Source organism: Rhizobium mayense (genome assembly GCF_030272705.1).
Classification (GTDB): domain Bacteria; phylum Pseudomonadota; class Alphaproteobacteria; order Rhizobiales; family Rhizobiaceae; genus Rhizobium; species Rhizobium mayense.
Genome location: NZ_JARFYM010000013.1, coordinates 55,475 through 155,500, shown reverse-complemented (window position 1 = coordinate 155,500; position 100,026 = coordinate 55,475). Strand labels below are relative to the sequence as shown.

The 100,026-nt window shown below is 60.7% G+C and carries 91 protein-coding genes and 2 pseudogenes (1 of these 93 running past the window's edge); 45 read left to right on the top strand and 48 right to left on the bottom strand.

The window, feature by feature from the left end; genetic code table 11:
- A pseudogene (locus PY649_RS17840) lies at window positions 1-133 on the top strand (IS630 family transposase); the annotation flags it as partial.
- A gap of 92 nt (window positions 134-225) precedes the next feature.
- On the opposite strand, the gene PY649_RS17835 reads toward PY649_RS17840, so the two are convergent.
- The 3 genes and pseudogenes from PY649_RS17835 to PY649_RS17825 form a co-directional block, all read right to left on the bottom strand.
- Entirely contained in the window at window positions 226-768 is a 543-nt protein-coding gene (locus PY649_RS17835) for a carboxymuconolactone decarboxylase family protein (protein WP_285869928.1), read from the bottom strand.
- Between the two features lie 13 nt (window positions 769-781).
- A complete protein-coding gene (locus PY649_RS17830; protein WP_285869927.1) occupies window positions 782-2,128 on the bottom strand; it encodes an LLM class flavin-dependent oxidoreductase in 1,347 nt (448 codons plus the stop codon).
- Between the two features lie 140 nt (window positions 2,129-2,268).
- Window positions 2,269-2,847: pseudogene (locus PY649_RS17825) on the bottom strand (LysR family transcriptional regulator).
- 124 nt (window positions 2,848-2,971) lie between these two features.
- Here PY649_RS17825 and PY649_RS17820 point away from each other — a divergent pair.
- The 3 genes from PY649_RS17820 (at window position 2,972) to PY649_RS17810 (ending at window position 6,090) form a co-directional block, all read left to right on the top strand.
- Complete coding sequence (locus PY649_RS17820) at window positions 2,972-3,712, top strand: SDR family oxidoreductase (protein WP_285869924.1); 741 nt, start codon at window positions 2,972-2,974, stop codon at window positions 3,710-3,712.
- 104 nt (window positions 3,713-3,816) lie between these two features.
- Window positions 3,817-4,719 (top strand): SDR family oxidoreductase, encoded by a 903-nt coding sequence (locus PY649_RS17815; RefSeq protein ID WP_285869923.1) that lies wholly within the window; start codon window positions 3,817-3,819, stop codon window positions 4,717-4,719.
- A 159-nt stretch (window positions 4,720-4,878) separates the two neighbouring features.
- Complete coding sequence (locus tag PY649_RS17810; protein ID WP_285869922.1) at window positions 4,879-6,090, top strand: adenylate/guanylate cyclase domain-containing protein; 1,212 nt, start codon at window positions 4,879-4,881, stop codon at window positions 6,088-6,090.
- Window positions 6,091-6,096: 6 nt separating this feature from the next.
- Here the strand turns inward: PY649_RS17810 and PY649_RS17805 are convergent, their stop codons facing one another.
- Genes PY649_RS17805 through PY649_RS17770 form a run of 8 tightly spaced genes read right to left on the bottom strand, consistent with a single transcriptional unit; the run spans window position 6,097 to window position 15,234 of the window.
- On the bottom strand, window positions 6,097-8,064 hold the full coding sequence (locus tag PY649_RS17805) for a 3-hydroxyacyl-CoA dehydrogenase NAD-binding domain-containing protein (RefSeq protein WP_285869921.1): 1,968 nt from the start codon (window positions 8,062-8,064) through the stop codon (window positions 6,097-6,099).
- Between the two features lie 12 nt (window positions 8,065-8,076).
- Window positions 8,077-8,472: a RidA family protein gene (locus PY649_RS17800; RefSeq protein ID WP_285869920.1), complete on the bottom strand. Its 396-nt coding sequence runs from the start codon at window positions 8,470-8,472 to the stop codon at window positions 8,077-8,079.
- Window positions 8,450-8,881: an acyl-CoA thioesterase gene (locus tag PY649_RS17795; protein ID WP_285869919.1), complete on the bottom strand. Its 432-nt coding sequence runs from the start codon at window positions 8,879-8,881 to the stop codon at window positions 8,450-8,452. The genes PY649_RS17800 and PY649_RS17795 overlap by 23 nt, the downstream gene beginning before the upstream one ends.
- Before the next feature lie 8 nt (window positions 8,882-8,889).
- Window positions 8,890-10,071 (bottom strand): acyl-CoA dehydrogenase, encoded by a 1,182-nt coding sequence (locus PY649_RS17790; RefSeq protein WP_285869918.1) that lies wholly within the window; start codon window positions 10,069-10,071, stop codon window positions 8,890-8,892.
- 14 nt (window positions 10,072-10,085) lie between these two features.
- Complete coding sequence (locus PY649_RS17785) at window positions 10,086-11,267, bottom strand: acyl-CoA dehydrogenase family protein (RefSeq protein ID WP_285869917.1); 1,182 nt, start codon at window positions 11,265-11,267, stop codon at window positions 10,086-10,088.
- A gap of 4 nt (window positions 11,268-11,271) precedes the next feature.
- Window positions 11,272-12,123 carry an enoyl-CoA hydratase family protein gene (locus PY649_RS17780; RefSeq protein ID WP_285869916.1) on the bottom strand — a complete coding sequence of 284 codons (852 nt, stop codon included), beginning with the start codon at window positions 12,121-12,123 and terminating at the stop codon, window positions 11,272-11,274.
- The gene (locus PY649_RS17775) at window positions 12,120-12,908 is read right to left on the bottom strand and encodes an SDR family NAD(P)-dependent oxidoreductase (protein ID WP_285869915.1); all 789 of its coding nucleotides are present in this window, start codon (window positions 12,906-12,908) and stop codon (window positions 12,120-12,122) included. Before PY649_RS17775 ends, PY649_RS17780 begins: the two co-directional genes overlap by 4 nt.
- A 7-nt stretch (window positions 12,909-12,915) precedes the next feature.
- Entirely contained in the window at window positions 12,916-15,234 is a 2,319-nt protein-coding gene (locus PY649_RS17770; RefSeq protein ID WP_285869914.1) for a bifunctional salicylyl-CoA 5-hydroxylase/oxidoreductase, read from the bottom strand.
- 302 nt (window positions 15,235-15,536) lie between these two features.
- On the opposite strand from PY649_RS17770, the gene PY649_RS17765 reads away from it, so the two are divergent.
- Complete coding sequence (locus PY649_RS17765; protein ID WP_285869913.1) at window positions 15,537-17,150, top strand: AMP-binding protein; 1,614 nt, start codon at window positions 15,537-15,539, stop codon at window positions 17,148-17,150.
- A 33-nt stretch (window positions 17,151-17,183) separates the two neighbouring features.
- On the opposite strand, the gene PY649_RS17760 is transcribed toward PY649_RS17765, so the two are convergent.
- The 6 genes from PY649_RS17760 to PY649_RS17735 form a co-directional block, all read right to left on the bottom strand.
- A complete protein-coding gene (locus PY649_RS17760; RefSeq protein ID WP_285869912.1) occupies window positions 17,184-17,747 on the bottom strand; it encodes a VOC family protein in 564 nt (187 codons plus the stop codon).
- Between the two features lie 91 nt (window positions 17,748-17,838).
- Window positions 17,839-18,693, bottom strand: coding sequence for an ATP-binding cassette domain-containing protein (locus PY649_RS17755; protein WP_285869911.1), 855 nt, complete (start codon window positions 18,691-18,693; stop codon window positions 17,839-17,841).
- On the bottom strand, window positions 18,690-19,562 hold the full coding sequence (locus PY649_RS17750) for an ABC transporter ATP-binding protein (RefSeq protein WP_285869910.1): 873 nt from the start codon (window positions 19,560-19,562) through the stop codon (window positions 18,690-18,692). Before PY649_RS17750 ends, PY649_RS17755 begins: the two co-directional genes overlap by 4 nt.
- Complete coding sequence (locus tag PY649_RS17745) at window positions 19,559-20,449, bottom strand: ABC transporter permease (RefSeq protein WP_285869909.1); 891 nt, start codon at window positions 20,447-20,449, stop codon at window positions 19,559-19,561. Before PY649_RS17745 ends, PY649_RS17750 begins: the two co-directional genes overlap by 4 nt.
- Entirely contained in the window at window positions 20,442-21,449 is a 1,008-nt protein-coding gene (locus PY649_RS17740) for an ABC transporter permease (RefSeq protein ID WP_285869908.1), read from the bottom strand. The genes PY649_RS17745 and PY649_RS17740 overlap by 8 nt, the downstream gene beginning before the upstream one ends.
- Window positions 21,450-21,676: 227 nt before the next feature.
- The gene (locus PY649_RS17735) at window positions 21,677-23,212 is read right to left on the bottom strand and encodes an ABC transporter substrate-binding protein (protein WP_285869907.1); all 1,536 of its coding nucleotides are present in this window, start codon (window positions 23,210-23,212) and stop codon (window positions 21,677-21,679) included.
- Window positions 23,213-23,590: 378 nt separating this feature from the next.
- Between PY649_RS17735 and PY649_RS17730 the strand changes: the two genes are divergently transcribed.
- From PY649_RS17730 to PY649_RS17715, 4 genes are all read left to right on the top strand, one after another.
- A complete protein-coding gene (locus PY649_RS17730; RefSeq protein WP_285869906.1) occupies window positions 23,591-25,744 on the top strand; it encodes an indolepyruvate ferredoxin oxidoreductase subunit alpha in 2,154 nt (717 codons plus the stop codon).
- Between the two features lie 9 nt (window positions 25,745-25,753).
- Complete coding sequence (locus PY649_RS17725; protein ID WP_285869905.1) at window positions 25,754-27,313, top strand: indolepyruvate oxidoreductase subunit beta family protein; 1,560 nt, start codon at window positions 25,754-25,756, stop codon at window positions 27,311-27,313.
- A gap of 68 nt (window positions 27,314-27,381) precedes the next feature.
- Complete coding sequence (locus tag PY649_RS17720) at window positions 27,382-27,657, top strand: type II toxin-antitoxin system ParD family antitoxin (RefSeq protein WP_285869904.1); 276 nt, start codon at window positions 27,382-27,384, stop codon at window positions 27,655-27,657.
- A complete protein-coding gene (locus tag PY649_RS17715; RefSeq protein ID WP_285869903.1) occupies window positions 27,647-27,952 on the top strand; it encodes a type II toxin-antitoxin system RelE/ParE family toxin in 306 nt (101 codons plus the stop codon). Before PY649_RS17720 ends, PY649_RS17715 begins: the two co-directional genes overlap by 11 nt.
- A gap of 20 nt (window positions 27,953-27,972) precedes the next feature.
- Here the strand turns inward: PY649_RS17715 and PY649_RS17710 are convergent, their stop codons facing one another.
- The 3 genes from PY649_RS17710 to PY649_RS17700 form a co-directional block, all read right to left on the bottom strand.
- The gene (locus PY649_RS17710) at window positions 27,973-28,482 is read right to left on the bottom strand and encodes a MarR family winged helix-turn-helix transcriptional regulator (RefSeq protein ID WP_285869902.1); all 510 of its coding nucleotides are present in this window, start codon (window positions 28,480-28,482) and stop codon (window positions 27,973-27,975) included.
- Between the two features lie 27 nt (window positions 28,483-28,509).
- Window positions 28,510-30,099: a phytoene desaturase family protein gene (locus PY649_RS17705; RefSeq protein WP_285869901.1), complete on the bottom strand. Its 1,590-nt coding sequence runs from the start codon at window positions 30,097-30,099 to the stop codon at window positions 28,510-28,512.
- Window positions 30,100-30,170: 71 nt separating this feature from the next.
- Window positions 30,171-30,953 (bottom strand): cyclase family protein, encoded by a 783-nt coding sequence (locus PY649_RS17700; protein WP_285869900.1) that lies wholly within the window; start codon window positions 30,951-30,953, stop codon window positions 30,171-30,173.
- Window positions 30,954-31,351: 398 nt separating this feature from the next.
- Here PY649_RS17700 and PY649_RS17695 point away from each other — a divergent pair, with 398 nt between their 5' ends.
- Together PY649_RS17695 and PY649_RS17690 are read left to right on the top strand one after the other, a co-directional pair.
- The gene (locus tag PY649_RS17695; protein WP_285869899.1) at window positions 31,352-32,920 is read left to right on the top strand and encodes a phytoene desaturase family protein; all 1,569 of its coding nucleotides are present in this window, start codon (window positions 31,352-31,354) and stop codon (window positions 32,918-32,920) included.
- Between the two features lie 97 nt (window positions 32,921-33,017).
- The gene (locus PY649_RS17690; RefSeq protein WP_285869898.1) at window positions 33,018-33,533 is read left to right on the top strand and encodes a MarR family winged helix-turn-helix transcriptional regulator; all 516 of its coding nucleotides are present in this window, start codon (window positions 33,018-33,020) and stop codon (window positions 33,531-33,533) included.
- A 100-nt stretch (window positions 33,534-33,633) separates the two neighbouring features.
- Here PY649_RS17690 and PY649_RS17685 read toward each other — a convergent pair whose 3' ends face one another.
- The 6 genes from PY649_RS17685 to PY649_RS17660 form a co-directional block, all read right to left on the bottom strand.
- Window positions 33,634-34,308 (bottom strand): amino acid ABC transporter permease, encoded by a 675-nt coding sequence (locus PY649_RS17685; RefSeq protein WP_285869896.1) that lies wholly within the window; start codon window positions 34,306-34,308, stop codon window positions 33,634-33,636.
- A gap of 100 nt (window positions 34,309-34,408) precedes the next feature.
- On the bottom strand, window positions 34,409-35,206 hold the full coding sequence (locus PY649_RS17680) for an ABC transporter substrate-binding protein (RefSeq protein WP_285869894.1): 798 nt from the start codon (window positions 35,204-35,206) through the stop codon (window positions 34,409-34,411).
- 79 nt (window positions 35,207-35,285) lie between these two features.
- Window positions 35,286-36,494 carry a pyridoxal phosphate-dependent aminotransferase gene (locus PY649_RS17675; protein ID WP_285869892.1) on the bottom strand — a complete coding sequence of 403 codons (1,209 nt, stop codon included), beginning with the start codon at window positions 36,492-36,494 and terminating at the stop codon, window positions 35,286-35,288.
- A gap of 209 nt (window positions 36,495-36,703) precedes the next feature.
- A complete protein-coding gene (locus PY649_RS17670) occupies window positions 36,704-37,183 on the bottom strand; it encodes a DoxX family protein (protein WP_285869890.1) in 480 nt (159 codons plus the stop codon).
- A gap of 72 nt (window positions 37,184-37,255) precedes the next feature.
- A complete protein-coding gene (locus PY649_RS17665; RefSeq protein ID WP_285869888.1) occupies window positions 37,256-37,732 on the bottom strand; it encodes a tetratricopeptide repeat protein in 477 nt (158 codons plus the stop codon).
- 19 nt (window positions 37,733-37,751) lie between these two features.
- A complete protein-coding gene (locus PY649_RS17660; protein ID WP_285869887.1) occupies window positions 37,752-38,729 on the bottom strand; it encodes an MBL fold metallo-hydrolase in 978 nt (325 codons plus the stop codon).
- Window positions 38,730-39,077: 348 nt separating this feature from the next.
- Between PY649_RS17660 and PY649_RS17655 the strand changes: the two genes are divergently transcribed.
- Together PY649_RS17655 and PY649_RS17650 are read left to right on the top strand one after the other, a co-directional pair.
- Window positions 39,078-39,860 (top strand): sigma-70 family RNA polymerase sigma factor, encoded by a 783-nt coding sequence (locus tag PY649_RS17655; protein WP_285869885.1) that lies wholly within the window; start codon window positions 39,078-39,080, stop codon window positions 39,858-39,860.
- Window positions 39,860-40,663, top strand: a complete 804-nt coding sequence (locus tag PY649_RS17650; RefSeq protein ID WP_285869883.1) for an anti-sigma factor family protein — start codon at window positions 39,860-39,862, stop codon at window positions 40,661-40,663. Before PY649_RS17655 ends, PY649_RS17650 begins: the two co-directional genes overlap by 1 nt.
- 10 nt (window positions 40,664-40,673) lie before the next feature.
- Here the strand turns inward: PY649_RS17650 and PY649_RS17645 are convergent, their stop codons facing one another.
- From PY649_RS17645 to PY649_RS17630, 4 genes are all read right to left on the bottom strand, one after another.
- Window positions 40,674-41,444, bottom strand: coding sequence for an HpcH/HpaI aldolase family protein (locus PY649_RS17645; RefSeq protein ID WP_285869882.1), 771 nt, complete (start codon window positions 41,442-41,444; stop codon window positions 40,674-40,676).
- A 177-nt stretch (window positions 41,445-41,621) separates the two neighbouring features.
- Window positions 41,622-42,902, bottom strand: coding sequence for a cysteine desulfurase-like protein (locus PY649_RS17640; RefSeq protein ID WP_285869881.1), 1,281 nt, complete (start codon window positions 42,900-42,902; stop codon window positions 41,622-41,624).
- 102 nt (window positions 42,903-43,004) lie between these two features.
- Window positions 43,005-43,733, bottom strand: coding sequence for a GntR family transcriptional regulator (locus tag PY649_RS17635; RefSeq protein ID WP_285869880.1), 729 nt, complete (start codon window positions 43,731-43,733; stop codon window positions 43,005-43,007).
- Window positions 43,734-43,830: 97 nt separating this feature from the next.
- The gene (locus PY649_RS17630) at window positions 43,831-44,793 is read right to left on the bottom strand and encodes a DMT family transporter (RefSeq protein ID WP_285869879.1); all 963 of its coding nucleotides are present in this window, start codon (window positions 44,791-44,793) and stop codon (window positions 43,831-43,833) included.
- A 122-nt stretch (window positions 44,794-44,915) separates the two neighbouring features.
- Here PY649_RS17630 and PY649_RS17625 point away from each other — a divergent pair, with 122 nt between their 5' ends.
- Window positions 44,916-45,677: an AraC family transcriptional regulator gene (locus tag PY649_RS17625; RefSeq protein WP_285869878.1), complete on the top strand. Its 762-nt coding sequence runs from the start codon at window positions 44,916-44,918 to the stop codon at window positions 45,675-45,677.
- Between the two features lie 5 nt (window positions 45,678-45,682).
- Here PY649_RS17625 and PY649_RS17620 read toward each other — a convergent pair whose 3' ends face one another.
- A complete protein-coding gene (locus PY649_RS17620; protein ID WP_285869877.1) occupies window positions 45,683-46,567 on the bottom strand; it encodes a sigma-70 family RNA polymerase sigma factor in 885 nt (294 codons plus the stop codon).
- 139 nt (window positions 46,568-46,706) lie between these two features.
- On the opposite strand from PY649_RS17620, the gene PY649_RS17615 reads away from it, so the two are divergent.
- Window positions 46,707-47,165, top strand: coding sequence for a carboxymuconolactone decarboxylase family protein (locus PY649_RS17615; RefSeq protein ID WP_285869876.1), 459 nt, complete (start codon window positions 46,707-46,709; stop codon window positions 47,163-47,165).
- A gap of 49 nt (window positions 47,166-47,214) precedes the next feature.
- On the opposite strand, the gene PY649_RS17610 is transcribed toward PY649_RS17615, so the two are convergent.
- Entirely contained in the window at window positions 47,215-48,126 is a 912-nt protein-coding gene (locus tag PY649_RS17610) for a LysR family transcriptional regulator (RefSeq protein WP_285869875.1), read from the bottom strand.
- 233 nt (window positions 48,127-48,359) lie between these two features.
- Between PY649_RS17610 and PY649_RS17605 the strand changes: the two genes are divergently transcribed.
- The 7 genes from PY649_RS17605 to PY649_RS17575 all read left to right on the top strand — a co-directional run bounded on the left by PY649_RS17605 (window position 48,360) and on the right by PY649_RS17575 (window position 59,656).
- Window positions 48,360-49,172 (top strand): alpha/beta hydrolase fold domain-containing protein, encoded by an 813-nt coding sequence (locus tag PY649_RS17605; RefSeq protein WP_285869874.1) that lies wholly within the window; start codon window positions 48,360-48,362, stop codon window positions 49,170-49,172.
- 79 nt (window positions 49,173-49,251) lie between these two features.
- Window positions 49,252-50,442: an efflux RND transporter periplasmic adaptor subunit gene (locus PY649_RS17600; protein WP_285869873.1), complete on the top strand. Its 1,191-nt coding sequence runs from the start codon at window positions 49,252-49,254 to the stop codon at window positions 50,440-50,442.
- Between the two features lie 119 nt (window positions 50,443-50,561).
- The gene (locus PY649_RS17595) at window positions 50,562-53,759 is read left to right on the top strand and encodes an efflux RND transporter permease subunit (protein ID WP_285869872.1); all 3,198 of its coding nucleotides are present in this window, start codon (window positions 50,562-50,564) and stop codon (window positions 53,757-53,759) included.
- Between the two features lie 258 nt (window positions 53,760-54,017).
- A complete protein-coding gene (denD, locus tag PY649_RS17590) occupies window positions 54,018-55,004 on the top strand; it encodes a D-erythronate dehydrogenase (protein ID WP_285869871.1) in 987 nt (328 codons plus the stop codon).
- Window positions 55,001-55,885: an NAD(P)-dependent oxidoreductase gene (locus PY649_RS17585; protein WP_285869870.1), complete on the top strand. Its 885-nt coding sequence runs from the start codon at window positions 55,001-55,003 to the stop codon at window positions 55,883-55,885. The genes denD and PY649_RS17585 overlap by 4 nt, the downstream gene beginning before the upstream one ends.
- 7 nt (window positions 55,886-55,892) lie before the next feature.
- Window positions 55,893-57,677, top strand: a complete 1,785-nt coding sequence (locus PY649_RS17580) for an IlvD/Edd family dehydratase (protein WP_285869936.1) — start codon at window positions 55,893-55,895, stop codon at window positions 57,675-57,677.
- A 101-nt stretch (window positions 57,678-57,778) separates the two neighbouring features.
- Window positions 57,779-59,656: a putative bifunctional diguanylate cyclase/phosphodiesterase gene (locus PY649_RS17575; RefSeq protein WP_285869869.1), complete on the top strand. Its 1,878-nt coding sequence runs from the start codon at window positions 57,779-57,781 to the stop codon at window positions 59,654-59,656.
- On the opposite strand, the gene PY649_RS17570 is transcribed toward PY649_RS17575, so the two are convergent.
- A complete protein-coding gene (locus PY649_RS17570; protein WP_285869868.1) occupies window positions 59,619-60,641 on the bottom strand; it encodes a YeiH family protein in 1,023 nt (340 codons plus the stop codon). The two genes, PY649_RS17575 and PY649_RS17570, sit on opposite strands and share 38 nt — an antisense overlap.
- Before the next feature lie 115 nt (window positions 60,642-60,756).
- Between PY649_RS17570 and PY649_RS17565 the strand changes: the two genes are divergently transcribed.
- Window positions 60,757-61,638, top strand: a complete 882-nt coding sequence (locus PY649_RS17565; RefSeq protein ID WP_285869867.1) for a LysR substrate-binding domain-containing protein — start codon at window positions 60,757-60,759, stop codon at window positions 61,636-61,638.
- 102 nt (window positions 61,639-61,740) lie between these two features.
- Here the strand turns inward: PY649_RS17565 and PY649_RS17560 are convergent, their stop codons facing one another.
- Complete coding sequence (locus PY649_RS17560) at window positions 61,741-62,550, bottom strand: DeoR/GlpR family DNA-binding transcription regulator (protein WP_285869866.1); 810 nt, start codon at window positions 62,548-62,550, stop codon at window positions 61,741-61,743.
- 333 nt (window positions 62,551-62,883) lie between these two features.
- Between PY649_RS17560 and PY649_RS17555 the strand changes: the two genes are divergently transcribed.
- From PY649_RS17555 to PY649_RS17520, 8 genes are all read left to right on the top strand, one after another.
- On the top strand, window positions 62,884-63,762 hold the full coding sequence (locus PY649_RS17555; protein ID WP_285869865.1) for a phosphotransferase: 879 nt from the start codon (window positions 62,884-62,886) through the stop codon (window positions 63,760-63,762).
- A 9-nt stretch (window positions 63,763-63,771) separates the two neighbouring features.
- Complete coding sequence (locus tag PY649_RS17550) at window positions 63,772-66,219, top strand: GcvT family protein (RefSeq protein ID WP_285869864.1); 2,448 nt, start codon at window positions 63,772-63,774, stop codon at window positions 66,217-66,219.
- A gap of 495 nt (window positions 66,220-66,714) precedes the next feature.
- The gene (locus PY649_RS17545) at window positions 66,715-68,898 is read left to right on the top strand and encodes an arylsulfatase (protein ID WP_285869863.1); all 2,184 of its coding nucleotides are present in this window, start codon (window positions 66,715-66,717) and stop codon (window positions 68,896-68,898) included.
- Window positions 68,895-69,203, top strand: a complete 309-nt coding sequence (locus tag PY649_RS17540) for a hypothetical protein (RefSeq protein WP_285869862.1) — start codon at window positions 68,895-68,897, stop codon at window positions 69,201-69,203. The genes PY649_RS17545 and PY649_RS17540 overlap by 4 nt, the downstream gene beginning before the upstream one ends.
- A gap of 302 nt (window positions 69,204-69,505) precedes the next feature.
- Window positions 69,506-69,721 (top strand): tautomerase family protein, encoded by a 216-nt coding sequence (locus PY649_RS17535; RefSeq protein WP_285869861.1) that lies wholly within the window; start codon window positions 69,506-69,508, stop codon window positions 69,719-69,721.
- 230 nt (window positions 69,722-69,951) lie between these two features.
- Window positions 69,952-70,650 (top strand): uracil-DNA glycosylase, encoded by a 699-nt coding sequence (gene ung / locus PY649_RS17530; RefSeq protein ID WP_285869860.1) that lies wholly within the window; start codon window positions 69,952-69,954, stop codon window positions 70,648-70,650.
- Window positions 70,651-70,794: 144 nt separating this feature from the next.
- Window positions 70,795-71,727: a VOC family protein gene (locus PY649_RS17525; RefSeq protein WP_285869859.1), complete on the top strand. Its 933-nt coding sequence runs from the start codon at window positions 70,795-70,797 to the stop codon at window positions 71,725-71,727.
- A gap of 14 nt (window positions 71,728-71,741) precedes the next feature.
- Window positions 71,742-72,353 carry an alpha/beta hydrolase gene (locus PY649_RS17520; protein WP_285869858.1) on the top strand — a complete coding sequence of 204 codons (612 nt, stop codon included), beginning with the start codon at window positions 71,742-71,744 and terminating at the stop codon, window positions 72,351-72,353.
- 51 nt (window positions 72,354-72,404) lie between these two features.
- On the opposite strand, the gene PY649_RS17515 is transcribed toward PY649_RS17520, so the two are convergent.
- Window positions 72,405-73,034 (bottom strand): hypothetical protein, encoded by a 630-nt coding sequence (locus tag PY649_RS17515; RefSeq protein ID WP_285869857.1) that lies wholly within the window; start codon window positions 73,032-73,034, stop codon window positions 72,405-72,407.
- Between the two features lie 49 nt (window positions 73,035-73,083).
- Here PY649_RS17515 and PY649_RS17510 point away from each other — a divergent pair, with 49 nt between their 5' ends.
- A complete protein-coding gene (locus tag PY649_RS17510) occupies window positions 73,084-73,980 on the top strand; it encodes a DMT family transporter (protein WP_285869856.1) in 897 nt (298 codons plus the stop codon).
- Between the two features lie 61 nt (window positions 73,981-74,041).
- Entirely contained in the window at window positions 74,042-74,431 is a 390-nt protein-coding gene (locus PY649_RS17505; RefSeq protein WP_285869855.1) for a RidA family protein, read from the top strand.
- A gap of 43 nt (window positions 74,432-74,474) precedes the next feature.
- Here PY649_RS17505 and PY649_RS17500 read toward each other — a convergent pair whose 3' ends face one another.
- From PY649_RS17500 to PY649_RS17475, 6 genes are all read right to left on the bottom strand, one after another.
- Window positions 74,475-75,056, bottom strand: a complete 582-nt coding sequence (locus PY649_RS17500) for an NAD(P)H-dependent oxidoreductase (protein ID WP_285869854.1) — start codon at window positions 75,054-75,056, stop codon at window positions 74,475-74,477.
- Entirely contained in the window at window positions 75,053-76,462 is a 1,410-nt protein-coding gene (locus PY649_RS17495; protein WP_285869853.1) for an FAD-binding oxidoreductase, read from the bottom strand. Before PY649_RS17495 ends, PY649_RS17500 begins: the two co-directional genes overlap by 4 nt.
- 1 nt (window position 76,463) lies before the next feature.
- Complete coding sequence (locus PY649_RS17490) at window positions 76,464-77,777, bottom strand: cytosine deaminase (RefSeq protein WP_285869852.1); 1,314 nt, start codon at window positions 77,775-77,777, stop codon at window positions 76,464-76,466.
- Window positions 77,777-78,643, bottom strand: coding sequence for an ABC transporter permease (locus tag PY649_RS17485; RefSeq protein ID WP_285869851.1), 867 nt, complete (start codon window positions 78,641-78,643; stop codon window positions 77,777-77,779). The genes PY649_RS17490 and PY649_RS17485 overlap by 1 nt, the downstream gene beginning before the upstream one ends.
- Window positions 78,643-79,467: an ABC transporter ATP-binding protein gene (locus PY649_RS17480; RefSeq protein ID WP_285869850.1), complete on the bottom strand. Its 825-nt coding sequence runs from the start codon at window positions 79,465-79,467 to the stop codon at window positions 78,643-78,645. The genes PY649_RS17485 and PY649_RS17480 overlap by 1 nt, the downstream gene beginning before the upstream one ends.
- Window positions 79,468-79,706: 239 nt before the next feature.
- The gene (locus PY649_RS17475; RefSeq protein ID WP_285869849.1) at window positions 79,707-80,723 is read right to left on the bottom strand and encodes an ABC transporter substrate-binding protein; all 1,017 of its coding nucleotides are present in this window, start codon (window positions 80,721-80,723) and stop codon (window positions 79,707-79,709) included.
- 184 nt (window positions 80,724-80,907) lie between these two features.
- Here PY649_RS17475 and PY649_RS17470 point away from each other — a divergent pair, with 184 nt between their 5' ends.
- On the top strand, window positions 80,908-81,876 hold the full coding sequence (locus PY649_RS17470; RefSeq protein ID WP_285869848.1) for a LysR family transcriptional regulator: 969 nt from the start codon (window positions 80,908-80,910) through the stop codon (window positions 81,874-81,876).
- Here the strand turns inward: PY649_RS17470 and PY649_RS17465 are convergent.
- From PY649_RS17465 to PY649_RS17455, 3 genes are all read right to left on the bottom strand, one after another.
- A complete protein-coding gene (locus tag PY649_RS17465) occupies window positions 81,864-82,661 on the bottom strand; it encodes a creatininase family protein (RefSeq protein ID WP_285869847.1) in 798 nt (265 codons plus the stop codon). The genes PY649_RS17470 and PY649_RS17465 overlap by 13 nt on opposite strands.
- 180 nt (window positions 82,662-82,841) lie before the next feature.
- Window positions 82,842-83,711 carry an oxidoreductase gene (locus tag PY649_RS17460; protein WP_285869846.1) on the bottom strand — a complete coding sequence of 290 codons (870 nt, stop codon included), beginning with the start codon at window positions 83,709-83,711 and terminating at the stop codon, window positions 82,842-82,844.
- Between the two features lie 53 nt (window positions 83,712-83,764).
- Window positions 83,765-84,337 (bottom strand): TetR/AcrR family transcriptional regulator, encoded by a 573-nt coding sequence (locus PY649_RS17455; RefSeq protein ID WP_285869845.1) that lies wholly within the window; start codon window positions 84,335-84,337, stop codon window positions 83,765-83,767.
- Window positions 84,338-84,590: 253 nt separating this feature from the next.
- On the opposite strand from PY649_RS17455, the gene PY649_RS17450 reads away from it, so the two are divergent.
- A complete protein-coding gene (locus PY649_RS17450) occupies window positions 84,591-85,121 on the top strand; it encodes a flavin reductase (protein WP_432761371.1) in 531 nt (176 codons plus the stop codon).
- Between the two features lie 10 nt (window positions 85,122-85,131).
- On the opposite strand, the gene PY649_RS17445 is transcribed toward PY649_RS17450, so the two are convergent.
- Both PY649_RS17445 and PY649_RS17440 read right to left on the bottom strand, forming a co-directional pair.
- Window positions 85,132-86,136 carry an NAD-dependent epimerase gene (locus tag PY649_RS17445; protein ID WP_285869843.1) on the bottom strand — a complete coding sequence of 335 codons (1,005 nt, stop codon included), beginning with the start codon at window positions 86,134-86,136 and terminating at the stop codon, window positions 85,132-85,134.
- 14 nt (window positions 86,137-86,150) lie between these two features.
- Window positions 86,151-87,473, bottom strand: a complete 1,323-nt coding sequence (locus tag PY649_RS17440) for a UDP-glucose dehydrogenase family protein (RefSeq protein WP_285869842.1) — start codon at window positions 87,471-87,473, stop codon at window positions 86,151-86,153.
- 255 nt (window positions 87,474-87,728) lie between these two features.
- On the opposite strand from PY649_RS17440, the gene PY649_RS17435 reads away from it, so the two are divergent.
- The 4 genes from PY649_RS17435 to PY649_RS17420 all read left to right on the top strand — a co-directional run bounded on the left by PY649_RS17435 (window position 87,729) and on the right by PY649_RS17420 (window position 94,034).
- Entirely contained in the window at window positions 87,729-89,036 is a 1,308-nt protein-coding gene (locus PY649_RS17435; RefSeq protein ID WP_285869841.1) for an amidohydrolase family protein, read from the top strand.
- Between the two features lie 106 nt (window positions 89,037-89,142).
- Window positions 89,143-89,997 (top strand): GNAT family N-acetyltransferase, encoded by an 855-nt coding sequence (locus PY649_RS17430; RefSeq protein ID WP_285869840.1) that lies wholly within the window; start codon window positions 89,143-89,145, stop codon window positions 89,995-89,997.
- A gap of 313 nt (window positions 89,998-90,310) precedes the next feature.
- Window positions 90,311-91,606 (top strand): adenylosuccinate synthase, encoded by a 1,296-nt coding sequence (locus PY649_RS17425; RefSeq protein ID WP_285869839.1) that lies wholly within the window; start codon window positions 90,311-90,313, stop codon window positions 91,604-91,606.
- 61 nt (window positions 91,607-91,667) lie between these two features.
- Entirely contained in the window at window positions 91,668-94,034 is a 2,367-nt protein-coding gene (locus PY649_RS17420; RefSeq protein WP_285869838.1) for a hypothetical protein, read from the top strand.
- A 90-nt stretch (window positions 94,035-94,124) separates the two neighbouring features.
- Here the strand turns inward: PY649_RS17420 and rpoH are convergent, their stop codons facing one another.
- Window positions 94,125-95,033, bottom strand: coding sequence for an RNA polymerase sigma factor RpoH (rpoH, locus tag PY649_RS17415; protein WP_285869837.1), 909 nt, complete (start codon window positions 95,031-95,033; stop codon window positions 94,125-94,127).
- 490 nt (window positions 95,034-95,523) lie between these two features.
- On the opposite strand from rpoH, the gene PY649_RS17410 reads away from it, so the two are divergent.
- The 4 genes from PY649_RS17410 to PY649_RS17395 all read left to right on the top strand — a co-directional run bounded on the left by PY649_RS17410 (window position 95,524) and on the right by PY649_RS17395 (window position 98,170).
- Window positions 95,524-96,405 carry an NmrA family NAD(P)-binding protein gene (locus PY649_RS17410; protein ID WP_285869836.1) on the top strand — a complete coding sequence of 294 codons (882 nt, stop codon included), beginning with the start codon at window positions 95,524-95,526 and terminating at the stop codon, window positions 96,403-96,405.
- Window positions 96,406-96,435: 30 nt separating this feature from the next.
- The gene (locus tag PY649_RS17405; protein ID WP_285869835.1) at window positions 96,436-96,810 is read left to right on the top strand and encodes a hypothetical protein; all 375 of its coding nucleotides are present in this window, start codon (window positions 96,436-96,438) and stop codon (window positions 96,808-96,810) included.
- Window positions 96,811-96,880: 70 nt separating this feature from the next.
- Window positions 96,881-97,597, top strand: a complete 717-nt coding sequence (locus PY649_RS17400) for an SDR family oxidoreductase (protein WP_285869834.1) — start codon at window positions 96,881-96,883, stop codon at window positions 97,595-97,597.
- A 111-nt stretch (window positions 97,598-97,708) separates the two neighbouring features.
- Window positions 97,709-98,170 (top strand): MarR family winged helix-turn-helix transcriptional regulator, encoded by a 462-nt coding sequence (locus PY649_RS17395; protein ID WP_285869833.1) that lies wholly within the window; start codon window positions 97,709-97,711, stop codon window positions 98,168-98,170.
- Window positions 98,171-98,246: 76 nt separating this feature from the next.
- Here PY649_RS17395 and PY649_RS17390 read toward each other — a convergent pair whose 3' ends face one another.
- Window positions 98,247-99,272, bottom strand: coding sequence for an RluA family pseudouridine synthase (locus PY649_RS17390; RefSeq protein ID WP_285869832.1), 1,026 nt, complete (start codon window positions 99,270-99,272; stop codon window positions 98,247-98,249).
- A gap of 50 nt (window positions 99,273-99,322) precedes the next feature.
- Between PY649_RS17390 and PY649_RS17385 the strand changes: the two genes are divergently transcribed.
- Both PY649_RS17385 and PY649_RS17380 read left to right on the top strand, forming a co-directional pair.
- Window positions 99,323-99,700: a hypothetical protein gene (locus PY649_RS17385; RefSeq protein ID WP_285869831.1), complete on the top strand. Its 378-nt coding sequence runs from the start codon at window positions 99,323-99,325 to the stop codon at window positions 99,698-99,700.
- 10 nt (window positions 99,701-99,710) lie between these two features.
- Window positions 99,711-100,026, top strand: partial view of a TrmH family RNA methyltransferase gene (locus PY649_RS17380; protein ID WP_285869830.1) — the 5' portion only. The gene runs 515 nt beyond the window's last position; 316 of the gene's 831 nt are visible here — the first part of the coding sequence; its start codon is at window positions 99,711-99,713; its stop codon lies off the right edge, out of view.

Below are 100,026 nucleotides of genomic sequence, written 5' to 3'. Positions count from 1 at the left end.
TTGGATGCGAAAAGCGCAAATGCGCACCATCGAAGACACCTGGCGATATCTCGGCTCACTCGTCCAGACCATCGGTCCAGACGAGTGCACCAATTATCTCGTCAATGCTGGATATGCTTCAAACAAAACATGAAGCGCTCTAAGGTAGTTCCCTCTCCCCGCGAGCGGGGAGAGGGTTAGCGTGAGGGGCTCTTCGCAAAACCTAACCGAGGTGCTTTGCTACATTCACTTCGCCGGCATTTCAAAGCCTTCCAGATACGGCCCAAGCTCCGGATCGACATCGACCTTTACCACATTGTTGTAGACCGCCGTGGCGATCATGATGCCAGCGAAAGCCACGAGATTGGCGAGTGTTGGTTCGTCGTAACGCGCCTTCAACCGATCCCACAGTTTTTCGGGCACGGCATTGGAATCCCTGACGATGGCCTTGCCGAAATCGATCAGCAGCGCCTCGTCCTCCGTGGGTACGATGGTTTCCGGCGTCAGGCCGGCGCTGATCAGCGCCCGGCGGAAGAAGCCGACCGGGATGATCGAGCGGCTTTCCACCGAAATGGCATGACAGAAAAGCCAGACGGCGCGGTCGTCCAGCGCCGGGCGCAGCTCCTCGCGCAGGGTGAACCATTCGGCATAGATGCGGTGTGCCACCGGCGAGTGCAGCAGCGTCCGCTTCATATTGGTCATGCGGCCGCGTAGCTGTACTTCGCGATCATGTTCGGCGCGGACGGCGTTAGAGGCGGTGTCGTAATCGATCGGCGTGATATGGCTCATCGGCTTCTATCTTTCACTGTGCCGCTTCGGAAACCGGTGGGAAAAAGCGGTTCTGCGGGCGCGGCAGGCCGAGATGCTCGCGCAAGGTCGTGCCCTCGTATTCGCGCCGGAAAATGCCGCGGCGCTGCAGTTCCGGAACGACGCGCGTGGTCACATCCTGCAGGCCCTGCGGCAGGAAGGGGAAGACGACGTTGAAGCCGTCCGAGCCCTCCTCGTGCAGCCATTGCTCCATCTCGTCGGCGATCGTCTGCGGCGTGCCGACGAAGGCGAGGCCGGCATAGCCGCCGAGGCGCTGGGCAAGCTGGCGCACCGTCAGCTTTTCCGCTTCGGCCAGCGCAATGACGCGCTCCCTGCCGCTCTTGCTGGCATTGGTTTCCGGGATTTCCGGCAGTGGACCGTCGGGTTCGAAGCTGGACGCATCATGACCGAGTGCGATCGACAGGGAGGCGATGGCGCTGTCGTAATGGACGAGGCTATCGAGCTTGGCACGTTTGGCCTTCGCCTCCTCAACGGTATCGCCGACGACGATGAAGGCGGCGGGAAGGATCTTCAGGTGATCCGGGTTGCGGCCGATCGCTTTCATCCGGCCCTTGATGTCGGCGAAGACCGCCTTGCCGTCTGCGAGATTGCGAGGGGCGGCGAAGACCGCCTCGGCCGTTTCGGCGGCAAGCTGGCGTCCGGCATCCGATTGCCCGGCCTGGACGATGACCGGCCAACCCTGCGGCGGGCGAGCAATATTGAGCGGCCCGCGCACGCTCAACTCTTCGCCCTTGTGGGCAAGCACATGCATTCTTTCCGGGTCGAAGAAGATGCCGCTTTCGGCATCGCGGAGGAAAGCGTCGTCGGCGAAGCTGTCCCAGAGGCCGGTAACGACATCGTAGAACTCGCGGGCGCGGTGATAGCGCTCGCCGTGCTCCATATGCTCTTCAAGGCCGAAATTCAGCGCGGCGTCCGGATTGGATGTGGTGACGATATTCCAGCCGGCGCGACCGCCGCTGATATGGTCGAGAGAGGCGAAACGGCGGGCGATATGGTACGGCTGGTCGAAAGTGGTGGATGCCGTGGCGACGAGGCCGATCTTTTCGGTGACTGCCGCAAGTGCCGAGAGCAGTGTGAAAGGCTCGAACGAAGTCACGGTCTGGCTGCGCTTCAACGTCTCGATGGGCATGTTCAGCACGGCAAGATGATCCGCCATGAAGAAGGCGTCGAATTTCGCCTGTTCTAGTGCCTGCGCGAAACTTTTGATGTGCTTGAAGTTGAAATTCGCATCCGGATAGGAACCGGGATAGCGCCACGCGCCGGTATGCAGGCTGACAGGGCGCATGAAGGCCCCAAGCTTCAATTGCTTCTGTTCACTCACGGGTCCATCCCTCTCGGATATCACTGGTTCATGGCGGCATGCACAGGCAACCGCCGGCGAGAATATCCCTTTCGACGTAGGAGCGTTATCGGCCCATTCAAAGAGCCGATTTCATTTATTTGATCGGTTCCACGGAATATTCATCCAGCGCCGCTTTCCACCTCTGTTTGTCGGGCAAAAACCCTGACGAGCCAGTCGATGAAGACACGCACGCGAGGGGAAAGCTGGCGACTTCTGGGATAGAGCATCGAGACGGGTGTCTTCGTTGGCGGAAAGTCCTTGAGGACGTGAACCAGTTCGCCGGATTTCAGGGGGCGCTCGCGCGGCACCTGAATCGGGCCCAGGCTCTCGGTCACGTAGAGTTCGACTCCGGATAGGTCTCCAGGAAAGACGGCAGTTCGGCAGTACGAAATGGGGGCCAGCGTGCCATGCACATCGACGCGCAGCAGGCCTTTCGGTTTGGTCCCGGTAAAAGCACCCTCGGCATCTTCAATATCGGATAGAATGCGCAGACAGCGCTGGCAATAGCCCTCGCCATCCAGCGTCGGGCTGACATGCCGCGTCGTTCGTTGCAACAGGCGCACGCCAAGCCGCGCCTCCAGCTGTTTAAGGGCATCCGTCACCGTGGAGCGCGGCAGACCGATGTCTTCGGCGGCCAGCGTGAAGCTGCAGTGTTCCACGAGGCGGGAAAATACCCGCAGGGCACCGAATCTGTCCATTTTTTGTTGTTCGCTAATTTCGGATAGTGATGTCAAGTAATGGCTGATTATCCGCCGCATGAAAAGGGGCATCTTCCTCTCATCGAAACGCGCTGCGGCGCAATCACAGCGAAGGATGAAGACAATGACCAACAATTCCAACAAAGTAGCTATTGTTACCGGTGCGTCCCGTGGTATCGGCGCCGCCATTGCAGAACGCCTCGCAAAGGACGGCTTCACCGTCGTCATCAATTACTCAGGCAGCGAAGCCGCGGCCGAGGAGCTGGCACACAAGATCGAAGAAAAGGGTGGCAAGGCGCTGACCGCCAAGGCAGATGTTTCTGATGCCGAAGCCGTGCGCCGCATGTTCGATGCAGCCGAAGCCGCTTTTGGTGGCGTTGACGTCCTGGTCAACAATGCCGGCATCATGCAGCTCGCCAAGATCGCCGATGCCGACGACGGCCATTTCGACCGTCACATGGCCATCAATCTGAAGGGCACTTTCAATACCCTGCGCGAAGCCGGCAAGCGCCTGCGCGACGGCGGCCGGATCATCAACTTGTCCACCAGCATCGTCGGGCTCAAGCTTGAGACTTATGGCGTCTACGCCGCTACCAAGGCCGCCGTCGAAACGCTGACCGGCATCATGTCCAAGGAAATGCGCGGCCGCTCGATCACGGTCAACGCCGTCGCTCCGGGCCCGACGGCCACCGACCTCTTCCTCAACGGCAAGAGCGGCGAGCTAATCGATCGCATGGCCAAGATGAACCCGCTGGAACGCCTGGGCACGCCCGAAGACATCGCCGCTGCCGTCGCCTTTCTCGCGGGCCCCGACGGCAGCTGGATCAACGGCCAGACGTTGCGTGCCAATGGCGGCATGATCTGAGCCCTTTCAAGTGGCGGCGGGGCAATATCCCTCGCCACCAGCCCATACCGACCTGAATGCATTTCATCCGACCGCAACACAGCCACTTTGAAAAGGACACGATCATGAGCAAGCAAGTTATCGTCATCACCGGTGCATCGAGCGGCTTCGGTGCTCTCACTGCGCGCGCGCTCGCCAAGGCCGGCCACACTGTTTACGCCAGCATGCGCGAAACGGAAGGCCGCAACGCACCGCAGGTGGCTGAGGTCGTCGCCTTCGCAAGGGAGAACGGCGTGGACCTCAAGGCTGTCGAACTCGACGTCGCCTCGGACGCCTCGGTCGAAGCCGGCATCGCCAAGGTTATCGAGCAGGAAGGCCATATCGACGTCATCATCCACAATGCCGGTCATATGTCGTTCGGCCCGGCGGAGGCCTTCACTCCGGAACAGTTTGCCCAGCTCTACGATATCAACGTGCTGAGCACCCAGCGCGTCAATCGTGCAGCACTTCCCCATCTTCGCAAGGAGGGCAAGGGCCTGGTGGTCTGGGTTTCGTCTTCCAGCACCCGCGGCGGCACGCCGCCGTACCTTTCGCCCTATTTCGCCGCCAAGGCCGCCATGGATTCGCTTGCCGTCTCATACGCTTCCGAACTGACGCGCTGGGGCATCGAAACCGCCATCATCGTACCAGGCGCCTTCACCAAGGGGACCAACCACTTTGCCCATTCCGGCTCGCCCGCCGACAAGGCGCGTGCTGCCGAATATGACAATGGTCCCTATGCAGGCGTTCCGGACCAAGCACTGAAGGGCCTGGCTTCGCTGGAGCCTGCCGACGCCGATGCCGCCGCGGTAGCCGTCGCCATCGTCGATGTCGTCAACATGCCTTTCGGCACGCGTCCGTTCCGCGCCCATATCGATCCGTCCGAAGACGGCGCGGAAATCGTCAACGGCGTTGCCGATCGCGTTCGCGCCGAACTTTTCCGGCGTATCGGCCTGGAAGATCTGCTGAAGCCGCATGTGAAGGGTTGAACCGATCGTCGTGCCACACCATCTCAAAAGTTCAAATCGCCGCTTCTGTGTCACAGGAGCGGCGATCGTTTGTTTTCGATTGGCCTATTTGCGTTGTGCAGCGTTCCAAGGTCGCCTATTTCGTATTAAAGCGAATCTATTCTGGGGTCGGAGATATCCATGAACGACAAGGACATTGGCGAAATCGCCTCCTGGCTCATGCAGAGCGGCCTCAAGGGCGTGGGGGAAGCCGATATCCTGGCGGGATTCTGCGACGCATGCCGCCAGCGCGGGCTCAATGTCGATCGCGCCATGGCGCTGATGGATACGCTGCATCCGGTCTATGAAGGTCGTGCTTTCCGCTGGGACGGCAACCAGGTGATCGAACGCGAGTTCGAATATGGCCCGTCGCATCAGGGGATCGCCGCCGAGAACTGGTTGCGTTCCTCTTTTTATCATTTGCTGACGACCGGCGGGGACGAGGTGCGCCGCCGCATCGGTTTTGGCGACCCAATCGATTTCTTCGGGCTCGATACGCTGAAAAATGATGGTCATACCGACTACCTCGCTATGGTGCACCGATTTGAAGAAGGCGGCACCATCGGCGAGATGGACTGTTTCTATTCGCATTTCAGCACCGCTGCCGAAGCGGGTTTCCTTGACGAGGACCTGCGCGTGCTGCGCAAGCTCGCACCGGCCCTTGCGCTGGCGATCAAATGCACCGGCATGGGACGCATTACCCGAACCATCGCCGAGGTTTATCTGGGCGAAGATGCCGCCCGGCATGTTCTCGAGGGCAAGATCACCCGCGGTAAGGCCGAGCGTATCTCGGCGGCGTTGTGGTTTTCCGATCTTGCCAATTATACCCGTATTTCCGACACGGCCGAGCCGGACGAAATCATTCCGATGCTGAATGCTTATGCCGACGCGGTGATTTCCTCGATCCACGAGGCCGGCGGCAACGTGCTGAAACTGATTGGCGACGGCACGCTGGCGATCTTCAAGGCCCGCGATTCGGGTGACGCCTGCGCTGCGGCGCTGATGGCGGAATCGCTGCTGCGCCAGCGGCTGCGTGATCTCAATGCCCAACGGCAGATTGAGGGCAGGCCTGTGACCGACGTCTATCTCGGCCTGCATATCGGCGATGTCTTCTATGGCAATATCGGCAGCGTGGATCGCTTGGACTTCACAGTCATCGGTCCGGCCGTCAACGAGGTTAGCCGTATAGCCTCCATGTGCCGTTCGGCCGACCGCAACATCCTGATGTCGTCGAATTTCGTTGAGGCGCTGTCATCCAGCCAGAGCAACGACCTCGTCTCCGTCGGCCGCTACGCGTTGCGCGGCGTCAACCGGCCGCAGGAACTGTTCACCCTGCTGTCGTCGGCGGCTTGACGGCTTTCACCGGCGCCCTGCCGTAAACATCGGGCCGCCTTTGTGTGGCGGGAAACCGTAGCCGTTGATCATCACCAGATCGATATCGCTAGCGCGAGCGGCGATGCCCTCAGCCAGGAGCGCATCGCCCTCATCGGCCATGGCCTTCAGCAAGCGGGTGACGATTTCGTCTGCGGTGAAGCTCTTCGGCGTAATGCTTTTTTCGGCACGGGCGGTTTCGATCATGGCCGTGACTTCCGGGTCGACGGTGCGCTTGCCATCGGGATAGGCATACCAGCCGCGCCCGGCCTTTTGACCGAAGCGGCCGGCTTCGCACAGGCGATCGGCGATGACGACATAGCGGGCGGCCGGATCGCGCGTTGCCGCCTGGCGTTTGCGTCGCGCCCAGGCAATTTCGAGTCCGGCCATGTCGTAGACCGCAAAGAGGCCCATCGGGAAGCCGTAGGCCTCCAGTGCCGCATCGATCTCATGCGGCAGCGCGCCGTCCTCCACCATGAATTCGGCCTCACGGCGATAGGCGGAGAAAATGCGATTGCCGATGAAGCCCTCGGTGACGCCGCAGACGACGGGTAGTTTCCCGAGGCGCTTGGCGAAGGCGAGGGCACTTGCCAGCACATCCGGCGCCGTCTTTTCGCAATTCACGACTTCCAGCAGCCGCATGATGTTGGCGGGCGAGAAGAAGTGCAAGCCAACGATCCGGTCGGGATGAGCGGTTGCGGTGGCGATGGCATTCGGATCGAGGTAGCTGGTATTAGTCGCAAGGATGGCGTCGGCGCGAACAATGTCGTCGAGGCGCTGGAACAGCTCGGTCTTGACGGTCAGATCATCGAAGATGGCTTCGATGACGAGATCGGCTTGCGCCAGCCCTTGTGCATCGGCGGCGACCACTAATCGGCTCAGGCGATCATCCCGGCCTGCCATGTCGAGGCGGCCGGATTGCACTGCTTTGTTGAGGATGCCGGTTATCCGCTCACGGCCGTTATCGGCGGCTTCCTGGGTCTGCTCGATGCAGATGACGCGATAACCGGCGTTCAACGCAGCCACCGCGATGCCGGAGCCCATGAGGCCTGTGCCGACGATGCCGACAGTTTCGATCTTGCGCGGCGCGATCATTTCCAGGCCTTCGACCCTGCCGGCGGTTCGCTCTGCGAAGAAGACGTGGCGCAGTGCTGCTGCCTCTTCGCTGTCGCGGAGCTCGACGAAGGTGCGGCGTTCTTCGGCTAGCCCTTCTGCAACAGAGGCCGTTGCGGCGAGGCGAACGAGACGGACGGCTTCGGCGGGCGCGCGCTGACCACGCGCCTTGCGAAAGGCTTCGGCGGCCGCCTTGTCGATCGCTTCCGTAGGTTCCGGCGGGACGGACAGCGTGCCAGTGCGCTGCAAGGGGAGACCTGTTGCGCTCTTGGCACTAGCAATCGCGGCATCGATCAGCGGGTTTTCGGTCAGGTTGTCGATGATACCGAACTCGTGTGCTTCCTTGGCCGACACGATGCGTCCGTTAGAAATCAGTTCGATGGCAGCGATGGTGCCGACCAGACGCGGCAGGCGCTGCGTGCCGCCGGCGCCGGGAACGATGCCGAGCTTGACTTCCGGCAGGCCGATTTTCGCTGAGGGAACGGCATCGCGCTTATGGCAGGCAAGCGCCACTTCCAGGCCGCCACCCAGGGCAACACCGTTAATGGCTGCGACGACGGGCTTGGAGAAATCCTCGATGCGGGCAATGACTTGCGGCAGCAGTGGCTCGATGGGAGGCTTGCCGAATTCCTTGATGTCGGCGCCACCGATGAAGGCATTGCCGGCCCCTGTCAACACAAGGGCAACGATCGCGCTGTCCTTCCCCGCGTGATCCACCGCCGCCATCAGACCGGCGCGGACATCGGCCGAGAGCGCATTGACGGGCGGATTGTCGATGGTGACGACGAGGACGCCATCGGTCAGCGTCGCCGAAATGCTATCCGAAAAGCGCAATGCCGACATGGCCAGCTCATCCTATTCCGGAATGACGGCGGTCGCCTGGATCTCGATCTTGGCGCGATCCTCGACGAGGGCGACGACCTGCACGGCGGCCATGGCCGGGAAATGCCGGCCGATGATCTCTCGGTAGACCTGGCCGATACCCTTCAGATTGTCCAGGTATTCCTTCTTGTCAGTGAAGTACCAGGTCATCGAAGTGATGTGCTGCGGCTTGGCCCCGCCTTCGGCGAGGATGGCGACGACGTTCTTCAGCGTCTGGCGCACCTGCTCGACGAAATCGTCGCTTTCGAATTCGCAGGCGGCGTTCCAGCCGACCTGGCCGCCAACGAACACCATGCGGCCGGTGGCCGCCATGCCGTTGGCGTATCCGATCGGCTTGGCCCAGCCTTCAGGTTGCAGGATGGTGTGCATCGGTCGTCTCCAGATGATGGGTCAGTGCGGCGCGGATATCATCCGGCCATGCAAGCGATTGATGAGTGTCGAGGGACGTGGAAACGACACGATGGCGGGCGGTCCACAGGACCTGGCCATTCGCCGAAACCTGATGTTCCAGATCGAGCGAGGAACGGCCTACACCGCGCACCGCCAGCACGAATTCAAGCTCGTCGCCCTGGAAGCCAGGCCGCACGAAGGTGACGTCGAGCCGCACGGTCGGCACGCCGATGCGGCGGTCGTTGAACAGCGCCTTCCAGGGGAAGCCCAGCGAAGCGAAATAATCCTCCAGCACCCCGACAAGGATGTTCATATAGGACGGAAAGTAAGCGATCCCCGAGGGATCGCAGTCTCCAAAACGCAACGGTCTGGTGGTTTTGAACGCCACGGCGGGCCTCAGTTCGAAAAAGCGGCGATGCCGGTAATGGCGCGGCCGAGGATGAGGGCGTGAATGTCGTGGGTGCCTTCGTAAGTGTTGACGACCTCGAGATTGACGAGATGGCGGGCGATGCCGAACTCGTCCGAAATGCCGTTGCCGCCGAGCATGTCGCGGGCGGCACGGGCGATATCCAGTGCCTTGCCGCAGCTGTTGCGCTTCAGGATCGAGGTCAGCTCCACCGGCGGATGACCCTCTTCCTTCATGCGGCCGAGGCGCAGGCAGCCCTGCAGGCCGAGCGTAATCTCGGTCACCATGTCGGCGAGCTTCTTCTGGATGAGCTGGTTGGCCGCGAGCGGCCGGCCAAACTGTTTGCGATCAAGCACATATTGCCGCGCTTTGGCATAGCAATCCTCGGCCGCGCCCAAGGCACCCCAGGCAATGCCGAAGCGGGCCGAGTTGAGGCAGGTGAACGGACCCTTCAAGCCGGAAACGTTCGGCAGCAGGTTTTCCTCCGGCACGAACACATTATCCATGACGACTTCGCCGGTTATGGAGGCGCGCAGGCCGACTTTGCCGTGGATCGCGGGGGCGGACAGGCCCTTCCAGCCCTTTTCCAGGATGAAGCCTCTGATAACGCCGTCTTCGGTTTTGGCCCAGACGACGAAGACGTCGGCGATCGGCGCATTAGAGATCCAGGTCTTGGCGCCGGTCAGGCTGTAGCCGCCATCGACCTTCTTGGCGCGGGTTACCATCGAGCCAGGGTCGGAGCCATGGTTCGGCTCGGTCAGGCCAAAGCAACCGATCCATTCGCCGGTCGCAAGCTTCGGCAGGTATTTCTGCTTCTGCGCCTCGGAGCCGAAGGCATCGATCGGCACCATGACGAGCGAGGACTGCACGCTCATCATCGAGCGATAGCCGCTGTCGACGCGTTCGACTTCGCGGGCAATCAGGCCGTAGGCGACATAACCGAGGCCAGCGCCGCCATACTGCGGAGAAATCGTCGAGCCGAGCAAGCCGAGCTCACCCATTTCGCGGAAGATCGTCGGATCTGTCTTCTCATGGCGGAAGGCTTCGAGCACGCGTGGTGCGAGCTTCTCCTGCGCATAGGCGTAAGCCGTGTCCAGCACCATGCGTTCGTCATCGGTCAACTGCTCCGTCAGGTGGAACGGATCGGCCCAATCGAAAATCTCGCGGCTCATGCTCGTATCTCCCATCAACTTGTCTTCAGAAGTTCGCGCGCGACGATAAGTTTCTGAACCTCCGTCGCACCCTCGTAGATGCGAAGCGCGCGTATCTCCCGATAGAGTTTTTCCGCTATTTCGCCTGTCTTGACGCCACGCCCGCCGAAAAGCTGGACAGCGCGGTCGATGACGGCTTGCGCGGTTTCCGTGGCCGTCATCTTGGCCATGGCCGCCTCACGCGTCGTCGGCAGGTGCTGCACGTCGCGACGCCAGGCCGCCCGATAGGTGAGCAAGGCGGCTGCGTCGATGCCGGTCGCCATATCGCCGAGGGCGGCCTGCGTCAACTGAAGGTCGCCGAGTGTCGCGCCGAACATTGGCCGCGTACGAACGTGCGCCAACGACTCGTCCAGCGCCCGCCGGGCAAAGCCAAGGCTTGCGGCGGCGACGGAGGCGCGGAAAATATCGAGCGTGCGCATGGCGATCTTGAAGCCTTCGCCCGGCGCACCAAGTCGGCGCGACGCGGGAATGCGGCAATTCTCGAAGCGGATCGTCGCCAGCGGATGCGGCGCGATTACCTCGATGCGTTCGGCGATCGAGAAACCCGGATCATCGGCGAAGATAACGAAGGCGGAAATACCGCGCGTGCCCGGCGCCTCGCCGCTGCGGGCAAAGACGGTGTAGACGTCGGCGATCCCGCCATTGGAAATCCAGGTCTTTTCACCGTCGAGGACATAGTGATCGCGATCGGCGCGGGCCGCGCAGCTCATCGCCGCGACATCCGAGCCCGCGTCCTTTTCCGACAGCGCGAAAGCGGAAAGCCAGTTGCCGGCACGCACTTTCGGCAACACGGCGGCACGCAGCTCGGCCGAGCCGGAAAGTCCGATCGCGCCGGTGCCGAGGCCCTGCATGGCGAAGGCGAAATCGGCGAGGCCGTCATGCCAGGCGAGCGTTTCGCGTGCGAGGCAGACAAGACGGGAATCGATCAGCGGTTCGCTATCCGAGGTTCCTGTGGCAGCGGCGAGGAGGTTGGCATCGCCAAGCGCCTTGACGAGCTTGCGGCAGGCGCCGTCGACATCACCATGGTCGATATCGGCCATGGCGGAGGACTTGGCAAAAGCGTCCACGTCAGCCACGAATTTCCGGTGGCGTTCGTCGAAGAACGGCCAGTCCAGATGATCCCGAGTCGTACCGGGGAGGCTGGTTTTCGCGGACATCGCCTCAGTTCCCTTGGAATTCAGGCTTGCGCTTGGCGGCGAAGGCCTCGAAGGCGCGACGGAAATCCTGGGTCGCCATGCAGACGGCCTGGGCCTGCGCCTCGGATTCAATCATTTCGTCGATGCCCATCGCCCATTCCTGGTTCAGCATGGTCTTGGTCATACCATGCGCGAACCATGGTCCATCGGCCAGCGAACGGGCGAGCTTGACGGCTTCCTGCTCCAGATCGGCGCTGGCATGCAGGCTATTGTAGAAACCCCAGGCATGGCCTTCGGCCGATGTCATCGAACGGCCGGTGAAGAGCAGTTCGGCGGCGCGGCCCTGGCCGATGATGCGGGGCAGGATGCCGCAAGCGCCCATATCGGCGCCGGCAAGACCGACGCGGGTGAACAGGAAGGCGGTCTTCGCTTCCGGCGTTGCCAGACGCATGTCGGAGGCCATCGCGAGAATGGCGCCGGCGCCCGCGCAGATACCGTCGACAGCGGATATGATCGGCTGCGGGCATTTGCGCATGGCCTTCACCAGATCGCCGGTCATGCGGGTGAAGGCGAGAAGCTCGGGCATTGCCATACGGGTCAGCGGTTCGATGATCTCGAAGACATCGCCGCCGGAAGAGAAATTGCCGCCAGCCCCCGTCAGCACCATGGCGCGAACATCCGATGCGTAGGCAAGGTCGCGGAAGAGATCACGCAGTTCGGCATAGCTGTCGAACGTCAGCGGATTCTTACGTTCTGGCCGGTTCAGCCGGATCGTGGCCACGCGGCCGTCATCGCTGACTTCCCAGAGGAAATGCTGCGGCCTGTAGTCCTTGAAGGGCTTGAGATGGCCCTGCATCGTCATATCCCGATCGCTCATCCCGCTAAAACCTCCCCACCGGCAACCGCGATTGCCTGTCCATTGATCGATGCCGCCGCCGGCGACGCCAGCCACAAAACGGTGTCGGCAACCTCCTCGGGTTTGACGAGCCGTCCCTGCGGATTGGATTTGGTGAATTCCGATAGCGCCTGCTCTGCGGTGCGTCCCGTCTTGGCGACGATCGTCGCAATCGAGCGTTCGATGATCGGCGTATCGGTGAAACCGGGGCAGACAGCGTTGACCGTAATGCCAGTCTTTGCCAGTTCCAGCGCCAGCGAGCGCGTCAGGCCGACGACGCCATGTTTGGCCGCGACATAGGCGGAAACATAGCCGTAGCCGGTGAGCCCCGCCGTCGAGGCGATGTTGATGATGCGCGCTCCGGCGCCATAGGCTTTGAGATTAGGCAGTGCGGCTTGCGTCACCAAGAAAACACCGGTGAGATCGACCGTCAGGACGCGGTTCCACATGTCCAGACTGGTCTTCTCAAAGGGTGCGCTCGGTGCTTCGCCGGCGTTGTTGATGAGAATATCGACAGGGCCGAATTTCTCACGGGCAACGCGCAGGCCGTTCGCGATCGCGTCCGCATTGGTGACGTCGAAATCGCCAACGACGACGGCATTTGCGCCAATTTCGGCAGCCACCGCCTCCAGCGGTTCTCTTCTCCGCCCAGCCAGCGTCACGCGTGCACCCTCGACAGCGAGCGCCTGCGCAATCGCGGCCCCGATGCCGCTGCCGGCGCCGGTGACGAGGGCGTGACGGCCCGCGAGTTTGCCGGTCGTCGTCATTGGCTCCTCACTTCGCAGGCGCGGTGGCGGCCGCGCGGGCAAGATTGGTTTCGTATTGCAGCTTGCCGGAGAGATATTGCTTCGGCCAGGGGATCGAGGTCAGGCCGATCTTGGCGGCTTCGTGCAGCGACCAGGCCGGGTCGGCCAGATGCGGGCGGGCAACAGCGCAAAGATCGGCGCGGCCGGCGGCGATGATCGAATTGGCATGGTCGGCCTCCGAGATCGCACCGACAGCGATGGTCGGAATGCCGATCTCATTGCGGATCTTGTCGGAGAATGGCGTCTGGAACAGGCGGCCATAGATCGGCTTTTCCTCCTTCGACACCTGGCCGGATGAGCAGTCGATCAGGTCCGCGCCGGCATCCTTGAACATGCCAGCAAAGATGGCCGCATCCTCCGGCGTGTTGCCGCCATCGGTCCAGTCATGGCAGGAAAGGCGCACGGACATGGGCTTGTCCTCCGGCCAGATCGCACGCATGGCTCGGAAGATTTCGAGGGGGTAACGGGCGCGGTTTTCGTGGCTGCCGCCGTATTCATCCTCTCGCAGATTGGTGAGCGGCGACAGGAAGCTCGACAGGAGATAGCCGTGGGCGCAATGCAGCTCCAGCCAGTCGGCGCCGGTCGAGATTGCGAGTTCCGTCGCGCGGACGAAATCGGCCTTGACGCGATCCATATCGGCGCGGTCCATGGCCTTCGGAATCTGACTGTTCTTGAGATAGCGGACGGCGGAGGCTGAGATCAGCGGCCATTCGCCTTCGGCAACCGGCTGATCGATGCCCTCCCAAGCAACCTTTGTCGCCCCCTTGCGGCCGGCATGACCGAGCTGGACGCCGACCTTGGCAGCGCTGTTCGTATGCACGAAATCGACAAGCCGCCTCCACTGTGCCGCCTGTTCTTCGTTCCAAAGGCCGAGGCAGCCGGGGGTGATGCGGGCATCCGGCGTGACGCAGGTCATCTCCGCAAAGACCAGGCCGGCGCCGCCGAGCGCGCGCGAACCGAGATGGATGATGTGGAAATCGTTCATCACGCCGTTTTCCGCCGAATACATCGCCATCGGCGAGACGACGATGCGGTTTACGAGCGTCACGTCGCGCAGTTGATAGGGCGTGAACATCGGCGGCAGGCAGCGGTCGTTGCCGACTGCAAGGCCTGATTTCTTGGCGAACCACCGCTCGTAGCCCTCGAGCCAGTTCTTGTCACGCAGGCGCAGGTTTTCGTGGCTGATGCGCTGCGAACGGGTCAGCATCGAATACATGAACTGCTCGGGCTCCAGCGTATCGGCATAACGCCGCCCGACCACTTCGAACCATTCCATGGCGTTGCGCGCCGCATTCTGGATGCGGGCGACGTCGACGCGGCGGATCTCCTCGTAGGTCTCGAGAACAGCCGGAATCTTCTCCTTGCTGTGCCCGTGAATCTGGAATTGCCGCGTCAGTTCGATGGCGTCGTCAATAGCGAGCTTGGTGCCGGAGCCGATGGCGAAATGAGCGGTGTGGGCGGCGTCGCCCATCAGCACGACATGCGAATTGCCGTTGAAATGGCTCCATTTGCCGCAGATCAGCCGGTTGAAATTCAGCCAGGCCGAGCCCCGGAGATGGCGGGCATTGGTCATCAGCGAAGCGCCCTCGAGCACTTCCGAGAACAGGTTCTCGCAGAAGGCGATCGAGCCGTCCTGGTCCATCTTGTCGAGACCATGGGCAAGGTAAGCTTCCTCGGTCGTTTCGACGATGAAGGTGGAGGTCTTGTCGTCGAACTTGTAGATATGCGCCTGGAACCAGCCGTGTTCGCTCTTGCGGAAATCGAAGGTGAAGGCGTCGTAGAGCTTGTTGGTGCCGAGCCAGATATAACGGTTCGGCCGCGTGATCATGTCCGGCTGGAAGACGTCGGGATAGTGGTTGCGAATGCGTGAGTTCAGGCCATCCGAGCCGATAATCAGATCCGCGTCCGGAAAATCGAGATCGGACATGACATCGGTTTCGAAAATCAGTTCGACGCCCAGGGCCTCGCAGCGCTTCTGCAGGATATTCAAGAGCTTCTTGCGGCCAATGCCAACGAAGCCGTGACCGGAGGTGCGTTGGCGCGTGCCCTTGAACCAGACTTCGATATCATCCCAATGGTTGAAGGCATCCTCGATTTCGGCTGCACTTTCCGGATCCCATTGGCGCATCGACACCATGGTGGCATCGGAGAAGACTACGCCCCAGCCGAAGGTGTCATAGGGGCGGTTGCGCTCGACGACCTTGATGGAATGCTCGGGATGCAGCTTCTTCATCAGAAGCCCGAAATAGAGCCCCGCGGGTCCGCCGCCGATGCAGACGATTTTCATCGCTTATCCCTCCTGTGACACCAAAGTGGGGGTCACTCGAATTATTTAAGTTTAAAATATCTTGTCGCTGCCGTTCGTCAAGAGTTGTCTTGCGGAAGTCTCCGCGCGAAAAACGATCCCGATGGAACAATGAGATCGAAATATGTTTTTGAATCAACACATAAGCAATATTATTTTAGGCTTAAAATTTCTTGCTTGAACATTTACGTCTTCGGTGCAATCATTTTCGGCAACGCTGCACATGCCGCCTGGAGATCGGCGTGGGTTCGCGAATTGGGTCGAGAGGAATGCGGGAGCGAACCATGCTTGGACCGACCGGTCATGCCGATACATTCACGCGCGACAACCTGCCGCCGGCGGGGGAATGGCCGGAGTTTTTGCTGGACGGCTTCGACTATCCCGAATGGTTGAATGCGGGTGTCGAACTCAGCGACCGCATGGTCGAGCGTGGTTTCGGCGATCACGTGGCGCTGATCGGCAATGGCCGCCGGCGCACTTACAAGGAGCTTGCTGACTGGACCAATCGCATCGCTCGTGCGCTCGTCGAGAATTTCGGTATCAAGCCCGGCAATCGCGTTCTCATCCGCTCGGGCAACAATCCGGCGATGATTGCCTGCTGGCTGGCGGTGACCAAGGTCGGCGCCGTTGCTGTCAACACCATGCCGATGCTCAGAGCCGGCGAGCTTTCGAAGATCATCGACAAAGCGGAAATCTCCTTCGCGCTCTGTGATACGAGGCTGCTGGAAGAACTGGTTGCCGCGGCGAAGGACAGCCGGTTTCTGAAGCAGGTCGTCGGTTTTGACGGCACCGCCAATCACGATGCCGAGCTTGATCGCATCGCGCTCAACAAGCCGGTGCGTTTCGAGGCAGCGAAGACAGGGCGGGATGATGTGGCGCTGCTCGGCTTCACCTCGGGGTCGACGGGCGTTCCCAAGGCCACGATGCATTTCCACCGGGATATCCTCATCATCGCCGATGCCTACGCCAAGGAAGTCCTCCAGGTGACGCCAGAGGATGTGTTTATCGGCTCGCCGCCAATCGCCTTTACCTTCGGGCTTGGCGGTCTCGTCGTCTTCCCGCTGCGGTTCGGGGCATCGACGGCGCTGCTGGAAAACGCCTCGCCGAAGAACATGGTCGAGATCATCCAGGAATATGGGGCGACGATCAGTTTCACCGCACCGACCGCCTACCGCGCCATGCTGGCCGCGATGGAGGAGGGGGCGGATCTTTCCTCGCTTCGGATTGCAGTTTCCGCCGGCGAGACGCTGCCGGGGCCGATCTTCGAAGAGTGGACGCGAAAGACCGGCAAGCCGATCCTCGATGGTATCGGCTCGACCGAGCTGCTGCATGTTTTCATTTCCAACCGGGTCGATGACGCCAAGCCTCATTGCACCGGCAAGCCGCTCACGGGATATGAGGCGCGCGTCGTCGACGACGAGATGAACGTGGTCCCGCGCGGCACGATCGGCAAGCTCGCGGTACGCGGCCCGATTGGCTGCCGCTATCTCGCCGACCACCGTCAGGCCGACTACGTGAGAGACGGCTGGAACCTGACCGGGGACAGCTTCATCGAGGATGAAGACGGCTACTTCCATTTCGCCGCGCGCTCCGACGATATAATTCTTTCCGCCGGCTACAATATCGCCGGGCCGGAGGTGGAGGCGGCACTTCTATCGCATGCCGACGTGATGGAATGCGCCGTCATCGGCAAGCCGGACGAAGATCGTGGCCATATCGTTCAGGCGCATGTGGTGCTGATGCCTGGCATCAACGGCTCGGATTTGTTGGTGAAGACGTTGCAGGATCACGTCAAAGCAGTGATCGCGCCCTATAAATATCCCCGGTCAATCGTCTTCGTCGAAGCCCTGCCGAAGACCGAATCCGGGAAGATACAGCGCTTCCGCCTGCGTAGCTAAAGACACCGTCAGGCGGCGGTTTCCCGCCTGGTCTCACTTGCCCGGATGTTTCGGATTCCACAGCAGAGTTTCGGCGCCTTTTTCATAAGCCATGCCCTTCGGATAGCTGATTGCCTCGAATTGCAAACCCCATGGTGCTTGGAAGTAAAGGATGGACTGGCCTGCTGCCGGGCCATCTGTGATTGGCAACGGTCCTAGCCGCGTGTCAATGTTCTTGCTGTCCAGATAAGCCTTCGCCGCATCAATGTCGTCGACGTAAAGCGAGATATGAAACGCACCGATGTCGCTGTTCTTCTGTTTGAGGTCCCGCTGATCGGATGCTGAGTATTCGAACAGTTCTATGTTCGATCCGAAACCGCATCGAACTTGTGTTATCTGCTTTATTACAGCCTTGGGGTCGACACCGAGCAGATCGGTCATGAATGTGCCCTTGTCATCAGCAAACGGCCCGAACGACATTATGACCTGGCAGCCGAGCACATTCTCGAAGAAATCGATTGCCTGCTCCATATCCGGCACCGTAAGCCCCGTATGGTCGTGACCACGAAGACCAGGCAGCCCGGTGCCTTTTGTCGCTGCTGACACAGGGTATTTCATAGTGCCTCCCCTTGCTGTATGCCGCTGTTGTTGCCCTCTCGCTGGTACCTGCGGCTCAAGTGCCAGCTTTGCGCCCCTTTCGGGCGATGATTCAAGCTCCGGACGTTTCTTCCATCAAGCTCTCGCGGCCGAGCCACTTCGGGTCGATTTCCGGTAGGGGAATGGCGTCCAGTAGCGTGCGGGTATAGTTGGAGGCGGGCGCGGCAAAGACACGCTCGCAATCACCTTCTTCCACGACTCGGCCCTGGCGCATCACATAGACGCGATTGCAGACGGCGCGGATGACGGAAAGGTCGTGGCTGATGAAGGCCATGGACAGGCCCAGATCGCGGGAAAGCTCCTTCAGCAAATTCAGCACCTGCGCCTGCGTCGAGACATCGAGGCCCGAGACGATTTCGTCCGCAAGCACGAAGTCAGGCTCCAGCAGAGCGGCGCGGGCGATACCGATGCGCTGGCGCTGGCCGCCGGAAAGTTCATGCGGATTGCGGTCGAGACAGGCATGCGGCAGCGTCACCCGGTCGAGGATTGCGGCGACGCGGCGTTCGGCGGCCTGCCGGTCGGTTGCCAGCCCGTGCAGGAGCAGCGGTTCGACCAGGATGCGGCGGATCGTATGGCGCGGATTGAGTGACGCCATCGGGTCCTGGAAGATCATCTGCATGCGCCGCCGGAGCGGCCGCATCTCGGTGTCCGGCATATGGGTGATATCCTTGCCATCAAAATGGATCGCGCCGGCGGAGAGGTCGACCAGCCGCAGCAACGCCCGTCCAAGCGTCGTCTTGCCAGAACCGCTTTCGCCGACGATGCCGACGGTTTCGGCGCGGCGGATTTCGATATCGACGCTGTGCAGCACCTTGATGCCGACGCCAGGCGGGCCAAACAGATGGCGTTTGGCGCCGTAGATGACGTCAATGCCTTTTGCGGAAAGGAGAATGTCGGATTGACTCATCTTCCGTCCTCCCGAATGCCGATTTCATGGCGCAATTGTTCGAAGACCGCTTGCGGCACCGGAGTCAGCCCGGCATCAGGCCGGTCATAGCGCGGGCCGGCGGCTATGAGGGATTTGGTGTAGATGTGTTGGGGATTGCCGAGCACCTCGGCAGTGCGGCCTTCCTCGATGACCTTGCCGGCATAAAGCAGGGTGACGGTATCGCAGATCTGTGCGACGACACCGAGATCGTGTGTGACGAAGATGACGGCGGTGCCATGCGCCTCCTGCAGGCCGCGGATCAGCCGCAGGATTTGTTTCTGCACGGTGACATCAAGAGCCGTGGTCGGCTCGTCGGCGACCACCAGTTTCGGCTCCAGCGCGAAGGCGGCGGCGATCAAGATGCGTTGGCGCATGCCGCCGGAAAGCTCGTGCGGATAGGCGCGCAGCACACGTTCTGGATCGTGGATATGGACTTCTTCCAGCAATTTCAGAGCTCGCAGCCTGGCAGCGCGCGAAGACAGGCCGCGCTTCAGCCGCAAGCCGTCGGTCAGTTGCGCCTCGATGCGGCGACCGGGATTGAGGGCGGTCTGTGGGTCCTGCGGGATCAGCGAAATCTCGTTGCCCATGATGTCGCGAAGGTCTCTCGCGGGCAGTTTCAGCAGATCGCGGCTTTCGAACAGAATAGAGCCGCTGGTAACGCGCACGGTGCGCGGCAGAATACCGAGCAAGGCTTTGGCAATAGTCGATTTGCCGGCGCCGCTTTCGCCGACGAGGCCACGCACTTCGCCGCGCTCCAGTGTCAGCGCGATGTCCCGCAGGATCGGTGCGCCGTTATCGCGATCGGAAACAGCGCTCAACGCCCTAATAGAAAGAAGTGGCTCGGTCATCGGCGCATCACCGGATCAAGGGCACGGCGCAGGCCGTCGCCGAGTTGGTTGAAGGCGAGCACCGTTGCAAAGAGGGCGATAAGCGGCACGACGAGCACCCACCAGCCGTCATAGATGATCTGCCGTCCTTGGGCGATCATGCCGCCCCAGGTCGGCGTGTCCGAGGAGACCGATAGCCCGACGAAGGAAAGGATGGCTTCGACGATGACGGCGATGCCCATTTCCAGGCTGACGAGGGCGATCAGAACCGGCGCGACATTCGGCAAGATTTCGCTGAACAGGATTTTTGCGCGAGAGAAGCCGATGGTGCGGGCGGCGGTGACATAGTCCATCTGGGCCTGGGCCTGGGTTTCAGAGCGTATGACTCGGCAGAAGCGCGTCCAGTCGATGATGACGATGGCGGCGATGACCGAATGCACGCCGGAGCCGAAAACGGCGACCAGCAGGATCGACAGCAGCACAGGCGGAAAAGCCATCCAGATGTCGACGAGGCGAGAGATCACCCTGTCGATCCAGCCGCCATACCAGCCAGCGAAGAGGCCGAGCAGCGTACCGATCAGGGCTGCCAGCCCCGCGGCGACAAAGGCGACGGTCAGAGCGACGCGCGTGCCGAAGATGGCGCGTGACAGCACGTCACGGCCGAGATCGTCCGTGCCAAGGAGAAAGCCCGGATCGGAACCGCTAAGCCAGACGGGCGGCAGGGTACCGGACATCAGGTCCTGCTCCAGAGGATCTTTCGGCGCGATATAGGGCGCGAAGATCGCAAGGATGATCAGGATCAGGATGAAGCCACCGCCGAAGATCACCTTCGGTTCCGACAGCAGCGCGCGCAGGCGTTTGGCCGTGCGCGACGGTTTGGGGGAGGCAGTCGCGGCGATATCAGCCATGGGCGAGCCTCGGATTAAAGGCGGCTACGAGCAGGTCGACGGCCAGATTGATGAGAATGAAAAGGGCGCCGAAGACCAGCACAAGACCTTGGATCAGCGGCAGGTCGCGATTGATAACGGCGTCGATCGCCATGTTGCCGATGCCGGGGTAGGCGAAGATGCGCTCGACGATGACGGTGCCGCCGATCAGGAAGGTGAATTGCACGCCCGTGAGCGCGATTGTCGGGCCGACGGCATTGCGAAGCGCTTCCTGCAGCACCAGCCGTAGGTTCGACATGCCTTTGAGTTTGGCAAGCAGGATATAGTCCTGCACCATTGCTTCCGAAAGCGTCGCCTTCAACACGCGGGCGATAATGGCGGCGAGCGGCAGTCCGAGCGCCAGCACCGGCATGACCATGTGGGCGGCGATATCGGCTGACATCTCAAAGCGGAGGGCCACCAGGCTTTCGATGAGATAGAAGGGTGTTGCAAATTGTGCGTCGATTGCCGGATCGATGCGCCCGGACAGCGGAAAGAGCGGAAAGAGAACGCCGAGGACCAGCACGAGGGCGAGTGCCCAGACGAAATCCGGCACGGCGAGAAAAAGACCGTTGAGGCTGTCAATGACGGGCTCGAGCGGCGTGCGCCGGACAAGCGTGCCTATGATCGCAACTGCACCGCCCAGGAGAACGGCGAGAACAAGGGCTGCAAAGGCGAGCTCCAGCGTTGCCGGCAGGCGTTCGCCAAGCAGGGAGAGAACGTCGCGCTTCAAGGAGATCGAGGTGCCGAAATCGCCGGACAGAACCGATTTCAGCCAGATGCCGAACTGCACCGGCAGGCTGGCGTCAAGGCCGTAATGGGCACGGAGCGCGGCGATATCGGCGGGCGTTGCGCCCGGCGATATCATCATCGCAATCGGATCGCCCGGCACGACGCGCAGCAGCACGAAGACGATCAACGCCACACCGAACAGCGTCACCGCGGCCATGATCAGGCGATTGAGAATGGAGACTGCTAGCATTCGTTATGAATTCCGATGGCATTCGCTGTCCGCCGGCGGAGAACTCAAGCCCCTCATCCGGCCTGTCGGCCACCTTCTCCCCGTTGTGACGGAGAGAAGGGGAAAGTGGCGCCCGCAGCCTACCCCTAACGACGTGTTCGCGCGAAGGAACAAAGGTCGTTCCCTCTCCCCGTCAAAACGGGGAGAGGGCTAGGGTGAGGGGCAAGGCTACAAGTGCGGAGCCGATGTCAAGCCTTCGACACCAGCGTCGGCTGCAGCGCGCCCGAAACGTTCGGCGTCACTTTCAGGCTCGACTTGTAGACGATCGGCTGGACATATTGCAGCAGCGGGATCACGTAACCCTGCTCTGCGATATATTTGATCGCTGCTTTCCAGCCGGCGATGCGCTTGGCCTCGTCCTTTTCAACCCAGAGCGGCCCCAGCATGTCGTCGACATCCTTGGTCTTCCAGGCCGAGTGCGGCGAGGGGCCGAACATGGCGAAGCCGGTGGAGGTCGTCGGGTCGCCGATGGCATTGCCCCAGTTGTAGAAGGCGGCCGGACCGAGCTGATGGGCGGCGCGCAGCTCGTAGTGCTTGGCGATTTCGTAGACTTCGATATCCGCCTCGATGCCGACCTTGCGCCACATGCCGACGATCGCCTGGATCATCTCGTAATCCTTCGGCTTGAAGCCGCGGGTCGTCTTGATGCCGAACTTCACCGGCTTTTCCGGCGAGTAGCCGCTGGCGGCCAGAAACTTCTTGGCCTGTTCCGGATCGTAGGGAATCTTGACGGAGGCGTCGTAGGCTTCGTATTCCGGCGCTTCCAGCGTCGAAAGCGGCTTGCCGTAGCCGCGCAGCAGGCGCTTAATGATCGCGTCCTTGTCGATCGCCATATTGGCGGCGAGGCGGACGTTCTTGTCCAGCATCGGATCGACATTGCTGATGAAGATCATGCCGATATCGGAGATCGGCGTCGCGACGCCGGCAAGGCCCGATTTCTTCTTCAGACGGTCGAAGTCCTCATAGGGAATTTCGAGCGTCACATCCGATGAGCCGGATTCGATTTCCGCTACGCGGCTCGTGGTATCCGGCACGAATTTGAAGATGACCGTGTCGAAGGCCGGCTCGCCGCCGAAATATTTGGGATTGGCCTTCAGCCGCAGGTAGGAATTGCCTTCATAGGCGTCGACCATATACGGGCCGGTGCCGACGGGCTTCTTTTCAAAGCCTTCCGCGCCGACCTTTGTGTAATAGTCCTTCGGCAGGACATAGCCCGTCAGGAAGGCCATCCACTTAAAGTAAGTCGGCTCGAAGCGGACGACGTCGCCGGTGATGCGATTGCCTTCCACTTTATAATTGTTGGCCGTCGACCAGATGAACTGGATCGGGTTGCCGGTCTCCTGCTTGGCGGCGCGCTCCAGCGACCAGACGATGTCGTCGGGTGTGAATTTGGAGCCGTCGTGCCAGGTCACGCCCTCGCGGACATCCATCCAGACCTTTGTCTTGTCGTCATTCCAGCCCCAGGCGGTGAGCAATCCCGGCTGGAATTTCAGATCCGGGCCCTGGCCGATGAACTGGTCGAAGACCGACCGATAGATCGCCTGGATCGTCGGATTGACCGCCGATGGGCCGGTGGTCGGGTCGAAAGAGGGCAAATTGACGTTGAAAGCAATCGTTAGCGTGCCGGCTTCAGCCGCTTCCACGCTCGTCCTGCCCGCGAGAATCCCAGTAATGAAAGCAGCTGCGCCGAGGCTCAATGCCTCGCGCCGAGTAAGCGTTGTCATGGTCACTCCGTTCCCCTGTTAAGCGGTAGAAAAGCACGAAGCCCGCCTACCACTGGCGATTTATTGTCGGAATGTTTTAATCTTAAAATAAGGCTTTTGAACCGGCAAGCGCTTTCTCTGGGCATTTCGCAGATTCCGAGCGAGCTTACGGATGGCGGTTTCGAGGATAGAGTCCTACAATCTATGCATACGCATATATGTACGTTCGTCATTTATGACTTAGGATGGCATTTTTCCCGAGCCTCAACCTGCATATGCTCCGGACATTCGTATGGATTGCAGAGTTTCCTATTTGTTCATTGACAGTCGGACGAGGTTCAAAATATGATTTTGCAAATGATTTAAGAACAAGCCCGATAGGGCAAAGGGGTAACTTCGATGGCCGAACGGTCGTTTGCGCGCGAAGTCGAGGATCTGAAGCTCGGGGAGGGTGACACCTTCCGCGGCGAAGGCATTCTCGCGATCACCAAAGCGTTGTTGCAGTCCGGTGTTTCCTATGTCGGCGGTTATCAGGGATCGCCGATTTCCCATCTCATGGACGTGCTCGCCGACGCCAAGGATGTGATGGAAGACCTGGGCGTCCACTTCGAGACCTCGGCCTCAGAAGCAGCCGCTGCTGCCATGCTGTCGGCCTCTGTCATGTATCCGGTACGAGGCGCCGTCACCTGGAAATCGACTGCGGGCACCAATGTTGCCTCCGATGCGCTCTCCAACCTGTCGTCCGGCGGCGTCACCGGCGGCGCGCTGATCATCATCGGCGAAGATTACGGCGAAGGCTCTTCGATCATGCAGGAGCGCAGCCATGCCTATGCGATGAAATCGCAGATGTGGCTGCTCAATCCGCGCCCGAACCTGCCCTCGATCGTGCAGGCGGTCGAGGAGGGCTTCGAACTGTCGGAAGCCTCCAACACGCCGGTCATGCTGCAGGTGGGTATTCGCAGCTGCCATGTTCACGGCCAGTTTGAAGCCAAGGACAACAAGCGGCCGAAATATACGCTCAAGCAGGCGTTGGAAAATCCGGTGCGCGACGTCAACCGCATCGTGCTGCCGCCGGCCTCCTTCCTGCATGAGAAGGAGAAGCTGGAAAAACGCTGGCCGGCCGCTGTCGAATTCATCAAGAGGCGCCAGCTCAACGAATATTTCGGTCCGTCCGAAGGCGAAGTCGGCATCATCCTCCTCGGCGGCATGTACAACGGCGTCATGCGAGCGCTGCAGCAGCTCGGCCTTGCCGATGTCTACGGCAACTCCGCGATGCCGCTTTATGTCCTCAATGTCGCTTATCCGCTGGTCGACGATCAGATGGCCGAGTTCTGCGCGAACAAGAAGGCCGTGCTGATGGTCGAAGAGGGGGCGCCGGAATATATCGAGCAATCGCTCAACACCATCCTGCGCCGCCGCGATATCCAGACCAAGGTTTCCGGCAAGGACGTCCTGCCGATGGGCGGTGAATATACACCGCCGGTGCTGACGAGGGGCATCAAAGCCTTCCTTGAGACGCATCAGCGTGTGTTGCTTGGCAACCAGCCGCCTTTGCCGGACCCGACGCCCGTTCTCAACGACCCGAAGGTCAAAGCGCTGGCCGAAGTCGTGCCGCCGCGCCCACCGGGTTTCTGCATCGGCTGTCCCGAAAGACCAATCTTTGCGGCGATGAAGCTGGTCGAGAACGAACTTGGTCAACATCACATCTCCGGCGATATCGGATGCCACCTGTTCTCGATCCTGCCGCCCTTCAACATCGGCAGCACGACGATGGGCTACGGCCTCGGCCCGGCCGCCGCTTCCGCCTTCAATGTCGCCGCCGACAAGCGCGCCATCTCCGTGATGGGCGATGGCGGCTTCTGGCACAACGGCCTGGCGACCTCGGTCGGCAATGCCGTCTTCAACAAGCAGGACGGCGTCATCCTGGTCGTCGACAACTATTATTCGGCGGCGACCGGCGGGCAGGATATCCCGTCTTCGCGCGCCTTGAACCCGCGCCGCAAGACCAACAATTCCATCGTCAACGCCGTCAAGGGCATTGGCGCCACCTGGGTTCGGCAGATCGACCGCACCTATGATGTCGGCAAGATGCGCGACACGCTACGCGAGGCACTGACCTCGAAGGAGCCAGGCCCGAAGATCATCGTCGCCTCGTCGGAATGCATGCTGAACAAGCAGCGGCGTGTGAAGCCGCAATTCGCCAAGGCGGTGAAGGACGGCCAACGCATGGTCAAGGAGCGCTTCGGCGTCGATGAGGATGTGTGCACCGGCGATCACGCCTGCATCCGTCTTTCCGGCTGTCCGTCGCTGTCGGTCAAGCACACCGACGATCCGCTGAAGGACGACCCAGTGGCGGCGGTCGACAACAATTGCGTTGGCTGCGGCAATTGCGGCGAGGTAGCGGAGGCGGCGGTTCTCTGTCCCTCCTTCTATCGCGCCGATATCATCCATAATCCCACTGGCTGGGATCGCTTCCTTGCCCGCATGCGCGCCGCCGTCATCGGCTGGCTGCAGGCCCGCCGCCAGGCCGGCCGCATCGTCTTTGCGGATTGAGGGATCGATATGAACGAGCATGTCAGCATGACCGATATCGGCACCCAACGTCTGTCGACCGACAAGCCGCTGTCACTGGCCATCCTCGCCATGGGCGGGCAGGGCGGCGGTGTTTTGGCCGACTGGATCGTCGGCCTTGCCGAAGCCGAGGGCTGGATGGCGCAGACCACCTCTGTTCCAGGCGTAGCGCAGCGCACGGGCGCGACGATCTACTATATCGAGATGCTGCCGGCCCGCGACGGACATGCGCCGATCTTCTCGCTGATGCCGACACCGGGCGATGTCGATGTCGTCATGGCTGCGGAGCTGATGGAAGCCGGCCGCTCCGTGCTGCGTGGCCTGGTAACGCCCGACAAGACCGTGCTGATTGCCTCGACCCATCGTTCCTTCGCCGTCGGTGAAAAGGAGAAGCCGGGCGATGGTATCGGCAATCCGGAAGTGGTGGTCGACGCTACGGAATTTGCTGCCAAGCGCACCATCGCTTTCGACATGGAGACGCTTGCCGTCAAGAACGGCAGCGTGATTTCCGCTTCGATGTTCGGTGCGCTCGCGGCCTCGGGGGCGCTGCCTTTCGCCAAACAGGCCTTTGAAGCGATGATCCGCGCCGGCGGCAAGGGCATAGAACCCAGCCTGAAGGCTTTCAATGCCGCATTCGATCGGGCCAAGGACAAGCCGCGCGATGCGGTTTCCGCGACACCGCCGAAACATTTCGATGCCTTGCCGGAAACAGCCGGCCATCCGGCGCTCGACCGTCTGGTGCATCGCATCCGTGCCGAATTTCCGAAGGAGGCGCGGCAGCTGCTGTTTGCCGGCGTCAAGAAACTCACGGACTATCAGGACCCAGCCTATGCCGATGAGTACCTGACCCGCGTTGCGGCACTCCATGCGATTGATCGCAAAGCCGGCGGTGCGGCCAAGGATTTCGCTTTTACTGTGCAGGCGGCGAAATATACCGCGGTTGCCATGGCCTATGACGATGTCATCCGGGTTGCCGATCTGAAAGTGAGGGCTTCGCGCTTCGATCGTGTGCGCAAGGAAGTCGGCGCCAAGGACGACCAGATCGTTTATATGACCGAATATATGCATCCGCGCATGGAAGAGGTCTGCGGCACCTTGCCGAAAGGCCTCGGCCTTTGGATCGAGAGCCGGCCGGCGCTTTTTAGCCGCCTAGACCGCATGGTCAACAAGGGCCGCCGTGTGCAGACCGGCACGCTCTTCTGGTTCCTCGGGCTCTACGTCGTCTCAGCGCTGCGCCGAACCCGCCGGGGCACGCTCCGCCATATGCGTGAAGTCAAGCATCGGGAGGCTTGGCTCGCAGCCGCGACCAACCTGCTCGGTACGAATTACGATCTCGCCGTCGAAGTCCTTGACAATCGCCGTCTGGTCAAAGGCTATTCCGACACGCATGCGCGCGGCCTGTCGAAATTCGATCGGGTGATGTCTGCACTGTCGATGCTTCGCGATCGGGATGATGGGGCAGCTTGGATGCGTCGGCTGAGACAGGCGGCGCTGCTGGACGAGAAGGGGATTGAGCTGGACGGGGCGCTGAAGACGGTGGCGACGCTGTGAAATTGCAGAAAGTGTATTACAGTGTAACAATCGTGTGCTAAGATAGCGGACAGTTGAGGATATCCGCTATGCGCACAAGCAAGCCCATTACAGTCACGCTTGGAAAGCAACAGCATCTTTTGGACGCACGTCTCGAGTCAGGTGCATATGAATCTGCCAGCGAAGTCGTTCGTGCTGCGTTACGTGCCCTTGATCGTGAGGAAGCGGCGGTTAACGCAGTAATGCGAGCCAAAATTCGCGAGGCGCTGGAAGATCCTGCTGCGGACATCCCGGCTGACGACGTCTTCGCGGAGCTACGTGCTTACCACCTAGAACAGATGAAAGCCGATAAGCGTGGTTCATAGGATTGTCTTCAGACCGGCGGCGAGAGCCGATCTCAAGGCGCTCTATGACTACATTGCAAAACAGACTGATCACAGACTGGCTGGCGAATATCTCGATCGGTTAGAAGCTTCCTGTCAGGCGCTAACAGTTTTCCCAGAACGTGGCACCGTTCGCAATGATCTCCTCCCGGGCATCAGAATTATAGGTTTCGAACGCCGGGTGTCGATTGCGTTCATGGCCGAAGCCGACACTGTACGTATTCTACGTGTGCTTTATGGTGGGCAAAGCTTTCCGGAAGATTGGTCGCCAGACTAACCAATCGCCAACTTCGTTCCTCAAATCTCATGCTTGCGGATATTGTGCAGCACCTTGTGCAGCGTCGAGATGAATGCCCGGTATTCCGTCTCCTCCACGCCATCGAACATCTGCAGAAACAGATCGTACATGGTCGGCCAGACCTTTTCGAAGGCGGCGCGGCCTTCTTCGGTGATGGAGACGTCGCGGATGCGCATGTCCTCGACGCGCGGCTGACGGCGGATGAAACCTTGCTGCTCCAGGGAGTCCAGGGTGCGGCTCATCGTCGATTGTTCGGTGACGGCAAAGACGGAGAGTTCGTTGATGGTGACCGAGGAAGAGACGCTGAGGACGGCGAGCGCTCGCATCTTCGCGGTCGTCATGTCATATTCGCGCAGCTCTTCCGACATGTTGACGTTCCAGCGGGCCATCAGCCGGTTCATCAGATAGGGGGCGAAGTGGTTGAGTCCGATTTCGCCCATGGTCGGACGCTTCTCGGTGTCCTCCTGGCTGCGTCGCCGTAAAACCGTGCCTGAAAACCGCTCCTCCATTGGACGATATCTCCCCGTGGAACCTTATTATTTTAACGATGATGCAAGCAGGAAACCCGAGCCTCCGCCAAGTCCCGGGCCGGGATGCGCCGACGCACCAATGTGGTGTAGGCCTGCGACATGGGTGCGGTGGTTAACAGACGACTTGAAGGGGCGCCAGAGGAAAAACTGGTCGATGCCGCAGTAGCCGCCATAGGGGTCGCCACCGACAAGATTCATGTTCATGGCTTCGAGATCGGCCGGTGAATAGCAGCGCCGGGCGAGCTTAATGCCGGAGAAATTCTCGATATGGCTTTCGAGCAGCGACTCGATGCGATCGGCGTAGCGCTCGCGCACCTCTTCCGTCCAACGGCCGTCGGCCGGTATTGCGATTTCGCCCGCCGCATCGCCTTTGATATGCCGCGGCGCTTCGGGAAGCTGCAGCCAAAGGATCGATTTGCCCTCCGGCGCACGGCTGGGGTCGAAAGAGGCGGGCTGGCCGACGCAGACGGTCGGTTCAGCCGGCAGCAGCCCCCGTTCGCATTCATTGGCGGCGCGCGAAACGCCGTCGAGACCGGGCGTCAAATGAAGAAGCGCGACCTTGCCAAGTTCCGCGTCGGCCTTCCAGCGTGGCGGTTCGGATAGGGCGTAATGGATTTGCATATTGCCCTTGCCATAACGATAGTGGGCAACGCTGGCCTTGACGTCAGGAGGAAGCGGCGCCGGCCAGTCCTTCATCAGCCGCTCGTAGAGCTGATTCGGCGTCACCGAGCAGATGACACCCGCATTGGCCTTCAGCGCTTCGCCACCGGCGAGCTTGACGCCGCCGGCGCGCGCGCCGGGACCGGGGGTGATGCTTTCGACATCGGCGCTGGTGCGGATCTCGCCGCCATTGTCCGTGATCAGCCGTTCGAAGGCCGTCAGCAGCGCGCCCGCGCCGCCTTTGACAATGGGCGCACCGGCGAGTTCCAGGGCAAAGCCGATGACCTTCACCATCTCAGCCGAATAGGCACTTTCCGGCCCGAGGCCGCAATGCAGCACCCAGGGCGCCCAGAGTGCGTGAATATCTTCGGAACGATAGGTGGTTTCTAGGTAACCGCGCGCCGGCGTCAGGGCATTGCCGAACCAGGCGGCGAGCTTGCGCAGGCCGCGATTCCAACCTTGTTTGGCGACGATCTTCAAGGTCGGGCCCGACCATAGCGCGCCGCCGAGCAACGAAAACAGGAAGGGGGCATCGGCGGCGAGCGCATCCATCTCGCGCAGAAACGTCTGGCCGTCGCCGAGCGACAGCTCATCGAAGGTGGCGATGTTGCGGCGCCGGTCTTTCGAGAAGATGACGTGCGAGCCGTCCGGCCTCAGCACACCGGTCGGCAGATCCGCATGAGCGAATTCGAGGCCTCGGGCTTCCAGATCCTTGCCGATGGCGCCATAGGCAGGCGAGGTCAGGAACAGCACCATCGTTGTTGCCATGATATCATGGATGAAGCCCGGTTCGGTGATCTCCTCGCTGCGCAGACAACCACCGATGCGGTCGTTGCGCTCAAGGACAAGCACCTTGCGGTCCTTCTTTCCCAGCATGGCGGCCGCGACCAGCGCGTTGATGCCGCTGCCGACGATAATGTAGTCATAGTCGCTCATGCCGCCGCCCTGGGCAAAGAGGAATGCAAGAAAGGGTCAAAGCGTCCTCGCGCTCTGACCCTTTAAGTTCATCAGGCAATCAAGGCCAGCGCGCGCACCGGGGAGCCGGTACCCTTGACGAACTTCAACGGCGCGGCGATCAGCACGGCGCCCTTGGCCGGAAGCTGATCGAGGTTCGAGAGGCTGGCGAGACCGTAGCGGTTGTTCTTGTGCATCAGGTTGTGAGCCGGGAAGGGCGGGGTCATGCCGCCAGCGGAACCAGCATCGGTACCGATTGTTTCCGAACCCCATCCGATGATGCCCTTGCTCAGCAGATATTCGATGGCTTCTGCCGTCGGGCCTGGCGAATGCGGGCCGTTTTCATCAGCGTTGAGGAAGGTTTCGGACGAGCCGTTGCGCTTGTACCAGTCGGTGCGCAGCAGCACCCAGGTGCCGGCTTCGATGGCGCCGTGCTCGGCTTCCCATTCCTTGATGCTGTCGACCGTCAGCAGATAGTCGGGATTGGCCGCAGCTTCTTTCGAGCGGTCGATGACATTGACAGGGGCGACGAAGTTCTGCGGTGGGATGGTGTCGGTCGTATTGTTCGGATTGTCCTTGCCGGTGATCCAATGGCAGGGCGCGTCGAAATGCGTGCCAGTGTGTTCGCCAAGTTCCAGCCAGTTCCAGGCCCAAAACGGACCGTCCTGGTTATATTCGGAAATCTGGTGCACTTTGACCGACGGCGTGTTCTTGCCGAACTGCGGCGGCAGGTAGAGCACAGGCGTTTCGGGGCCGAGCGGCGCTGTCAGGTCGACGACCTTGATGGAGCCCGAAACGAGGGCCGTCGCTAGGCTGGCAAGAGTATTGGTGGTCATGTTGGGTTCCCCTTAGTTTGACGTGGCCCTGTCCGAAAAACCCTGCTGGGATCTTCGATTCAGGACCAAGTTCGAAAGCCGTTACCGCCGAGCGCACAGCGCGATTCCTCACATCGTGAAGCTGTGCAGCGGCGACAGGATGAGGGTGAGCCTATGTCACAATATATGATAATGCAAGCATTCCGCCGGTGTCCCAAGCGCCAAAAATGGCACAGGCCATCTGCACATGCAACTCATGCAATTTCTAGAAAATAAAGGCTATTTTTGCGCTATTTTCCTGCGAAAACGACATCTGGTTGTGGTCGTTCGTAGCGATTTTCCGCCGCAGGTACTTGAAGCTTAAAGCTCAAAATGTATGCATGTGGCAATAATAATCACGATATAAGAGGGATCAATCAATGAGCTATGATGCGATCATTGTAGGTGCCGGTCACAATGGCCTGGCGGCGGCGGTGCATCTGGCGGCGAAGGGCTGGAAGGTCGCCGTCATCGAGGGCAACGCCGAGCCAGGTGGTGCGGTGAAAACCCGTGAGGTGACACTGCCAGGTTTCCGGCATGACCTCTGCGCCATGAACCTCTCGATGTTCGCCGGCTCCGCCTTTTTCGCGCAGTATGAGAATGAGCTGACCGCCGCAGGTCTCGGCTTCGTGCCGGCAGCCGATTGCTTTGCCAGCGTCTTCCGCAACGGCACCCATCTCGGCGTCAGCACCGATCTGGAAAAGACCACGGGTGCGATCGCCGATATTTCGCCGCAGGACGCCGCGGCGTGGCGCGCCATGTTGTCGGACTTCGGGTCGGACGCGCCGCATATTTTCGGCCTGCTCGGCGCGCCCATGCCGTCGGCCGCCGCGGCAAAAGTCGTCTGGAAGGCGTGGCGGGCAAAGGGAGCAGGCTGGCTCTGTGACACCGCAAGGATGCTGTTTGCTTCGCCGCGCGATTTTCTCGATGCACGGTTCCAAAACGCCAAGCTCAAGACGATGATGGCAGCCTGGGGCCTGCATCTCGATTTCGCGCCGGATGTCGCCGGCGGCGCGCTGTTTCCCTATCTAGAATCGATGGCCAACCAAGCCTTCGGCATGGTGATCGGCAAGGGAGGCGCAGATACGATCGTCAAGGCGATGGTCGGCGTGCTCGAAGCCAAAGGTGGCGAGCTGATGCTCGGCACGCGTGTCGACAAGATCATCACCTCCGGCGGCAAGGCGACCGGCGTATTGCTGGCCGACGGACGCCGTTATGAAGCCAAGCGCGCTGTTATCGCCAATATCCATCCGCAGATCCTGTTCGGAAAGCTTCTCAATCAGGATGCATCGCGTCAGGAGTTCGACCAGAAGCTTGCACGCTTCCGCGCCGGTCCCGGCACTATGATGATCCATCTGGCGCTTTCCGGCCTGCCGGATTGGACAGCAGGCAAGGAGCTCAAGACATTCGCCTATGTCCATATCGCGCCAGACATGGAGATGATGTCGCGCGTCTATGCAGAGGCAATGGGCGGGCTTCTGCCGGCCGAGCCGGCATTGGTGGTCGGTCAGCCGACCGCGATCGATCCGTCGCGTGCGCCGGACGGCCAGCATGTCCTCTGGGTGCAGGTGCGTGTGTTGCCTGCCGAGTTCAGTCGCGATGCGGCCGGTGAGATCAACGGGCGGGGCTGGGACGAGATCAAGGATGCCTATGCCGAGCGCGTGCTCGACATTATCGAGCGCTACGCGCCGGGCCTGCGCGGCAAGATTTTGGGCCGGTCAGTGTTTTCCCCCGTCGATCTTGAGCGTGAAAATCCCAATCTGATCGGCGGCGACAATCTTGCCGGCAGTCACCATCTCGACCAGAATTTCCTGTTTCGCCCGGTCGCCGGCTATTCGCGCTACAAGACACCCGTGGGTTCGCTCTATATGTGTGGCGCTTCTACCTGGCCGGGTGCGGGCACGGGCGCCGGCTCCGGCTTTTTGCTGGGGAAAATGCTGGCGAAGTGAACCTTTTCGGGCTTGATGCGTAAACCTTTGACATTTGAAATATTGCTCCGTAGACCGTTCACATATGAAATCGCAACGCGGTAATTGAGCTGACATCATGACTGAGTCCGAGAGTGGAATCGTCGATCTGGAAATCATCGTCCAGGGGACGCAAGAGGGCAAAAAGCAGGAGCTGCGTCTCTGGCTACGCATGCTGTCGACGACAAAGCTGATATCGCAGGAAATCCGCCGCCGCCTGCGCAACGAATTCGGTGCAACGCTTCCGCAATTCGACCTGATGGCGCAGCTCTATCGCGAACGCGACGGTCTGCGGCTCGGTGAACTCTCCAAGCGCACGATGGTTACCAACGGCAATGTAACGGGACTGGTGGAGCGGTTGGAAACGGATGGCCTGGTGCTGCGCGAGACGCCCGACGGCGACCGGCGCGTAACGGTCGCAAAGCTGACGAAAAAGGGCGAGGAACTCTTCGCGGCCATGGCTGCCGCCCATGAAGGCTGGTTGCGAGACATGATGGGCGACGTCGATCCCTCCATCATAGCCGAACTCTGGAGGGATATCGGCGGGGTGAAGTCGTCTGTGAACAACCACCTTTCGGGCGCTGCCTTCGATTGATCGCAGCGTCTCGAGCGGTTCAGCTTTTCACGGGCTCGCTCTATCTCTTTGTTCTTTCACACCTCCTGGAATACCGCCGCGCAGTTTTCCTGGAATTGCTTCAGTGCGCCTTCTCGCTCTTGAATTTCTTTTCGAGCACGCTCACCAGGCGCACCATCGGCCAGAGCAGGATGATGTAGATCAGCGCGGCCATGATCAGCGGCGAAGGGTTAGCATAGAAGCCCTGCGCATTCTGCCCCTCTTTCAAAAGCTCCGGTAGTGCCACGGTCGAGGCAAGCGAGGTATCCTTGAACATCGAGACGCAGTTGCTGGTGGTCGGCGGGATGACGATGCGGATCGCTTGCGGCAACACGACCTTGTATAGCGTTATCAGGAAGGGAATGCCAAGTGCGGCAGCCGCCTCGAACTGGCCGCGCGGCACGCTCTCGATGCCTGACCGGAAGACTTCCGCCGAATAGGCGGCAAGCACGATGGAGAAGCCCAGGATCGCGGACCACCAGGCGGAAAAGCTGATGCCGACAAAGGGCAGGGCGTAATAGATCAGGATCAGAACCACCAGCATCGGCATGGCGCGCATGATGTCGATATAGGCGACCATCAGCAGCTGGAACGGCTTGGGCGCATAGAGGCGGATCAGGCTGACGATGAGGCCGCCCAGAACGCCGATGACGATGCTCACAACGCCCAGCGCCAGGGTCATCCAGAGACCATGCAGAAGTTGAGGGAAGGCCGAAATCATGACGTCGGAGTTGAAGAAGGTATCGACGAGCGACATTGGCACTCCCATTAGGCGAAACAAGATGAAGGTCTATTATCACAATTGCGCCGGCCGAGACGGCCGGCGTTAAAATATGCTCCAGGAAATGATCTTTTGATCACGCCTTGGGGATAGGCATTTCGGTCACGGTGGAGGAGCCGGCGGGAGCCTTGCTGCCGAACCACTTTTCGTGGATCTTTTCCAGCGTGCCGTCTTTCTTCATTGCAGTGATGGCATCGTTGATCTTGGCGACGAGCGGCGAGTCCTTGGTCATCATCAGGCCGTATTGTTCGCCGGTCTTGATCCGGTCCTTGATGGCAAAGCCCTTTGTCTTGATGAAGAGATACTGCATGCCGGGGATATCGCTGACGACGGCGTCGATACGGCCGGCGCCGAGATCGAGGAACATGTCCTGCTGCGAGTTGTAGCCCTTGACGTCGGCGAAGCCTTTTGCGGCCTTGTTGTCATTGACCCATTTTTCGCCGGTCGATCCGGAGAGTACGCCGACGACCGCGCCCTTCAGATCGGCGAGCGACTTGATCGAGCTGCTTTCCTTGGCGGCAACGCCCATGTCGGAGTCATAGAAGGGCTGCGTGAAGGATTGCGACTTCAAACGTTCCGGCGTGATGGTAATGGACGAGATCGCCACGTCGATGCGCTTGGAGCTCGTTGCCGCGAACAGGGCCTGGAAGCCATAGTCGGCGATGTTGGTCGTCATGCCGGCGCGCTTGGCCGCTTCGTTGACGACATCGACCTCGAAGCCTTCGAAGCCGCCATTGGCGGTCTTGTATTCGAAGGGCGGGTTGTTCGGATAGGAACCGACATTCAGCACGTCGGCGGCATAGGCAAAATGACTTCCGCCGGCCATGCCGACGACGGTCGCAAGGACCAGTAGATTACGACGGGTAAAATTCATGTGGTTTGTCTCCCTCTGGTTATGACCGCGGGCGCCTCGTGCCTGCGGGTATTGCCGGTCCGCGCCTTATCGCGGGCCGTCATCTCATGGCGTCGACCATACGGTCGAGCGCGATACGCATCTGTTCGGTATCGCGGAATGTGCACATGCGCAGGAATGCGCGCGACGATTCCCCGAAATGATAGCCGGGCGCCAGGCCAACGCGCGCCGTTTCAAGAATGCGCTCGCAGACCGCGGTGGCATCGGCTTCGCCCTGAAGCGCGAAGAAAGCATACATACCGCCGCGCGGCTTTTCCGGAAGGATGATACCCGGTATCTGCGGCAGTTTTTCGTAAGCGAGATCAAGGCCGGCCTTGATTCTAGCACGGATTTCGGCAACCAGCGGCTCGCCTTCGCATATGGCGGCGGCGGCACCCGCCTGGATCATCGCGGACGTGCCGCTGTTGACATATTGCGTCATCGCACCGAGCTGATCGGCGATGTCTGACGGGTGCGTGAGCCAGCCGATGCGCCAACCGGTCATTGCCCAGGCCTTGGAGAAGCTGTTGACGGCGATCACCCGGTCGCCATCTTCGGCCACCTGGAGGATCGACGGTGCGATCTCGCCGTCGAAATAGAGACGCGCATAGACCTCGTCGGAAATGATCCAGATGCCGGTGCGGCGGCTGAAATCTAGCAACGCCTGCATTTCCTCGCGTGTCGCGGTCCACCCGGTCGGATTGGCCGGCGTTGACAGGAAAATGGCACGGGTACGGGCATCGCAGCGCGCGAAGAGCTTGTTGAGGTCGAGCCGCCAATCCGTGTCGAAATCCAGCGACACAGGGCGCGGTTCACCGCCAATTAGGTGGATGGCATTATGGATGTTCGGCCATTGCGGCGCGACGTAGACAACATTGGTGCCGACGTCGACCAGCAGCTCCAATGCCATGTAGAGCGCCTGCATGCCGCCGGGCGCGACGGTAGTGCGCTCAATCGGGATCGGGCGGCCATGCCATTGGGTCTGATAGTCGGACAAGGCCTCGTTGAGCGCCGGAAGGCCGCGCATGTTCGGGACATAGAAGGTCTGACCGTCGTCGAGCGCCTTCTTGGCGGCATCGCGGATGAAGGCCGGCGTTACCATGTCGCCTTCGCCGAACCATAGCGGGATAACGCCGCCGAGCTCACGAGCACGCTTGGCAAGCACGGCGATATTATCGGTGCGCAAGTCACGGATCTGGGCGCGGATGCCTTCGAAGGCGTTGCGGCTGTGTGTCTTCTCGGACAAGCTGTGCGGTGGCAGAAGAGACAAAGAACTTTCCCTGGAAGCCTGATGTCAAAAGGGCGTTCCGTCGCGAATGACGGCGTTCAGGTCGCCCTTCATTTTTGGATGGTTATCCAAAACGAGACGCATTTCAAGGAAAAAGTTTTAAGCTTAAAAAATCGGTGGAAATGCCGAAAACAGCCCGGTTGAGGCTGTTTTCGGCAGGGATTTCACGCGGATGGATATTGGCTGCACGTTCAGAGGATCCCTTTTTCTATTGCGCGGCGCAGCGGCCGTGGGGACTTGTCGTTGCTCGAGGCCAAGATGTGGCGTTCGAGAAAACGATCCACCGACAGTGCGCCGGCGCCTGTTGTCACCAGAACGAACATGCCGCCGGCGATGGCCAAGTCCTTTTCGAAATGCAGCATCTCGTTGTGGCTGGCGAAATCCGTGTGGAATATCAGTGCCGTAGACAGGCAGAACAGCCCAAGCGACAAGGCGCCGAGGCGGGTCAGCAAGCCGAGCGCCAGGGAAAGGCCGGCGCCAAGCTGCAAGGCGATCACCGCGACGAGCAGCGGTTCGGGAACGCCAAGCTTCGCCATAGCGTTGACCGCGGCATCGAAATTGAACGCCAGCGCCATGCTCTCATGCAGGAATATCCAGGCCATCAGCAGCCGACCGGCCAGAAGCGTCATGTCCATTGGATGCACGACATTTGCATTTTCCGAATAGTCCATGTGTCACCTCCCATTGGGGCGGTGCGCCTGCAAGGCGTCGTTTGCGTCACAGGCGCACGCGTGGGTCTCAGGTTAATTCGCAGCCTTGGTTGTGGCAGCTTTGTCGTCGATTGCCTTTTGCAGATCCTCCAGCTCCTCGCAGCCGCTTGGGCAAAGTTGCTTCAGCGTCGCCAGCTGTTCCTTGGCCTTGTCCATGTTGCCGGTCTCGACATAGAGCTCGCCGAGATATTCGCGGGCGCCCTTGTGATCGGGCTGCAGCTCCAGCGCCTTGGTATAGTACGTCAGCGAGGTCTTGAAATCGCCCGTCTTTCTAAGCGTGAAGCCCAGCAGATTGTAGACGTCCGCCTGCTGGTGATCCTCGGCCAGATCGCGAAGTTCGGCCAATGCACCCTGGTAATCCTTTGCGTCGATCTTGGCGCGAACGGAGGTCAAGTCCGGCGCATCCGTGGTTTCCATGTTGTCGACGGCAAAGGCCGGTAGAGCCGCGGCTGCGGGAATGATGACGACCGCACATAGGCTGGCGGCGCCAAAGATTGCGTATCTGATCATGATATGTCTCCTTTAGCCGTCAGGCTTGTGTCGTTGGGGTAAAACCGTAGGCGTTGCCGTCCTTCACGAAGGTGCCGGAGCCCGGGAAGGGGAAATGCGAACCGCAAATCTTGATATTGTCGGCGATGATGCGGTCGATCAGCTTGCGCCGCGTGACGATAGCTGCCGGTCCATCCTGGTCGTAGCTGCCTTGCCAATCCGGATGGGGAGCGAGCAATGCCGGCACGTACATGATGTCGGCCGAGACCAGAAGCTGCTCCTTGCCGGAGGCGACGAGGAAGGTGGAATGGCCGGGCGTATGACCGGGTGCGGAGACGAGGTGAACGCCAGGGGCGACTTCCGCGCCGTCGCCGACCAGCTTCCAGTTTTGCCATTTCGGGAAGACATCCGCGATACGGCGTCCGGCGTCCTTGCGGCCTGCTGCCAGCGTGTCGACGCGGCCGGGCGCCGTCCACCAATTATATTCGTCGGCGTTGGTGATGATCTCGGCATGGGCGAAAACCGGAGCATTCGTGCCTTTTTCCATCAGGCCCCAGACATGGTCGGGATGGAAATGCGAGATGATTACCGTGTCGATATTCTTGTAATCGATGCCGGCGGCGGCCATGTTGGCCGGCAGATGGGTGGCATTGGCCTGCCATTGGCCGACGCCGGAGCCTGCGTCCATCATGACCAGCCGGTCGCCGATCTTCAGGACGACGACGGTGAGGGGGATCGGCATGAATTCTGTGGTTTGGCCTGCCGCGGCCAAGGCTTGCTTGGTATCCTCGATGGAAGCGTTCTTTATGAAGGCAGGATCATGCGGCTTGCGCCATATGCCGTCATAAATGGCGGTGACTTCGACATCGCCGACCTTGTAGCGATAGAAGCCGACGGTCGGCTCCAACGGTGTTTCGGCTAGTGCAAGTGATGGGATGAATTCCAGTCTCGCCGACAGGCCGAAAGCGGCAGCGGCGGCGGCCGAGCTGAGAACGGTGCGGCGCGTCATGTTCAACATCGTCTTGTCTCCTCTTTGAGTGGCATCGCCACGCGAAGCGGAGGACAGGGGTCAATCAATGCCTCCGCTGTCGAAGGAGATCGCCGGCGTTGGCGGATTATTCCCTGTTCATGGCATCTTTCTCATAAGATTTTGATATGTTTGAGCTAATTCTACTGGCGCCGCCGCTTCGACGGGTGCACAGTGGAGCACGCGACGGGAATATTGCAGCCCGTCGCGGTCGCTGACGAAAAATATTTGCAGGCCGCGAGAATAAAACGCCGTTTGAATCGATCTGGAGAGTGAAGAGCAACGTCCGCGGTCAGGGTCTGGCCCGGCCGGAACCGGCGCTGGAGCAATGCAGGGATCATGACGACGGATATCCATTTCGCCTTCTCCACGTTTGATGGTCGGCCGCCGCCGGGTCTCGTTTCAGCGTTCAGTCGGCCGATCGCGATACGAGGAGTGGTCGCCTTTGTTCGGCAATTCGTCGCGGTGTTCGCTAAGACCTGCTCCGCCGTCGCCATAGATGCGGCGGGTCCGATGCTGCAAGCGCTGCATCAGGAGAGTCTCGGAAGCGTTTCACCGGCGTCACGTGACCTGATGCTGCGGTTCCAAAATACCGTCGTTCCACATCTGGATGCCGCCTATAATTTCGCGCGGTTTTTGAGCCGGGATGCTGATGCGGCGCAGGATATCGTGCAGGAAGCCTTTCTGCGTGCCTACCGCAACTTCGATGGCTATCGCGGCGGCGAGCCCCGCGCCTGGATGTTTGCCATTGTCCGGAACTGTTACTACGTCTGGCTGAGCGAAGGCCGGCGCAAGGCGCGGTACGAGACGGCGATGATGGCGAGCGAAGCGAAGGACGACGATCAGCCATACGCGGACGCTCATGACGTTGCCTCTGAAGAGGATTCACCCGAGGCGGCCTTGATCCGCAAGACGGAGTCGCTGCGGGTCCGCCAAGTCGTCAACTCTCTTCCGGACCTGTCACGGGAGGTTCTCGTGCTTCGAGAGCTGGAAAATCTGTCTTATCGCCAGATCGCAGACATAACCGACGTGCCGATCGGAACCGTCATGTCGCGGCTCGCGAGGGCGAGACGTGAATTCGGCGAGGCATGGCAGCTGGGCGAGAAAGGCGGGGTCGCATGATGAGCGGGAAAACCCTGGAAGGCTGCCCTGAATGGGAAACGATCCTGCACAGCTATGTGGATGACGAACTCGATGCGGTCCACACGATACAGTTCGAACAGCATCTTGCGACATGCCAGGATTGCACCGCCACCCTGGAGGGGCTCAAAGACATGAAGCGGGTCGTCGGCCGCGATGATGTGAAGTGGAAGGCTCCGGATGAGGTTCGCGCGCACATCATGACCGCCATTTCTCTTGAAGAGGCCCGGCGACAGGCTCCGGCTTCGCAGAGGCGGCGCCGCGAGAGCGTGTGGTGGCGTGGCCTGCAATTGTTCGGGCAATGGAGCTTCATACCGTCGCTGGCCGTCCTTGCGGCAAGTCTGATGCTGGTGCTTGGCAATCCGCAGACAAGCGCGCCCATCCAGAACGAGTTGCTCGCCAGTCATGTGCGTTCCATGCTCGCCAACCATCTGGTCGATGTGGAGACATCCGATCAGCACACGGTCAAGCCCTGGTTCAATGGCAAGATCGATTTCTCGCCGCCGGTGGTCGACCTTACGGCGGCCGGTTTTCCGCTGATCGGCGGGCGGGTGGATTATATCGATGGCCGGGTCGTGGCGGCGCTCGTCTATCGCCGCCATGGTCACGTCATCAATCTCTTTGTCTGGCCGGGCGAGAAGGTCGCGCAGAGCGAGACGATGCACGACGGATATAATCTCTTCGAATGGTCCGGCGGCGGGCTGGTCTTCTGGGCGGTTTCTGATGTCGCCTCGCCTGATCTTGCTGCATTCCGCGATAATTTTTCGAAAGCAGCGGGTCTTTAGCCCGGCGATTCTATGGTTTCGCTGCGCCTTGCTGTCGCGCCTGGGCAACCCCGCCAGCAAGGCTGGCGCCGAGAAACATGGTGTCGCTGGCCAACAGGAAGAAGCTGATGCCCGCTGCTGACCAGGCTGCGATATCGTCCGACGACGGTCGGAAAATGCCGACCGTGCGCCCGGCGGCAAGTGCGGTTTTCGCGATGGTCTCGATGGCGTCGGTGAGTTTGTCCTTGCCGGCCGGGCCCATCGCATCGATCGAGACGGAGAGGTCGCCGGGACCGATGAAGATGACGTCGATGCCATCGACCGCGGCAATCTCTGCGATATTGGCGAGCCCCTCGGCCGTCTCGACCTGGACGGCGAGGACGAGTTCGGCATTGGCCTTGGCGAGGTAATCCGGAATGCGATAGCCGTAGGCCGCCGCCCGGCCCGGGCCGACACCGCGTTCGCCGATCGGCGGATATCGCGTCCCAAGAACCGCGGCCTTCGCTTGCGCCGCCGTCGACACGCGCGGCACCAGAACGCCCGCCGCGCCTGCGTCCAACACCGAGGCGATGGCTTCAGGCGCATGGCCGGGCACACGGACCATTGCGGGAACACGATGGACATCGGCGGCGCGGATCAGGTCCTCGATACGCTCGCGGCCGATCTGCGAATGTTCCCAATCGATGCAAAGGAAATCGACGCCGGCCGCTGCCGTGACCTCGATGGCAACCGGATGCGGAATCGCGGCGAAGGTGCCGATGAGCAGTTTTTTCTCGATGCAGTTTTTGCGGAAATTGCCCATGAATTTCTTCGCTCTCCAACGATCTCTGCGAAGACGGATAGACTGAAAATACAGATCTGCGAAGCAGCAATCCACTTTAGGCTTGAAGTATTTTACAGGCCTCCCTGTCAGCTGAGGCCGACAGGGAGCGTTGCGGTGGCGGAGTTGTTCGGGCGCCCGCCACCGCTCATACGCGGCTTACTTATGCCGCGCCATGACTTCGGTAAGCACTTTTTCGAAGCGGGCGATTTCTTCGACCTTGTTGTAGTGTACCAGGGATACACGGATCGCGCCGGTTTCCATGGATAGGCCGAGACGTTTCATCAAGCGCGGGGCGAACATGTGACCGTCGCGCAGCCCGATACGGGCTTCGCCCATTTCGGCGGCGAATTGCTGCGGCGTGATACCCGGCATGTTGAAGCAGATGGTCGGCACGCGCTGTTCGAGCCTGGCTTCGTCGGAAATACCGTAGATCACTGCGCCGTGACGCTTCAGAACTGCGATCATCTCACGGGACAGCATCAGCTCGTATTCGCGGATCGCGCCCATAGCGGCGGCAAGCGCTTCGCGGCGGGTATGCGTGCCAGCGGGCAGGAAGCGGAGGCCGAGGGCCTCGAGATATTTGACGGCGGCGTTCATGCCGGCGACGTTTTCATAGGTGAAGGTGCCAACTTCGATCTTGTAGGGCGGCACGTCCGGAATGAAGTCTTCCTTGAAGGTCGGCAGCTTGACCAGCGCGTCATAGCGGCCCCAGAGGAAGCCCATGTGCGGCGAGAAATTCTTGTAGCCCGAGCAGACGAGATAGTCGCAATTCCAGGCTTGTACGTCCATCAGGCCATGCGGGCCGTAGTGGACGCAATCGAGGAAGACCTCGGCGCCGGCCGCATGCGCCAGCTTGCCCACTGTGGCGACGTCGACGATCGTGCCGATGGAGTGGGCAGTCACGGTGCAGGCAACGAGGCGGGTCTTGTCGTTCAGCAGCGGCTTCAAGTCTTCGGTGTGCAGCGTGCCGTCTTCGCGCATGCGCCACCAGACGATCTTGGCGCCATCGGCCTCCAGCGCCAGCCAGGTGGCGATGTTGGCGTCGTGGTCCATGTCGGTAATGACGATCTCGTTGCGCTCGCCGAGCAGTTTGGCGATGCCGAGACTTACCAGGCGGATGAAGGACGTGGCGTTCTGCCCGAAGGAGATTTCTTCGGGTCGGTAAGCGTTGACCAACATAGCGACGCTCTCGCGCGCTTCGTCCAGATTGCGGTCGACGCCCTGGCTGTGCTGGTATTTCGCCATGCGCTGGACGTTGTAATCGATGAGATGGTTGGCAACCGCGTCGACCACCGTCTGCGGTACCTGCGCGCCGCCGGCATTGTCGAGAAATACGAAATCGCCGGCCTTGCGAATAGCCGGAAACATGGCGCGGACTTCATCGACCGGGAAGCTGTTCTGGCCGGAAAATTTCAATGGGGAAGGGGAGGCGCTCATGATGATCTCGCTGCAAATTTAGGGTTCAGAACTACTATCATGATCATTTGATCACAAAATATTTGAGGGTTCAACTAAATTCATCACCCCTGCCGGGATGTCTTATCGCCGCTGTGCGGAGGCAGGTCCCTTGGCGCGCGGTTCGTCTTCCGTTGCCGGGCAATAGTCGCGCAGGATCTCATGGGTGCGTCGGATATCGGCGACGACGCCATCGCGAGCGCGGGCGAAATCGCCGGCCTTCAGCGCTTCGATGATCGGGACATGCGGGCCGGCGGGATCGATTTCGCCACTGCGCATCAGCGGTTCGACAGAGGCTGACAACATGCGCATATAAGGGCCGAAACGCAGCCACAGGGTTTCGATCAGTTGCAACAGCACATCCGAGCCGGAGGCTCGGTAGATGGTGAAATGGAACTGCTGGTTCCTCTCCATAAGCTCATAGACATTGCTGCTGCGGCCGATGTCGTGCTGTTCTGTCGCAATGCGCTCCAGTGTCTCGATGTCGGTGGCGGTCAGCCTGGGAATGCCGAGTTCGGCTGCCAGGCCTTCCACGGCGATGCGGGCGCGGCAGAGATCGTCGAGGCGGGCAAGTGTGACGATCGGGACACGGGCTGAGCCGTTCGGCGCGACCTCCAGTGCATTTTCCGCCGCCAGCCTCCGCAAGGCTTCGCGCACCGGCATGTTGCTGGTGCCGAATGTTTCGGCGAGCGAGGCGATGGTCAGCGTCTGGCCAGGGTCGAAATTGCCGGCCATCAGCGCATTGCGCAGCTGTTGATATACGCCCTCTTGGATGGTCGTTCTCGAAGACACCGGTTCCAGGGCTATGCGCACGCTCGTTTCCTTCTTGCTCAGGCGACTCCAGTCATAACGGTCATGGTAGAACGAACGATGGCCGAATGGGAAGTGTTTCGACGCAGAGACCGGAGCGTCAGATCTCTTCCGTCTCCCAAGCTGCCTGATCGGCGCCCGGCTCCGTCTCGCCCTTGGCGATTTTGGCCTGCCGCAGACCGAGGCCGACACCGAGGAGGGCGAGCGCGCCGCCGACGGCGTGATAGGCGTGCAGTTCTTCGCGAAGGATTGCCCAGGCGAGGATCGCGACGATGACCGGCAGGAGATTGATGAGGAGGGCGGTGCGCGCGGCACCCAGTTTCTGGATGCCGATCATCCAGCAGAGCGGCGCGACCAGCGATGTCGGAATGGCTGCGTATAGGATCAGCGGCAGATTGGACGAAGTGATCGGCGAGATGTCGCCCATCAGGAAGACCGGGATCAACAGAATGGTTGAAAAGCCGATCTGCCAGAATAATTGCTGCCACATGGAAAGGGGCATCGCCCAGCGCTTCAACATCACGCCATAGAGCGAATTGGAGAGCACAGCGATGATCATCAGGCCGTCGCCGATATGAAAGCCGCCATTCAGCAGGGTTGCGGGGTGGCCCTGGGACGTCAGATAAATCAGGCCGATCAGCGAGATGGCCCCGCCCGCGAGGCTGGCCGCCGTCAGCTTTTCGCCGGCCAATGCGCTCGCGAGCAGCGTCGACAGCAGCGGCATCAGGGCCAACATCACGCCCATGTTGACGGCCGAGGTGGTCTTGGCAGCCTCATAGGCGAGGCTTTGATAGATGACCATGCCGAGCGCGCCGAGGGTGGCGAGCTTCAGCCAATATTGCTTGACGAGAGCGCGGTTCTGCCATGCGGCCCGACCGACGAAGGGCAGCAGGACGACGAAAGCCAGCAGCCAGCGATAAAAGGAGATCGAGCCGGGCGAGATGACGCCGGACGCAGCTTTGGTGACGATGGTGTTGCCGGACCAGATGAGGACGGTGCAAAGCGGTGCAAGTGCTGCACTTGTCATAATTGAGGTGGCGGGAGAGGGCGGGTTGCTGCTCATGGCAGTCCTCCTGTCGGATGGTCGGCCTGATCGGATCGGTCGGGATTGTGTTGTCCCGCTTTTACCGGCTGTCTGATTACTGGTATATAGCGAGTTTCGGACATCGGTACTGGATTACGGACATGAGTGCGCGCGAACCACGCATCGAAGGAGACCCGCCGCAGCCGGTCTCCTTCCGGACGGAGAATTATAAGGGTGGCACGGTTTTTCCCGCCAAGCGCCAGGCCTGGGGCGAGTTGAACTATGCGCTCGCGGGCGTGGTCGATTTCGATATTCAGGGCGTGCGTTATCTGTCGCCGCCGCATTATGCGATCTGGATTCCGCCTGATGTGCTACACGAGGCCTGGAACCAGCACGACGTCCGCTATGTCACCGTCTATGTGGAGCGGTCGCTCTGTGCCGACCTGCCGCCGGCGCCTGCAACGCTTGGCCTCAGCCCGCTTCTGAAGGCGATCCTTGCCGATTTCGCGGCTCGCGACATCACTCTCCCGAAGAGCGAGGAGGATTTGCGGCTGGCGCAGGTGCTGGTCGATCAGATACGTTTGGCACCGCGCAGCGAGAGCTATTTGCCGCTATCGGACGATGCGCTGCTCGGGCCGGTTCTGAGGGCGCTGCAGGCCGATCCTGGCGACCGCCATTCCCTCGCGGAATGGGCGCGCCGGATGAAAACGACCGAACGGACGCTTTCGCGTCGCTGTCACGACGATCTCGGCATTTCATTCAACGAGTGGCGCCAGCGGCTGAAACTGGTCGCGGCGCTGGCGATGATCGAGGCCGGTCAACCGGTCCGGCGGATCGCGGCGCAACTGGGCTACAGCAACGCCTCCGCCTTCATCGCCATGTTCCGCCGGCTGACGGGCACGAGCCCGACGCAGATGCGCTGACGCCTTCACCGATCGACCACGAGCACGTCGAGTTTGCGCAGTTGCTCGGGATCAGCCATCGCGTCGATGCCGATAATCTGGCCATCATCGCCAACGGTGAGACGGAGCGCGATGCGCAATTGTCCGCCAAGGACGACGATGGCACCGACGGCGCCATTGATGACGGCCGACCGGGCTCCCTGGGCGCGGCCGCGGAAGGTTTCGGCCACCGCTGACCGGCCGCGGATTTCCGCCAGCGACCCCATCTGTGCGGCCACTGCATCGGCACGGAAGACGACGTCGGGATCGAGAACGGCAAGAAGCGCGTGCATGTCACCTTCGCGCGAGGCGGTCAGGAAGGCGTCGACCACGTGGCGCTGGCGGCTGAGATCGGCTTCCGCGGCAACCGGCGCTCCCTGGACCCGGCGGCGGGCGCGGCTGGCGAGCTGGCGTGTCGCGATCGTCGTGCGTTCGACGATCGGGGCGATGTCGTCGAAGGGTATGTCGAACATGTCATGCAGCACAAAAGCCAGGCGCTCGGCGGGGGTTAGCTTTTCCAGCACGACCAGCAGCGCCAGGCCGACAGAATCGGCGAGCAGCGCGTCCTGCTCCGGGTCGGTCCCGGTGCCGGCTTCATGGCTGACGACCGGTTCGGGGACGTGAATGGTCAACGGCTCTTCGCGCCGGGATTTGCGGGAGCGCAGCCAATCGAGACAGATGCGGGCGGTAACCGTTGTCAGCCAGCCGCTGAGATTCTCGACGTCTGAGATATCCGCGCGGCCGAGCCGCAGCCAAGCCTCCTGCACCGCGTCCTCGGCCTCCGTGCGCGAGCCGAGCATACGATAGGCGACCGCGCGCAGATGCGGTCGATTTGCCTCGAATTTCTCTGCCTGCCATTTTTTTTCGTCCATCGGTCACATTCCTTGCGTGCGTTCCGTCATGCCTATGACGAACGTAACCAAGCTGGTGTGACAAAGAATCGGCGTGGGGCCGTGTCGTCAAGATCGAACCCGAATTGGGCTCACCTGAAAACATCTCAAGGAGAGAATGATGCAAGCCCGCATGAAGAACCCCGCCGTCAACCTGCCGGAAACCCTGCAAGCCCTCTTGGCAGTCAGCGCCTCGATCAAAGACCGCGGCGTTTCCGAGAACACCATGGATCTCGTGCATATGCGCGTCAGCCAGATCAATGGCTGCAGCGTCTGCACCGATATGGGTTTCCGCAAGCTGCAGAAGGCGGGAGAAACGATCGAGCGGATCGTCGGCGTCTCCGCCTGGCGCGAAATGCCCTACTTCACGGACGCCGAACGCGCAGCCCTTGCACTCGGCGAAGCGATGACCCGGCTTGCCGATCGGCCGGACGCCGTGAGCGATGAGGTCTGGAATGAGGCGGCCAAATATTATGACGAAAAAGCACTGTCTGCTTTGATCGTCTCAATTGCCGTCGACAATGTCTGGAATCGTTTGAACGCGACGGTCCGGCAGCAGGCAGGAGCCTCCTGGAACTGATGGTACCGCCCGCACACCTTCTCCCGCGCGGGAGAAGGTGTCTTGGGGCTCAAATCTCCCCGAGGCGAGACCTAGCAAGCAATTTCGCCAGCCAGTCGACGAACACGCGCACCTTGTTGCTCAGGTGCCGGTTCGGGGGATAGACGATATGCAGCGGCAGAGGGCTGCGCGTCCAGCCGGGAAGGATGGGGATAAGATCGCCCTTTGCAAGCGCGTCGCGAACCATGAAATTCGGAGCCTGGGCAATGCCGAGGCCCATCAATGCGGCGTTGACATAGCTCCGGCTGTCGTTGACCGAGAGGATGTAGCGCGGGCTGATTTCCAGCGATTCGTTGCCGCGATTGAATTCGAATGGAATCGTCCGTCCGGTCTGAGCGCGAAAATAGCTGACTGCGCGGTGGCCGCTCTCCAGCTCTTCCGGCCGTTCCGGAATGCCGTAATTTTCGACGTAGAGAGGCGCGGCACAGGTGACGAGGTGCACCTCTCCGACGCGCCGGGCAATAAGTGACTGATCGCTCGGCATGCCCGCCCGCAGGGCGCAGTCGACATTCTCCGCCAGGTAATCCACCAGCCGGTCGCCGACGCCAAGATCGATATGGATGTCCGGATAGCGCTTATGAAAATCGCAAAGCGCCGGCATGACGATGTTATCGGCAAAAGCGCCGGCCATTTCGACACGCAGACGGCCGCTCGGCAGGCTCTGCGAATTGCTGATGCTGCCGTCCAGTTCCTCGATTTCGGAAAGGATCTGAATGGCACGTTCGTAGTAGAGTGCTCCGTCTGTCGTTACCATGACGCGTCGGGTCGTGCGGTTCAGAAGCTTGGTGTGCAGATGCGCCTCGAGCGACTGGATGAGCGTCGTCACCGTCGCTTTCGGCATGGAGAGAGTTGTGGCGGCGCGGGTGAAGTTGCCTGTCTCCACCACACGTGCGAATGCCCGCATTGCTGATAGCTGGTCCATTCCAAGGTACCCTTCGACCGGTGCGAAAAGAGGTCGATTGTTTGTTCTGGTGAATAGTCTGATCGAATATAGGCTACTTATTCTCAGAACGGAATAACAATATGTTGGGGATGTGAATGTTGCAACGCGGCATGGGGCGCTTGAGGCCGCGGGATTTGGAACATGGTCCGAAACGTGTAGAAACGGCTTTCGGAAGAGATCATGTTCGATCGAATAGACAAGGATGTGGGTTCATGAGCGCGCCGTGGAAAGATGTGATGCTGGAAAACGTGCCCACGGGGCCGGTGGCAGCGCGGATCTACAACGGCGAAGGTATGAAGAAGGCAGCACCCATCGTGCTTTATCTGCATGGTGGCGCCTTTCTCGATACCGAGCATGCCATTGACCGACCGGTTGCCGCAAGCCTTGCGGATGCCGGTGCGATCGTGGTTGCTGCGGATTATAGCAGCGGCAACCACAATGCCTTTCCGCAGGTGCTGGAATGTGCCTACGGGATTCTCGCCTATCTCGGCAACAAGCGGAACATGCTTGCGCTGGGCGGGGCGAAAAAATCGCTGCTGTTTGTCGCCGGTGAGGAAGCGGGCGGTAATGTTGCAGCGGGCGTGGCTTTGAAGGCGCGCGATCAGATGCCGGGTTCGCTGGACGGACAGGTGCTGATATCGCCGCTGCTTGATCCCTTCATGGGTTCGAAGTCTTTCCTCCAGGCGGAGGAAAGCGGCATGCGCGAGCGCTGGACAGAGGGTTGGAACCGTTACCTGGGTTTTCTGGGCGGTGTCTGCCACCCCTATGCGGCGCCTCGATACTGTTCGCGGCTTTCGGGCCTTGCGCCGGCATTGGTGCTCACGGCCGAGGACGACCCGCTCCGCGACGAGGGCATGGAATACGGCAGTCGCCTGAAAGGGGCCGGCGTCCGTGTTCGCCAGCAAGTCCTTCCCGCCGGGACGGGCTGGCCCACCATCTATGGCGGGCAGTCGAAAGACAAGCCGTCATGGCAACAGGATGTCTGCTGTTGTTTCAAGCAGTTTGTCGAAGATGTGCAGGCTTGATCGACCAAGTCTGATGATGTCGAGACGATAGGAATTTTCGGTCCCGTGTCCCAAGCCGGGATCAAAAGGAGAGACTAACATGAAGTCCAACGGTAAGCGCTGGGCCCTGTGGGGCGCCGGCATGGGTGTTGCTGTGGCCGTTGCAGGCGCAGCCTTTTATCTGGATTTGCCGCGCGGCGCGCAAGCGACCGAGGCGGCCGCCCCGGCTGCGAAGCCGGCCATTCCCGTCACCGTCGCCGCCGTCGAGGCGCGCGATATCACGACTTGGCAGGAGTTTTCCGGCCGGCTCGAAGCCATCGATCGTGTGGAGGTGCGCCCGCGCGTGTCCGGCGCCATCCAGTCGGTGCATTTCCGCGAAGGCGCGTTGGTCAAGCAGGGCGACCTGCTGGTGACGATCGACCCGGCACCCTATGAGGCGGCCGTCGCCCAGGCGCAGGCGGAAGTTGCCGCGGCTGATGCGAAGCTGAATCTCGCCAAGGTCGAAGTCGACCGCGGTCAGAGGCTCTCCGATAACAAGACGATTTCGCAGAGCGACATGGATACGCGCGCCAGCAATTATACCGAGGCTGCTGCCAATCTGAAGGCAGCGCAAGCCGCCCTGCGGACGGCACAGCTGAACCTCGACTATACGCAGGTTCGCGCTCCGATCGCTGGCCGCGTGGGCAAGATCGAAGTCACGGTCGGCAACCTCGTTGCCGCAGGCTCCGCTTCTCCCGCGCTGACGACGCTGGTATCGGTCGATCCGATCTACGCCAGCTTCAATGCAAGCGAACAGACGGTCACCGAGGCGCTCGCGCAGCTCCCGGTGACTGACGGCGCGGCTCCGCCGGTCGAGCGGATCCCCGTCCAGATTGGCACGACCAGCGACGATGGCACCCCGATCAAGGGCAAGCTGCAGCTCATCGACAACGAGGTGGATGCCGCCAGCGGCACGATAGCGGTGCGCGCGGTCTTCGACAATCAAGGTGGCCGTCTGATCCCGGGTCAGTTCGTGCGTGTTCGCATGGGTCAGCCGAAAGCTGAAAACAGGATCGTCATCAGCGACCGCGCAGTCGGCACCGATCAGGACAAGAAGTTCGTCTTCGTCGTTGATGGTGAAAACAAGGTCAATTACCGGCAGGTCCAACTCGGGTCGCTGGTCGACGGGCAGCGAGTGATCGAGAACGGCCTGGAAGTCGGTGAAAAGATCGTCGTCAACGGGTTGCAGCGCATCCGCCCCGGTGCGGTCGTCGCACCGCAGTTGGCCGAGAAGGTCGCGACCTCTCAATAAGACTTCGCCTTCTGCCCGTGGGGAGAAGGCCGATATCCGAAATCGCATGATCCGCCGGCGGCCCTCAAATCGCCGGACAGGAGTTTTGCATCCGTTTTCTCCCCAGAGGGGGCTTTGATATGAACATCTCCAGATTCTTTGTTGACCGCCCGGTCTTTGCCGGTGTTCTTTCGGTCCTCATCGTGGTCGCCGGCCTGATCGGCCTCAGAGCGCTGCCGATCTCCGAATATCCAGAGGTCGTGCCGCCGTCGATCGTCGTGCGCGCCACCTATCCCGGCGCCAACCCGACCGTCATCGCCGAAACGGTGGCGACGCCGCTCGAAGAGCAGATCAACGGCGTCGAGGGCATGCTCTACATGTCCAGCCAGGCAACGTCCGACGGCGTTCTCAACGTGACGGTCACCTTCAAGCTCGGCACGGATCCGGACAAAGCGCAGCAGCTCGTGCAAAACCGTGTTTCGCAGGCCGAGCCGCGCCTGCCCGCGGAAGTCCGCTCCCTCGGCATCACGACCGTCAAGAGCTCGCCCGACTTCATCATGGTCGTCAACCTCGTCTCGGACGGGGCCGACCACGACATCACCTATCTGCGAAACTATGCGACCCTGAACGTCAAGGACCGGCTCGCCCGCATCGAAGGCGTCGGGCAGGTGCAGGTCTTCGGCGCCGGTGACTATTCCATGCGCGTGTGGATCGATCCGCAGAAGGCGGCCGAGCATAATCTTGCCGCCAGCGACATCAGCAATGCGATCAGCTCTCAGAACGTCCAGGCTGCGGCCGGCATCATCGGTGCCTCACCCAGCCGGCCGGGCGTGGATCTGCAGCTCAACGTGAATGCCCAGGGCCGCCTGCGCACACCCGAGGAGTTCGGCAACATCATCGTCAAGACGGGCGCCAACGGCGAGATCACCCGCCTTCGCGACGTTGCCCGCGTCGAGCTCGGTGCGGAAGACTATACGCTGCGTTCGCTGCTCGACGGCAAGCCGGCGGTCGCCGTCGCGGTTCTTCAGGCGCCCGGTTCGAACGCGATCGAGATCGCGAACAACGTGCGCTCGACCATGAACGAGCTGCAACAGGCCATGCCGGCGGGCGTCAAGTACGAGATCGTCTATGACACGACGAAATTCGTCCGCGCCTCGATCGAGAAGGTGATCGACACTCTGCTCGAAGCCATCGCGCTCGTCGTCCTCGTCGTCATCCTGTTCCTGCAGACATGGCGCGCCTCGATCATCCCGCTGATCGCCGTTCCAGTGTCGATCATCGGCACCTTTGCGGTGATGTATGTCTTCGGCTTCTCGATCAACGCGCTCAGTCTGTTCGGCCTGGTGCTGGCGATCGGTATCGTCGTGGACGACGCGATCGTGGTGGTCGAGAACGTCGAACGCAATATCGAGAACGGCCTCAGTCCGCGAGACGCCACCTACAAGGCCATGAAGGAAGTCTCCGGTCCGATCATCGCGATCGCGCTGGTCCTTGTCGCGGTCTTCGTGCCGCTCGCCTTCATCTCCGGCCTGTCCGGCCAGTTCTACCGCCAGTTCGCGCTGACGATCGCCATCTCGACCGTCATCTCTGCCTTCAACTCGCTCACCCTGTCTCCGGCACTGGCATCCCTGCTCTTGAAGGGCCATCATGCACCGAAGGATTGGTTGACGCGGTTCATGGACGCCATCTTCGGCTGGTTCTTCCGCGGCTTCAACCGGGCGTTCGGGGCCGGTTCGAAGTACTACGGCAAGGGCGTCGGCGGCCTGGTGTCGCGCAAGAGCATCGTCATGGTGCTCTATCTCGCGCTGGTGGGGGCGACCTACAGCCTGTTCACCACAGTTCCCGGCGGTTTCGTGCCGTCGCAGGACAAGCAGTATCTGATCGGCTTTGCACAGCTGCCGGATGCCGCGAGCCTCGACCGCACGGAAGACGTGATCAAGCGCATGACGGACATAGCGCTGAAGCAGCCGGGCGTCGCCAATGCGATCGCCTTCCCTGGCCTGTCGATCAACGGCTTCACCAATTCCTCGAATGCCGGCATCGTGTTCGTCACGCTGAAGGATTTCGATGAGCGCAAGACGCCCGACCTTTCGGGCGGGGCGATCGCCATGGCGCTGAACCAGAAGTTCGGCGCCATCCAGGATGCCTTCATCGCCATGTTCCCGCCGCCGCCGGTCAACGGCCTCGGCACGACAGGCGGCTTCAAGCTGCAGATCGAGGATCGCGCCGGCCTCGGTAACCAGGCGCTCGACCAGGCGGCCAAGGCAGTGATCGCAAAGGCCTACCAGACGCCGGAACTCACCGGCATCTTCTCGAGCTTCCAGATCAACGTGCCGCAGCTCTTTGCCGATCTCGACCGCGCCAAGGCCGAGCAGCTCGGGGTCTCCGTCACCGACGTCTTCCAGACGCTGCAGATCTATCTCGGTTCGTTCTACGTGAACGACTTCAACGCCTTCGGCCGCACCTACAGCGTCCGGGTGCAGGCCGATGCCAAGTTCCGCGCTCAGCCGGAAGATATCGGCCAGTTGAAGGTTCGTTCGGCATCGGGCCAGATGATCCCACTTTCGGCCCTGCTGAAGGTGGACGCCACCACCGGTCCGGAACGCACGAACCGCTATAACGGCTTCCTTGCGGCTGATATCAATGGCGGCCCGGCACCTGGCTACTCGTCTGGCCAGGCACAGGCGGCGATCGAGAAGATTCTCCATGAGACGTTGCCGCCCGGCATAGACTTCGAGTGGACGGACCTGACCTACCAGCAGATTCTGGCCGGCAATTCCAGCGTCGTTGTTTTCCCGCTGGCGCTGCTGCTCGTCTTCCTCGTGCTGGCCGCCCAATATGAGAGCCTGACCTTGCCGCTCGCCATCATCATGATCGTGCCGATGGGCGTATTGGCGGCGTTGACCGGGGTCTGGCTCACGGGTGGAGACAACAACATCTTCACCCAGATCGGCCTCGTGGTGCTCGTCGGCCTGTCGGCGAAGAACGCGATCCTGATCGTGGAGTTCGCCCGCGAGCTGGAATTCGAGGGCCGCACGCCGGTTCAGGCCGCCATCGAGGCCAGCCGCCTGCGTCTGCGCCCGATCCTGATGACCTCCATGGCCTTCATTATGGGTGTCGTGCCGTTGGTCACCTCGACCGGTGCCGGCGCCGAGATGCGCGCCGCCATGGGTGTCGCGGTGTTCTCGGGCATGATCGGCGTGACTTTCTTCGGCATCTTCATGACGCCGGTGTTCTACGTGCTGATCCGCAGGCTGACAGGCAACCGTCCGCTGAAACAGCATCACCATAACGATAACAACCATTCGGCAGAAATTCTCCCTATCGCCGCCGAATAGGAATGCCCTGTCGGGTGTTAGCCCCAGTGCCCGATACTTTATGGGTGGGACCGCAAGGTCTCGCCCATCTTTTTTGATCTCCCGTTGGTTTTGATATTTTCCAATTCGGCCAATCTGTTTTTCGGAGATTTTGCCTCTCGCCCGCCAATTTCATTTGCATGCTGGCGCCATGGGTTTATCAAACAGCTAGGCGAAATGATTGACGTACATCGGGACGGAGGAGCCGCCCGCTGATGGTCATTTGCGAGGGAGGATTCCATGCACGTAGCCATCATCGGAGCAGCCGGCATGATCGGCCGGAAATTGACGGCAAGGCTGGTGGCCGATAACGGTCTCGGCGGCCAGGAGATTACCAGGCTAACTTTGATCGATGTCATCGAACCGTCTCTGCCCAAGGGCTTCAGCGGCAAGGTGAAAGCCCGCGCCCGCGATCTGTCCGCACCGGAGACGGCGGAGAAGATCGTGGCCAGACGGCCGGATGTGATCTTCCATCTTGCAGCGATCGTCTCAGGCGAGGCGGAACTCGATTTCGACAAGGGGTATCGCATCAATCTCGACGGCACCCGGCAGCTGTTCGAGGCGATTCGTGCCGCCCATGCCAAGGATGGCTACAAGCCGCGCGTCGTCTTTACCTCTTCCTGCGCCGTCTTCGGCTCGCCCTTTCCGACGCCGATCCCCGACGATTTCCATCTGACGCCCCTCACGAGTTACGGCACGCAGAAGGCGATCAGCGAGCTGTTGTTGGCTGACTATACGCGCCGCGGCATTTTCGACGGCATTAGTATTCGCCTACCGACCATCTGCATTCGTCCCGGCAAACCGAATCGCGCCGCCTCGGGTTTCTTCTCCGGCATATTGCGGGAGCCGCTGATCGGCATGGAAGCCGTGCTGCCGGTGCCGGAGGACGTGCGGCATTGGCATGCCTCGCCCCGTTCGGCCGTCGGCTTTCTTATCCACGGCGCAACGATCGATCTTGCGCCGCTTGGTGCCGATCGCAATCTTTCCATGCCGGGTGTGAGCGCCACGGTCGGCGAGCAGATCGAGGCACTTCGCCGGATCGCAGGCGACAAGGCGGTAAAACTGATCCGCCGCGAACCGGACGAGCTGGTGATGCGCATCGTCTCCGGCTGGGCGCAAGGCTTTACGGCGACGCGGGCAAGGGAACTCGGTTTTGTGGCTGAGAGTTCCTTCGACGAGATCATTCGCGTTCATATCGATGACGAATTGGAGGGACGCCTTCCATGACCGATCGGAAGATTGCTTTTCTCGGAACCGGGCTGATGGGCGCCCCGATGGCGCGGCGGCTGCTTGACGCCGGCTTTGCCGTCACTGTTTGGAACCGCGATCGGAGTAAAGCCGACGCATTGGCGGCCGACGGAGCGACCGTCGCCGTGACCGCGGTCGAAGCGGCCAGCGGTGCCTCGGTATTGTTCACGATGCTGACCAATGCCGGCGCGGTAAGCGAGATCCTGTTCGGAAGCGGTGTTGCCGATGCGTTGAAGCCCGGCGCCGTCGTGGTCGACAACAGCTCCATCCCGCCGCCGATCGCCCGTGAACATGCGACGAAGCTCGCTGAGCGTGGTATCCGGCACATCGATGCGCCGGTCTCCGGGGGTGTGGTCGGCGCAGCCGCCGGGACGCTGGCGATCATGGCGGGTGGCGATGCCGAAGTCATCGATAGCGTCCGCGATGTGCTCGCCCCGCTCGGCCGCGTGACCCGTGTCGGACCGAGCGGCGCAGGCCAGCTTGCCAAGCTCGGCAACCAGCAAATCGTCGCGGTTACCATCGGCGCGATTGCGGAAGCCATGCTTCTGGTCGAAGCAGGCGGCGGTTCGCGGGAGGCGTTTCGCGCCGCTATTCGCGGTGGCTTCGCCGAAAGCCGGATTCTGGAGTTGCATGGCCAGCGAATGATCGAGCGCAATTTCGAACCCGGCGGCACGGCGCGCAATCAACTGAAAGATCTCGATGCTGTTCTTGACGCTGCTCAAAGCTTGTCGCTTCATTTGCCGTTGACCGAAGCCGTCAGGGCGGAGTTCGCCGAATTCGTAGAGAAGGGCGGCGGCGAAAGCGATCACAGCGGCTTGCTGCTGCATCTGGAAGAAAAGAATGCTCGAGGAAAGGCTTGAGGAAGACATGACCGACAATGGCATATCCAAACGTCGTCTGCGTTCGCAGGATTGGTTCGACAATCCCGATCATATCGACATGACCGCACTCTACCTCGAGCGCTTCATGAATTATGGCATCACGCCGGAAGAGCTGCGTTCGGGTAAACCGATCATCGGCATCGCCCAGAGCGGCAGCGACCTGACGCCCTGCAACCGCCATCACCTCGATCTCGCCAAACGCATCCGCGACGGCATTCGTGACGCGGGAGGCATTCCGATCGAATTCCCGACCCATCCGATTTTCGAGAATTGCAAGCGCCCGACCGCAGCACTCGACCGCAATCTTGCCTATCTCGGCCTTGTCGAGGTGCTGTACGGCTATCCGCTCGATGGTGTGGTACTGACGACCGGCTGCGACAAGACCACGCCGTCGGCGCTGATGGCGGCCTCCACCGTCAACATTCCCGCGATCGTATTTTCCGGCGGTCCCATGCTCGATGGCTGGCATGATGGCGACCTGGCTGGTTCCGGCATGGCGATCTGGCGCTCGCGCCGCAGGCTCGCCGCCGGTGAGATCGACGAAGAGGAGTTTCTGGAAACGGCGCTTTCTTCAGCACCCTCGGTCGGTCACTGCAATACGATGGGCACGGCGTCGACGATGAACGCCATGGCCGAAGCGCTCGGCATGTCGCTGACCGGCTGCGCCGCCATTCCGGGCGCCTATCGCGAGCGTGGGCAGATGGCTTATCGCACCGGCCGCCGCGCCGTCGAACTGGTGATCGAGGACATCAAGCCCTCCGATGTCCTCACTCGTCAGGCCTTCTTGAACGCCATCAGGGTCAATTCGGCGATCGGCGGCTCCACCAATGCGCAGCCGCATCTGGCGGCCATGGCGAAGCATGCGGGCGTCGATCTCTACCCCGATGACTGGCAGGTGCACGGGTTCGACATTCCGCTGCTGGCCAATGTGCAGCCGGCGGGCGCCTATCTCGGCGAGCGTTTCCATCGCGCCGGCGGCGTGCCGGCCGTCATGTGGGAGCTGCTGCAGGTCGGCAAGCTTGATGGCGACTGTCCGACGGTCACCGGCAAGACGATGGCGGAGAACCTGAAGGGCAAGGAAGCGACCGACCGCGAGGTCATCCGCTCCTTCGCCGAGCCGTTGAAGGAGCGCGCGGGTTTCCTGGTGCTGAAAGGCAATCTCTTCGATTTCGCCATCATGAAAATGAGCGTCGTTTCGGAGGATTTCCGCCGCCGTTATCTGCAGGAGCCGGGCCACGAGGGCGTATTCGAAGGCAGAGCGGTGGTTTTCGACGGCTCGGAGGACTATCACAAGCGCATCAACGACGAGACGCTCGGCATCGATGAGAACACCATTCTTGTCATTCGAGGGGCCGGGCCGATCGGCTGGCCGGGGTCTGCCGAAGTCGTCAACATGCAGCCGCCGGATGCGCTGCTGAAGCGCGGCATCCGCAGCCTGCCGACGATCGGTGACGGCCGCCAGTCGGGCACGGCCGACAGTCCGTCGATCCTCAATGCCTCGCCCGAAAGTGCGGCGGGCGGCGGCCTCGCCTGGCTCAGAACCGGCGATATCATCCGCATTGATTTCAATCATGGCCGTTGCGACATGCTGGTGGAAGAGGCGGAAATCGAGCGGCGCAAGGGTGACGGCATTCCGGCGGTTCCGCCGGATGCGACACCCTGGCAGAGGATCTACCGCCGTTCGGTCACGCAACTTTCCGACGGCGCGGTGCTCGATGGTGCCGCCGATTTCCGCGACATTGCAGCCAATCCGCCGCGTCACAATCATTAACCAAAAAACGAATGCAGCGAGAGTTGCGGGCAAAAGCCTGCAACTCTTGAGGGGTTATTAAATATAGCTAAAGGGAGTAGTGCAAAGATATCGCCGCGATCATGCAAACTTTCCATGTGTCCGGAGGGGGTTCGAACTCGGTGGAAGAGGCGGTGTCAGGGCGATCCGAGCAGGAATTCCAAGACCTCTTGAGGAGGCTGGAATTGGCGCTTGAGGCGTCGCGTATCGGCGTGTGGGAGCACGATCTCAGCCAGGAGGAAGTGCTTTGGGATCTGCAGATGCACGAACTCTACCAGACCGGCCGTACCAATCGTAAGGTGCCGTCGTCGATCTGGTTGGACGCCCTTCATCCCGGCGACGTCAAGCGGGCGATTGCCGAGTTCGATGGGGCAGTTGCGAGAAAGGGTTTTTATAATTCACAATTTCGCATCATCCTGCCAAGCGGGGAGGTACGCTATCTGCGCTCACGTGCCCATTTCTACGAGGGCCTCAATGGCCAGCCCTCTTTCATCGGCGCGGAATGGGATGTCACGGCCGATGTCCTGCTCAATCGCGAGCTGACGGATCAAAAGGCGGTCGCCGAAGCCCGCGCAATCGCGCTGGAGCAGAGTCGCGCACGTATCGAACATGCGGCCGACCATGATTACCTGACCGGCCTGCCCAATCGCCGCTATTTCGATCGGCGGCTGGCGGAGCTGCGCGCCGATCCAGCAGTAACGACGCTGGCTGTCCTCCATATCGATCTCGACTGTTTCAAGCAGATCAACGACAAATGGGGTCATGCGGCTGGCGACGTGACGCTGCAGAATGCGGCGGGGCGGATTTCCGGGGCGATCTCGGCTAATGATATGGTTGCTCGCATCGGCGGAGACGAGTTCGTTGTGGTGCTGGTCGATATCGATACCGCCGATGAGCTGAGAAGCATTGCCGAGGATATTCTGTGGCGGCTGCGGCGCGACATACGCTTCGGCCACGACATGCTGCGGGTGGGCGCCTCGATCGGCGCGGCCTGGAGCGCGATCGAAGGGGCCGGCAATCTGTTGGCGGATTCCGATGTCGCCCTCTATCAGGCCAAGAAACTTGGCCGCAACCGCGTCGAATTCTTCACACCGAAACTGCAATCCGACTTGCAGACCGAGCGCCAACTGGCAGAGGAATTGCGATTGGCGCTGATACGGAATGAGATCGTACCTTTCTACCAAATCCAGGTGGATGCGCGCAGCCGGCGAATTGTGGGGTTAGAGGCTTTGGCGCGATGGTGGCATCCGGACAAGGGACTGCTGGCGCCGGGGGTCTTCCTCAAGGTGGCTGAAGAATATGGGCTGACGGCGGAGATCGATGCGGCCATCTTGAATCGGGTATTGTTCGACCGCACCACTTGGGCTCTGCAAGGACTGACGCCACCGCGTATCGCCGTCAACATCTCCGCAAGCCGTCTGGCCGATCCAAGACTGATTGACCGGCTGGAAGCTCTGAACATACCGCGCCACACCATCGCCTTCGAATTGATCGAGACAATCTTCCTCGATGATCCCGACGACAAGGTGCTCGCCAATATCGACGAGATCAAAAGGATGGGTATCGAGATCGAGATCGACGATTTCGGCTCTGGTCATGCCTCACTGATCGGCCTGGTAAAGCTGAAGCCGAAGCGACTGAAGATCGACCGGCAATTGGTGACCGCAATTGCCGCCTCGGACGAACAGCGGCGCCTGGTCGTCTCGATCGTGGAAATAGCAAGAGCCCTCAATGTTGAGGTCATCGCCGAAGGCGTGGAGACCGAGGACCATGCGCGGCTGCTGGCGCGCGCCGGCTGCGACGGACTTCAGGGCTATGCGATCGGTTATCCTTCGTCTGCAAGCGAGATCTCCGTACTGCTGGCATCGGTTCAGAGGCCAGATTTGCACCGCGCCTCCGGCAATACCCAAGGCGATGCCACACCTATTGAATATGCAGGACGGCAATCAGCCCATAGCTGATGACACCGAGCGTCAGCAGCGACAGCGTTGCTGCCGTGATCACCCGACCGCCGGCATGGGCAACGGAGCGGATGTTCACCGACAGGCCGAGCGCCGCCATCGCAATCACCGTCAGGATGTTGGAGATCAGCGCCATTGGCGCGACCAATGTATCCGGGATCAGGCCGAAGGAACGCAACGCCATCAGCCCCAGAAAGCCGCAGATAAACCAAGGAACCAGTGAGCGGCGGCGGTTCGTGTGGCTGTCCGTCGCAGTCGTTTCGGTCTTGGTGACGACGCCGAGCAGGAAAATGACGGGCCCAAGCATCAGCACGCGGACGAGCTTGACCAGAGTGCCGGTTTGCACGGCAAGGACGCCGACCGGTGCGGTTGCGGCAAGAACCTGCGGCACGGCATAAACGGTCAGGCCGGCCAGCACGCCATATTGCGGGACGCTCATGCCGGCGTGGAAATAGAGAAGCGGCAGCAGAAAGACGGCGGCGATGCCGAGCACGGCCGTGAAGGCAAGGGCGGCGGCAATCTCCTCCGAACCGGCCTCGATGACCGGAGCGACGGCGACGATCGCCGAATTGCCGCAGATGGAGTTGCCGCAGGCAATGAGCGTGGCGAGCTTCGGCGGCAGGCCTAGCAGCCGCCCGACGACATAGGTCGCTGCGATCGACAGCACGACGACAATAGCAATGCCGGCAATCAACCAGACACCGGCGCCGCTGATGGCCGACAAGCTGATCGAGGCGCCGAGCAGGACGATGGCGATTTCAAGCAGGATCTTGGCGCTGAAATCGATGCCGGGGCGGAAGGCGGGCTTCAGCGGATTTATGGTGCAGACGACAATACCGATGGCGATGGCGAGCACCAGGCTCTCGATCCACCTGCCGCCAAGAATACCGATCTCGATGCGCTCGCCGGCATAGGCGAGAAGGGCCACGGCACTCGTGAGGGCAAGGCCGGGAAGGATAATATTGGCTCGGTGAAAAAGGGGCATGCGAACCGCCATTCGATTATGGAGAATTTGATATGGCGGGAAAGTCTCACCTCCTGATGTCGACATCCATCGAATATTATCCTATGTTTCATTCGATAAATTAGAATGATTTCCCATGACCTTTGAGCAACTCGCCATATTCGTCGCTGTCGCCGAGCGAGAACATCTGACCCATGCGGCAGAAGCCATCCATTTGACACCGTCGGCGGTCAGCGCGGCGATCAAGAACCTCGAGGCCTATTACGGCGTCGAGCTGTTTCATCGCGTCGGCCGGCGGATCGAGCTGACGGAAATCGGCCGCACCTTTTTTGGCGAGGCCAAGGCGACACTCGCCCGCGTACGTTCGGCAGAGCTCATGCTTTCCGAGCTCGGCGGGTTGCAGCGCGGCCGGCTCAGTCTGCGCGCCAGCCAGACCATAGCGAGCTATTGGCTGCCGACCGTGCTGATGCGGTTTCATCGCGACTACCCCGGCATCGACCTCGATTTGACGATCGGCAATACGCGTACGGTAACCGAGGCGGTGATCGAAGGCACTGCCGAACTGGGTTTCGTCGAAGGGGAGGTGGATGCGCCGGTTCTGTCGATGAAAGTCGTGGCGCAGGATGCGCTTGTCGTCGTCGTGCCGCCGGATCATCCTTGGGCGGATGGGCGGCAGCTGAGCGTCACCGATCTTGCCACCGGTACCTCGTGGGTCATGCGCGAGGAAGGTTCGGGCACGCGGTCCGAATTCGAAAATGCCATCATCAAGCTCGGTACCTCACCGCATGATCTCGACGTGGCATTGGTGTTGCCGTCGAACGAAGCCGTGCTGTCGGCGGTCTGCTATGGACAGAGTGCGGCGGCCATCTCCAGCGCGGCGGCCATGGCTTATCTGCAGCAAGGATTGCTGGTTCGGGCAGCCTTCGACCTACCCACCCGCAGCTTCCGTCTGCTCCGCCACAAGGAGCGCCATGCCAGCAAGGCGGCGTTGACGCTGGAAGCCATGTGCAGGGATTAGAGCGGTTCAGCGTTTCGTCGAATCGCTTTCCCGCTCTATCTCTTTGTTTTTACGCAATTCCGGACGGAAAACCGCTTCGCACTTTTCCTGGTACTGCTTTGGTCAGCGCTGCTCCATCCGGCGCTGGCTGGCAACGACGAGATCGATCTCGTTGCGGTCGAGCATGGCACGGATATCTGCAGGCGGCACGTCGTCGGTGACCATCATGTCGTAGATGGCGGGATCATCGATAACGATCGGAGCGCTGCGGCCGAATTTGGCGCTGTCGGCGACGATGATGCGGTTTTCGGCGCGCCGTGCGGCTTCGCGGGAATATTCCGCCTCCTCCAGATCGTGCAGCATGAAGCCGGAGACGGCGTTGACAGCGCCGACGGACAATACTGCGTGGCGAACATTGAAGCGGCGCAGGAAGTTGGTCGCTTCCATGCCGAAGGCGCCGCCGTCGTGGCCGCGCAGTTCGCCGCCGGCGAAGAAGACGCGGTTGCCGTTGCGGGTCGCCAGCGCGTGCGCCACCGAGACGGCATTGGTGACGATGAATAGGTTCTGATGTTTCTGCAGCGCTACAGCAATGAAGGCTGTCGTGGAGCCGATATCGAGAAAGAGCGTGTCACCATTCTGGATCATCGCCGCAACGCGGGCGGCAATCATGCGTTTGGCCTCCGCGTTTTCGTTCATCCGGAAATGCAAAGGCTGCTCGATGATCGAGTCCTTGATATGGACGCCGCCATGCACCTTGGTGACGAGACCATTGGCCTCCAGGCTGCGGATATTGCGGCGGATGGTCTCTTCCGAGACGGCCAGTCGTTCCGCGAGAAACTGAATACGGCTTGCACCGCCTGCGAGCCGAAGCTCCTCCAGGATCTCGCGTTCCCGATGGTTCGAATGAAGCGGTGCCTGGACGATGTCCGACATATTATCGATCCTGTCTACGGCATGATCTCAAAATCTGCGAAACGACTTCGTATAAGACCACATCTGGTCAAACATCTAGAGCGGGATAACGACTCGAAAACAAGTCATCTCGCTCCAATCACCTCGAGATTGAATTTTTAGGTCAAATCCCGCCTACGGTGAAGCTTTCTGTTGAGAATATCCATAGCCCAATATGGATTAAACCCTCTTTGCCCGCAAAATCCAACAAAAAACCAAATGCACGTTTCATTTTGTGGCTAGTTCTTGACAGTTCTCCTTTTGTGGGGAACCTTTTGCATCCGAGAGACGCGCCACCGTCGCACCGGAGGAGGGATGATCGTAACGCCCGAAGACAAGATACATGCTCTTGGCATTTGGCGCGGATCGATCGAGATTGTTCCGCTCGTGGGCGGCATCACCAATCGCAACTACCTGGTCACCGACGGTCGCCAGCAGTTTGTCGTCAGGTTGGGAGCAGACATTCCGGTTCATCATATCAGCCGTGCCAACGAGCTGGCCGCGAGCAAAGCCGCATACGCAGCCGGGCTGTCGCCCGCTGTCATTCACTATGAGCCAGGTGTCCTTGTATTGGATTACATCGACGCCAAACCACTTGCGGCGGAGGATATTCGCGACCCTTTGATGCTGGCGCGTATTGTACCGCTAGTCCGTTCCTGCCACCAGAATGTTGCGAAATATTTTCGTGGTGCCGGCGTGATTTTCTGGGTTTTCCACGTAGTGCGCGACTATGCCGCCGTTCTCGAAGAGGGCGGTAGTCGGCATAGAGCATTGCTGCCTTCGTTCCTCGATATTGCCGAGCGACTGGAGCGGGCTGCCAAGCCTTTCGACATTGTTTTCGGCCATAATGATCTGCTGGCTGGCAATTTCCTCGATGATGGAAAAAGGCTTTGGCTGATCGATTGGGACTATGCCGGCTTCAATACGCCGCTCTTCGATCTCGGTGGTCTTGCATCCAACAACGAACTCTCCGACGACCAGGAAACGGCGATGCTGGAGGCCTATTTCGAGGCGCCGGCAAGCGACGATCTGCGCCGGCGCTATCAGGCAATGAAATGCGCCTCGCTGTTGCGCGAGACGATGTGGAGCATGGTTTCGGAAATCCATTCCCATATCAATTTCGATTATTCAGCCTATACGAGCGAAAATTTGGCGCGATTTGAACGCGCATATCAATCATTCCGGAATTTATGAGGTGATGCGATGAAAGAACTGCCCCAAACAGCGAAGGCGGTCGTCATCGGCGGCGGTATTGTCGGCTGTTCGACAGCCTATCACCTTGCCAAGCTCGGGCTGACTGACACGGTCCTGCTGGAGCGAAAAAAGCTGACCTCAGGCACGACGTTCCATGCCGCCGGTCTCGTCGGGCAATTGCGGACCAGTGCCAATATCACCCAGATGCTCGGCTATTCCGTCGAACTCTATAAGAGACTGGAGGCCGAGACGGGACTTGCCACCGGCTGGAAGATGAATGGCGGCCTGCGCCTTGCTTGCAACGAAGAGCGCTGGACGGAAGTAAAGCGACAGGCGACGACGGCGCAGTCCTTCGGACTGCAGATGCATCTGCTGACGCCAAAGGAGGCCTTCGATCTCTGGCCGCTGATGGACATCGACGATCTCGTCGGTGCGGCCTATCTGCCGACCGACGGGCAAGCCAACCCTTCCGATATCACCCAGGCGCTGGCAAAGGGCGCGCGCATGGCCGGCGTTTCGATTTTCGAGGACACCGAGGTCCTCGATCTGGAGATCGACAAAGGCAGGATCCGCGCCGTCATCACCGACAAGGGCCGCATCGAATGCGAGTGCGTCGTGGTCTGCGCCGGGCAGTGGACGCGAAGCTTTGCGGCTCGTTTCGGCGTCAACGTGCCGCTCGTGTCCGTCGAGCATCAGTACCTCATCACCGAATCCTTCGGCGTGCCCTCGAACCTGCCGACGCTGCGCGATCCCGACAGGCTGACCTACTACAAGGAAGAGGTCGGCGGGCTGGTCATGGGCGGTTATGAGCCGAATCCGATCCCCTGGGCAATCGACGGCATTCCCAAGGAGTTTCACTACACGTTGCTCGACAGCAATTTCAACCACTTCGAGCAGATCATGGAGCAGGCCCTGATGCGTGTGCCGGCGCTGCAGACGGCAGGCATCAAGCAGCTTCTGAACGGTCCCGAGAGCTTTACGCCCGACGGCAATTTCATCCTAGGCGAAGCGCCGGAACTCAGGAACTTCTTCGTCGGCGCCGGCTTCAACGCCTTCGGCATTGCTTCCGCGGGTGGTGCGGGCATGGCGCTCGCCGAATGGGCGGTGAAGGGCGAGCCGCCCTACGATCTCTGGCCGGTCGACATCAGGCGCTTCGGCCGTCCGCATTTCGATACGGACTGGGTGCGCACGCGCACGCTCGAAGCCTATGGCAAGCACTACACCATGGCCTGGCCGTTCGAGGAGCAGTCGAGCGGCCGTCCCTGCCGCAAGTCGCCGCTCTACGACCGGCTGAAGGCGCAGGGCGCCTGTTTCGGCGAAAAGCTCGGCTGGGAGCGGCCGAACTGGTTCGCCGACCTCTTTGCCGGCGAGGAGCCGAAGGACGTCTACACCTATGGCCGGCAGAACTGGTTCGATGCCGTCGGGCGCGAGCACAAAGCGGTGCGCGAAGCGGCCGTGATCTTCGATCAGACCTCTTTTGCAAAATTCGTCTTGAAGGGACGAGATGCCGAAGCGGCACTCTCCTGGATCGCCGCCAACGATGTCGCCAAGCCGGTCGGCGCCTTGACCTATACGCAGATGCTGAACGACAAGGGCGGTATCGAATGCGATGTCACCGTGGCGCGTATCGCCGAGAACGAATTCTACATCACGACGGGCACCGGCTTTGCCACGCATGATTTCGACTGGATCGCCAGGAATATTCCGGCCGAGATGCATGCCGAACTGGTGGATATCACCTCCGCCTATTCCGTGCTGTCACTAATGGGACCGAATTCGCGCAAGGTGCTGGAAGCCGTCACCCCGGACGATGTATCGAATGCGGCGTTTCCTTTCCTGCGCGTGAAGACCATCGGCATCGCCGGATGTCCGGTTCGCGCGCTGCGCGTGACCTATGTCGGCGAGCTCGGTTACGAACTCCATGTTCCGGTAGAATATGCAGCCACCGTCTACGACGCCCTGATGGCCGCCGGCCGCGAGCACGGGCTGGTCAATGCCGGCTACCGTGCGATCGAAAGCTGCCGGCTGGAAAAAGGCTATCGTGCCTGGGGCTCCGACATCGGCCCCGACCATACGCCGGTCGAGGCGGGGCTCAGCTGGGCGGTGAAGATGAGGAAGAATATCGCTTTCCGCGGCCGCGACGCCATCGAGCGGCAACTGGCTTCGGGGGTGAAGAAGTTGCTCGCCTGCTTCGTGCCTGATGACCCCGAAACCGTGCTCCTCGGCCGCGAGACGATCTATCGCAACGGCCGGCGCGTCGGCTGGCTGTCGAGCGGCGGCTACGGCTACACGATCGGCAAGCCGATCGGTTACGGCTATGTCCGCGACCCCGATGGCGTGACCGAGGATTTCGTGCTCGGCGGCCGCTACGAACTCGACGTTGCCCAGCGCCGCGTGCCTTGCCGGGTGTCGCTGAAGCCGCTTTATGATCCGCAGATGGCGCGGGTTAAGGCTTGATATTGGAAGGTGCGGAGCGGCGTTCGGGTAAGATCGAGCAGAGCCAAGTGGCAGGTGCCACCAGTCCGCTCCGGAACAACCACCATGGCCGGATTGCGCCAAAATCGGACCTGGGCTCTATTGTGAGAAGTGGCCGATTTGGGGCCGTCAGCGGACTGTCCGCCTCTGGAGTGCAAAAAGCCAAAGTGGACGTGCAAGCGTCATGTGAAGGCGGAGGGACTTGGCCCAAAGGCGGCGGCGAAACCGCGCTGGAAGACTGCCGCTGTTGCGCACTGCACTTCAACCCCAGACTGCTGTAGAATGGCACCTGCGCAGTTGGTCAAACAACGCACGCCGGCCACTGGGGGGCGTGTTTTTATGGGCGCTAGCGAGCAAAAAATGTGTGGCGCCAAGGCCCGGTTGCTACGACGGGCCGCTACTATTGGACCGTCGACCTTCGGCCGCGAAACTCGGTATTTTCAAGAAACGGGCTCGGAATTCACAGAGGAGGAAGCCATGTCCGATAAGGAACCGAAAAAGGGGTACTCTAGGTCTGCTACCAACAGATTCGAACTTAGCCGTCGCCAGTTATTGGGCTCTGCGTCGCTCTTTGCGGCATCGGCGCTCGCGCCGGCCGCCGTTCCCGCGACAGCCGAGGCGGAGGTCGTGCTGCCCAAACCAGAACCGCCCTTTGCCGGAAAGATCGAAAGGACCTTGCAGGGCTCCGTTCCAGACTTTCCAAAGGGTGTCGAGGCTCCTGCTGGCGCGCCCAACGTTCTCCTGATCCTGACCGACGACGTCGGTTTCGGGGCGAGCAGCACATTTGGCGGACCGATCCAGACACCGAACTTCCAGCGCCTTGCCGACGCTGGACTGCGCTACAACAAATACCACACGACCGCGCTCTGCTCGCCCACGCGGGCGGCTCTGATCACCGGACGTAACCACCATTCGGTCGCAAGCGGTGACATCACCGAATTCGCAACGGGGTATCCCGGGTACAACTCCCTGGTTCCGAGGAGCGCCGGTTCAGTCGGGGCCGTGCTCAAGGAAAACGGATACAACACCGCGTGGTTCGGAAAGATGCACAACGTGCCGGATTGGATGTCGAGCCAGGCAGGGCCTTTCGATTTGTGGCCGAACGGTCTTGGCTTCGAGCACTTCTATGGCTTCCTCGGTGGCGACAGCGATCAATGGCATCCTGCTTTGTATGAAAACACCAAGCCGATCGAACCTTACGTGGGCAATCCGGACTACATCCTTGACCGTGATCTTGCCGACCAGGCGATCTCGTGGATGCGGATGCAGCACGCACTGGCACCCAGTAAGCCCTGGCTTTTATACTATGCGACCGGAACAGCACATGCACCTCATCACGCCCCGAAGGATTGGATCGCCAAATACAAAGGCCAGTTCGATCAGGGCTGGGACAAGCTGCGCGAGGAAACGCTGGCCAAGCAGATCAAGCTCGGCGTCGTCCCGGCCGATACAAAGCTGACCAAGCGCCCGGAACAGATCCCCGCATGGGACACACTATCGGATGATCAAAAGCGGCTGTATGCCCGCATGATGGAAGTCTACGCGGGGGCATTGTCCCACGCAGACTATAACATTGGCCGCTTGCTCGATACGCTGGAAGCGTCAGGCCAGACGGACAACACCCTCGTCATCTTCATGATGGGCGATAATGGCGCAAGTGCCGAGGGAAGCTTGCAGGGCACGACCAACGAAGTTGCGGTCAATGCCAACGGCGTAACAGAGAGCATCGAGTTCTTGCTGTCTATGATCGATGAACTCGGTGGCCCGAAGACCTACAACCACTATCCCGTCGGCTGGGCGCATGCCATGGACACGCCGATGCAGTGGACCAAGCAGGTGGCATCGCACTTCGGCGGCACCCGCAACGGACTGGTCATCTCGTGGCCTGCCCGTATCAAGGACAAGGGCGGACTGCGCTCTCAGTTCTGCCATGCGATCGATATCACGCCGACCATATACGAGGCGGCGGGTATTACGCCTCCTGACGTCCTCTACGGCGTCCAACAGAAGCCGATCGAAGGGACCAGCCTCGTTTACACCTTCGACAACGCGACTGCGCCGACGCGGCACGGCACGCAATACTTCGAGATGATGGGCAACCGCGCGATCTACAAGGACGGCTGGATGGCAAGCACGACGCCGCTTCGGCTGCCGTGGGTCAACACCGGCTTTGAGCCCAATCCCGACGACTTCAAGTGGGAGCTCTATCACGTCGACGAGGATTTCAGCCAAGCCAACAACCTGGTCGACGAGAACTCGGACAAGCTGAAGGAGCTTCAGGACGCCTTCGATGTCGAGGCGAAGAAGTATAACGTCTACCCGCTCGACAGCAGCATGGCGTCTCGCGCCGATCCGGCGATCCGGCCGAGCCTCACACGCGGCCGCGACGAGTTCACGTACTTCCCCGGCATGATCCGTATTCCGGAAGGATCGTCGCCGGATTTCAAGAACAAGTCGTGGACAGCCGCCGCTGAAGTAACGATACCTGATGGCGGTGCCAACGGCGTTCTTGGAACGATCGGGGGCGTTACGGTGGTTGGGCGCTGCTACTGCTGGACGGCAGGCCGACGTTTGCCTACGCGATGTCCAACCAGCCGCAGCACAAGTATCGCGTTGCCTCCGACCAGGCGCTTGCACCCGGTAATCACATCGTCCGCGTGAAGTTCGCCTATGATGGCGGCGGCATCGGCAAGGGGGCGACGGCGACGCTACTGGTCGATGAAAAGCAAGTCGCTGAGGGCAAGATCCCTCAGACGATCGGAGTTCGCTTCTCTCTCGATGAAACCTTCGACATCGGTCAAGACACGGGGACGCCGGTGCTGGAGGAGTATGACGGCAAGATGCCGTTCGCCTTCAACGGCACCCTAAAGCGGTTTACCGTCGTTCTCGAACCCCAGAAGCTGAGTGAAGAAGAACAAAAGCGTCTTCGGGAGCAACTGTCGAAGGCATTGATGGCGGTTGAATGAGTGTAGCGGGAGGGAGCTTGCCGGCGGACTGGCTTGCTCCCCACCGTATTAGTGCGCCGTTCGTCCGCATAGCGAAACCACGACCCACGTTGTCGCTTCACAATGTCCGCTTTGCAACAATCGGGGGCCGGTGGCTCAATGACCGCTATGGAGGCGCGAAGCGGCCTGTCAGTAGGCGAACCTTCTATGTTCGCTAAGGGCCCAAAGCCGCCAAGTGTCCCCCGGCTACTCGCGGCACAAGCGGTCATTGCAAGGAGGGCCTTCCATGCGGTAAAAAGTTCGAAAAGCATGGAGGCTAACCATTGCCATACGTCAAGGTTGAGATTGCGAAAGGCATCGCTAGCGTTGATCAGAAGCGCGCTGTCATTCGAAGGATGACCGAGGTTCTTGTCGAGGAGTTGGGGCGCAATCCCGAATATGTCTTCGTTGTGATCGATGAGGTGGATACCGACAACTGGGGAAGAAAAGGCCTCTCGCTTACCGATCTGTGGCAACAGGATAAGGCGGATAAACCCTAGAAAGCGTCGACCCATAAATATCGAGGCAAACGCACGAAATTGGTTCGACGTGCTATGGCTGGTTAAGGCCGAAAGCTGCCATTGGTGCTTTTGCCACAAAGATTAGACACAAGCCGCTCCTCCTTCTTCCAAAAACTGTGATCTCCCGGCCACCGCCCCAGCCATTTTCTTGACACGCCGTCCCTTTCATCCTCAATCGGGATGCTGACAAAAGATGGAGGCGAAGGACGATGGCGGAAGCGGGCATCAAGCTGGAGGATAGCTGGAAAGAGGCGCTGTCAGAAGAATTCGTCAGCCCCTATATGCAGCAGCTCAAATCATTTCTTGTCGAAGAGAAGCAGCGCGGCAAGGTGATCTTTCCGCGCGGCAGCGAATATTTTCGAGCCTTGGACCTGACGCCTCTCGATGAAGTGCAGGTGGTGATCCTCGGGCAGGATCCCTATCATGGTATTGGCCAGGCCCATGGGCTTTGCTTCAGCGTTCGTCCGGGCGTGCGCATTCCGCCGTCGCTGGTCAATATCTACAAGGAACTGGAAACCGATCTCGGCATTCCGCCAGCACGTCACGGCTTTCTGGAAAGCTGGGCAAGGCAGGGTGTGCTTCTGCTCAACAGCGTGCTCACGGTCGAGGAATCCCAGGCCGCTTCGCATCAAGGCAAGGGCTGGGAGCGCTTCACCGATGCCGTCATCCGCAGGGTCAATGACGAATGCGACGGTGTCGTTTTCATGCTGTGGGGCTCCTATGCCCAGAAGAAAGCCGCGTTCGTGGATACCGAGCGGCATCTCGTCTTGAAAGCCGCGCACCCGTCACCGCTATCGGCCCATAACGGCTTCCTCGGCTGCCGCCATTTCTCCAAAGCCAATGCCTATCTGGTCGAGCACGGCAAGGATCCGATCGACTGGGCCCTGCCGACCGACCCTGGACAATAGCCGATGTATTGAACGACCGCCTTTTATCGTTCAACGATTAGAGACAATCCGTTTGGCTATTGGGGGCTATCGAAATGCGGCCTCTGAGACCATCTTCTGCTCATCAGAAACGCCTGCCGTTGCGGGCGAGACAAGGGGTTAAAGATGCTCACTCAGATCAAGGGCCTTCACCACGTTACGTCGATGGCGGAAGACGCCCGCACCAACAATAAGTTCTTCACGAATACGCTTGGCCTGCGCCGCGTAAAGAAGACGGTCAATTTCGATGCGCCGGATGTCTATCACCTCTACTACGGTGACGAGATCGGCACTCCGGGCACGGTTATGACCTATTTCCCGTTCCCGAAGATGGCACGCGGCCGTCCCGGCACCGGCGAAGTCGGCAACACCGTTTTCTCCGTTCCGGAAGGCTCAATCGGTTATTGGACCGAACGGCTCGGCAAGCAGGGCGTCGAAGCTCTAAAGACTGATGAATCCTTCGGCCAGAAGCGTCTGCATTTCGCCGGTCCTGATGGTGACGGCTTTGCGCTCGTCGAGGTCAAGGACGATCATCGCGAGCCTTGGACGCATGGCGGCGTCGATTCCGAACATGCCATCAGGGGCTTCCATTCCGTCGCCATGCGGCTACGGGACGAGGGCGCAACTGGCGAACTGCTGAAATATATGGGTTACGAAGTGGTCGATACGCATGAAGGCGTTAAGCGGCTCGCAATTCCCGGCGGCAATGGCGCGGATTTCGTCGATCTCGAAACCATGCCGAACATCGGCCGTGCGCTTCCGGGCGCTGGTTCTGTCCACCACGTTGCCTTTGCTGTCGAGAACCGCGCAAAGCAACTCGAGGTCCGCAAGGCGCTGATGGATACGGGATATCAGGTCACGCCGGTCATCGACCGCGATTACTTCTGGGCGATCTATTTCCGCACGCCTGGCGGCGTGCTGTTCGAAGTCGCCACTAATGAGCCCGGTTTCAACCGTGACGAAGATACGGCCCATCTCGGCGAGGCGCTGAAGCTGCCGGAACAACACGCTCATCTGCGTGCCCTGCTCGAGCAGCATCTCGAACCGCTGGACGCCTAATTACGGGGGTTATCATGACGAATACGACTTATGTGCACCGGGTAAGGCCCGGTGCACCCGGCAAGCCTATTCTCTTCACCTTCCACGGAACCGGCGGTGACGAGAACCAGTTCTTCGATTTCGCCAGCCGTCTGCTGCCGGAAGCTACCATCGTCGCGCCGCGTGGCGACGTTTCGGAATATGGCGCGGCGCGCTTCTTCCGGCGCACGGGAGAGGGGGTCTACGACATGGCCGATCTTGCCCGTGCCACGGAGAAGATGGCCACCTTTGTCAAAGGCCTAACCGTCGACCACGGCGCCTCTCAGGTGCTTGGCCTCGGCTTTTCCAATGGCGCGAATATTCTCGCCAATGTACTGATCGAGCAAGGCGACCTCTTCGACGCCGCCGTGCTGATGCATCCGCTGATCCCGTTCCAGCCGCGCGACAACGCCAAGCTCGACGGTAGGCGAGTATTGATCACCGCCGGCGAACGTGACCCGATCTCGCCGGCGCCGGTGACCAAGGCGTTGGCGGACTATTTCACGCGGCAGAAGGCCGAGCTGACGCTCGACTGGCACTCGGGCGGCCACGATATCCGCCCGAACGAGATCGAGGCGATCCGCAGCTTCTTCGCGCCCTACGTCTAATTGCGTGCAAGGCCTTGGGCGCATGGTAGTCATCGACCGCCGTGCGCCCAGCTATTTTCCGATCATCATCGACATTGTCTTTGCTTGGGCATCAGCCGCCTGTCTGCGGGCCTGATCAATATAGTCCGATCCGCAGAAATGCTTGAGATTCGCGGCGTCGGTGCCGTCTCGTTCCAAGTGTCCGGATTTTGCGATCACGATTTGCCAAGCGCAGCCGAGGATCTTGTCTGGCTGGATTGCGTTGTCGCAGCCTGTACTCAAGCAGAACGCCACATTGCGTTGTCCTTGATATTTCCCCGCAATGGCGTCGGCGTATTCGGTTTTCCAACTATCCCGCGTCGTCCGGCAAGCACCTGGATCGCTGCTTTGGCTGCATTCCGCCAAGGGATTGATATAGGTTTCCGCAGCGGGCCATGGTAAGGCATCCACCAAACTCACACAGCCGCATGCAAATAGGCCTGCCAGCAAGAGCTGCATTGATTCTCCCTCTGCCGAAACTGACCGCACCGTACGGACACTGAAAATATCCGCAAGATGGATGGATTGTTTTGGGTTGAATTCGCGGGAAGTCGGGTAGCGACAAATCAGGCACACACAACTATAAGCGTGGCACTCCTGCAACCGCCGCGCTTCTTCTTGCATCCGCGACACCCCCCGCCGCAAGCTCTGCTTGTCGCTCATCCCGGCGCTCGCTAATAGTCGAAGCCTAAAAGGGTTGGGGGGATTCGTCGTGACGCTGGCGGAGCAGCAGCAATATCGGCTAGGCGTGATCTATGTGGCGTGTTCAGCCCTGGCTTGGTCGAGCTCCGGCCTGTTCGTGCGCTCAATCCACGCGGATTTGATGACCATCCTCTTTTGTCGTGGCATCGTCTCCGGCCTCGGCGTTTTCGCGCTGTTCTTCCATCTCGAGCGCGGCAGGGCCTGGCGTATTCTTCGCGCCATGCGTTGGCCGTCGCTGGCTGCGACGGCGTTTTCTACCGCGTCCATGATCAGCGGCATTGGTTCGATCTATTATACCTCCGTCGCCGATGCCATGGTGATCTACGCGACCGTGCCTTTCGTTACTGCGGGTGTCGCCTATGTCTTCATCAGGGAGCGTCCAAGCGTCGCGACGTTGGTCGCCAGCGCCGTGGCACTCCTCGGAGTGCTCGTCATGCTCTCCGGCGAGGCGGGTGGTAGCGGTGGTTGGCTGGGCAAGGTCTTGGCCGGGGTGATGACGGTCACGGTCGCCGGTCTTGCCGTCGTCATGCGCCAGCATCGGGATGTGCCAATGCTGCCGGCGATGGCCTTGTCTGCCTGGCTCTGCTCCTTCATCACCTTCTGGTTCGCTTCGCCGATGATGGTGTCGGGACATGATCTCGGCCTGATCGTCGCCTTCGGCATCATCCAGAACGCCATGGGTCTTAGCCTTTATACCTTCGGCGCGCGGCTGATACCGGCCGCCGATGCCAGCCTTCTGACTTCGCTCGAGGTGCCGCTGACACCGTTGTGGGTCTGGATATTCCTCGCCGAGCGACCGTCGCAGGCGACCTTGATTGGCGGCCCGATCGTGCTTGCCGCCCTCTTCGGCCATATCCTGCTGGAAGTGCGGCGAAACAGGGTGGTAGAGCCGGCGCAAGCGCTCTAAACGGCTTGCCCGGCCGACGGTGAAATGCTGAAATCGGCGTGACCATAGGGAACCGATGCCGATGAAAAAGACCTTCAACCCGCCCTCCGTCCGCCGCCCCTTCGGCAACTATAATCACGGCCTGCTGGTGCCGCCGGGCGCGAGCCTGCTGGTCACGTCAGGCCAACTCGGCATCGCCCTCGACGACAGCATTCCATCTGACATCACGAGCCAGGCGGAACTCTGCTTCGAGGCGATCAAGGCGATCCTCAAGGAGGTGGATATGAGTTTCGCCGATGTCATCCGCATCTCCGGATTCGTCACCAAACGCGAGGATTTTCCGGCCTACATGGCTGTCCGTGACCGATATACGCTTGAGCCGAAGCCGGTCTCCACGCTGATCATCGTCGGTGGGTTTACGCGGCCGGAGTTTCTGGTGGAGGTTGAGGTGACCGCGGCGAAGGTGATGTGAGCAAATATCCTCGCGGCAAAGCGTGGCTCTGTCGATTCGCCGATCAGAACCGCTCCATTTCCCGTTTCACCCTTTCCAAAAACCGCTTTCTCGTTTCATCCGTCGAGCGGTTCATGTCGTAGTGGGCGAGGAAAACGACGGGAGCGAAGGGTTTGATCATAGCGCGGAGCATGCGCTTGATGATCTTCTTCGGCGGGTTGCCGACAATGAACGCGCGGAAGGGATCGGCGCCGTAGGTCATCACGGCGCCGAGCTTGCGGATATGCCGCAGCTTCGATGTCACCTTGCCGTTCACCAGTTCGAAGGTGACGCCAGGCAGCCAGACGCGGTCGAAGTAGCCTTTCAGGATCGCCGGAAAGCCGAAATTCCAGACCGGCGTGACGATGACCAGCGCTTCGGCGCGCTGGAGCCGTTCGACGTAGGATTTCACCGCCGCGGTATTCTGGGGATGGTCGTGATAGATCATCCGATCGTGACGCGACATCACTGGGTCGAAGCCCTCGGCGTAGAGATTGCAGTCGTCGACCTCATGGCCGGCCGCCTTCAGGCTCTCGATCGTCTGCCGGTGCAGAGCCGCGCCGAAACTCTCTTCGACGGGATGCGAATGCAGGACGAGAACCCTCATGAGGCCTCCATCAGAGCCGCAAGACCGGGAAAGAGATAGTTCTGGCCGGCGGCGAAATCGAAGTTGGGATTGTCCCAGGCGATCATCTTGCCGGGGTTCAACAGGCCCTTTGGGTCAGTCTCCTTCTTGAAGGCAAGCTGGACGACATCCGTCTGCTTCATGCCGCCTTCCTCCAGCGTATAGCGATGCGGATTGAAGATCGGGCAGCCGTGATCCTGATGGATGCGGATGATCTCTTCCAGCCGCGCCTCCGAGGTGTATCGCACCAGCGGCAAGCCGGAGCATTGGATCTGGCCGTCGAATTTGATGAATTCGAGATGGCCGGGCACCTCGTCGCCGAAGATCTCGACCATCTTCTGCACCTTGGCGACGTGATCCGGGCCTGGATACTGCACTTGCAGATAGGTGATGGTCGGGTCGACCTTGATGGCGCGTAAGGTCGTATGGTTCCAGGCGAGTTCATAAGCATGTGGAATGCCCTTCATGCTCTCGACCTTGTCGGAGCGGAAGGTGATCTCGCCCTTCTGCTGGCTGGTGAAGGCCAGGAACGGGCCCATGGAATGTGGCGCGATCATCAGCGCCACGATCGATTGGCCTTGACGAATGTAGGGCTTGTGGCGGGCGAAATATTCGTAAGGGATGGGTGCCGCAATCGGCGCGATCTCCTTGACAAGGATGCCGTTGCATTTGGCGAGCGCGTCCGAGAAACGCACGGAGTCCATGAAATCGTCATAGCCGACCAGCACGTCCACCCAGTCATAGGCCGGGGCGAGCGGCATTTCGATCTCGGTAATGATGCCGTTGGTGCCGTAGGCGTGGCTGACCTTCGTCAAGTCCCAGCCGGTGAGGTCGAGCACGCGCGGCTCGGCTTCCATGGTGACAACGCGCAGACGCAGGATATTGCCGATATCGCGCAACCCGCCCCAGGTGATTGAGCCCACGCCGCCGGAGCCGCCGGCGATGAAGCCGCCGATGGTCGCCGTCTGCGCGGTGGAAGGGTGGAAGCGCAGCTCCTGGCCGGAATGCGCCTTGGTCTGGCGGTCGAGTTCGGCGATGACGATGCCCGGCTCGCAGACGACGCGACCGGGATGGATTTCCTTGACCTTGTTCATGCCAGCGAGGTTCAGCACAATGCCGCCGGAGAGCGGCATGGCCTGGCCGTAATTGCCGGTGCCGGCGCCGCGCGGGGTGACTGGCACATCATGGGCATAGGCCACCTTCAGCGTGCGGATCACCTCCTCCTCGGTCTTTGGCGTCACGACGAGATCGGCGGTGACGTTGTCGAGCTGCGCCTTCAGGATCGGCGAATACCAGTAGAAATCCCGGCTCTTCTGGCGCACCAGCGCCGGATTGTCTTCGACGGCGATACCTTCGAGTTCTTTCTTGATGAGCTGATAATCCGGCATGTCACGCTCCAATAACGGTATCGAGTTCGCGATAATCCGGCAGGCTGCGGTCGATTACCTTGCCTTTGCGAAGGACGACGCGGTCGGACTGCGGACGGGAGAGGAATTCGCTCCAGCGCCTTGCGCTGAAGAGGACGAGATCGGCAGGGCCGCCGACGGCGATGCAACCAATATCGGGACGGCCGACAATGGCTGAAGGGGAGGTGGTGATCACCCGGGCGGCGGTATCCAACGGATGATCGAGATGCAGGATGCGCACGGCTTCGCGGAAGACCTCGACGGGATCGAGATCGCCATAGGCGTAGAAGGGATCGCGGGTATTGTCGGATGCAACCGCGGTCGGCACGCCGGCAGCGGACAATTCATGCAGAAGGGTAACGCCGCGCCAGCGCGGCGTATGGCCGGCATGACGGTCCTGCAGATACATGTTGCACATCGGCAGCGAAACGACCGAAATGCCGGCCCTGGCGACCAGATCGATGGTGGCGACGGCAACATCCTCGTCCTGCTGGGCAAGAGAGCAGCAATGACCGGCGGTGACCTTGCCGGTGAAGCCGTTGCGCAGCACCGCCTCGGCGATCGCCTTCAGCGTCAGAACCTGTTTGTCCTCGGTCTCATCGACATGCAGGTCGATATCAAGGCCGTTGTCCGCGGCGGCGCGGATCAGCTTGTCGAGCTGGCGGTCGATATCGGGGTTCATCTGCGTGACGCCGCCGATCATGCCGCCGGCATCGCGGATCACCATGAGGAGGTCGGCGAAGAAGGCGTCGTCCGCCATGGCGTCTAGCGGGAAGAGGGCGACGGCCTGCAGCGTGATCTTGTCTTTCCAGGCTTCGCGCACCGCCGTAAAAACCTCGAAGGAAATGCGGTGCTGAGGCGCCAACGAGTCGAGATGGGTGCGGATCAGGCTGGTGCCGTGGGCGTAAGCCGAGCGCAGCGAAAATTCCATGCGCTTCCTGACATCGTCAGCCGACCAATTGGCCTCACGATCGGCGCGCACAGCCTCGAGCGCGCCCATGAAGCTGCCGTCCGGATTGGCGCGGCGTTCCCAGATATGACCCTTGTCGATATGGGTATGCATGTCGGCGAAGGTCGGCCAGACCATGCCGTCCCTCATGTCGGCCTTGGCGAATTCCGCCGGCGCGCTCCCCGCCGGCAGGATGTCCTTGATGAGGCCATCGGCAACGACGATGTCGGCTCTCATAAGGCCTTCGCTTGACGGGCCGGTGAAGCCGGCGACGGTCACGGCGGGGACGGTGGCATTGCTCAGCACGAAGCGCGCAGCGTTCGGCGGGGACATGAAGGAGTAGGACATCAGTTCTCCCGCTTGAGGCTGCTTTCATGCCAGCGATGCAGGCTCAGCCATGAGATGAAGGAGGTGAGGGCGAAGATGGCGACGCCGAGCGCCGAGAGCAGCAGCAGGGCGGCGAATAGGCGCGGCATGTTTTGGCGGTATTGCGCTTCGAGCAGGCGGAAGGCGAGGCCAGAATTGGGACCGCCGGAGCCGGCGGCAAATTCCGCGACCACGGAAGCAATCAGCGACAGGCCACCGCCGATCCTGAGGCCTGTCATGAAATAGGGCTGGGCCGCCGGCAGCTTCAGATGCAACAGCGTCTGCCAGCGCGAGGCGCCGTAGAGATCGAAGAGATTCAGGAGGTTGTGGTCGACGCTCTTCAACCCTTGTACCATGTTGGAGAGGATCGGGAAAAAGGCGACGAGGAAGCCGCAGATCAGCAGCGCGGATTCACGGGTCGGCGCGTAGATCAGGATCAACGGCGCGATCGCCACGATCGGCGTCACCTGCAGGATGACCGCGAGCGGATAAAAGGCGAGTTCGATCCAGCGCGATTGCACGAGGAAGATCGCAAAGCCGACGCCGCCGATCAGCGCCAGCGCCAGCGAGATGAAAGTGATCTCGGTCGTCACCCAGAGCGCCGGCGAGAGGATGCCCCAGTCGGACACCAGCGATTTCGCGACGGCGAGCGGGCTCGGCAGGATATATTGCGGAATGCCGGCGCCGACGACGAGAAGCTGCCAGAGGAGGATCAAAACGGCGACGGTCAGCAGCGGCACGAGAATGCCGAGCGAGCGTCCGGCAGTCCCAGTCCGGATGGCGGGTTCGGATGGCGCATCTGCCGTCTCTGTGGCGAGGTTGACGTGTAGGCTGCTGCTGTCGCTCATCAATGGGCCTCCGGCCAACCAATGGCCTCGATTAGGGAACGGGAGACCTTTTCACAAACCTGCCGGTATTCCTCGGAGGACCGATAGAGGAGGTCGCGTTCGCCGCTGGTGTCCAGTGGAAAATCGGCGTGCACACGGCCGGGGCGCGCTTTCATCACGACAATGCGGTTTGAGAGATAGGCGGACTCATAGACGGAATGGGTGACGAAGATCACCGTAATGCCGGTGTTCTTCCACAGCCGCAGCACGTCGTCGTTGAGCTTCTGGCGGGTGATCTCGTCGAGCGCCGCAAAGGGCTCGTCCATCAGCAGCAGCTTCGGCTTGGTAACCAGCGCGCGGGCGATCGAGACGCGCATCTTCATGCCGCCGGACAATTCGCGTGGATAAGCATCCGCGAAATCCTGCAGGCCGACGGTTGCCAATGTTCCCATGATCTGGTCGTAGGCGGCCACTTTGGAAACGCCGCGCAGCTTCAGTGGCAGATGGACATTGCCGAAGACGGTTTTCCAGGGCAGCAGCGTCGGCTCCTGGAAGACGAAACCGATATCGCCCTCCGGCAGGCCCTTGGAATTGATGCGTGAACTTGGCCAGTCGATCGTGCCGCTAGAGGCACCGCCGAGGCCGGCGATAATACGCAGCGCCGTCGACTTGCCGCAGCCGGAGGGGCCGAGCAGGCTGATGAACTCGCCGCTTTCGACATTGATCGACATGCCGGAGAGCGCCAGCGTGCCGTTGGAGAAGACTTTGGAGACCTGCTCCATGACGACCAGCGGCCGCTTGCGCGCTTCTGTCATGGGGGCAGCGGTTGCATTGGTTGTGGTCATACTCTGGCTCTCTGTCGATGTCAGCGGGCGGCTTCGGAGCGAGAATTGCCCCCTCACCCTAGCCTCTCCCCGCATGCGGGGAGAGGGGACTATCGTGTTTGGTCCTGCCGATCTCAATCACCATTGCCTGTGGCGGCAGTTGCAGCTCTTGTCGTTCGGCAATCGCGCCTTTTGCTCCGTCGTTCCCTCTCCCCGCGAGCGGGGAGAGGGCTAGGGTGAGGGGCTGCTCTGCCTGACCGTCACTTCTTCAGCGACATGCCGACGCCCTTGCAGGCGAACTGCGGGTCAAAGGCCTTCTTGTAATCCGTATCCGCGTCGAAGAGCTTGATCTGCACCATTTGGTCGAAGAACTTCTTGTAATGCGCGTCGGTGATGCAGCCGATACCCTTGTCCGCTGCGTCACCGGACTCCAGGATGCCGTATTCCTTCATCTTGGCGATGGAATAGGCGATCTGGCCGTCGGTCATGTCAGGATTGTCCTTCTTGATCAGTTCGTTGGCCGCCTTGTTGTCGCCGTAGAGATAGTTGTACCAGCCTTCGATCGAGGCGTTGACGAAACGCTGCACGAGGTCCGGGTTCTTCTGAACAAGTGACGCCTGCGTAGTGATCATCGTCGAATAGGGTGAATAGCCGCTGTCGGCGAGCAGGAAGACCTTCGGTTCCCAGCCGGTCTGCTTCTGAATTTCATAAGGTTCGGAGGTTAGGTAGCCCTGCTGCGCCGACTGCTTGTCGGCAAGGAAGGGCGCCGGGCTGAAATTATAGGGCTTGTATTGTTCGTCCTTGAAGCCCGGGAAATTGGCCTTCATCCATTCGAAAAAAGTGACGTAGCCGTCCTTGCCGAGGAAGATCGTCGGCAGCTTGGCGAGGTCCTCGAATTTGTCGACGCCAGCGTCCGGATGTGCGATCAGCACCTGCGGGTCCTTCTGGAAGATGGCTGCGACGTCGACGATCGGAATGCCTTGTTTGACCGCATCGATTTCCTGCTGCGGGCTGCCCATGTAGAAATCGATCTTGCCGGAAATCAACAGCGCCTGGTTGGCAGCGTTCGGGCCGCCCTGGACGATTTCGACATCCAGGCCGTATTTCTTGTAGGTCCCGTCGGCGATCGCCTGGTAGAAGCCGCCATGTTCGGCTTCGGCCAACCAGTTGGTTCCATAGGTCACCTTGTCGAGGGCGTTTGCCGGCTGTGTGGTGGCGACAGCCGCCAGGAGGCCCATGACGGCGAGAAATGCTTTGGTCTTCAATGCATTGGACATGGCCGGTTGTTCCCCTTATCTGCCACGGGACGCCGCGATTGACGCCCATTTTCCGCATTTGAGCGGTTGCGTTGCGCTTTGAAAAGCATCAAAATTCGTGCGCATTGATGCCTTTTAGGCATCTCAGCCTGCACTTGTGCCTAAATTGTGCGGCCTGGGCAAAATTTATGCAATGGGGATATGCATGCTGCACTCGAGACGGCTTCTTTACATCAACGAGATTGCCCGCTGCGGCTCGATCCGCAAGGCGGCCGCGAGGCTCAATGTGGCGTCATCGGCGGTCAACCGGCAGATCCTGGCGCTGGAAGAAGAGATGGGAGCGCCGCTGTTCGAACGGTTGCCACGCGGCCTCAGGCTGACGGCGGCAGGCGAACTCTGCATCGAGCATATTCGCGAGGTTCTGAAGAATTACGAGCGGCTGGAAGGGCGCATCCGCAGTCTGAAGATGCAGCAGGCCGGCAAGGTCAGGATCGTCACCACCGTCGGGCTTGCCTCCGGACCGCTGCCGGAGATCATCGCGCGTTTTCTTTCCGAACATCCGCGCGTCTTCATCCAGCTGCGCAACGATTCCGGCTCCACGACCATGGCGCCGGTCCTGTCGGGCGAAGTCGACATCGGCCTGGGCTTCAATATCCCGGCAACACCGGGCATCCGGTCGCTCGGCAATTTCGATATTCCGATCGGCGTCGTGCTGCCGCCGGGGCATCCACTGATCGGTCCCGGTCCGATCAATCTCGCCGATGTCGTGGAAGAGCGACTGCTGTTGGCCCAGCCGGGTACCAGCTTGCGCGACGTCATCAATCTGACGCTGGCGCGGCTGCCGGTGCAGGTGGAGCCCGTACTGGAAAGCAACGCCTCGGAGATGTTGAAGCAGCTAGTTAAATGCGGGGCAGGGCTAACACTGTTGAACCCGCTGGACGTCATCACCGAATGCCGGCGCGGCGAACTTGTGTTTCGGTCGATCGCCGAGCCGCATTCGCGGCATCAGCCGATGAAGCTCTTTGCCCGCACGCGTGCCCCGCTCGACGCGGCGACCAGCCTGTTCGTGGAATATCTGCTTGCCGAACTGGCCGGTCTGGTGGAAGAGCTGCAGGCGAAGGGGCACATTACGGCGGCATCGGAACGCCGCCGGTCGGACGCTTATTTCGAATAGAGGTTCGAAAGGGGATAGTCCCTGAGATCACGCAGCATTTCGATGAAGCCCTGAACCTGATGGCGGCAGATGAGCGCGCCTTTTTCCGCCGTGCCGTTGGCGGCATTGCCGACGACGCCGTTGCGATTGAGATCATGAGCGATCCAGGCGAGCGAATGCGGCGGCAGCGGCTGCAGGTAATTCGACTGCTCCTTCATCCATTCCGCCTTGGATATGAAATTCTCTGCCTTGTCCATCCGCACCAGCTCGGGGCGGAAATGCAGCATCAGCGAGGTTTCGACGTCGCCGCCATGGATGCCGTAGCGCTGCTCATGGTCGCTGATCATGCCGTCCGGTGTGCCGAAACGCGTCCATTGCGTGGCGACGACGGCCATCTGGTGGCGTACGCGCAATTCACGCGCGACGATGCCCATGATGTCGAGATTGCCGCCATGGGAATTGACAATGACCATCTTGCGGATGCCGGCTTCGGCAACCTTCGCGCCGATCGCCGTCCAGACCGGGATCAGCAGCTCGGCGCTGAGGGAGAGCGTGCCGGGACCGTAGATATGTTCGTTGGCCTTGCCGATTTCCTGGGTCGGCAGCACCAAAAAGTCGAGATCGTCTGGGCGCTGGGCCTTCAGTTCGGCCAGCATGCCGTTGGCAATAGCCACGTCGGTCGCGATCGGCAGATGCGGGCCGTGCTGCTCGGTCGAGGCGATCGGCAGTATGGCGATCGTCGTGTCGGGCGAAAGACCGGCGAAATCATAGGTGGTCAGTTCGTTCCAATAAAAGGGCCTTGCCATCGCCATTTCCTCTCATCTCTCGTTCACAACGGATACGGCAAGGATGATAGCGGGGGAAAGCATCAATTTGCGGGCGTGCTGCTGCCTTTTTGTGTGCGCATCCGGCGGTACGGGCATCGCGGCTGTTGCCGGCCGCGGTGCTTCGTTTCGCGAGGATGGGTGAAAATGCCCGTCAACGCTTCATTCGAGCGCACTGCCGCTGAAGGCCGAGACGTCGCTGCCCTCGAAATCTGTTGAGCGGCTGACTTGCTCCCATTCCGCCGCTTCCTTTGTGCGTGCCGCTTCCGCCAAGCCAAAGACGAACAGGGCGTCGCTGCCGAGGAGGAGGTGGTTGGGGAGTGCGTCCCTTTGGGCCAGATCGAGGATCACCTTCGCGATTTTTTGCGGGTCGCCGAATTCCTTGCCCGCGAGGTGCTTTAGCATGCCATAGACAGCACCGACGCTCGATTGATAGTCGGGTAACAGCTCCACATTGGTGCCGGCAGCGGTCTGCGCCCAGTTGGTGCGCATGCCGCCGGGTTCGAGCGCAACGACTTTAACGCCGAAGGACGCGACCTCCTTGGCGAGGACCTCGGTGAAGCCGCCGACTGCCCATTTGGCGGCTTGATAGGCGCTGAGGCCCGGTGTGCTGACGCGGCCACCGACGGAAGAGATGTTGATGATATGGCCTGAGCGCTGCGTGCGCATGACGGGCAGGGTGGCTCGCGTCAGGTTGACGACGCCATAGAAGTTCGTGTCGATCTGCGCTTTGAACTCTTCGTCCGATGCCTGTTCGAACGGCGACATATTTCCGAAGCCGGCATTGTTGACGAGCACATCGATGCCGCCGAAGGAATCGACGGCTATTTGGACCGCCGCTTTCGCCGCGGCGGCGTCGGTGACGTCAAGGGCGGCGATCGTGATCCGATCGCCATATTGTTTCGCCAGCTCATCGAGCCGGCCCGGATTGCGTGCCGTTGCAACCAGGCGATCACCACTTTCGAGAACAGCCTCGGCGAGCGTGCGCCCCAATCCACCGGCGCTTCCTGTTATCAACCATGTCTTTGACATCTCTGTCTCCTTTTGAGTGAGTACATGCTCATTATTTGCCGAAATAAAAAGGCTCATTTATTGGAGATTGCGCCCCAGTAGGTCTCGAAGCCGGAGCGTCGGTAGCTCTCGATATTGCCGGGATCCCGATGGATGAATTCGAGAACCATATCGGTCAGCACGTCGGTGATGGCGCCAAGCATGTCCTTCGGCTGCTGCCGGAAGATACCTGATTGAAAACCTTCCTCCAGCATCGATTGGATATCGCGGAAAGCAGCCATACCGGCCTTGCGGGTCGCCTCGGTCACCTTGTCCGAAACGCCGAGTTGCCGCAGGGCTCTCCGTTTTGCCGGGTTTTTCGCTCCCCAATCGATGGATTGGTTCCACAGGTGCTGGCAACGCTCTTTCACGCTCGCCTCTGTCGGATAGCCGGTGGCGATTGTAGCCTTCATGTCCGCTTTGAGCGCAAGGTAGAGCTCATTGAGCAGATCGTCCTTCGTCGGGAAATAGACGAACAATGTCCCCTCGGCGATGCCGGCATCCTTGGCGATTTTCGCGGTGGAGGCGGAAACGCCAAGTGACGCCACGGCCTCGGCCGCTGCTGCCAATATGGCGTTACGCTTTTCTTCGCTAAGGGGACGTGCCATGGTTTCGTTTAATGAGTGAGTACATCCTCAGTTATAAGAATTGCGCTCGGTGATGTCAATGATGGATTGCTTTTCCGACTTCAAGGAATGTGCGATATGGGTCAGCACGGGACCGGTTTTCTATTAGTTTATAGATTTTATAGAAAACTAATTGCTCTTCAGAGGCAGGTTCCGCGAAATGCCGTTGCTTGAGGCGAGCGTCTTGACCCACTACCTTTGCCCAGATCCGGCGCGAGTTGTGGGGATGATGGGAATGAATATGAAAACATCCGTGGCGATCGAAAAAGCGGTGCCCGTCGCCGATCCCGATGAGGTGAGATCCGAGTTCCGCAACGCTATGGCGCGGATGGCTGCGGCCGTCAGCATCGTGACCACCAATGGACCAGCGGGGATGGCAGGGTTTGCAGCGACTGCGGTTTGCAGCGTGACCGACAGTCCGCCGACGCTGCTCGTCTGTCTGAACCGGACTGCTTCGGTTCATCCCGCAGTCACGGAAAACGGCGTGCTCTGCGTCAACGTGCTCTCCGAAGGTCATCAGGACCTGTCGCGCCTTTTCGGCGGCAAGACTCCGGTAGCGGAGCGTTTTGCCGCCGCCGCATGGTCGGAACTGTCGACCGGCTCGCCGGCATTGGAGGATGCGCTCGTCTCGTTCGATTGCCGCATCGTGCATCGCGCCGATGGCGGCACGCACGATATCCTGATGTGCGAAGTCGATACCATCCGCCTGCGCGACGGTGGGCAGGGGCTCATCTATTTCGACCGGGCCTATCATCCGGCCGGATAGGCCGGCTTTCTCAATAGTTTTCCTGATACCATTCGACGAAGCGGCGCACGCCTTCGTCGACTTCGATCTGCGGCTTGAAGCCGGTCAGCGCCACCAGTAGGTCCGGCACGGCATAGGTATTGTGCACGTCGCCGGGCTGCATCGGCAGCATGTGCCGGATCGCCTTTTTGCCGAGCATCACTTCGATGGTTTCGACAAAGCTCATCAGTCCGACCGGCTGACCGCCACCGATATTAACGACGCGGAACGGCGCGTGTTTCGACAATGTGTCGGTGACCGTTTCCGAAATGACGCGGTTGTCTTCCGAGGGGACGACGCCGATCAGCCGGACGATGCCCTCGATGAGATCGTCGATATAGGTGAAATCGCGGCTCATCTTGCCTTCGCCGTAGATTTCGATCGGCCGGTCGTTCCTGATGGCATCGACGAATTTGAACAATGCCATGTCGGGACGGCCCCAGGGGCCGTAGACCGTGAAGAAGCGGAAGGCGGTGGTCGGAATACGGAAGAGATGGGCATAGCTGTGCGCCATCAGCTCCATGCTCTTCTTGGTCGCCGCATAGATCGTCATCTGCTCGTCGGCCTTGTCGCTTTCCGCAAACGGGATCTTCTCGTTGGCGCCATAGACCGAGGAGGTGGAGGCAAGCAGCAGGTGTTTCGGCTGCAGGCTTTTCGCCAGCTCCAACACGTTGAACGAGCCGGTGACGTTGGAATCGACGTAGGATCGCGGATTTTCCAGACTGTAGCGTACGCCGGCCTGGGCGGCGAGATGGACGATGACGTCCGGCTCGGCCAGTTCAGCAGCATGATCCAGCGCCGCCTTGTCTTCCAGCATGCCGGTGACGGCCTTGAAACCGTTAGAGCGGGCAAGGATGGCAGTGCGCTTTTCCTTGAGCTTGACGTCGTAATAGGGCGTCATGCCGTCGAAGCCGACGACGAAATGGCCCTCGTCAAGCAGGCGCTTGGCAAGGTGAAATCCGATGAAGCCGGCGGTGCCGGTGATGAGATAACGCATTGATCGGCCTTTGCTTACAGTTCGGCCCCACCCATGGGTCTGCCGATGCTGGTATAGGCAAACCCATGCTTTGTGACCTCGTCATGGCGATAGATGTTTCTGAGATCGACCAGGACGGGAGCATTCATGACGGATTTCAGCCGGCCGAAATCGAGGGCGCGGAACTGGTTCCATTCCGTAATGATGACGAGCGCATCGGCGCCGCGCGCCGCGCCATAGGCGTCGTCGGCGTAAGCGATGTTGTCGATCAGCTGGCGGGCATTGTCCATGCCTTCCGGATCGTAGCCGGTCACCGAGGCACCGGCATCCTGCAGCGCCTGGATGATCGAGATTGCCGGGCTGTCACGCATGTCGTCGGTATTCGGCTTGAAGGTCAGGCCGAGCACGGCAATGGTCTTGCCCCGGACATCGCCCCCCATGGCGGCGATCACCTTGCGGCCCATGGCGCGCTTGCGGTTGTCGTTGATCGAGATCGTCGTCTCGATCAGGCGCACGGGGCTGTCGTGGTCCTGCGCGGTCTTGGCGAGCGCCAGCGTGTCCTTCGGGAAGCAGGAGCCGCCATAGCCGGGGCCGGCATGCAGGAATTTCGAGCCGATGCGGCCGTCGAGGCCGATGCCGCGCGACACTTCCTGCACATTGGCGCCGACTTTTTCGCAGAGGTCGGCCATCTCGTTGATGAAGGTGATCTTCATCGCGAGAAAGGCATTGGCGGCGTATTTGATCAGCTCCGAGGTGCGGCGGGCGGTAAAGAGCAGCGGCGCCTGGTTAAGATAGAGCGGCCGGTAGACCTCCGTCATGACGCCGCGGGCCCGGTCGTCATTGAGGCCGATGACGATGCGGTCGGGGCGCTTGAAGTCCTCGATGGCAGCACCTTCGCGCAGGAATTCCGGATTGGAGACGACGGCAACGTCGGCGTCCGGATTGGTTTCGCGGATGATGCGTTCGACTTCGTCGCCGGTGCCGACCGGCACGGTCGATTTGGTGACGATGACGGTGAAGCCCTTGACGTGCTGAGCGATCTCGCGGGCGGCGGCATAGACATAGGAGAGATCGGCGTGGCCATCGCCGCGGCGCGACGGCGTGCCGACGGCGATGAAGACGACGTCGCTTGCGGCTACGCTGGTTTCGACATCGGTCGAAAAGGACAGCCGGCCGGCGCGGACATTGTCGGCGACCAGCTGCTCGAGGCCGGGCTCGAAGATCGGGATTTCACCGTTGCGCAACGCCTCGATCTTGCCCGCGTCCTTGTCGACGCAAATCACGTCATGGCCGAAATCGGCAAAGCAGACGCCGGACACAAGACCCACATAACCCGAACCGATCATCGTGATGTGCATGAAACTTCAATCCTTTTGCTAACGCCGGGCTCAGCGTCGAAACGCGATCCCGTCTTTGGCGGTTGCTTGCGCTTATACACAGGATCGCCGGTGACGCCTATACGGCATGGTGCTTATCCAAGCGGTTGAGACAGAAGTGTCATGAAAACACTACCGCGAGCACCAGTGTTGTTTCGACCGATGGAGTGGGTTGCCTGCGCAGTGCGGCGTGCTAGACATTTCGGCTAAACCTTCACTCATCCAAAGGCAATCCCCATGACGTTCGATCTCATCGTCCGCAATGCCAGTCTTCCCGATGGCCGCAGGGGGCATGATATCGCCATTGCCGGCGGCAGGATCGTGGCAGTTCAGGCGGGTGTACAGGGCGAGGCGCGGCGCGTGATCGATGCCGATGGACAACTGGTTTCACCGCCGTTCGTCGATTGCCATTTTCATATGGACGCGACGCTTTCGCTCGGCCTGCCGCGGCTGAATATGTCTGGTACGCTGCTGGAGGGGATCGCCCTTTGGGGGGAGTTGAAGCCCTTGCTCACGCATGAAGCGGTGGCGGAGCGGGCTCTGAGCTATTGCGATCTTGCCGTGTCGCAGGGACTGTTGGCGGTGCGAACCCATGTCGATATTTGCGACGACCGTCTGCTCGCCGTCGAAGCATTGCTGGAGGTGAAGAAGCGGGTCGCGCCCTATCTCGATCTGCAGCTGGTCGCCTTCCCGCAGGACGGCTATTATCGTTCGCCGACGGCGGCAAAGAACCTGGAACGCGCCCTCGATCTCGGCGTCGATATCGTCGGCGGCATTCCGCATTTTGAGCGGACAATGGACGACGGCGCGCTTGCGGTGCGAGCACTCTGCGAGATCGCCGAAAAGCGCAGCCTGATGGTCGATATGCACTGCGACGAAACCGACGATCCGCTGTCGCGCCACATCGAGACGCTCGCCGCCGAAACGGTGAGGCTCGGGCTTCAGGGCAGGGTGGCCGGCTCGCACCTGACCTCGATGCATTCGATGGACAATTACTACGTCTCAAAACTCCTGCCACTGATTGCGGAAGCCGGGGTGCATGCGATTCCCAACCCGCTGATCAACATCGTGCTGCAGGGACGACATGACACCTATCCAAAGCGGCGTGGGCTGACCCGGGTCAAGGAGATGCGCGAATTCGGCATCAACGTCGCCTTCGGCCAGGATTGCTGCATGGACCCGTGGTATTCGCTGGGCGGCGCCGACATGCTGGATGTCGCGCACATGGGATTGCATGTCGGGCAGTTGACGTCGCGCGAGGCGATGCGGTTCTGTTTCGACGCGATCACCGTCAATCCGGCCAAGGTGATGGGTCTCGACGGTTATGGATTGGAGGTTGGCTGCAACGGCGATCTCGTGGTGCTGCAGGCTCGCGATCCGATCGAAGCCGTCCGCCTGCGCCCCGCGAGGCTCTTTGTGGTCAGACGCGGTAAAGTGATCAGCGAGACGCCGCCACGGATCGCAAAACTGTCGCTCGAAGGCAGGCCGCAATCGGTCGATCCCGCCGCTTACGCGCCCAACGTCAGCAACAATCCAGCCCGTTAGGCATATGACAGCATATAGCTTGTGATTGCTATGGCGTTGCACCATGATGAATCGGGCACATCGTCCTGTGGGGGAAGGTGTGGAACGGGCGATTCAGGGCTGGGGCATGAAGTCAACTTTCGCCGTGCGTACAATGCGGGCCGGGGAATTGGAACTCGCTCTTGAATGGGCGCGGCAAGAGGGATGGAATCCCGGTGTCGATGATGCCTTAGCGTTTTGGGAGGCGGATCCTTCCGGCTTCTTTATCGGCGCGATCGGTGAGGTCCCTGTCGGCTGCATTTCCGTCGTGCGCTATGGCGAAAGCTTTGCCTTTCTCGGCCTCTATATCGTCCATCCCGAATTTCGCGGCCAGGGTTATGGCAAAGCGCTATGGAACAAGGCCATTGCGTTCGCGGGCAATCGCACCATCGGTCTCGACGGCGTCGTGGCGCAGCAGGAATTCTATCGCCGCGGCGGCTTTGAAACGGCCTATCGCACTGTGCGTTATGGCGGCATCCCGGAAATGCCTGATATGGGCGGAGCCGCGATAGATGTCGGTCCGATCACGCAGGACAAGCTCGAAGGCTTGCTGCGGTATGACGCCGGTATTTTTCCGGGGCTGCGTTATTCCTTCCTCACCGCCTGGTGCAACGCGCCGGAAAAACGAAAATCCTTCCTTGTCGGCAGCGGCCGCAAGATTCGCGGCTACGGCACGATCCGGCGCTGTTTCGAGGGTTATAAGGTTGGTCCATTGTTTGCCAACAGTGCCGATGTGGCATCGGCCCTGCTGGCCAGGCTGCTGGCGGAGGCCAGGGGGCAGCCTGTATATCTGGACGTGCCCGCGGACAACGCTGCCGCGATCGGGCTTGCCGAGACTTTCGGGCTCGCGCCAGTATTCGAAACAGCACGAATGTATCGTGGTGAAGCACCCGAAATACCGCTCGGCCGCGTCTTTGCCGTCACCACGCTCGAACTCGGCTAGATCGGCTGTTGATCTGACCGGACACGCGATCGTTCCATCGTCTCGGCTGCCATGAATTTCCATGTTGTTGCTTCTAGGTCCGACATTTCCTAGAATCGCCGCATTTCCTTAGGAAGCGACAATGAGCAAGCTGCGATAGCAACATTGCCTCTTTCGCCGCGCCGAGCGGAAAAATCCTGTTGGAGGCGCTGATTCGTCACTTAAAAAGCCGAATCTGCTGAGACAACAGGGTCGCTTTCCCAAAAACAAAGCTTTATAGATGCGCGGGTTTGAGCAAGGCGCGCCTTTGTGCGCAGGAAGCGGGTATGGAGAAATGACGAACGTAGTTGTGATCGGTTCGCAATGGGGTGACGAAGGCAAGGGCAAGATTGTCGACTGGCTTTCGGAACGCGCCGATGTGATTGTGCGCTTTCAGGGCGGCCACAATGCCGGTCATACGCTGGTTGTCGACGGTGTCAGCTACAAGCTCGCGCTGCTGCCGTCGGGGCTCGTTCGCGGCAAACTGAGCGTCATCGGCAATGGCGTTGTCGTCGATCCCCATCATTTTGTTACCGAGGTCGATAAGCTGCGCGCCCAGGGCATCGCAGTGACCCCCGACGTGCTGCGCGTTGCCGAGAACGCACCGCTGATCTTGTCGCTGCATCGCGACCTCGACGCTCTGCGCGAAGATGCCGCCTCCAACAGCGGCACGAAGATCGGCACGACGCGCCGCGGCATCGGCCCGGCCTATGAAGACAAGGTTGGCCGCCGCGCGATCCGCGTCATCGATCTTGCCGAGCCGGAAACGCTGCCGGCCAAGATCGACCGGCTGCTGACCCATCACAATGCGCTGCGCCGCGGCATGGGCCTCGATGAAATTTCCTTCGATGCGTTGCATAACGAGCTGACCTCCGTCGCAGAACACATTCTTCCTTATATCGACCAGGTCTGGCGGCTGCTCGACGAGCAGCGCAAGGCGGGTGCTCGCATCCTCTTTGAAGGTGCGCAGGGGGCGCTGCTTGACAACGACCATGGCACCTATCCCTTCGTGACGTCGTCGAATACCGTCGCAGGCCAGGCGGCGGCCGGTTCGGGCCTCGGACCGACGGCGCTCGGCTATGTGCTCGGCATCACCAAGGCCTATACGACGCGCGTCGGCGAAGGCCCGTTCCCCTGCGAACTGCATGATGAGATCGGCAAGCACCTGTCGACGGTCGGCCGCGAAGTCGGCGTCAACACCGGTCGTCCGCGCCGTTGCGGCTGGTTCGATGCCGTGCTGGTTCGCCAGACGGTGAAGACCTCTGGCATTACCGGCATTGCGCTGACCAAGCTCGACGTCCTCGACGGTCTCGACGAATTGAAGATCTGCGTCGGCTACAAGCTGGATGGCAAGCAGATCGATTACCTGCCGGCGAGCCAGGCCGCGCAGGCCCGCGTCGAGCCGATCTACATCACGCTCGAAGGCTGGAAGGAATCGACTGTCGGCGCCCGCAAATGGGCCGATCTGCCGGCGCAGGCGATCAAATATGTCCGGCAGGTTGAGGAGCTGATCGGCGCGCCAGTCGCGCTGCTTTCGACCAGCCCGGAGCGCGAAGACACCATACTTGTGACCGATCCGTTTGAGGGCTAATGTCGCGGATCAATGACGAATCCCGGTCCGGCTACATGCCGGGCATCATGAGAAAGTACTGATGGCGGATTTTGTAGCAGTCATTCGCCGGGCTGTGGATGGCCTGGCCGATAATACTCCCGAGATGCGGGTCAAGGTTTACGAGCGAGCTCGTGGTGCCGTCCAGCGGCAGCTCGAGAGCATGAAGCCGCGCCCGCCGGAGGAGATGCTGCGCCGTCAGCTCGACAAGCTGGAAGCCGCGATCGTCGAGGTGGAGGCCGAGCATGCGGAGGCGTTGCCAGTCGCTGAAGAGCCCGTCGCGGAAGCGCCTGTGGTGCAGGAGGAGCCGCAACATGAGCCTCATGAAGAGTATCATGCCGCGGTGGAAGAGCCCCATATCGAGGACGCGGCGCCGGCCTATACGGAGGCCCATGAGCACGAAGAGCCGGCCGCTTACCAGCCGGTGCACGAAGAGCCTGCCCATGAAGAGCCAGCCCACCAGGAGCCTGCTTACGAGGAGCCCGTCTATGAGGAACCCGCGCATGCTCATCATCAATCCGCAGACGACCATGAGCCGGTAGAGGAGTGGGTCGAGCCGCCGCAGGAGCGGGTGCCCGCGGCTGTTCATTACACTGAGGCCTATGCGGAGCCAGCCCGGGAGCAGCCGCATGAGGAGGCCTCGGAGCACCATGTAGAGGGCCTGCCGGTCGTTGCGACCGAGCCCGCGCATACCGCTCCGCAGACGCACGCTGCTCATCAGGCACCAGCCGATGAGGTCATGGGCCAGGTCGAAGAGATTTGGGCCGAGGTCGATGCGCCTGCAAAGCGCGTCGTGTCCGCGCCGGTGGCTGAACCCGTCATGCCCGCCGCCGCCTTTGCACCGGCGGTCTTTGGCCATCCCGTGGAGCCCGCCGCCACGGCGAAGGCACCGGTAGCCGACAAGGCCTTTGCCTGGGATGCCGATGTTTTCGAGGAGCTGGAGCCGGTAGCTGCACCAGCCAAACCGAAGCACCCCGCCCGGCAGATGCCGGACAATGCCTTTGACGATGTCGATCTCTTTGCCGATGTGCATTCTTCGCCCAAAGCCACGCCGAAGAACGATGCTGGCGCCGACGGCTGGCGGGAGCTCAAGGAGCTTGCTGGTTTTGACAAGTTCGCCGAGGGCGGACGCGGTGGCGGCTCTTCCGTTCCGCCGGATCTCGATCGGTCCATGGCATCGAAGCTGCAGGGCAAAAGCTTCCGCATGGAGCCGAAGCGCCGCCGGTTCAATGTGACCGGCATTATCCTGACACTTCTCGGTCTCGCGATCGTTGCTGGCGGTGGCTATGCCGCTTGGGCGAACCGCCAAGCGCTCAACAAGATGGTCGCCGACCTTATCAGTTCTGCACCGAAGACTGCGACCAGCACGGCTCCCGCCACCGAGACGGCCAAGAACAATAGTGCCGCCGCTCCAGCCGCGAATGCGCCTGCCGCTTCGACGCCTGCCGCGACTGCTCCGGCGCAAAGCGCCGCCGCGCAGCCGCCTGCAGCGGCCAATACCAGTGTCGCCTCGCTCGACAGTGATGCCAACACGGTCAGCACCAAGTTCACGCAGCGCCTGTTGGCGAACGGCGCGGAAGAGGATGAAGGTCCGGCAGCGGGTGGGCAGCCGGGCGTGGCGGAAGGCAAGTCCGTGGCTGAACAGAATGTAGCCGCCGCCGTTGCTCCGCCCGCAGCGGCAGCTGCGCCTGCGAACAATGCGCCTGCCGCGCAGCCACCCGCCGCGACCGCGCCGGCCACTACACCGCCTTCGGGCGATCAGCAGGCATCCGCTGCCCCTGCCCAGCAACCGCCTGCAGCCCAGCAGCAGCCACCGGCCGCGCAACAGCAGACGGCAGCGGCTACGGATGGTCAAAAGGTGTTCCTGTACGAGGAGCGTCTCGGCCAGACGTCACCGACGGCTTTCGAAGGTACAGTCACCTGGTCGCTGGAGGAAGGCAAGGGTGAGGATGGTCGGCCGGAACCCTCCGTTCAGGGCCTCATCAGCGTGCCTGAGCGTGGTTTGACGGCGACGATCACCGTGTCGCGCAATACTGACGCATCATTGCCGGCAAGCCATTTGGTCGAACTGGCTTTCCAGGTTCCGCCGAATTTCGAAGGCGGCGCAATCGACAGCGTTCAACGCATCGCACTCAAGGCAACCGAGCAGGATCGTGGCGACCCGCTTATCGCCGTTCCGGCCAAAGTCACGGACGATGTCTATATGGTCGCGCTCAACGATTTTCCGGATGCGCGCAAGACCAATCTCGATCTCTTGAAAAGCCGCAACTGGATGGACATTCCAGTGGTCTACCGCAATGGCCGTCGCGCATTGCTGACCATGGAGAAGGGGCCGACCGGTACCGACGACTTTAACAAGGCAATCGCCGAATGGCAGGCACTGGGCGGTGTTGCTTCCAGCGGCCAATAAGCGGTTTCAATTCATCGGAATCAAAAAAGGCGGGCCTTGCGGTCCGCCTTTTCGTTTGAATTCATTCAGCGATTCCTGGAGCCAGGCGCGTTATGCGGTGGCTTCCACCACGCGTAGTGCCTTGGCGCGTTCCAGCGCATCCTTCTGCACGGCTTCCTGCACCTTTTCGAAGGCACGGACTTCGATCTGGCGCACGCGTTCGCGGCTGATGTCGAATTCGGCCGAGAGGTCTTCCAATGTTACCGGCTCTTCGGCAAGACGGCGAGCCTCAAAGATGCGGCGTTCACGGTCGTTCAAGACGCTCATGGCGCGGGCCAGCATGCGGCGGCGCGTGTCAAGTTCGTCCTGTTCGATCAGCACGTCTTCCTGGCTGTCGTGATCGTCCACCAGCCAATCCTGCCATTGGCCAGAATCGCCTTCCGCGGCTTTGATCGGCGCGTTCAGAGAAGCGTCGCCCGAGAGGCGGCGGTTCATCGAAACGACCTCTTCCTCGGAGACGTTCAGCTTGGTGGCGATCTCGGAGACATGCTCCGGCTTCAGATCGCCGTCATCGATGGCCTGGATGCGACCCTTCAGACGACGCAGGTTGAAGAATAGACGCTTCTGATTGGCGGTCGTGCCCATCTTCACCAACGACCACGAACGCAGAATATATTCCTGGATCGAGGCCTTGATCCACCACATGGCATAGGTTGCCAGGCGGAAGCCACGTTCCGGATCAAACTTCTTGACGGCCTGCATAAGGCCGACATTGCCTTCAGACACGACCTCGCCGATCGGCAGGCCGTAACCGCGATAGCCCATGGCGATCTTAGCCACGAGGCGTAAATGACTGGTGACGAGCTTATGCGCAGCCTGACGGTCGGCATGTTCCGCATAGCGCTTGGCGAGCATGTACTCTTCCTGCGGCTCCAGCATCGGAAACTTGCGAATCTCGTCGAGATAACGATTAAGGCCGGCTTCACCGGCGGTAATGGACGGTAAGGTATTCCGGGTCATGAATGCACCCTCCTATTCGAGATCTGGCCCCTTCTGGAGGCGTATTGCGCGCCCTTTGCGAAGCAGACCAAGGCGTGCAGGTCACGAAGACCCCGCACTAAACCAATATGTAGATAAGTACGGCGAAACAGTGATTCAAGAACGTAGTCACGCAAGAGTTACATCGGCGCGACAGCCATGCCCGCCGTAATGCTCGCCCTTTAGACTATTCTCCCGAACACTCCGGTCCTGCGAGATTCGGCCACCTCAGTCCCAAAACGCATCGCGTTTTGGACAATTACGTGGCACGCGCCGGAGATCGGTTTCATGTGATTATAGGCGGCCAAGAGGCCGGCGTCCAGCCGCGCATTTGCGGAGTTCGGTGGCGATCTTTTCTTTCGATCGATCAGGGCGACGCGCGCTAAGGAAAAAGACTTGACTATAAGAGCATATGCTCCTAATTAGTTAGCGATAAGAGCATATGCTCTCATTTGGAAACGGAGAAGTGACTATGAGCGAAGCTGAGATACTTGTAAGCGGTGCGACGGGAAGGACCGGAGGCGCCGCCATCGACGAACTCCTGAAGATGGGTAAAAGCGTGCGTGCCTATGTGCGCTCGGACGACGAGAGGGCGGCGGCGCTGAGGCAGCGCGGGGTCGACACCGCTGTCGGCGATTTCACCAACATCGATCATATTCGGGCGGCCATGGAAGGCATCCGGTCGGCGTATTTTCTTCACCCGATCGCACCAGGCATCCTCGGCGCTGCAACCTATTTCGCACAGGCTGCAAAGGAATCGGGTGTTACCGCGATCGTCAACATGTCGCAGATTTCGGCGCGCCGGGAGTCAGCAAGCCATGCAGCGCAGGACCATTGGATCTCCGAGCGGGTCTTCGATTGGTCCGGGGTTCCGACGACGCATCTGCGCCCGACTTTCTTTGCCGACTGGCTCGTATATCCGCATTTCGCGAGGGAGATCTGGGCCAAGAAGAAGATCGAGTTCCCCTTCGAGAACGGGCGGCATGCGCCCATCGCCTCCGATGATCAGGGCCGGGTGATCGCCCATGTCCTGGCGAATCCGAAGGGCCATGAAGGCAAGATCTATCCGCTCCATGGTCCGGTCGAGATGAACTACACAGAAATCGCTGCCGTCGTGAGCGACGTGCTTGGCGCGAAGATCGAATATGCGCCGACCTCGATAGAGGCGTTCAAGGATAGAATGGAAAATCTCTACAAGTTCCCTCCGTTCCTTGTGCAGCACCTCGTTGAAGTCGCCCAGAACTATCGTGACGGCATCTTCTCCGGCACCAACGATTTGGTCGAGGCGATTACCGGAACGCCGGCGCTCTCGGTCCAGCAGTTCGTCTCCAACAATCGCGCCGCCTTCGCATGAATTTCGCGCAGACAAATCGGAGATTTTGGAATGTCACATACTCAAGATGAACGTCATCCCTTTCTCGACGACCTGACCGCCGACGCGGAACTGACCAGCTCCGTGTTGCGAGGTTCCGTCATCGGACGCGATCAGATCAGGCTCGCGGTGAACGCCGTCGGAACCTTCTATGCCTCGCAGACGCCGACATTCCTTCAGACCGTCGGCTCCCGGCTCTTCCTAGAATATGAGGCCGTTTTGACGAACGGCGAGAAGCTTTCCGCCGTCGTGGTCGTCGATCACGCCTCGGACGGCTCGGTACCGAAGGTCAGCGTGCGGATGAGCCCGCTTGGCTCTGTTCTGTCGCTCGCAGCCCATTTGCGCGGAGCGCTCTCCGGGCAACTGCCGGAAGAGCTTTTTCTCTGAACCCAACCGACCGCCGGGCCAGCGACAGAGATCGCTGTCCCGACCTGCGGCCACAGAAAGGAAAATTGCTATGGACGTCGCCAACAATACCGTCTTCATCACCGGTGCCAATCGCGGTCTGGGCCTGGCCTTCGCACGCGAGGCACTTCGCCGCGGAGCGTCGAAGGTCTACGCAGGCATGCGCAACACGAGCGGCTTCGACCAGCCGGGCATCGTCCCGGTCAGGATCGATGTTACAGATAAGGCGTCGATCGCCGCGGCCGCAGAATTGGCAGCGGATACGACACTGTTAATTAACAACGCGGGGATCGCCGCTCTGATCGACGGACCTTTGGCAGACGATGTCGAAGCGCAATCGCAGCGTCTCTTTGATACCAACTATTATGGCGTGGTGCGTGTCTCGCAGGCATTCGAGCAGATCCTGTCGGCCAAGCCACATGCCGGCATCATCAACGTGCTGTCCGACATCGTCTGGCTTCCGCGGCCCTATCTGACACCCTATGCCGCGTCCAAGGCAGCAGCATGGAGCTATACGAACCAGCTTCGCTTTCATCTTCGCGATCGCGGTATCGAGGTCCTTGGCTTGCATGTCGGATTCGTGGATACGGATCTGACCAACGGCATCGACGTACCGAAGGCCAGCCCCGAGGACGTGGTGCGCCAGACCTATGACGCGCTCGCCGCTGGCAAAAGCGAGATCATGGCCGATCAGGGCACGGTGTTGCTGAAGAGCACGCTTGCGGACGAAGTGCCCGGCTACATCACTCCGCCGGAAGGGGTATTCTAATTCCGGCGATGGCGGAAGTAGCTGTGGAGCGCGGAGGTTCTTCGGCTTCGCGCCCACGGCGCTTCGATAAGGAAGCTTCGATAAAGAATGGGTATCGAAAGGAAAAATAGAATGTTGTCGGCCAATCAACCGCTTGGAATCGATCAGTGCAACTGCTCCGCCATGAGAAAGGCGAGCCGACAGATCACGCGGTTCTATGATGATCATCTTGAGCCAGTCGGGCTGCGCATCACGCAATTTCTGACTTTGGCGGCTCTCGAAGAGGCTGACGGCGCCACGGTCAACGTTCTCGCCGAACGGCTCGATATCGAGCGGACGGCAATGGGAAAGATGGTCGGCTTCCTGGAACGAGATGGGTTCGTTACCATCAAGCCGTCCCCTGTAGACGGTAGGGTCCGTATCGTTGAACTCACCAAGGAGGGTCGTCTCCTGCACAAGAGAGCGGAGCCTCTTTGGGAGAGGGCCCAGCAGGAATTCGAGCAGTTGAACGGGGCGGCAAACGTCGCAACTCTGCGCCGGGGACTGAGAGAAATTGCTGTCGGCGATTCCGCGAAGGTCTCAGTCGAAGACTAAAGCTTCGGACTGATTGCTGGGTAGGGGCCAATCACCAATCTGCTGTGGCCCCCGTCACGCGGTTCGAGGTCGCATCTCAAGCCCGCAAGGCTTCTGCCAGTTCTTCCATATCGTTCGGCAGCGGCGCTTCGAAATGCATCACCTCGCCGGTGCGGGGATGTTCGAATTGCAGGAGATAGGCGTGGAGCGCCTGGCGGGGGAAGCGGTTGACCACTTGCTTGGCAGCATCCGGCAGGAGGTTGGCTTTTGTCTTGAAGCCGCCGCCGTAGACGGCGTCGCCGAGCAGGGGATGGCCGATATGCGCCATGTGGACGCGAATCTGGTGGGTGCGGCCGGTCTCGAGATGGCAGTCGACCAATGAGGCGAGGGCAGTGGCGTCCGGGGCCTCGTGAAAACGTTCAATCACTTCGTAATGCGTGATGGCCTCGTCAGCGTCCTGATTGTCCGGACGCTTCACGGCTCGTCGGGTCCGGTCGCTGGTGGAGCGGCCGAGCGGCGCGTCGATGGTACCGATCAGTTGGCGGGGGCGCCCCCAGACGATCGCCTGATAGGCGCGTTCCAGCGACGTAGTGCGGCCGTGGTCGGCGAACTGCAGGGACAGATGGCGATGGGCAATATCGTTCTTGGCGACGACCATGACGCCGCTGGTGTCCTTGTCGAGCCGGTGGACGATGCCCGGCCGGCGTACGCCGCCGATGCCGGAGAGGCTGTCGCCACAATGATGGATCAGCGCGTTGACCAGCGTCCCCGTCCAGTTGCCGGCGGCGGGGTGAACCACGAGGCCGGCGGGCTTGGAGATGACGATGACGTCGTCGTCCTCGTAGAGCACGTCGAGCGGGATGTCTTCGCCCTGCGGCGTCGGGTCTTCGGGTTCCGGCAGCGTGATCTCATAGGTTTCACCCGGGCGCACCTTGCGCTTGGCGTCGGTCACCGGGGCGCCGTTGAGCAGGACGGCGTTGTCCTTGATCAAGGCCTGGATGCGGCTGCGGGAAAATTCTTCGCCGACCTGTGCGGTTAGCCACGCGTCGAGCCGGCCTTCGGCAGTTTCGTCGGCGGTTAGGACTTTTCTAATGCCCGCGGCTTCTTTAAAGGGGTCGCTCAAACGCATTTCTCCGGCGCGCAGGGCGCCCACTAGGGAATAAGGACGCATCGATGACAAATCTCGAGCCAGACGATCAAGAGGAAAAGCCCCTCGATCCGGCCCTGGAAAGTGTCCGACGCAAAATGGTCCGCCTGCAGATCGTCTCGGCTGCCATCATGGTGGTGAGCCTTATGGCGGTGTTCGGCGCCGTTGTCTACAAGACGATGCGCCCCGTGCCCAAGGCAGCGGGCTCTACCGCCTCGAATGTTCCCTCCGATGCGCCCGTTGCGGTGACGGCCGCGCTGCCGAAGGGTTTCACCGTGCAGTCCACGGCGCTCTCCGGAAGCCAGGTGCTGTTCTATGGCACACTCGCCAGCGGCCAGCGTCAGGCTGTTATCTTTGATTACGGCATCGGCCGCATCGTCGCGACCATATCGCTTTCCAACTGACGGCTTTGCGATGACGGTCGACCGGCTGATCGAGATCACGCATCCCGACGATCCGCGCATCGCCGAATTTCGCAATATCCGCGAGCGCGATCTGACCGGCCGCGAGAACCGTTTCATTGCGGAGGGTACGGTGGTGCTGCGGCTTCTGGCGGAAGCACATGCGGCAGGTGGAGATTTCGTCGCCGAAAAGGTGCTGTTGTTGCGCAACCGCGCCGCGGGGCTGGAGGAGATTATCGCGGCCTTCCCGCCCGACGTGCCTGTTTATGTTGCCGAAGCCTCTGTGCTGGACGGCATCGTCGGCTTCCATCTGCACCGCGGCGTGCTGG

Excerpts from the sequence above, each read along its gene's own strand:
- PY649_RS17555 (WP_285869865.1), top strand. The coding sequence starts at position 62,884 with ATGATCGTAACGCCCGAAGACAAGATACATGCTCTTGGCATTTGGCGC.
- PY649_RS17545 (WP_285869863.1), top strand. The coding sequence starts at position 66,715 with ATGTCCGATAAGGAACCGAAAAAGGGGTACTCTAGGTCTGCTACCAAC.
- PY649_RS17745 (WP_285869909.1), bottom strand. The coding sequence starts at position 20,449 with ATGGCTGATATCGCCGCGACTGCCTCCCCCAAACCGTCGCGCACGGCC.
- PY649_RS17800 (WP_285869920.1), bottom strand. The coding sequence starts at position 8,472 with ATGCACACCATCCTGCAACCTGAAGGCTGGGCCAAGCCGATCGGATAC.
- PY649_RS17625 (WP_285869878.1), top strand. The coding sequence starts at position 44,916 with ATGAGTGCGCGCGAACCACGCATCGAAGGAGACCCGCCGCAGCCGGTC.
- PY649_RS17735 (WP_285869907.1), bottom strand. The coding sequence starts at position 23,212 with ATGACAACGCTTACTCGGCGCGAGGCATTGAGCCTCGGCGCAGCTGCT.
- PY649_RS17515 (WP_285869857.1), bottom strand. The coding sequence starts at position 73,034 with ATGAGCGACAAGCAGAGCTTGCGGCGGGGGGTGTCGCGGATGCAAGAA.
- PY649_RS17485 (WP_285869851.1), bottom strand. The coding sequence starts at position 78,643 with ATGAGCGACAGCAGCAGCCTACACGTCAACCTCGCCACAGAGACGGCA.
- PY649_RS17435 (WP_285869841.1), top strand. The coding sequence starts at position 87,729 with ATGACGTTCGATCTCATCGTCCGCAATGCCAGTCTTCCCGATGGCCGC.
- PY649_RS17820 (WP_285869924.1), top strand. The coding sequence starts at position 2,972 with ATGACCAACAATTCCAACAAAGTAGCTATTGTTACCGGTGCGTCCCGT.
- PY649_RS17525 (WP_285869859.1), top strand. The coding sequence starts at position 70,795 with ATGCTCACTCAGATCAAGGGCCTTCACCACGTTACGTCGATGGCGGAA.
- PY649_RS17430 (WP_285869840.1), top strand. The coding sequence starts at position 89,143 with ATGAAGTCAACTTTCGCCGTGCGTACAATGCGGGCCGGGGAATTGGAA.
- PY649_RS17660 (WP_285869887.1), bottom strand. The coding sequence starts at position 38,729 with ATGTTGAACATGACGCGCCGCACCGTTCTCAGCTCGGCCGCCGCCGCT.
- PY649_RS17405 (WP_285869835.1), top strand. The coding sequence starts at position 96,436 with ATGTCACATACTCAAGATGAACGTCATCCCTTTCTCGACGACCTGACC.
- PY649_RS17725 (WP_285869905.1), top strand. The coding sequence starts at position 25,754 with ATGAACGAGCATGTCAGCATGACCGATATCGGCACCCAACGTCTGTCG.
- PY649_RS17685 (WP_285869896.1), bottom strand. The coding sequence starts at position 34,308 with ATGTCGCTCGTCGATACCTTCTTCAACTCCGACGTCATGATTTCGGCC.
- PY649_RS17835 (WP_285869928.1), bottom strand. The coding sequence starts at position 768 with ATGAGCCATATCACGCCGATCGATTACGACACCGCCTCTAACGCCGTC.
- PY649_RS17620 (WP_285869877.1), bottom strand. The coding sequence starts at position 46,567 with ATGGACGAAAAAAAATGGCAGGCAGAGAAATTCGAGGCAAATCGACCG.
- PY649_RS17695 (WP_285869899.1), top strand. The coding sequence starts at position 31,352 with ATGAGCTATGATGCGATCATTGTAGGTGCCGGTCACAATGGCCTGGCG.
- PY649_RS17425 (WP_285869839.1), top strand. The coding sequence starts at position 90,311 with ATGACGAACGTAGTTGTGATCGGTTCGCAATGGGGTGACGAAGGCAAG.
- PY649_RS17500 (WP_285869854.1), bottom strand. The coding sequence starts at position 75,056 with ATGAGGGTTCTCGTCCTGCATTCGCATCCCGTCGAAGAGAGTTTCGGC.
- PY649_RS17520 (WP_285869858.1), top strand. The coding sequence starts at position 71,742 with ATGACGAATACGACTTATGTGCACCGGGTAAGGCCCGGTGCACCCGGC.
- PY649_RS17445 (WP_285869843.1), bottom strand. The coding sequence starts at position 86,136 with ATGCGTTATCTCATCACCGGCACCGCCGGCTTCATCGGATTTCACCTT.
- PY649_RS17630 (WP_285869879.1), bottom strand. The coding sequence starts at position 44,793 with ATGAGCAGCAACCCGCCCTCTCCCGCCACCTCAATTATGACAAGTGCA.
- PY649_RS17600 (WP_285869873.1), top strand. The coding sequence starts at position 49,252 with ATGAAGTCCAACGGTAAGCGCTGGGCCCTGTGGGGCGCCGGCATGGGT.
- PY649_RS17680 (WP_285869894.1), bottom strand. The coding sequence starts at position 35,206 with ATGAATTTTACCCGTCGTAATCTACTGGTCCTTGCGACCGTCGTCGGC.
- PY649_RS17440 (WP_285869842.1), bottom strand. The coding sequence starts at position 87,473 with ATGCACATCACGATGATCGGTTCGGGTTATGTGGGTCTTGTGTCCGGC.
- PY649_RS17815 (WP_285869923.1), top strand. The coding sequence starts at position 3,817 with ATGAGCAAGCAAGTTATCGTCATCACCGGTGCATCGAGCGGCTTCGGT.
- PY649_RS17550 (WP_285869864.1), top strand. The coding sequence starts at position 63,772 with ATGAAAGAACTGCCCCAAACAGCGAAGGCGGTCGTCATCGGCGGCGGT.
- PY649_RS17705 (WP_285869901.1), bottom strand. The coding sequence starts at position 30,099 with ATGAGCGACTATGACTACATTATCGTCGGCAGCGGCATCAACGCGCTG.
- PY649_RS17700 (WP_285869900.1), bottom strand. The coding sequence starts at position 30,953 with ATGACCACCAATACTCTTGCCAGCCTAGCGACGGCCCTCGTTTCGGGC.
- ung (WP_285869860.1), top strand. The coding sequence starts at position 69,952 with ATGGCGGAAGCGGGCATCAAGCTGGAGGATAGCTGGAAAGAGGCGCTG.
- PY649_RS17565 (WP_285869867.1), top strand. The coding sequence starts at position 60,757 with ATGACCTTTGAGCAACTCGCCATATTCGTCGCTGTCGCCGAGCGAGAA.
- rpoH (WP_285869837.1), bottom strand. The coding sequence starts at position 95,033 with ATGACCCGGAATACCTTACCGTCCATTACCGCCGGTGAAGCCGGCCTT.
- PY649_RS17665 (WP_285869888.1), bottom strand. The coding sequence starts at position 37,732 with ATGATCAGATACGCAATCTTTGGCGCCGCCAGCCTATGTGCGGTCGTC.
- denD (WP_285869871.1), top strand. The coding sequence starts at position 54,018 with ATGCACGTAGCCATCATCGGAGCAGCCGGCATGATCGGCCGGAAATTG.
- PY649_RS17775 (WP_285869915.1), bottom strand. The coding sequence starts at position 12,908 with ATGACGACGACCGGCAAACTCGCGGGCCGTCACGCCCTCGTCACCGGC.
- PY649_RS17595 (WP_285869872.1), top strand. The coding sequence starts at position 50,562 with ATGAACATCTCCAGATTCTTTGTTGACCGCCCGGTCTTTGCCGGTGTT.
- PY649_RS17785 (WP_285869917.1), bottom strand. The coding sequence starts at position 11,267 with ATGTCCGCGAAAACCAGCCTCCCCGGTACGACTCGGGATCATCTGGAC.
- PY649_RS17640 (WP_285869881.1), bottom strand. The coding sequence starts at position 42,902 with ATGAGCGCCTCCCCTTCCCCATTGAAATTTTCCGGCCAGAACAGCTTC.
- PY649_RS17490 (WP_285869852.1), bottom strand. The coding sequence starts at position 77,777 with ATGTCCTACTCCTTCATGTCCCCGCCGAACGCTGCGCGCTTCGTGCTG.
- PY649_RS17760 (WP_285869912.1), bottom strand. The coding sequence starts at position 17,747 with ATGAAATACCCTGTGTCAGCAGCGACAAAAGGCACCGGGCTGCCTGGT.
- PY649_RS17710 (WP_285869902.1), bottom strand. The coding sequence starts at position 28,482 with ATGGAGGAGCGGTTTTCAGGCACGGTTTTACGGCGACGCAGCCAGGAG.
- PY649_RS17755 (WP_285869911.1), bottom strand. The coding sequence starts at position 18,693 with ATGAGTCAATCCGACATTCTCCTTTCCGCAAAAGGCATTGACGTCATC.
- PY649_RS17570 (WP_285869868.1), bottom strand. The coding sequence starts at position 60,641 with ATGCCCCTTTTTCACCGAGCCAATATTATCCTTCCCGGCCTTGCCCTC.
- PY649_RS17450 (WP_432761371.1), top strand. The coding sequence starts at position 84,591 with ATGAATATGAAAACATCCGTGGCGATCGAAAAAGCGGTGCCCGTCGCC.
- PY649_RS17610 (WP_285869875.1), bottom strand. The coding sequence starts at position 48,126 with ATGGACCAGCTATCAGCAATGCGGGCATTCGCACGTGTGGTGGAGACA.
- PY649_RS17670 (WP_285869890.1), bottom strand. The coding sequence starts at position 37,183 with ATGGACTATTCGGAAAATGCAAATGTCGTGCATCCAATGGACATGACG.
- PY649_RS17505 (WP_285869855.1), top strand. The coding sequence starts at position 74,042 with ATGAAAAAGACCTTCAACCCGCCCTCCGTCCGCCGCCCCTTCGGCAAC.
- PY649_RS17395 (WP_285869833.1), top strand. The coding sequence starts at position 97,709 with ATGTTGTCGGCCAATCAACCGCTTGGAATCGATCAGTGCAACTGCTCC.
- PY649_RS17385 (WP_285869831.1), top strand. The coding sequence starts at position 99,323 with ATGACAAATCTCGAGCCAGACGATCAAGAGGAAAAGCCCCTCGATCCG.
- PY649_RS17475 (WP_285869849.1), bottom strand. The coding sequence starts at position 80,723 with ATGTCCAATGCATTGAAGACCAAAGCATTTCTCGCCGTCATGGGCCTC.
- PY649_RS17470 (WP_285869848.1), top strand. The coding sequence starts at position 80,908 with ATGCTGCACTCGAGACGGCTTCTTTACATCAACGAGATTGCCCGCTGC.
- PY649_RS17455 (WP_285869845.1), bottom strand. The coding sequence starts at position 84,337 with ATGGCACGTCCCCTTAGCGAAGAAAAGCGTAACGCCATATTGGCAGCA.
- PY649_RS17400 (WP_285869834.1), top strand. The coding sequence starts at position 96,881 with ATGGACGTCGCCAACAATACCGTCTTCATCACCGGTGCCAATCGCGGT.
- PY649_RS17770 (WP_285869914.1), bottom strand. The coding sequence starts at position 15,234 with ATGAAAATCGTCTGCATCGGCGGCGGACCCGCGGGGCTCTATTTCGGG.
- PY649_RS17750 (WP_285869910.1), bottom strand. The coding sequence starts at position 19,562 with ATGACCGAGCCACTTCTTTCTATTAGGGCGTTGAGCGCTGTTTCCGAT.
- PY649_RS17495 (WP_285869853.1), bottom strand. The coding sequence starts at position 76,462 with ATGCCGGATTATCAGCTCATCAAGAAAGAACTCGAAGGTATCGCCGTC.
- PY649_RS17690 (WP_285869898.1), top strand. The coding sequence starts at position 33,018 with ATGACTGAGTCCGAGAGTGGAATCGTCGATCTGGAAATCATCGTCCAG.
- PY649_RS17460 (WP_285869846.1), bottom strand. The coding sequence starts at position 83,711 with ATGTCAAAGACATGGTTGATAACAGGAAGCGCCGGTGGATTGGGGCGC.
- PY649_RS17615 (WP_285869876.1), top strand. The coding sequence starts at position 46,707 with ATGCAAGCCCGCATGAAGAACCCCGCCGTCAACCTGCCGGAAACCCTG.
- PY649_RS17650 (WP_285869883.1), top strand. The coding sequence starts at position 39,860 with ATGAGCGGGAAAACCCTGGAAGGCTGCCCTGAATGGGAAACGATCCTG.
- PY649_RS17790 (WP_285869918.1), bottom strand. The coding sequence starts at position 10,071 with ATGAGCCGCGAGATTTTCGATTGGGCCGATCCGTTCCACCTGACGGAG.
- PY649_RS17655 (WP_285869885.1), top strand. The coding sequence starts at position 39,078 with ATGACGACGGATATCCATTTCGCCTTCTCCACGTTTGATGGTCGGCCG.
- PY649_RS17720 (WP_285869904.1), top strand. The coding sequence starts at position 27,382 with ATGCGCACAAGCAAGCCCATTACAGTCACGCTTGGAAAGCAACAGCAT.
- PY649_RS17740 (WP_285869908.1), bottom strand. The coding sequence starts at position 21,449 with ATGCTAGCAGTCTCCATTCTCAATCGCCTGATCATGGCCGCGGTGACG.
- PY649_RS17465 (WP_285869847.1), bottom strand. The coding sequence starts at position 82,661 with ATGGCAAGGCCCTTTTATTGGAACGAACTGACCACCTATGATTTCGCC.
- PY649_RS17420 (WP_285869838.1), top strand. The coding sequence starts at position 91,668 with ATGGCGGATTTTGTAGCAGTCATTCGCCGGGCTGTGGATGGCCTGGCC.
- PY649_RS17480 (WP_285869850.1), bottom strand. The coding sequence starts at position 79,467 with ATGACCACAACCAATGCAACCGCTGCCCCCATGACAGAAGCGCGCAAG.
- PY649_RS17805 (WP_285869921.1), bottom strand. The coding sequence starts at position 8,064 with ATGTCGGCATTGCGCTTTTCGGATAGCATTTCGGCGACGCTGACCGAT.
- PY649_RS17780 (WP_285869916.1), bottom strand. The coding sequence starts at position 12,123 with ATGAGCGATCGGGATATGACGATGCAGGGCCATCTCAAGCCCTTCAAG.
- PY649_RS17585 (WP_285869870.1), top strand. The coding sequence starts at position 55,001 with ATGACCGATCGGAAGATTGCTTTTCTCGGAACCGGGCTGATGGGCGCC.
- PY649_RS17410 (WP_285869836.1), top strand. The coding sequence starts at position 95,524 with ATGAGCGAAGCTGAGATACTTGTAAGCGGTGCGACGGGAAGGACCGGA.
- PY649_RS17765 (WP_285869913.1), top strand. The coding sequence starts at position 15,537 with ATGCTTGGACCGACCGGTCATGCCGATACATTCACGCGCGACAACCTG.
- PY649_RS17645 (WP_285869882.1), bottom strand. The coding sequence starts at position 41,444 with ATGGGCAATTTCCGCAAAAACTGCATCGAGAAAAAACTGCTCATCGGC.
- PY649_RS17580 (WP_285869936.1), top strand. The coding sequence starts at position 55,893 with ATGACCGACAATGGCATATCCAAACGTCGTCTGCGTTCGCAGGATTGG.
- PY649_RS17575 (WP_285869869.1), top strand. The coding sequence starts at position 57,779 with ATGCAAACTTTCCATGTGTCCGGAGGGGGTTCGAACTCGGTGGAAGAG.
- PY649_RS17810 (WP_285869922.1), top strand. The coding sequence starts at position 4,879 with ATGAACGACAAGGACATTGGCGAAATCGCCTCCTGGCTCATGCAGAGC.
- PY649_RS17560 (WP_285869866.1), bottom strand. The coding sequence starts at position 62,550 with ATGTCGGACATCGTCCAGGCACCGCTTCATTCGAACCATCGGGAACGC.
- PY649_RS17605 (WP_285869874.1), top strand. The coding sequence starts at position 48,360 with ATGAGCGCGCCGTGGAAAGATGTGATGCTGGAAAACGTGCCCACGGGG.
- PY649_RS17730 (WP_285869906.1), top strand. The coding sequence starts at position 23,591 with ATGGCCGAACGGTCGTTTGCGCGCGAAGTCGAGGATCTGAAGCTCGGG.